Source organism: Roseburia sp. AF02-12, assembly GCF_003461765.1.
GTDB lineage: Bacteria > Bacillota > Clostridia > Lachnospirales > Lachnospiraceae > Roseburia_C > Roseburia_C amylophila.
The window spans coordinates 407,415-522,757 of sequence record NZ_QTXS01000001.1 but is presented as its reverse complement, the minus strand read 5'-3'; the positions used below and the strand labels follow the sequence as shown (position 1 = coordinate 522,757).

Here is a 115,343-nt window from a genome sequence, read left to right as displayed (position 1 = left end):
CTGGCTGTCCACCAATGCCTGACCCAAAATCCGGTTCTGCTCGTAAGTTTTCTCATAATAAGTCTTATCCACGATACGGCTGAAATCAATTCCCATTTCCATCAGCCTGCCGGCAATGTTCATGGTCTTTGCGGAAGTACAGGAATACTGGAACACACCGGTATCATGCACAATTCCCACATAAATACATTCTGCAATTTCCTTTGTAATCTTCTCTTCATCTATGAGTTCATATACAAGCTCACAGGTTGAACTTGCCTCCGGGAAAATGTAGTTTGCATCTGCAAAGTTCTGATTGCTGATATGATGGTCAACACAGAAGGTGCGTTTTGCTGCATGAAAATATTTCACTGCATTTCCCAGTCGTTTCTCATCGCCGCAGTCCAATGCAATAAATAAATCGTATGGCTCTTTTTCTATATAAGAGCTGTCAATTTTATCTGCATTTGCAAGGAATTTGAAAATGTTTGGAATCGGTTCCAGATGGAGTTCCACTTCCATTTCCGGATGATATTTTCTGATATAGTTATATACTGCTAACGTGGAACCTACACAGTCTCCGTCAGGTTTTACATGACCGGCTATTGCTACACGCTTCACATCATAAAGCTGTTCCTCTAATTTCATTGGCAACACCTGCTCTCTTTCTCTTCGGATGAGGCTTAGGACTCTTCCTGTCCAATTACCTCATCAATTTTCTTTGACATGTTTACACCATACTCAATGGACTGATCCAGGATAAACCGAATCTCCGGAGTATTTCTTAAATTGATACTTTTTGCGAGGGCATGACGAATATACCCTTCTGCACTATTAAGACCTTTGATTGTATTATTCTGAGCTTCTTCGTCTCCGAATACACTGATATACGCCTTACAGGTTTTTAAATCCGGTGCCACTTCTACGGCAACCACGCTGGTCATCGGCGCAATACGCGGGTCTTTTACTTCACTCCGGATAATGTTGGAGAGTTCTCTTTGAACTTCTCCATTTATCCGCATATTTTTCATACTATTTTTTTGCATAATTTTCCTGTCCTTCTATCAGATTATCTGGCAACCTCTACCATCTTATATGCCTCTACCTGATCCAGTTCTGCAATATCATTAAATCCTTCGAATACAAGACCACACTCATATCCGGCTTTTACTTCCTTCACATCGTCCTTGAAACGTTTCAGGGAAGCAAGATTTCCTTCAAATATCTGTGTTCCCTCACGGGTAATACGGACTTTACATCCACGCTCAAAGTTACCATCCAATACATAAGAACCTGCAATGTTACCAACACCGGATGCTTTGAAAATCTGACGAACTTCTGCATGGCCGATTACTTTTTCTTCGTATACAGGATCTAACATTCCCTTCATAGCAGCTTCTACGTCTTCAATTGCGTTATAGATAACTTTATACAGACGGATATCTACACCTTCATTTTCAGCAGTAACCTTTGCTGTAGGGTCCGGTCTTACGTTAAATCCAATGATGATTGCGTTAGATGCAGATGCTAAAGTAACATCAGATTCGTTGATTGCACCAACACCACCATGGATAATCTTAACCACAACTTCGTCGTTGGAAAGTTTTACAAGACTCTGTTTTACGGCTTCTACAGAACCCTGGACGTCTGCTTTAACGATGATATCCAGCTCTTTTACATCTCCGGACTGAATCTGTGAGAACAGATCATCTAAAGACATTCTGGAACGGGTCTCCTCTAACAGTTTTGCCTTTCCTTCGGAAATATATGTCTCTGCAAAGTTTCTTGCATCTTTTTCACTGTCACATGCTACGAATGTTTCTCCTGCATCCGGTACACTGGAAAGTCCTAAAATCTCTACCGGCATGGATGGTCCAGCTTCTTTTACTCTTCTTCCCTTATCGTCAATCATGGCACGCACTTTACCATATGCACTACCACAGGCAATCGGCTCACCAACTGTAAGGGTTCCCTTCTGTACTAAAACAGTTGCTACAGCTCCTCTTCCTTTATCCAGCTGTGCCTCAATGATAACACCACGGGCTTTACGTTTTGGATTTGCCTTTAACTCGCTGACTTCTGCTGTTAATAATAACATTTCCAATAACTGGTCAATACCTTCGTGGGTATGAGCAGATACCGGTACAAAAATGGTGCTTCCACCCCAGTCTTCCGGAATCAGTTCGTATTCGGATAACTCCTGTTTTACTCGGTCGATATTGGCATTTGGCTTATCAATCTTATTGATTGCTACTACGATTTCAATTCCGGCTGCTTTAGCATGGTTAATTGCTTCTACAGTCTGTGGCATGACACCATCATCTGCTGCAACTACAAGAATTGCGATGTCGGTAGATTTTGCTCCACGCAGACGCATTGCGGTAAATGCTTCATGTCCCGGTGTATCTAAGAAGGTAATCTTCTGTCCGTTGATACTTACCACATATGCTCCGATATGCTGTGTGATACCACCAGCCTCACGGTCTGTTACATGTGTATTACGGATTGCATCCAGAAGGGATGTTTTACCATGGTCAACGTGACCCATTACACAGACAACAGGTGGTCTTGGAACTAAATCTTCTTCTCTTTCTTCATCCTCTTTTAAGAGCTCTGCAATTACGTCTACCTTTTCTTCCGGCTCTGCAATACAGTTAAATTCCAGTGCAATTTCTTCTGCACTGTCATAGTCGATTTCCTGGTTTACGGTAACCATCTGTCCCTTCATAAAGAGCTTCTTGATGATTTCAGAAGCCTGAACCTTCATCTTATCTGCCAGTTCCTTAATCGTCATACGCTCCGGCAGAGATACGCTGCGGATGGTGTCTTCTTCCTTTGGTTTCGGCTGTGCAGGACGTTTCTTCTTACCGCCGTTTTTCTCAAGATTTACATATCTTTCCTGTTTCTTGCTTCCTAACTTATCGTGCTCCTGCACCTGTTTCTTACGGGTATTGTCACGGTCACGGTTCTCACGGCTTTCTTTTCTTAAATCGTCCGGTCCTGCCTGGATTGCTTCTTTATTGAAACGGTTTAATTCCTGGTCGAATCTTCCACTATTTCTTCCGCCTCTTCCATTTCTGTCGCCTTGTGGACGGTTATTATTGTATGGTCTGTCTCCCTGTGGGCGGTTATTGTTGTACGGTCTGTCTCCCTGCGGGCGGTTGTTATTGTACGGTCTGTCTCCCTGCGGGCGGTTGTTATTATACGGTCTGTCTCCCTGCTGACGGTTATTATATGGTCTGTCCCCCTGCGGGCGATTATTGTTGTACGGTCTGTCTCCCTGCTGACGGTTATTATACGGTCTGTCTCCCTGTGGGCGGTTGTTATTATACGGTCTGTCTCCCTGTGGACGGTTATTGTTGTATGGTCTGTCTCCCTGCTGACGGTTATTGTTAAAGTTTCTTGTCTCCGTCTTCTTCTCTTCTGTTTTCACTACCGGTTTCTCCTGAACAGTTTTTGTTTCCGTAGTCTTTACTTCTGCAGTTTTCGTTTCTGCTGGTTTTACTTCTGCAGCCTTAACTTCTGTTGCCTTTACCTCTGCCGGCTTAACTTCTGCAGCTTTTACTTCTGCAGGCTTTGGTGCTGCCGGTTTTGCAGGCTGAGCTGGTCTTGCAGCCGGTGCCGGTCTTCTTGTTTCTCCGGTCTTGGCATTGGTGTGATAAGCCTGACGTCTGCTTCCCGGATTGGTCTTGCTGTTCTGTGGGTTAAATACAGCAGAAATACTTGCTTTTTTCTTCGGTCGAGCCGGTGCCTCTGTTGATTTTGCCTCGCCTGTAGCTTTTGTTTCACCTGCTGGCTTTGCTTCTGTTGCAGCTTTTGCTTCGCCTGCCGGCTTTGTCTCTGCTGCTGGCTTTACTGCCGGTTTTGCTGCTCCGTTTACTTTAGAACGCACCAGTTTCTGTGCATCTTCATCTATACTATTACTGGATGTCTTTACTTCATACTGGGTTCCTTTTAAGGAATCCAAAACATCCTGCGGCTTTATATTTAATTCTTTTGCGAGTTCATATACTCTGAGTTTTGACATATATAACTACCTCCGTTATTCAGTTGTTAACAGTTTCAATTGCTTTATGACGGCTTTGGCAAGACCTTCGTTGGTAACTGCCAATGATGCCCGAAATTCTTTTCCAATATGATGTCCGAGACTCTCCTTATCAGCATAAGCATAAAATGGCACTTCATAAAAGCTGCACATATCACGGAAATGTTTCTTCGTATTATCTGAAGCATCTCCTGCGACAATGACCAGATGAGCCTTTCCTTCTTTTACCGCTTTCTCTGTTGAAAATTCTCCGCTTGCAACATTTCCTGCCTTGGCAGAAAGTCCAAGCATGGATAACACCTTATCTTGTTTCAATATTCTGCATCTCCTTTTGCAACTCCTCATATATTTCTTCCGGAATCGCCATTTTCAAAGATCTTTCCAAGCCCTTTGTCTTTTTTGCTGCCAAAAAGCAATCCATATTCGGACAGATATATGCGCCTCTTCCATTCTTCCTTCCAGTGGAGTCCACTACAAGTTCATCTTCCGGCGTATGAATAATCCGAATCAGTTCTTTCTTGCTTTTCATTTCCTGGCATCCTACACATTTCCGCATAGGAATCTTCTTATTCGTTGCCATCTATGAACTCACCATCTCCTGCGTTTTCTTCTTCATAACCTTCCTCATAACCCTCTTCATACTCCTCATCATAGTCCTCGTAATCATTTTCATAATCCATGAATTCACCGGACTCTCTTGCCTGTGTCTCACTCTTGATATCAATCTTGAATCCGGTCAGTCTTGCAGCAAGTCTTGCATTCTGTCCTTCTTTACCGATAGCAAGGGATAACTGATAATCCGGAACAACAACCTTTGCGCTCTTCTCTTCGCCATCTGCGATTACGGAAATAACTTTTGCTGGGCTTAATGCGTTCTCGATTAACATAGCAGGATTCTCATTCCAGTTAATGATATCAATTTTCTCACCGCGTAATTCACTTACGATAGCATTTACCCTGGCTCCGTTCATACCTACACATGCTCCTACCGGATCTACATCAGGGTCATTGGAGTAAACAGCAATCTTTGTTCTGCTTCCTGCTTCACGGGCAATACTCTTAATCTCTACAATACCATCTTTTACTTCAGTAACTTCTGCTTCAAACAGACGTTTTACTAATTCCGGATGAGTTCTTGAAACCATAATCTTAGGTCCCTTTGGTGTAGATTTTACTTCCAGGATATATACCTTGATACGTTCGGTCGGTTTGAATACTTCACCCTTTACCTGCTCATTTTCAGTAAGAATGGCATCTGCTTTACCAAGATTAATGGAAATATTTTTTCCAACATATCTCTGTACAATTCCGGTTACAACGTCTTTTTCCATGCTGTAATATTCGCTGTAAATTGCTTTTCTTTCTTCCTCACGAATCTTCTGTAAAATTACGTTCTTTGCATTCTGTGTTGCAATACGTCCAAATTCTTTGGATTTAACTTCTACATTTACCACATCACCAAGATTGTACTCAGAATCAATCATGCGTGCATTTGCAAGGCTGATTTCTGTTACATCATCTTCTACTTTTTCCACTACGGTCTTCTCAGCAAGCACATGGAACTCGCATGTTTCCGGGTCAATGTTTACTTTAATATTATCTGCCTTTCCAAAATGGTTTTTGCATGCAGTCAGCAGAGAATTCTCAATTGCCTCAAGTAAAGTCTCTTTGCTGATATTTTTTTCCTGCTCCAGTATTGTCAATGCTTCCAACAACTCGTTATTCATTTCTTTATCCTCCTATATACTTATTTTCTAAGTTGTATGCTATGTTAATGATTAAAAATCGATGGCAAGACGGATTAATGCAATATCCTTCTTATCAAATACCTTCTGTCCATAAGATTCGTCTTCAATTGTTACGGTATTCTCATCATATGCACTTAAGACTCCACAAAATTCCTTTTCATGATCTATGGCACGATACAGACGTATCTCCACTTCTTTTCCCATAGAACGGACATAGTCCTTTTCTTTCTTCAACGGTCTGCCAAGTCCCGGCGAACTCACTTCAAAAATATAAGAGTCTTCCACATAATCTTCCCGATCCAGAATCTCATTCATTTCCCGTGCTACCATTTCACAGTCATTGACGGTAATTCCGCCTTCCTTATCAATGTAAGCCCGTAAGTACCAGTCGGAACCTTCCTTGACATATTCCACATCTACCAGTTCAAAATGATACTTATCAACGATTGGCTGAATGAAGCTTTCTGTCTTCTGTTCATAAATTTCTTTTCTGGACATGTAACCACCTTTCCATCTGCTTAAATTTTGTTCTAAACATGAATTGAGAGTGGACGTAACGCCCACTCTCAAAGCCTAAATCATCATGTACTGTATTATTATAGCACTATTTTCTTAAATTGCAAGATTTTATTTCCAAATTATCTACCCAAATTATCTACTTTCTGCCGGCTTTTCCTGCCTTTTTCTGTGACCAGACAGAACATGTTCCAATCACTACGGCAACCAGAATTGTAAATACATATGCCATCCATGCCGGTAATGTTCCTGCAGATACTACTGCTGTGCTGCCGTTTCCATCACCTTTTACTAAAATCAATGCAGAAACCGGAGCTACTTCTGCTGTTCCAGAAATTGTTTCAATCGTATCTGTTCCTGCTAAGGTATCATTAATGCATACATTCCAGCTTCCTTCCGGAAGAGTTATTTCTTTTTTCTCATTATTGGCATTGAAGATCACATACATTCCATCTGCTGTCTCTCCGTCAACATCACCGGTAATTGCAAACGCTACTACATTATCATCTAAATCTTCTACCGGAGTTACATGTGCTTTTACATCCTCTGCATTGTCAAGGCGAAGCACCGGATGTGCCTTACGGAATGCAATCAGTCCTTTATAATACTGGTAAACATTCTGATACTGTTCATCTTCCAGATTGCTCCATTTTAAGCTGTTTACTGAATCTGGTGAGGCATAGCTGTTTTCATCTAGACCACCATCTGCTTTCACTTTGCTTCTTAAGAATTCTTCTCCTGCCTGCATAAACGGAACACCCTCTGCCGTCATATAAATGGCTGCTGCAAGATTGTTCATGCGGATTCGCTCCTCCACGGAAGCTTCCGGAGTAGAACGGATAATACGATCCATCAGGGAAAGATTATCGTGACAGGATGCGTAGTTAACGGACTGGGAAGGTGTAGTACACCATTCCGGTGATAATCCCACAAAGCATTTTTGTAAGGTCTTCTCTTTGCCATTTGCTCCGGATACAAAACCTTTTTCTGTCGTTGAAAATGTATTTCCTTTTAACAAATCTCTTAAAGTATCACTGAAAAAAGCCATTTCCGGTACTTCTGTGGAATTGGTCTGTGTTGTCATGGAATATCCTTCTTTGGTAAGGCTTGTCTGCATCGACCATCCTTCTCCGTAGAAGATAACATCCGGGTGGTCTTTGTGCACTTCCTCGATTACCTCGTTCATGGTTTCCGTATCCAAAAGTCCTACCAGGTCAAAACGGAAGCCATCAATATGATATTCATCTGCCCAGTATTTTACTGAGTCCACAATATATTTCTTCACCATGGAACGCTCGGATGCTGTGTCATTTCCACAGCCGGAACCATTAGAATAAGTCCCATTATCATTTACTCTTGAGAAATACTCCGGCACAATTACGTTAAAACAGAATTCTCCTGCATTGTATACATGATTGTAAACCACGTCCATAACGACACTGATATCATTATCATGTAACGTCTTTACCATTTCTTTAGCTTCTTTCACCCGGACTTCTCCATGATATGGATCCGTGGAATAAGAGCCTTCCGGTACGTTGTAGTTGACCGGATCATATCCCCAGTTAAACTGCGGTGTATCCAGCTTTGTTTCATCTACGGAACCATAATCATAAAACGGAAGTAAATGTAAATGTGTGATTCCCAAATCCTTGATATGGTCAAGTCCGGTCGGAACACCATTTTCAGTTGTGGTTCCGGTCTCTGTCAGTCCTAAATATTTTCCAACGTTTTCAATTCCGGAACTGGAATCTGAAGAGACGTCACGGATATGCATTTCATAAATAACAGCATCATTAATACCCTCTCCGGCATGTGGGTTACTGTCACTGTCCCACCCTTCCGGATTGGTGGATTCCAAATCAATTATCATAGCACGTTTTCCGTTGACACCTGTGGTTCTTGCATATGGGTCATTGGCTTCTTTTTCCTCACCATTAATGGTAACGGTGTAAGTATAATAGGTACCATTTAAATCTCCATCCTTTGATGCCACCCAGGTTCCGTTTATATCTGCAGTCATTGGAATGGATTCGATTAAATCATCGGTTCCTTCTATTCCTGATTCATAGAGATTTACAGAAACAGCCTGTGCGGTTGGTGCCCAGAGACGGAACGCGGTGCTGTCTTTTGTCCAGGTTGCACCAAGGTCATCTCCGTCATAAGTATATTCTTCTTCAAATTCTTTGGTGGAATATACGCTCGGCATCACTACTTTATATTCAGTTCCTTCGTATGTAATCTGATAGCTCTTATAAGCATCTAATGGTTTTTCCACAACTACCTGATATACGAAATCTTCATCTTGTGTTACTTCTTTGATAGTAACCGCCACACCATCGGCACTCTTAATGGAAAATGCCTGCATCAGATCCCCTTCAACTGCTCCGGTCATCTGAACGGTTACTGCGCCTTCCCCATCATATTTGGCTCCGGATAATTTAGTTCCGGTTACAGCATCATCACCATATTCTTTGGTATATCCTTTCACACCGGACTCCACATAAATATCCACAGTGCCGGATACCATCTCAGAAATATCAATGAACTGGTCTTCATCAACATCCTTGGTCCAGTCTGCTGTACGCACAATAAATCCAACAGAGGTTGTACCCGGTGTTACTTCCATGGTTGCCACATGGTCACCATCTTCCTCTGCCAGTTCATAAGCTGCACCATCCGCACCTTCTCCCCACATCCAGACATCCCATCCATCGTAATTGTCGTCTGCTCTGTGGTAATGCAGCTTAATCAAAAGTTCGTCAGCCTTTACCATTGCCGCATCTGAGACTACTGAAAAAACAGTCATCATGATAAGCAGCAATGCCATCCCCAATGCTTTTCCTCTTCTCTTCATGTCACCCTCCATCATACATTTGTTAGATTTGCTTATTTTTTCCTTGTTTATTACCGGAAACATAGTAAATTATAACATAATATATGCTGATTTGGAAGAGATATTTTCGTAAATTTTAGTTAATTATTGCAATTCGAATTTTTACGCAAAAAGTTGCAAAAACACGCTTTGCAAGTTTCTCGCGTAAATAAAAAATGCTGTAAAACCATTATCTGGCTTTCAGCATCTTCTATGGGTTGGGCTATTAAATTATTAATAGTGAGCAGTTCATAGGGGAATCGAACCCCTGTTTCCGCCGTGAGAGGGCGGCGTCTTAACCGCTTGACCAATGAACCGGACAAGTGATACTATAACACGACGCCCTCTAAATTGCAAGCACTTTTTTTAATTTTTTTGCAATTTTTTTCTTCAGCTTCTTTCTAGTCCTCATATCCATTCGGATTATTCTTCTGCCATCTCCAGGAATCGGCACACATTTCACGAATGCCAAACTCTGCTTTCCAGCCAAGCTCCCGCTCTGCCTTTGAAGGGTCGCAATAACAGGTCGCAATGTCGCCGGCACGACGTGGCTTAATGGAATAAGGAATCTTTACGCCTGTTGCTTCTTCAAAATTCTTTACAATATCAAGTACACTATAACCATGTCCGGTACCAAGATTGTAAATACTTAAGCCGGCATTTTCCTCAATCTTCTTTAATGCCTTTACATGTCCCTTTGCCAGGTCTACTACATGAATGTAGTCTCTTACCCCGGTTCCGTCCGGTGTATCATAATCATTTCCAAATACGCCAAGTTCTTTTAACTTTCCAACTGCCACCTGGGTAATATATGGCATCAGATTGTTCGGAATTCCATTCGGGTTTTCTCCCATAGTTCCGCTCTGATGTGCTCCGATTGGGTTAAAATATCTTAATAAGATAACATTCCATTCCGGATCAGCTTTCTGCATATCCATAAGAATCTGCTCTAACATGGATTTCGTCCAGCCATATGGATTGGTACACTGTCCCTTCGGGCATTCCTCTGTAATTGGAATCTGTGCCGGATCACCATATACGGTCGCGGAGGAAGAAAAGATAATATTCTTGCAGCCGTGCTGGCGCATCACATCTACTAAAGTCAATGTTCCTGCAATGTTGTTATTATAATATTCCCATGGCTTTACCACAGATTCTCCAACTGCTTTTAATCCTGCAAAATGAATGCAGCAGTCAATCTTCTCTTTTTCCATGATTTCATTTAAGATATCACGGTCTAATATATCTCCACGGTAAAATGTAACTTCTTTTCCAGTAAGCGCTTTTACACGCTCTAATGATTTTTCGCTGGCATTGGATAAATTATCCAGCACTACTACGTCATAGCCTGCCTGCTGTAATTCCACGCAGGTATGACTTCCGATATAACCTGCTCCACCTGTAACTAAAATAGACATATTCTCCACTCCTTTGTACTAAAATATGTATTTTCGTGTTCCTTACAAATAAGAGTATACCTTATATTCCTGTATTTGAACAGTATCTATTGTATAAACAATATGTATTTTTGTTGCATCTGCAAAGGACAGCCTCTATAATATATCTATAATCTATCTGCAAATTCCAGAAGGGAGGCATACGATGGACCCAAAATATAAGAATTCTTATAAAGTAAATAAAAAAGAACTGGTTTCCCTTTCCGTCTATAATGTCGGTTTCCAGAAATGTGAACCTCTTTACCAGTGGGGACCGGGAATCCGTGACCATTATCTGATTCATCACATTCTATCCGGAAAAGGATATTATTCTGTTGGAGGTAAAGTTTATGCCCTTTCCACCGGAGATACCTTCCTTGTCTACCCTCAGACCGAAATCACCTATTATGCAGACGAAAAAGACCCGTGGGAATATGCCTGGGTAGGCTTTAATGGCAGTGACGCTGCCATTATTTTGAATGCCACAGATTTTTCCAGGGATTTTCCACTGATTCACCAGACGCCGCTTTCCGAATCCATCCGGGAACACCTTCTCGGTATCTATGAAGCCCGCGGAAATGATTTCATGGATTCTGTAGAAATGACCGGACGGCTCTATCAGACGCTGGCTCTTTTTATGAAACATGCCAGCAATAATGAACAGTATAACAGTTCCAGCAACTATGTCCAGAAAGGAATTGCCTATATTTCCGCCAACTATTCCTATCCGATCCGCGTAGATGATATTGCTGATTATGTAGGCGTAAGCCGGAGCCATCTGTACCGCTCTTTTGAAACCATACTGGGTCAGTCGCCGAAAAATTATCTGACCCAGTTTCGTTTAAAACAGGCATGCTATCTCTTAGAACACTCCAGCCTATCCATTACTGCTGTAGCTAATTCCGTAGGCTTTGACAATGGGCTGCATTTTTCCAAGACGTTCCATAAGCTGAAAGGAATATCGCCCAGGGATTACCGGCTTGCATCCTTAAATAATAATACAGACTAATCCGCCATTATTATCATTTACAACCTTCTGCATGGTATCCTGCAGCTTCATCTGGCTTTCATCATCCATCATGCCAATCTTGCTGCGGATACCGTCTTCCATCAGTTCTCCAATGGATTTTCCAAAAATGCTGGTTCCCCAGACTCCATCTTCTGTGCTCTGTCCCTCTTTGATATAATGAATCAGGTCGTTTGCCTGCTCTTCACTTCCTACAATCGGTGCAATCTCCGTTTCAATATTTGCCCGGATCATATGAACAGACGGTGCTACTGCCTTGATTTTTACACCAAACTTATTGCCATGTTTAATCAGCACCGGATCATCCATTTTAATATCTGAAAGCTTCGGACTCACCACTCCATATCCTTTCATTTCTACCGATTGTACCGCATCCGCTACCTTCTCATATTCCTTACGTTTCTCAGAAAGCTCTTTTATCATGGAAATAAGCTGGTATTCCCCGGTCACTTCTGTTCCGGTCAGTTCACTGATATTTTCATAATAATACTGATCTGCAATATCCAGCCGGATATCTGCTGTGCCATTTTCCAGATTCACCGCCTGCATCATCATATTGGAAATGTAATCTCCCTCCGGAGCCATCTTGTAATCCATCAAATCTTTTATCAGTGTTACTTCCGACAGCATTTTCCCAGCATTTGCAACCACATTTTCTTTGATTGGATGACTCATTTCCAACATTTCTACCCATTTCGGAAGAAAGAAATTCATCTTCACAACCGGGAATTCATAGAGGATACCCTTCAGCACTGCATAGACATCTTCTTTTCGAAGCTGCTCACAATTCAGCGGAAATACACTGACTTCATATTTTTCTTCTAATTCTTTTGCCAGTTGTGCCGTTTCCTCGCTGTATGGTTTTACGGAATTCAGTACCATAACAAAGGGTTTTCCGATTCTCTGCAGCTCTTTTATGGTTTCTTCTTCACCTTTCACATAATTTTCCCGCGGGATATCTGTGAAACTGCCATCTGCAGTTACTACAATTCCAATGGTTGCATGGTCATTAATAACCTTTCTGGTCCCGACCTCTGCTGCCTTTGTAAAAGGAATTTCCTCTTCAAACCAAGGCGTCTTTACCATTCGCTCCACACCATTTTCCAGATGTCCGGTGGCACCCTCTACCATATAACCCACACAGTCAATCAGCCTCACTTTTACTTCGGCATCTTCGCCAAGCCGGATTTTTGCAGCATCTTTTGGAATAAACTTCGGCTCTGTTGTCATAATGGTTTTCCCCTGGGCCGCCTGTGGCATTTCATCCACCGCACGCTGGCGGCTGTTTTCATCCTCCATAAACGGAAGTACCATCAGCTCCATGAAACGTTTGATAAAAGATGACTTTCCGGTCCGCACAGCTCCAATCACACCTATGTAAATTTCCCCATTTGTCCTTGCACTGATATCTTTATACATATCATAAGTGCCTGTATTAAAATTTTCCATATAAATTCCTCCTGCCTATACTGTTATATGTATATGCAGGAGGAAGTCACCTTTATAACAAAATATTCAGTTTTCCAGAAAGACATCTAAACTCTGCGTGCGTCACATCCCCACAATATTCTCCGTCAGCATGCAATACCATTGGTTTTTCCAAATCCACGCTGAATTTTCTGCAATTATGGATATCAAAGCACTTAAATCCTGTATGTTTTCCCTTTACCAGAAATGGCAGAAGGAAAAAGGTGCGCCACCTTGCCACTCCATAGCCACAACAGACTGAAAATTCTCCGTCTGTAGCCACTGCATCCGGAGCCATCGGCACTCCGCCGCCTTCACAATACTGATTCATTCCGGCAATAAAAATCATCCGGGAAATCGGCTCTTCCACTTCATCATCAAATACTATCTTCGCCTCTGCTGTCGGCATGGTAAACAGGGATTTTATCGTAAGACAGACATAGGTTAATGAACCAAGTCCCAGTTTATTTAATGCTTTCTTTAATCCGGAATGCAGTGCCTGTTTACATACATCCGCATCCAGTCCAAGACCGGAACTGATTGCAAATATCTTCTGTTCCTTCTGTTCTCCTTCTGCCCAGCTGACACAGCCCAGGTCAATCGGCGTTGTCTCTTCTGCCTGAAGTATCCGCTCTAAATTTTCTGTAGGTGTTCCATTGATTTTCATACCTCTTGCGAAATCATTCCCGGAGCCGGTCGGTATGTATCCAAACCGGATTTTTTCAAAATCATGCATCCCGTTCAGTACTTCATTTAACGTACCATCACCACCGACCACAATAAGATACACTTTTTCTCTATCAATATCACATACACGGTCTGCAAGCTTCTTCGCATGGCCCTCATACTCTGTAAAATGTGCTTTATACCTTATTTCATGCTCCAGAAGGTAATTCTGCAGTTCCTCCCAGACCCGTTTGGACCTGCCGCCTCCCGAGGTATTGTTTACTATAAAATGATACATTTTATTCTGCTGTTTCTAAAGCTTCCAGCTCTTCTTTTGTTTTTCTCTTTCTACAGTAGATTTCCATATTTTTGCAGACTTTCTTTGCAAGTGCCGAAGTAATCTGTCCATCTACTGCACGCCATTTCCAGTTCATGCCAAGTGTAGATGGTGTATTCATACGTCCTTCACTGCCAATTCCAAGAATATCCTGCATCGGAACAATAGCCATATCACCAACACAGCCCCATACTGCTTTCATGGTGCCCCAGTTATATCCTTCTTCTTTGTTTAATCTTAAATATTCTTTGGCATATTTAACGCTTTCCTTTGGAGCCGTCTTGAACCATCCCATAATGGTATCATTATCATGAGTTCCAGTATAAACAACACAATTCTTTTGATATGTATGTGGAAGGTAATCACTCTCTTCTCTGCTGTCAAAAGCAAACTGGATTAACTTCATTCCAGGGAAACCGGTATCCTTTAACAACTGTTTTACGGACGGTGTTAAATAACCCAGATCTTCTACAATAATATTTAATCTGCCAAGTTTCTTTTCCAGAGCATTGAACAGGTCCATACCAGGACCTTCTCTCCACTCTCCATTTCTTGCTGTCTTATCCTTTGCAGGAATTGCGTAATATGAATCAAAACCTCTGAAGTGGTCAATACGAACAACATCATACAATTCAGACATTGCTTTGATACGTTTTGTCCACCAGGTATAACCATCCTTCTTCATAGCATCCCAACGGAATAACGGGTTACCCCATAACTGTCCATCATCGGAGAATGCATCTGGAGGACATCCGGATACATCAATCGGATCCAGGTTCTCATCTAAATAGAACTGTCCCGGATTTGCCCATACATCTGCGCTGTCACCAGCAACATAAATAGGTACATCACCGATAATCTGAATGCCTTTTTCATTAGCATATGCTTTCAGCTCTGTCCACTGTTTGAAGAACAGATACTGCAGCATTTTCCAGAATTCAACATCATCTGCAAATTCTTCTTTCGCATTTTCAATTGCTGATGGTTTGCGGAGTTTTAAATCTTTCTTCCATTCAAACCATGCAACCCCGCCATTTGCATCCTTCAATGCCATAAACAGTGCATAGTCCTCTAACCAGTCACTGTTTTTCTCACAAAAGTCCGCAAAATCATCCGGTAATGCTTTTTTAAAGCGCTGATATGCTTTTTTCAATAAAGGAAAACGGTTTTCATAAAGTGTTCCATACTCTACAAATTCCGGATTTTCTCCCCATTCATAGCTTAAACATTCCTTTTTTGTCAGTAACTTATCCTTACAAAGATAATCTAAGTCAATAAAATATGGATTCCCCGCAAAGCTTGAAAATGACTGATACGGAGAATCTCCATAACTGGTTGGGCATATCGGTAATATCTGCCAGTAAGTCTGTCCTGCTTTATCCAAAAAGTCTACAAATTTTCTGGCTTCCTTTCCCATTGTACCAATTCCGTATGGTGACGGAAGTGAAGATATATGCATTAATATCCCACTTGTTCTCATAATTAAATTCCTCCTGCAAACTAGATTATTTTCCTATCTCACGAACACTTTCCCCCAGTGCAAGTTCAAAAGGTATTATCTCATGTACTGCCTTGGTTTTCAAGTCAATTGTACGAAATAGTATTTCAAGACTGCGTTGTGCCATCGTCTGGTACCGCTGTCTTATAGTGGTCAGCTTTGGATTATAGTAATCCGCCATTGGTATTCCGTCAAACCCCACAACGGAAATATCATCCGGTACCAACAGACCTCTGTCTCGTATCGCACGAATTGCTCCAATTGCCATGACATCACTCATCGCAAATATAGCAGTCACATCCTTTGCCTTCTCCAAAAGTTTTTCCGTAGCCCGATATGCACTTCCAAAGTCAAATCTTGCTTTCACAAAATATTTATCGTAATCAAATATTCTTCCCTTTTCACCAAAGCATTTCTCGCACCCGATATAACGCTGTTCACTGACATAAGAGGAACTTAAATTTCCTCCAATTACCCCAATATGAACATGCCCCTGATTCACCAGATAATTCATGGCACATTTCGCTGCTTCCACATCATCTGTTGCTACACTGGACAGGTTCGGAAAGCCAAGATCTTTTCCTGCTGTAGACACTAATACCGATGGAACTTTTACTTCATGAAACTTTTCCCTGAAAAATGCAGGATTACCTCCGAGGAATAAAATCCCCAGAGGTTTTCTTTCACGACACTGAATAATTGCCTGTTCTACTTCATTTTCTTCTTCATCCAGATATATCATATTCAATGTATAACTGGTCTTATTTACAATCGTCTGAATTTCTTCTGCTATCCCTGAAAAAACCATATTTGACGTACCTTTTACCAGTACGCAGATGGTTTTAGAGGCAATCTGTTTCAAATGTTTGGCATTTCCATTTGGAACAAAATTGTGTTCTGCAACAATCCGCCGAATCTTCTTTTCTGCTTCCGGACTCACATCATCCCTGTTATTCAGAACCCTCGACACAGTACTTACTGAATATCCGGATTCTTTTGCAATATCTTTTATTGTCATGTTTTGTCCTGCCTTTACACTATATCTATAGCGAAATACTTATTATATAAATGCTTAACCTTTTACAGCTCCTGCAACAACGCCTTCGATAATATATTTCTGGCAGATTCCATAGAAAATGATAATTGGAAGAATTGCCAGTACCAGCATAGCCATCATTGCACCCCAGTCGATAGAGCCATATCCACCTTTCAAATACTGAATTGCAATCGGAATCGTTTTCCATTTTCTGATATCGAGTACCAGATATGGAAGAAGGTAGTCATTCCAAATCCACATTACCTGAAGAATTGCAACTGTAATTGCCGTAGGCTTTAAAATCGGGAATACAACCTGGAAATATGTCTGAATCGGGCTGCATCCATCAATCATTGCTGCTTCTTCGATTTCAAGCGGGATACTCTTTACAAAGCCGGTAAACATGAATACCGCAAGTCCTGCTCCAAATCCAAGATATACTAAAATGATTCCAACCGGATTTCCAAGATGTAACATATTGGACAGCTTGGATAATGTAAACATTACCATCTGGAAAGGTACAATCATGGAAAACAGGCAAAGGCAATATAAACCTTTTGAAAACTTATCATTCACGCGGATGATATACCATGCACACATAGATGTGCAGAGAATAATTACTGCAACAGAACATACTGTGATAAATAATGATGTTCCAAACGCATTAAAGAAGTTAATCTTGCGGATACCTTCTGCATAGTTGGTTAATCCAACAAATGCCTTCTGTACTCCGGCAACAAATCTGTCCCATCCGTCAGTCATTTTAAACGGTCCTAACTGGAACGGGAATCGGTTAATATATGCCTTTAATTTAAAGGAGTTCATAAATACGATTACAATTGGAAGTACCCACAGTACACTTAAAATAGTAAATATAATGGTAAAAATCCAGCCATGTTTTGCTTTTCTTACATTACTCATTACTGCTGCACCTCCTTACGTCTGGTCAGATAGTTCTGTCCAAGTGCAATTATTGCTACCAGAATAAAGAATACAACTGCTTTTGCCTGACCAACGCCTTCCCATCCGTTTCTACCATAGAAAGTATCATAGATGTTCAATGCTAAAAGCTGTGATCTCTTTGCAGGTTCACCTGCTGTCAATGCTAAGTTCTGGTCGAATAATTTAAATCCGTTGGTCAGTGTTAAAAATGTACATACGGTAATAGATGGCATTACCATCGGTAAGGTTACATTTTTAAGTACCTGCCAGGAAGTTGCCCCGTCGATTTCTGCAGCTTCAATCAAATCTCCAGGAATATTCTGGATACCTGCGATATAGATAATCATCATATAACCTATCTGCTGCCAGCACATCAGGATAATCATACCCCAGAAACCATATTTTTCATTATATACCAATGTTCTGCTGTAATTTGCGAGAATACCATTGAAAATCAACTGCCAGATATATCCTAATACAATACCACCAATCAGGTTCGGCATGAAGAAAATGGTACGGAACGCATTTGTTCCTCTAATACCCTTTGTTAAAAGCATCGCAATTACGAATGCAAAAAAGTTAATGGCAAGCACAGAAACAATTGTAAAGAGTGCTGTATACCATAATGAGTGAACAAATGTCTCATCTCCAAAGATTTTGGTATAGTTAGATAGTCCTACAAACTTTGCATCCGTAACAGTTGTGAATTTACAAAAAGAAAGATAGATACCCATAGCAAAAGGAATTATAAAACCAATTGTAAATGCAACTAACGTTGGAAGTGCAAAAAGAGGAAAATATTTTTTAATTGATTTGTTCATAATATTTTTCCTTTCCCTTTATAAAGGGCAGGCGATATCCGCCCGCCCTTTTTTCACATATTGTTCTGATTATATGTGATAAGTCTTACTCGTTTGCTGCTGCGTACTCAGAAGCCCAGCCATCAACGAATGCAGTTACAACATCATCCCAGGAACCTGTTCCAGCAGCATAAGCTGTTAATGCAGAACCTACGCCATCTTTCCAAGCCTCAGAAGGCATTGTTGTAAAGCACCAAGCTACAGAAGTCTTACCATCTGCAATGTACTGGTTAGCTGCATCCATGAATGCATTGCTTGCCTGATATCCATCATCAAATGTATCAAATGGTGTTGTGAAGCCCATCTGGTTAGCAACAACGTCACGTCCTGTGTCACTTGTAATAACCCAGCTCAAGAAATCTTCTGTTGCTTTGATGTTTTCTTCAGAAGCATTAGCATTAATACACCAGTAGTTCTCAGATCCTGTACAAAGTCCCTGATTCTCTTCTCCATCAGCTCCGATGTAGATAGGCATCATTCCAAGGTCATCATCTGTTAATACACCAGCATTGATAATATCATTGTATGCCCATGTACCATTCTGATAGAATACAGCTTCGCCTAAGCCAAATTCAGCTGTTGCATCATCACCAGTCTTGCTTGCTAACATAGAGCCTTCGCAAGTAGAATCTGTTGTGTATAAATCCCAGATCTGTTTGTAGTTATCAAGGTAAGTTCCTTTGATAGCATCTGTAGATCCGATTCCATCTGCTTTGTATTCATAGTAGATTGGAAGGTTTGCTAAATGGGTTTTGAATCTCCAGTCAGAAGATGAATCCATACCAGCTGAAGTAAATGCACCCTTAAGGTCATATTCAGGACCAGCTGCTTCACTTACTTCTGCAAGTCTTGACTGAATATCATCTGCTACTTCTTTTAATTTTGCAAAGCTGTTGATTTCATCGATAGAAGTAACTTTAGCTCCGTCCATTCCGCAATATGCGTTTAATACTGTTTTGTTGTAAATAAGACCATAAGTCTCAAGTACATATGCAATACCTTTTACTTCATCTCCATCTTTCAGTACAAAGTCATCACTCTTAACATGTGAATAAACATCTGTTCCTGATAAGTCTGCACAGTAATCTTTCCATGTTGCAAGACCAACCGGTCCGTTTACCTGGAAAAGTGTAGGTGCATCAGATTTAGCCATCTCAGACTTTAAAGTCTCTTCATATGTACCAGATGCTGCTGTAACAACTTCAACTGGAACACCAGTCTCATCTGTGTAAGCTTTTGCAAGATCCTGCCACTGCTGATCCTGTTCTGGTTTGAAGTTCAAGTAGTAAACAGAACCACTTGCTGCTTCTTTGCTGTCATCTGTCTTCTCTGTTCCTGCTGCATTATTGTCAGCTGTTTTCTTGTCGTCGCTTCCACATCCAGCAACCATAGCTGCTGTCATAGATACAACTAACATAAGAGATACTAATTTTCTTTTCATAGTACATCCTCCTAAAATATAATATGCTGTCCTTCCTGAAAACCTCTTCCCCAATCTGTATACCGACTTGTCTGAAAACTGGTTGGTTACGTTCTCGGTAACGTTTTCAGTGGATGTATATAATATAACCCCATTACTCAAAAATAGCAATGGGGTTTTCAACATTTTGTACACTTATATAATTTTGGCATTCCATTTTTGTGCACTTTTACCATTAAATTGTGTTTTTTCTATGAAAACAAGCGCTCTGCAATACGGACTGCATCTTCAATACAGCCATCGCAGCTCCGCAAAACCTTTCCGGTTTCAATTCCTTTCAATTCTTTACAGATATGAGAGCCGTTTTTTTCATCAAATGCTGCTGTCAGTCCCTTTACTGTCTGATATGTTCTGCCTTTGGTCATGCCCTTTTCAATTGCTCCCGAGCTTCCCAGTGCTCCTGCAATCATATACATGCCGGTTACTGCTCCACAGGTTCCCTGCATATCTGCCATTCCTGCGCCGAATCCTTCGGACAGACGGAATAAAGTTTCCTCGTCAATTCCAAGCTTATCACTGTAACTGCATAATACTGCCTGCGCACAGTTATAACCACTGTGATGTTTTTCTTCTGCTAATTTTACTCTTTCTTCTATTGTCATCTTCTAATCTCCTTTTTCTGTTTCCCGCTATTCTCTGTAATAACTTTTTCTTGCTTATAAAATGCTGCCTTCTGCCAAACGTTTTCTTTTCTATCCATCTGGCAAAAGATTTTTCCTGCGGATACACTCACGGCAGCTTTCAAATAATAATTTCTTACTGCCACAGACTGTTTCCGGATTCTTCATTCCTGCCTTTTCCCGCATCAGACACAATTTGTGTACCGTATCTGCATCCAGCTCCCGGTCCATTTCCATCATTTTACTCTGGTAAAGAAGTCTTGCATATAATTCTACCGACTCCATCCGGTAATAAGCTTCCGTCAGGTCCTTTCCATAAGTCAGTGCCCCATGATGCGCTAAGAGCAACGCATCAAAATAGTCAAGATATGGTGCAATGGCATCCGGTATTTCCTGCGTAGACGGCAGCCCATATTCTGCTACCGGCACACAGCCAAGACTTACAATGGATTCTGATATGATTGCACGATTTAATGCCTGACCGCCAATCGCAAAGGTTGTGGCATATGGCGGATGCGCATGTACAACTGCTCTTACATCCGGACGTTTTTCATATACTTTCAAATGCATCTTCATTTCAGAAGACGGGCGGAACCCATCCTGACAGGATAAGACTTCTCCCTGCAGATTTATCTTACATAAACATTCTTCCGTCATATATCCTTTGGATATTCCGGTTGGCGTACACAAAATTTCATTCTCTGATATACGCACAGAAAGATTACCATCATTGGCAGCTACCATTCCGCTCTGATAAATTCTTTTTCCAATCTCTATCATCTGCCGGCGTATCCTGATTTCTGATTCCATCTTTCTTCCTCCATTGCCTGTAATTTCCAGATTTTATAGAAAGCCTTCACTTATTATAGTCACCCCGGTTATTTTTTGCAAATAAAATTTTCTTCATTTATCTCTTCATTCATCTTGTAAATTTATTTCCAGAATGCTACTATTTCTTATAGAATATATATTTTTCAAAAAATACAAACAATTTCTGCTTATAATATTTACTTTATATAAAAAAGGAGTTACTACATCATGAACGAACCAGTTACCAAAGAACTTGTGATACATAAAATCAAACATAATCTGCGTCGTCTGCGTACCGCCATAAAATGGATTATTTTTTCTATTCTGTCCGGTCTTCTCATCGGTATGGTGGGAATTGCCTTTTACTTTGGCATGACATGGGTCACCGATACAAGAACTGCTTATCCATGGCTCATCTTCTTTCTTCCGCTGGGTGGAATCGTGATTGTACTGCTCTATCATCTTCTCCATGATGAAAAGGATACTGGAACCAACCTGGTGCTTTCCGCCATCCACTCTGGGGATGAAATTCCACTGCGTATGGCTCCGCTTATTTTTATCTCCACCTTAATCACACACCTCTTTGGTGGTTCTGCCGGCCGGGAAGGTGCAGCACTTCAGCTTGGCGGAAGCATCGGAAATTCTCTCGGAAGACTTTTCCGTTTTGATGAAAAAGATAAACATATTATGATTATGTGCGGCATGAGTGCTGCTTTTTCCGCCTTATTCGGAACACCGATGGCTGCCGCTATTTTTCCGCTGGAAGTAGTCAGTGTCGGCATCATGCACTATTCTGCATTAGTGCCATGCGTTATCTCTGCTTTAGTAGCACATGGTCTGGCATTACACTTTCAGATTGCGCCGCCGTCCTTTGCTATTTCAGACATTCCGGAATTCGGAATTTCTTCTGCAGTTACCGTAACGATTCTTGCCGTTTTATGTGCATTGGTCAGTATCCTGTTCTGTATTTCCTTACATTACAGTGAAACCATTTACCGTAAATTTATCAAAAATCCTTACCTTCGTGCTGCGGCAGGTGGCTGCATCATTATTCTCCTCACCCTTCTGGCAGGTAATCAGGATTACAACGGAACCGGCGTTAATATTATTTCCAAATGCTTTGACGGCACAGTGGCACCGGAAGCTTTTCTTTTAAAAATTATTTTTACTGCCCTGACTCTTGGTGCCGGCTTCAAAGGTGGCGAAATTGTTCCTACTTTCTTTATCGGTGCAAGCTTCGGCTGTCTCTTTGGAACGTTGACCGGTTTCTCCCCAACCTTATGTGCCGCCATCGGTATGGCCGCCATTTTCTGTGGTGTCACCAACAGCCCGATTACTTCTTTGCTGATCAGCTTTGAAATGTTCGGCTTTGCTGCAATGCCGTTCCTGCTTCTTGCGATTGCATTCAGTTATATGCTCTCCGGCTATTACGGACTGTACCGCAGCCAGAAGATTATGTATTCAAAATTTAAGACAAGCTATATTAATAAACAGACGCACTAACTACGAGAAACACGCTTTGCGAGTTTCTCGAGTTATCGCGGTGCTTGCCAAATCTGCATGCAGGCATGCGATTTTTCTCGCTATTCGCACAAAAAGAACTTCTGCTGATTGTTTTCCAACCGGCAGGAGTTCTTCTCATATCATTCACAATATGCTATTTTTAATCTCTTCTTATAAGTACTTCTGAATTTCTTCAAATACGTTTTCTACCGGAACCTGTTCCTTTAAGGTCTTATCACGGGATGTCACTTCTACGATTCCCTGCTTCATATTTCTAGGACTTACGATAACACGAAGTGGAATTCCAAGAAGGTCTGCATCGGCAAACATAACACCGGCACTTACGGTACGGTCATCATAGATAACTTCAATACCGGCATTCTGCATTTTCTCATATAAATCATCAGCAAAAGCCTTTACTTCTTCATTATCCGGTCTTACTGCACAAAGGTGGACCTGCCATGGAGCAATTTCTTTTGGCCAGATTGGACCATACTCATCATGATGGGCTTCACATACAGCAGCAGCAAGTCTTCCGACACCGATTCCATAGCAGCCCATGATTGGAGTCTGTCTCTCACCATCTTTATCTACATAAGTCATCTTCATGGACTTGGTATATTTGGTTCCGAGCTGGAAGATATTTCCCACTTCAATACCTTTAGAAATACGGACGGTCTTCTTACCACATTTCGGGCAGATTCCACCTTCGTATACCTTAGCAAAATCATGATATTCTGCGTCTTTTACATCACGCTCCATATCAAGTCCTTTGAAGTGGTATTCCTCTTCATTTGCTCCGCAGGATAAGTTATTTCTTCCTTCCAGAGACTTATCATATAAAACCACATGAGGTGCATTGATATGTAAGCCAACCGGTCCGATATAGCCTGCATTTAATCCGCATTCTTCTGTAATAACAGCAGCATGAATCTGATCACCAAGATAATTAACAAGCTTGGTCTCATTGATTTCCAGATCGCCACGGATAAATACAACCACATAGCTGTCATCTGAATTTTTCTGATAAACAACTGCTTTACAGGAGTTGTTTGTCTTATCGCCAAAGAATTCACAGATATCTTCAATAGTATGGATATTTGGTGTATGAACCTTTTCCAGTTCTGCTGATTCTGCGGCTCTTGGAATATCAGAAATATTTTCTGCAGCTTCCATATTTGCTTTGTATCCACAATCATCACAAAGTACAATGGAATCTTCTCCAATCGGAGTAAGAAGCATGAACTCATGGGAAAGGCTTCCGCCCATCATACCGGAATCAGATGCAACGGATACCACTTCCGGAATACCGGCTCTTTCAAAAATACGCTCATATGCCTTGTGTACTCTCTGATAATACTGCTCCAAATCTTCCTGGCTGGTATGGAAGGAATATGCATCCTTCATGGTAAACTCTCTTACACGGATTAATCCGGCACGAGGTCTTGCTTCATCACGGAATTTGGTCTGAATCTGATAAATCATAAAAGGATATTTGGTATAGCTCTGTGCATACTCACGAACCAGCTGTACGGCTGCTTCTTCGTGGGTCATGCCAAGTACCATCCTGGCACCGTTTCTGTCTGTAAAACGAAGCAGCTCGTCTCCGATGCTTTCATATCTTCCGGATTCTTCCCAGATAGATGCAGGCATAACAACCGGGAACTGTACTTCCTGTCCGTCTACCTTGTCCATCTCTTCACGAAGAATCTGCTCAATCTTACGTGTAATTCTCTTTAATGGCAGGAATGAAGAATAGATACCATTTGCCACATATTTGATGTATCCACCTTTTACCATAAGTGCATGACTGTCAATCACACAATCTGCCGGTCTCTCTTTAAACCGGTCACCAACTAATTTTTCCAGTTTCATTTTCTTATCTCCTTTTTCTATTCTTGCAACTCATCTGCTTAAAGCAATATAAAAGCCCTAAGCTATGATTTAGCTTAGGGCGAATGTTTCATCCGTGGTACCACCTAAATTCAGGACTGCTCCTGCACTCCGGCACATCTTCTTATGCCTTCTCTCTGTAACGGGAGAACCCGACATACCTTCACTTCTGCTTGGATATGCAGCTCCAAGACTGGTTCATCATCTTCCGTCAAAAACTCTCACCTGCCGTTTTCTCTCTGAAGGCTTCCAATGATTACTATTTCTCTTCCACACTTTCTCATATATTTTACCAACGGATATTTTACTTGTCAATCCTTTTATTCCGCAATTTCGGTTGTGCTTTCTGCTGCAGTCAAATCTGCGATTCCTTTCTGATAAGTGGTATATACTGCACTTCCTGCCAGATAAATACTGTCAGACTGATCCGTCTTTACATAATACTGGCTCAGCATGTCATTTTTATTTCCGATCAGAAGTGTTGTTGTTCCATCCCCTGTCGTCAGTGTAATGGTATTTGACGGCGTTTCAAGTCCATACTCTGATAAGTCCTCATAATCCTTGATTTCCTGCTCTGCCGTAAGTTGTGCTGTGGTGGCAATCAATGTTTCCATAGTATCCTGGTCTAAAGAAATGCTTTTATCTGCCTCATAATACCATGTATCATCTTCTTTTACAAAAGACAGTGTCTCATTATTATATTGATAAGAAAATGCATTTACATCTTCTGTGTTAACATCTGTCACCGTTACTTTTGAAGCTTCTTCCTCTTCCTGTTTTTTCTGTTCCTGGCTCTTATTCCACTTCGTCAGGCCAACCCATGCCACAATGCAGATAAGAAGCAGGATGCATAAAGCAATCAACTGTTTTTTCTGTTTCTTCATTACTTCTTTCTCCTTCTCATCCAGATTACGATACCGATTGCAAGAAGCAATAACGGAATTACTGCAATGCCGATTACAGCTGATGCAATGACAACCGAAGCCGGTACGGTCAGGGTACTGCTGTCATATTCTTTGACCGGAATCACAACTGCTGAACCGCTGTCTTCCGGAATATAGCTTGCAATGGATTTTGAAAATACGGATAAATTATTTCCGGATACCATACTGTCTGCATCATCCGTAAACATACTCATGGAAGAATATACAAGAATATCTGCGCTTGTATCATCCATGGTTTTTTCCGCCTTTAATCCTACCGTAAACGGTCCTGCAATATCATCCTCCGTCTGCTCTAAGGAACTTGTAGCATCTGTCTTACTGTACGCTGCATCCGAAGTGGTAAGTAAAGGTGTATAGGTTACATTTTCGGTATCGGTATTATAGGTAAGACCTACTGCATACGGTGTAAATACATAGCCATCCACACCGGAAGTCAGTGCACCGCTTTCTACATTTGGCAAAAGATAATATGGTGCCTGATAATAAGAACCGGTATTGCTCTCCATCACCATTCCATCTACTGCAGTAATGCCAAACTCATTTAAAACCGAATAAAAATTACTCATATCAGCATCTGTATAAGATAGCGTTACAAAAAGTTTTCCACCTTTATTGATATAATCAATTACTTTTGACGCATCATCGGATGAAAAATCAGAGGTCGGTCCATTGATAATAAGTGCCTGTGCATCTTCCGGAATGCTGTCTGCCTGCATCAGGTTGAGGCTGTTTAAAGTGACATTTGCTTTCTCAACAGCATCTTTAAAATTACCGTTCAATGCTGTCTCACCATGTCCCTGCAGTTCGTACATAACCGGCATTTCATCGGATGTGACATAGGAAATGGCACTGGTAAGCTGTCCCTCTCCATCATAGCCTGTAGTCTGGCTGCTATAGGTACTGTAATCTATACTGGTTTCATAAATATTACTGTAATTAATTACTTTGGAACGTTTACTGCTTTCTACAATCAGACTCTTTCTGGTGATAGATGTATCATCCGTATAATCCCGGTAAAAATTCGGATAAACGGAGGGGTCTTTATATTCTACCGAAATATGGGAAGATTCGCCTTCATAACGCTTTAATGTCGTTGCAAGAGTATCATCCATATTTCCTTCCGCTTCCAGAACATAAATTGTGACATCCTCATCCAGATTATGAAGAATCTCTTTTGTATCATCAGAAATGGAATACATCTTCTGTGCTGTCAAATCAATAGACGTAATGGAAGATGGCAATGCATTTACTACAAGGTTTACTGCAACTGTAACCACGATTCCGATCACAACCATGGCAGAACTGAATACGCCAAGCTTTAATTTCTTACTGCTCATACTCCAGCGACGCTTCTGTATGGACTGTACCGTCAGGAACAAAAACAGGATAATCATGGAAATATAATATACGATGCCTGATACATCAAGAATTCCCTGCATCAGCATATCCATGTGTTTTGTCAAATCATAACAGCCTAAAATCTTTGTAATCATATTTCCATTCTGTGAAATCAGATTGGTAATTCCGGTCATCAGATATCCCACAAAGAGAAATACAAAGGTTAATACTGCAGAAATTACAATACTTTCTGTCAGTGAAGATACAAAGGTTCCAATGGCAATACAGGTCATACCATATAACCAGAAACCCAGTACTCCCACATAGCTCTTTGCAAAAGCAACACTTCCATATGCTGACATAATTAACGGTGCCAGACACATAACCGCTACACTGATGGTAAATACGGTTCCGGTGGCGAGATATTTTGCCAGAACCACTTTTTCTACTGATACCGGCGAAGTTAAAATCAGCTGGTCTGTCTTATTCTTCCGCTCCTCTGCCAGGGTACGCATCGTAAGAATCGGCACAGTAACCAGAAACAGAAACGTTACTGCTGATAAAGTACTGCTGATATCTGTCGAACCATAATACATATTGTATACATAAAAATAAAGGCCAAACAGTGCCAGTGTTGCTGCAATAAAAAGCCATCCTGTCACCGTCTGAAAATAAGATTTTAATTCTCTTTTCCATATTGCACGCATTATTCTTCCTCCTTTGAAGTAAGTTCAAGAAAGATATCTTCCAGTGATTTACCACCATTTATCATTTCCAAAATCGGCATATCACTTTCTGCGCAAATATGAAAAATCTCTTCTCTGACATCTTTATTTTTTTCTGCCGTTACAGTCACCTCAGTAACTCCATCCTCCGGCAGTTCTTTCGTCTCTACTGCAGTAATATGTTCTGCATCTGCAAAAACTTCTTTTACTTTTTCTTCTTCAGCTTTTAATTTAAGCTCGATTACCTGTCCACCGGACATCCGCTCTACCAGTTCTTCTGTTTCTTCCGATGCAACTAATTTTCCATGGGAAATAATAAATATGTAATCACATACTGCCCGGACTTCCGAAAGGATATGGGAACTTAAAATTACAGTATGCTTCTTGCCAAGACTCTGAATCAAATCACGGATTTCAATAATCTGTTTCGGGTCTAAGCCTACTGTAGGCTCATCTAAGATAATAACTTCCGGATAACCTAAAATTGCCTGTGCCAGTCCGACTCTCTGCCGGTATCCTTTGGACAGATTTTTAATCAGTCTGCCTTTCATATCAGTAATCTTTGTGGTTGCCATGGCATCTTCTACATATGGTTTCCGGTTCTCCTTTGGAATCTTCTTAAGTTCTGCTGCAAACAAAAGATATTCTTCTACCGTCATATCCATGTATAAAGGTGGCAGCTCTGGCAAATAGCCAATACATTTCTTTGCTTCCTCCGGCTGTGCCAAAATATCAAATCCATTGATTTTAATAGTTCCCTCTGTTACCCCCAGATATCCGGTAATCATGTTCATTGTAGTTGATTTGCCTGCGCCATTCGGTCCTAAGAAGCCATAAATTCTTCCCGGCTCAATAGTAAGATTCAAATCATCTACCGCTACATGCGTCCCGTATTTTTTCGTCAAATGACTAATCTCTATCACATCTCTTCCTCCTTATAACATCTTACCTCAGAAAGTTTATGAGAAAGTTGTGTTAAAAAGACGATGATTTTGTGATAAAAATGCGGTCAAACTGTGTTTTTTGTGTGACGGAATTAATCTAATAATTCTTCAAAGCTTAGGATATAGCGGTCAGATAGCTGCATGATTTCATTTTTCTCATAGGAGGAATGGATATCTTCCACACCTACCACATAGAAATCATCCATCTTTGCACCTTCCACACCTTTTAAAATATCTTCATATACCACACACTGCTTTGGTTTCAAAGAAAGCTTTTCTGCAGCAAGCTGGTACACATCCGGGAATCCCTTTCCCCGCTTCACTTCCTGCGTCACTGTAAATGCATCAAAATATTCCATGATGCCGCAATGGGTAAGACAGGGACGAAACAGCCTCTCATCGGAAGAAGTTGCTGCTGCAATCTTAATTCCTTCTGCCTTTAATTGCTTCAGATAATCTATAACACCGGCTTTCAACTTTACTTCATTGGTATAAGCTTCAATTGCCATATCAAACCATTCTTTGATAATCTCTTCTTCGGACTCCGGCAGATTAAAACGCTCTTTGGTATATTCTGCTGCCGCATCAAAGTTCTTTGAAGTAATTGCTACCAGATAATCATCCGGCACTATAAATCCTCTTTTTCCAAGAAAATCCTCATCAATTTTCCGCCATACTCCCATGGAGTCTAAAAGAGTGCCATCTAAATCAAAGATGGCACCCATTCTATTGTCAATCATATATTTTCCTTTACATTCTGTCTGGTGCAGAGAAACCTAATACATCGATACAAACCTCTAATGTCCGCCTGGTCAGTGTTAATAAACGAACATAGGAAGCCTGCACTGCCTCGTCTTCTTCTGCCATAATCTTTGTCTCATGATAAAAATGATTCAATGCATTTGCCAGGTCATAGATATAAGAACATACCTTATGTGGTGCTGTCTCTTCGTAGGCATTTTCCATCATGGCATTGAAACGGGTCAGCTCTAACATCAATGCCTTCTCGCTTTCGGAATGTGCCGGAAGAATTGCTGCTGTTCCTGCTTCTTTTCCTGCTTCTTTATATTTGTTCAAAATGGATTTGATCCGGACAATCGTATAAAGAATATATGGGCCTGTATTTCCTTCAAATGAAGTAAAACGGTCGATATCAAAAATATAATCCTTGGAAGCCTGATTGGAAAGGTCTCCGTATTTTACTGCAGAAAGTGCAACTACTTTTGCGGTTGCCTTTGCTTCCGCTTCTTCTACCGTACGGTTCTCTGTAATCTTGCGGTACATCTCATCATTGATGCTGGAAAGCAGTGTCTCTAACCGCATGACACCACCCTCTCTGGTCTTAAATGGTTTTCCGTCTTTTCCATTCATGGTACCAAAACCTAAAAACTGAAGCTCTGTATCATCATCCACAAGATGTGTCTTTCTGGCACAACGGAACACCTGTGTAAAATACAGCTCCTGACGTTTATCCACTACATAGATAATTTTATCCGGATGATAGTCTTTCATACGCCATACAATCGTCGCAAGGTCTGTTGTGTTATAAAGAGAGGCCCCATCGGATTTTAAAATCATACATGGCGGGATCTCTTTCGTATCAGTCTCTTCTTTGACATCTACTACCAGTGCACCATCACTGATATATGCATAACCGTCATCCTTCATCTTCTGTACCATGTCCGGGATATATGGCTGTGCGTCAGACTCACCCTTCCATAATTCAAAAGATACATTTAAATTAGCATAATTCTTCTTTAAATCCGTTACAGATACATTTAAAATATGGGAAAGTAATGCCTGATAGCCTCTTCTTCCATGCTGCAGTTCATAGGTTGCCTGCATGGCAGCTTCTTTATAAGCTGCATCCTCTTTGGATTTTCCGCTGGCTGTCGGATAAATTTCTTCCAGCTCGGAAATGGTAAATGGAGGCTCAACCGGATATTCTCCCTCATAATTTTCATCAAAATAGCAAAGTTCCGGTTTACGGAGCTTTAACTCAGTAATAATCAGTCCCATCTGAAGACCCCAGTCTCCCAGATGCACATCACCAATCATATTGTGTCCCATGAATTTACCAATACGTTTGATGCTTTCACCGATAATAGCGGAACGTAAATGTCCTACATGAAGTGGTTTTGCAACGTTTGGTCCGCCATAGTCAATCATGATGGTCTTTGGATGTTCCACCTTATCACAGCCTAAACGCTCTGTATCCTCCTGCATCTTACTGATATAGGAAGCCACAAATTCATTATTCAGCTTTAAGTTAAGAAAGCCAGGTTTTACTGCTTCTACGGATTCAAACATTGCGTTATCCTTAAGCTGTGCTACTACTTCCTCCGCAATCATAATCGGTGCTTTCTTATATTCTTTTGCAGCAGCCATAGCGCCGTTGCACTGATATTCACATAAGTCCGGTCTGTTTGAAACAGTTACTTTTGCATATTTTGCATCAAGTCCGGCTGCTTCAAATGCTTTCACCATCTCATCTGTTATTAAATCCAGTATCTTTCTCATTCTTTCTCATGTTCCTTTCTGAGCATTCTATTTTTCCATTTTATACTCAAAGGCAAGCAGTTGTCAACTACGCCAGAAAGTGTTCTGCCATCAGAATTGTTCCGATTTTCTGCACCTCTCCGGTAAGGAACACGCTGCCATCCTCTCCGATTTCTATCAGTAACTGCCCACCCGGCATCGTGACTTCAATTCTGTCATCCACCAGTCCCAGCTTATGGGATGCTGCCGCTGCTGCACAGGCTCCGGTTCCGGAAGCTAAGGTATATCCGGCTCCCCGCTCATAGATTTCCACCCGGATATGACCTCTATCCATTACTTTACAAAGCTGCATATTAATCCGGTTTGGAAAATAAGATGCATTTTCCACATAAGGTCCTAATTCCATTGCCTTTTCTTTACTGATTTCATCTAAATGAATCACGCAGTTCGGATTTCCCATGGAAACACAGGTTGCCCGGTAAGGATGGTCATGAAAAACCAGAGGCCTGTTTATAATTTCCGGAGGCGTACCTACATAAGCAAGTACCCCTCCGGTAAATTGTGGTATTCCCATATTTACTTTCATAAGACTTCCATCTTCATTTAAAAAATCAATCCTTACTTCGCCCGCCTTGGTATAAAGGCTAAACGGTCTGTGTCTGATATATCCGGCATCTAATAAATATTTTGCAAAAATCCGCACACCATTTCCGCTGCGTTCTGCTTCACTTCCATCCGGGTTAAATATCTTTACATAAAGCTTCTCTTCCTGCCATATCGGTCCATATAAAATGCCATCAGCTCCTGCGCCGATATTTCTTCTGCACAGCTTTACAATATGACGTTCCAACAAATGTATCTTATTTTTATTCGGGTCAAGTACAAGATAATCATTTCCTAATCCATGATACTTCTGTAACAGCAATGCATCATCCATACTTATGCTCCAGTTTCACTTCTTATTACAGTATATGAATGAAATATTGTCCATTAGAACCCGGCTTATTCCTGCACTGTTTCACCGGCCGCTTCTATAACCTCAGACACTTGTTCTCCACTGTCTGTCTGTTTCTCCGCTGCCTGCGGTGTTTCCACCTCCTGTGACACTTCCGCTGCCTGCGGTGTTTCTTTTCGTTCAGGACTCTTTTCTCCTAAAATAGCAGATAACTTATCATCTGAAATCATTTCAGCTGCTTCTTTTTTCTGTAAACGTGCTCTTTCTTCCTCAATCTGCCGCCTTACTGCCGCATCAATCTCACGCTGCTTTTTTTCTTCTTCCTCTGCAGCCACTCTTGCAAGACGATCAAGAATCTCCTGTGCCCGCTGTTCATCCTGCTGTTTCCTGCGTGCTGCTAAAATCTCTTCTTCTGACATGTAATGAACATTCCAGCGTTTCACAATACTATGAGCAATTCGATCTCTTTCATCTCTCTTATCTATTGCATCCTGCATATTATTCCACTTCCATTTTTTCTCTTTATGTATATCATAGCTTTCACCCATTCGTTTTTCAAGATGAAAAATTATTAAATTTTTATTGTTTCTGGCATATTTTTATGTAAATAAGGACATCCTTTCTGTATCAGCCAATGGCTGCAAAAACATTTTAACCCGGAGGTACGCATCATGTCCGTCTACAAAGTTGAAATCTGCGGCGTAAATACCGCAAAGCTTCCAATCCTAAAGGAAGAAGAAAAGGCTGCTCTATTTGCCAGAATCAAACAGGGGGATATGACTGCAAGAGAAACATATATCAAAGGAAATCTTCGTCTGGTCTTAAGTGTGATTAAACGTTTTTCCGGAAATCAGGAAAATATAGATGACCTCTTTCAGATTGGATGCATCGGACTGATTAAATCCATTGACAATTTTGATGATACACTTGGAGTAAAATTTTCCACCTATGCCGTCCCTATGATTATTGGCGAAATCCGCCGTTATCTGCGGGATAATAACAGCATCCGTGTCAGCCGTTCCCTGCGGGATACTGCCTATAAAGCCATTCATGCCAAAGAAATCCTGATGAAAAATTCCATGCAGGAGCCTACTTTACAGGAAATTGCAGAAGAAGCCGGGCTTACCAAAGAAGAAATTGTCTATGCCCTAGATGCCATTCAAAGTCCGGTCAGTCTTTATGACCCCGTCTATACGGATGGTGGTGATACACTCTATGTGATGGATCAGATTAGTGATAAAAAGAATAAAGAAGATAACTGGGTGGAAGGGCTTGCCCTCTCCGATGCAATGAACCGGCTCAACGACAGAGAAAATCATATCGTTAAGCTGCGGTTCTTTGAAGGCAAAACCCAGATGGAGATTGCTGATGAGATTCATATTTCCCAGGCTCAGGTCAGCCGTCTGGAAAAAACTGCTCTAAAAACTATGAAAAATTATCTTGCCCTGCATACCTGAGCTCTGATTTTTGGTGCAATTAAAATTGCCAGTGCCATTTTTACCAGGTCACCAGGAATAAAAGGAATTACACCAGCCCATAATGCTGCCATCATGTCCATCTTTGCTTCATAAGCAAGCCATGCTGTTCCTAACGCATAGCAGACAATCGTTCCAACAATCATTGCCAGCAGACATAAGAGCCATTTCTCAGTATATTTATCAATTACAATACCGGCAATGATTGCCATTGGGATAAATCCGATTAAATATCCACCGGTTGGGCCAAAAAGTTTCGCCGGTCCTGCGGAAAATCCCGAAAATACCGGTACACCAACCAGTCCAATCAGGAGGTAAATGACGTAGCTTAAAGTTCCAAGCTTCCATCCCAGCAGGTACAGTGAGAAATAGATAACCAGATTGGTAAGTGAAATCGGCACCGGACCAATCGGCAATGAAAATGGTGCCAGGATACAGGTAATTGCTGTCATGATAGCAACCAGTGCCATCTGCTGTGTTGTTATTTTTCTTTTTTCCATAATAATGCTCCTATCATTGTGTTTTTTCAGGCGATTATGAAAGGAAATACCCTATCATTCACTAAAATTTCAGCTATTCAAAAGACTATCTTTTAAGCCACCAGATGCTGCAATTCTAAACAGCATGTTTTCCTTTTTGCTATGAAAACAGTCTTTCCAATGTTTGACAAGATAGCGGCGCTGTCCGTTGAAGGTACGGATGCATTAGAATGACTGTTAGGGGCACTTGGAATTTCGTCTGCCACCCGGCAACGCTGGCACAGGGATGTGCCAGCGAGGCGCATCTGAACATGGATGTGAATATGCGCCGGTTGCCAGACGAATCCATATATGTTCCGAAATTCTTAGTGCCCCTTGCAGACGTTCGGCTGCATCCGTATTCAACGGACAGTGCCGCTATCTAAGTCAAAGCAACGGAAAGACAGTCTGCATTCAAGGAAAACATGCCGCTAAGAATTGCTGACATCTGGTGCCGGATAAAATATAGTCCTTTGAATATCTGAATATTTTATTGGTAATATTGGTATTTCTTTTCACAATCGCCTAAAAATACCCTATAGATTTTATCCATAGGGTATTATAGGGTATTCTGGTCTATATTGTCAACCTGTATTTTGTAAAAGGTTAACATTTCATTTTTACGGTGCAGATTTATTTCTGTTTTTACGCTTCGTTTGATACCTTCACCAGCTCCGTCAACTTCCCTGCTGCTTTTCCACTGTCGATTGCTTCTTTTGCAAGGACGATTCCATCTTCAATGGTGGATGCTGCTCCACCAACATACAGGGTTACACCGGCATTCAGTAATACGATGTCGCGTTTTGCGCCTTTTTCTTCTCCGGAGAGAATTTTCTTTGTGATAACAGCGTTTTCTGTTCCATCGCCACCACGCAGTTCTTCTAAGGAAGCACGTTTTAAACCAAACTGCTCCGGTGTTATGGTAAATGTATTTACTTTTCCATCCTTGATTTCAGATATTACGGTCTCAGTTGTTGTTGTGATTTCATCCATATTGTCTTTGCCACTTACTACAAAGGCACGTTCAACGCCAAGCCTGCTCATGGCAAGAGCAATTTTTTCTGTCAGGGCTGCATCATAAACACCTACCACCATATTTTTTGCTCTGGAAGGATTGGCAAGAGGTCCTAAAATATTGAACACAGTACGCACACCCATTTCCTTTCTTGCCTGACCTACATATTTCATGGATTTGTTAAAGAGCTGTGCAAACATAAATCCGATTCCGGCTTTCTCCACGCAGGCTTCTACTTTTGCAGGCTCTGCCATAATATTTACGCCCAGTGCCTCTAATACATCACCGGCTCCGCTCTTTGAAGAAATGGAACGATTGCCATGCTTTGCCACCGGGAGTCCGGCTGCTGCAACGACAAATGCAGAAGTGGTAGACACATTAAAAGTATAAGTACAGTCTCCACCGGTTCCAACCAAATCCACATAATTAGAAACCTTCGGTGAAATAGTATCTGCCTTATCCCGGAGCACTCCTGCAAACCCGGTTAATTCATCTAAGGTCTCACCTTTCATACGAAGTCCCATTAAAAACGCACCAATCTGTGCCTGGGATGCTTCCCCGCTTAATAAGATTTCCATTGCTGCTTTTGCCTGTTCTTCTGTTAAATCTTTTCCTTCTGCAACCAGTTCAATATATTCTTTCATCGTAAATTTCTCCTTTACTGATTCAGTTCTTTTTTAAATGTGCCACAATAAGTTCCAATTGCCTGTAAATCATAATCATTTTCTTCCATCAGCCTGATGAAATGTGAGCCTACAATCGCTCCATCGATAATATCCTTCATCGGTGCAACATCCTCTGCAGTACGGATACCAAAGCCCATCATGACAGGAATCTTTGATACTTCTTTTACACTGCCAAGATAATCAATTACACTCTTATGGAAGGTTGCTTCCTGTCCGGTTACACCCATGGAAGATACGCAGTAAACAAATCCTCTTGCATCCTTTAAAATCTCAGGGATTCTGTCTTTCGAAACCGGAGATACCAGTTGGATAAGAATCGGTGCATTTTCCTTCTGTAAAAATTCCTTTATCTCATCCTGTTCCTCTAATGGCAGATCCGGAATAATCAGTCCGTCTACTCCGCTTTCAATACATGCATCCACAAAGGCTTCCACACCATAGTGAAGTATGGTATTGTAATACATCATAAATACAATTGGAATCTCAATTTTTGCACTGCGAAGCTTTTTCATGGCTTCTAATACTTTCTTTAAATTCACACCTTTTAAGATGGCATGATAGGAAGCATCCTGAATAACCGGACCGTCTGCTACCGGGTCTGAAAATGGAATTCCAAGCTCGATGATGTCTGTCCCCGCCTGCTCCTGTGTGCGGATAATCTCCTGCATTTTATCAAAGTCCGGCATTCCTGCTGTCATATATGTAATAAATGCTTTTTTGTTCTGTTCTTTTAACTGTGCTAATTTTTCTTCGATTCTGTTCATGCTGCACCTCCTAGTTTAAATAACCCTTTCCTGCAAGATAATCTGCAATTGTATTTACATCCTTGTCGCCTCTTCCGGAAAGGCAAACCACCATAATATCATCCGGCTTCATTTTCTTCGCCTGCTTCTTTGCATATGCCACTGCATGGGCACTTTCGATTGCCGGTATGATACCCTCTAATTTACAAAGCTCCATTAATGCATCCATGGCTTCATCATCCTTGATTGCAACATATTCTGCTCTGCCGCTGTCCTTAAGATAGGCATGCTCCGGTCCAACCCCCGGATAATCCAGTCCTGCGGAAATGGAATGGGCAAGCTGCACATTTCCATCCTCATCCTGTAATAAATAGGAACGCATACCATGTAATACGCCAGGCTCGCCCAATGCCATGGCACTGGCATGCTCCCCTGTCTCAATTCCCTTTCCGGCAGCTTCTACACCAATCAGTTTTACATCCTTTTCTTCAATAAAATCTGCAAACATTCCGATAGAATTAGAACCTCCGCCAACACATGCCATAACCACATCCGGCAGTCTTCCTTCCTGCTCTAAAATCTGTTTCTTTGCTTCTTTGCTGATGACGCTCTGGAAATATTTTACCATCTTCGGATAAGGATACGGTCCAACAGCGGAACCGATTACATAAAAGGTATCCTCTGCGGTTTTTGCCCAGGTACGAATTGCCTCATTGGTAGCATCCTTTAAGGTATTACTTCCGGATGTAACCGGCACTACTTTAGCTCCCAGCATTTCCATACGCATTACATTCAGCGACTGACGTTTCATATCCTCCGCTCCCATATATACGGTACATTCCATATTAAAAAGAGCTGCTCCGGTTGCAGTTGCCACACCATGCTGACCGGCTCCGGTTTCTGCGATTACCTTGGTTTTTCCCATTCTCTTTGCCAGAAGAATCTGACCGATTACGTTGTTAATCTTATGGGCTCCGGTATGGTTTAAATCCTCTCTTTTTAAATAAATCTTTGTTCCATATGCCTCACTCAGACGGCTGGCAAAATAAAGTGGTGTCTCTCTTCCTACATATTGTTTCAGATAATAGTCCACTTCCTTTAAAAATTCTTCATCCTTTGTATACTTTTCAAAAGCATCATCCAACTCTTTTAAAGTATTCATCAATGATTCTGCTACATACTGTCCACCAAATGCTCCATAATAACTCTTCTTATTCATGTTCTCTCACCTTTCTTACAAATGCTTCTACTTTTTTATAATCTTTTCCATGTTCTCCTTCTACCGAAGAACTGACATCTACTATATCAGGTTCAAATAACCGGATACCTTCTTCTACATTTTCACTGCTTAAGCCGCCGGCTAAAATAAATGGTATCCTTCTTTCCTGCCATTCCCTTCTTTTTTTCATCGGAAAATCCTGCCAGGAAAAAGTCTTTCCACTGCCATATTCCGGTGCGTCTAATAAAATGCCGGAAATACCATCCGGAACATTTATTTCTTCCGCTTCTTCCCTGTTTCGCACCTGATATGCTACCCAGACCGTAATTTTAAGATTTTCATGGAATTCCTGCATCTTATGAATCTGCAGAATATCAAAACCTGCTTCTATGATTTCATCTATCAAATCCAGTGCCGGATTTACAGTAACTGCCACAGTTTTAATAGAAGGCTTCAAATGTTTCTTAATTTCTTTTGCCTGCTCTATCGAAACGTTTCGTTTGCTTTTTTCAAAGAATACAAAGCCTGCATAATCTACCTGCATCCGGTTCAGCACTTCTGTCTCAGATTCTCTTGTGATGCCACAAATCTTAATCTTTGTCATGCCATTTCTCCTTACTTTGCGGCTTCCTTATAAACCTGTTTCCAGCGGGCTGCCAGCGCCTTGGGATTTTCATGTTCCATAAATGCTCTTCCGATTAAGAATCCGCTGACACCGCAATCTGCAAGATATGCCACATCATCATCTCTTACAATTCCGCTTTCTGCGATTAAGAGTTTATCCTTTGGCACCATCTTAGAAAGTGTTTTGGTTCGTTCCAGCGAAATGGTAAAATCTTTAAGATTACGGTTGTTGATTCCAATGATGTCTGCATCCAGCTTCAATGCCCGTTCCATTTCCCATTCATCATGGGTTTCCACCAGTACATCTAACTTTAATTCCTTTGCAAGCTGATAAAAGTCATACATTTCCTTGTCATCTAAGATTGCTGCTATCAGTAATACCGCATCTGCATCAATGGCTTTTGCTTCATAAAACTGATATTCTTCAATCATAAAATCTTTCCGTAACATTGGAAGCGGAGTCAGATTTCTTACTTTCCGGAAATAATCAGTATTTCCAAGGAAATGCTTCTCTTCTGTCAGGCAGGATACCGCATCCACAGAAGCGGTATAATCTTCCATCCGCTCTTCCAATGTAATCCTGCTTTCTATCTTTCCAAGGCTTGGGGATGCATTTTTAAATTCTCCGATAATGGAAAGTCCATCTTTGGCAAGATTCTGATAAAAGCTTCTTACCTTTTCTTTCTTTGCTGCTTCTTCCCTTAACTTCTCTTCTGCCAAAGTCCGCATCACGGTCAGATCTGTTTTCTGCTTATCACGAAATAGCTGCTCTCTTTTATCTGCAACAATTTCATCTAATATCATGTTCTATATCCTCCCATTCAAGAAATTCTCTATCATACGCTTTCCATGCTGTGTATAAATGGATTCCGGATGGAACTGTAATCCAGCTACCGGATAATCTTTATGGCGCATTGCCATGATTTCTCCATCCTCTGTCTCCGCCGTTACCACAAGGCACTCCGGAAGACTATCTTTCTGAACAGCCAGGGAATGATATCTTGCCACCTGAATCGGGCTTTCAATTCCCTGAAAGATTCCTGTGCCGTCATGGGCAATCAGGGACTGTTTTCCATGATATAATTCCTTTGCATAGCTCACTACGCCGCCAAAGGCTTCCCCGATACACTGATGTCCTAAGCAGATGCCAAGGATTGGAATTGTCTTATAAAATTCCTTCACCACATCCATACAGATGCCGGCATCCTTCGGTGCTTTTGGTCCCGGAGAAAGAATGATGCGTTCCGGGTTTATGGTGCGGATTTCTTCTATTGTAATCTTGTCATTCCGTTTTACGATAATGTCCTTCGTAAAAGTTCCTATATACTGATACAGGTTATAGGTAAATGAATCGTAGTTATCAATCAGCAGTATCATAAGTTCTCCTCCTCAACCAAAGTCTTTGCCAATGCCATTACTTTATTGCAGCATTCATAATATTCATTTTCCGGTACGGAATCTGCTACGATTCCGGCTCCTGCCTGAAGGTATACCTCATTTCCTTTCTTTACCATGGTCCGGATTGTAATACAGAAATCCATGTCTCCACCGAAATCAATATATCCGGTTGCTCCACCATATAAGCCTCTTCGTACACTTTCTAATTCATCAATGATTTCCATGGCTCGAATCTTTGGTGCTCCGCTTAAGGTTCCTGCCGGAAGGAAGGATGCCACCAAATCTAATGGATGGGATTCTCCTTTCTTGCGTCCCTCTACCTGGGAAACAATATGCATTACATGGGAATAATTCTGTACTTCCATAAACTGTGTTACCTTTACGGTTCCAAATTCACTGATTCTTCCCATATCATTTCTTGCAAGGTCTACTAACATAACATGTTCTGCCCGCTCTTTTTCATCGGAAAGTAGTTCATCCCGTAGCCGTTTGTCTTCTGCTTCATCTTTTCCTCTCTTCCGGGTTCCTGCAATCGGACAGGTGAACACTTTATTTCCCTGCTTCTTTACAATCATCTCCGGTGAACTTCCGATTACTTCAAAGGTTCCATAATTAAAATAATAAAGATATGGAGAAGGATTTAATTCTCTTAATTCCTTATATAATTCAAAACCGGTCTGTCTGGTTTCAATCGTCCAGCGCTGTGACAATACGGTCTGGAACACATGGCCTTCTCTGATATAATGTTTGATTTTCTCTACCTTTTCGCCATATTCTTCGATACTGTCTGACTTCTTAATAATTTTTCCATCGTGGTAGAAGTTCCGTTTGCATTCCTTCTTCTCCATGGCTTTCTTTATCATTTGTCCTGCCTTTTCCATTGCCTGCTCTCTTCCTTCTTCCGAAGGCTCTTCTAATACTACAGCAGTCAGTGTTTCTGCTACATGGTCTACCATAAGGAAAGAAGTCATCAACATCATCTGTATGGTTTCGATTCCGATTTCATCCGGGTTATTGTCCGGAAGCACTTCAGAATATCTTACGAAATCATATCCAAGATTTCCAACCAGTCCACCGGAGAAGGACAGCTCTTCATCTTCTTTTTCGATATGAAATTCACTGTAATATTCTTTCAGACGCTCCAGCGGATTTCCTTCTCTTACTTTCTCTGTGCCATCTGCTTTTGTAATCACCAGTGCATTTCCTCTTGATGTTACAATTTCTTCCGGCTCCATGCCAAAGAAAGTATAGCGGTCATAATTCTTATCGTAACTTTCTAACAGGAAGCCTTTTTTATCTCCTACCAGACTTTCGTACATGTCTGTTGATTTTTCATTGACAATGCTCACTGTTTTTTTGAATACTTTTCTGTTTCTTACCATAATCATCCTCCTATAAACCGGCTTTATAAATGCTGCTCGTGCAAAGAAAAAGTCCCTGACTGGAAAATGTTCTTTTCCAGTCAGGGACGCTTATCGCGTGGTGCCACCCATCTTCGCTATGTCTGCTTTTTACCTGCAAGTAATTAAAAAAGCGGATATTTTCAATTAGAAAATATCCGCCACTAATTCAAACATAACCTCTTGGATACAGAAGTCTCCTTCGATATCCTCGTCCCTGTAACGTGGGAAAACGGCATCCGCTACTATTGTTCACTTTGCATCTGACAAATCCATTCCGAATAAACTATCTTACCGGCTTCCACCAACGCCGGCTCTCTGTAAAGAAATCATTTACCGTACTACTTTTGCTCACTGATTTTATTTATTCAGTTCATTAATTGGGCTTAGTTTATCACTGTAAAGCGATGATGTCAATGTATTTTTATAAAATTTTTTCTATCTTTTTTGCAAAATCATACAAAAAAAAAGAAAAACATTGTCAAGCTGACTTTAATATGATACCTTAATAGAGTATAACCATTCACGTAATATATGAAAAGGAGAAAGTTATGTATAATTTAAATGGAGAAAATGTAAACGACAATCCAAATGGTTTTTCCGGAAATGAACCTGCCGGAACTCCAAACCCAGACAACAATGCTCAGATGAACTATGGTCAACCGGCTCCTGAGCAGCAGACGTACAACCAGCCGGAAAATGGTCCTCAGACCTATGATGCACCAAATACAAATCAGCAGCAGGCATTCAACCAGACCGATTATAATCCAAACAGCTTTAATCAGAACGCTTATAATCAGTCGGCTTACAATCAGCCAGATTACGGACAGCAGGCATTTAACAATGGAAACACCTATAATGGAAACAGCTACAATGCAGCACCTTCCTACAATATCAACGGTGATGCGCCGAAAAAATCCTGTGTTTTTGGTGTCCTTGGTCTGATTCTTGGTATCGCAGCTTTACCTTTCGGATGGTTTGTTCCAATTATCGGAATCATTCTTGGTATCGCTGCTATCATTCTTTCCATTCTTGGAATGGGTAAGAACCGTGACCTTCGTGGTGCAGCAATTGCCGGATTAATCATTTCCATTCTGGCAACCATCTTTTCTATCGGTGTTATTGTATATGCAGTTATCAATGTTTCTAAAACCTTAAGCAAAGCTGGAAAAGAACTTTTTGACAACAGTGGTATCACATCTGATCTTGATGACTTTGATTTTGATTCCGATTCAGATGATAGTGATGACTATGATGACAGTGATTACAGTGATTACAGCTATGGCGATGACAAAGAAGTTCCTTTAGATAATGTTGTATTATACTCAGCTAATGATGTTACCATTACAGCTACCAGTATTGTATACAGCTACTATGATGATTCTGTAATTCCGGAAATTAAAGTTACTGTTGAAAACAATACTTCTAACGACCTTGGAATCAATGTTGATTATTGTGCAATCAATGGTGTAACCATGTATGGTTATATTTCAGGTGACGTCGCTGCCGGCAAAAAAAGCAACGAAGAACTTAGCATTTCTACTGATGATTTCACTTTAACCGGTTTTGACAGCATTGATAATATTAAACTTCAGGTAAGCTTCTATGATTCTGATACTTATGATACTTTGATTGATGATGGTGTTGTACAGGATATCAATCTTTCCGATTCCTATACCCCATTCTCTATTTCCTCTGTTCCGGGTGCAGTTGCATTAGATTCCTCTAATGGCATCAATGCATATTATGTCGGCACAACAACCGGTTGGGATGATACACTTGTATTTGTATTCTATATTGAGAACACTACAGATAAAACCTGTGTTGCTGAATCCGATGATTTCTCAATCAATGACTTTATGCAGGATGATTACGGATATGGATATCTTCTTCCTGGAACCGGTACCTTTATGTCAATTGAAGCAAATGATGATATTACATCTATTGATGATGTAACCAATGCTTCTATTAAATTTGAAGTACGTGATTATGATTCTTATGAGACATTCTATTCCTCTGATGAATTAACATTTATCTCAAATAACTAAGGAATTTTAAAATAATACAAATCATCATAAAAGGACCTGCCACTTATCATAAGTGACAGGTCCCTTTTCATCGCTGTGAACACCTTTTCCGAAATGCACTTCAGCTTAAATATTCTTCCTGGCTTTACAGATTCTCCTGTAAGAATGCACTTAATTTTTCAATTGCTGCATCTTCATCTTCACCTTCAGCACGAAGTGTGATTTCTGCACCTTTCTTAGCACCCAGCCCCATAACGCCAAGGATTCTCTTTGCATCTACTTTCTTACCATCCTTTTCAATGGTAATTGCACTTGCAAATCCTGCAGCTTCCTTTACCAGTAATCCTGCCGGTCTTGCATGGATTCCCTGCTCATCTGTGATTGTGTAAGTAAATTCCTTCATGTTCTTCCTCCTAAAAAGTTATATTTTTTCCCGTTTTTTATACCATAGTTTTAATTTGCAAGTATGTTGACTCGCTTATGCTCACTATTCGTGAGTACATCACTTATTATATCATACAATCTTCTTTTTTAACAATCCCAAAAGCAGACAAGATACTGCTGAACCTGCAATCAGTGATAATAGATACCAGATTGCATTACCCATTACTAAGAATACGAAGATTCCACCATGTGGTGCCATCAGTGTACAGTTAAATGCCATAGACATTGCTCCTGCAATTGCAGAACCTACCACACAGGCTGGAATCACGCGCAGCGGATCCGCTGCTGCAAACGGTATTGCACCTTCTGTAATAAAGGATAATCCCATAATAAAGTTTGTCGGTCCGGCTTTTCTTTCTTCTGCTGTAAATTTATTTTTGAAAAATAAGGTTCCAAGTGCAATGGCAATTGGTGGTACCATACCGCCAATCATAACGGCTGCCATAATATTATAGTTTCCAGCGGCAATGGATGCAGTTCCAAATACATATGCTGCTTTTTATTTACAGGGCCGCCCATATCCACAGCCATCATTCCTGCTACCAATGCTCCCAGTAATACAGAGCTTACGCCATTCATATGTGCCAGTCCGGTATTAATTGCAGTATTTAATGCTCCAACCGGCGGTTCGATGATAAAGGTCATCAATGCACCTATTAACAATACACCAAGCAGCGGATACAGTAGAACCGGTTTCAATCCATCCAGACCTTTTGGCAGTTTGTCAAAGATTTTCTTTAATAACTGGATGATAAGACCTGCAGCAAATCCGGCTACTAAGGCTCCAAGGAAACCTGATTTTCCATTTGCTGCAATTGCTCCTCCAACGAAACCTACTACCAGTCCAGGACGGTCTGCAATACTCATGGCAATATAGCCAGCCAGTACAGGAAGCATAAAGCCAAATGCCAGTCCTCCAATGGACTTAAAGAATGCTGCTGCCGGAAGAATTGTACCAAAATTAGCACGCTCATCCGTAGGAAGTGATGCAAGGTCTACACCAAAGCTGTCGATTAAGAATGCAATGGCAATCATAATACCACCACCGACAACAAATGGAAGCATATGGGAAACACCGTTCATCAGATGCTTGTAAACTTTGTGTCCAAAGCTTTCTCCGCCCATGCTTTCATTTTCTGATGCTTCCCCGCTGCCTTTATAAATTGGTGCATCCTTTGCCATAGCGCGCTGTATTAATTTATCTGCTTTACTGATTCCATCGGAAACCTGACAGATGATAACCGGTTTTCCGGCAAAACGATCCATCGGGACTTTGGTATCGGCTGCAACAATAATGCAGTCTGCTTCTTCAATTTCTTTTGCAGTAAGCACATTTTTTGCTCCGCCGGAGCCTCTTGTTTCCACCTTAATAAAGCAGCCTAATTCTGCTGCCTTCTTTTCCAGACTTTCTGCTGCCATGTATGTATGGGCAATTCCAGTCGGACATCCGGTTACTGCAAGAATCTTTTTCTGATTTTCTTCCGGTTCCTTTATTTCTGCTTCCTTCTGTTCTTCCTTTTCTTCCTTCTCAGACTCTGCTTCATCAATGACTTTTAAGAATTCCTCTACCGAAGCTGCCTGTTTTAATCCGTTGGTGAAATTCTCATCCATCAGAAGAACAGACAGACGGCTTAATACATCAAGATGTACATTATCTTCTGTATCCGGTGCTGCAATTAAGAATATTAAATGAACTTTCTCTCCATCTAAGGCATCAAAATCTACCCCATCCTTTAATACCATTGCACTTAATCCCGGTTTCTTTACGGCTGCTGATTTGCAATGAGGAATTGCAATGCCCTCTCCAATTCCTGTGGTACTCTCTTCCTCTCTTGCAAAGACTCCTTTCCGGTAATTCTCTTCATCTGTAATTTTTCCACTCTTTACCATCAGGGAAACCATCTGGTTTAATACATCTTCCTTTCCGGTTGCTGAGCCATTCAACTGAATGCTTTCCGGTGCCAGCAAATCTCTGATTCTCATATACCTTCCTCCTTCTTCTTAAAATGGAAATGCATGATTCTTTAATAATTGTTCTACTTCTTCTTTCGTTGCAAGTTCTTCTGAAAATGCACTGGCACTTCCGGTACAGATTCCCATCTTATACGCCTGCGCATAATCCTTATTCTTTAAATATCCTGCCAGAAAACCTGCCACCATGGAGTCTCCTGCTCCTACGGAATTCTTTACTTTACCCTTCGGAGCTTCGCTCTCAAAAGCTTTTCCCTCTTCTGTCAAAAGCACAGCCCCGTCACCTGCCATGGAAACAAGTACATTTCTTGCACCCTGCTCCTGCAGCTTCGCTGCGTATTTCTTTACATCCTCTTTGCTGCTGATTGTCACACCAAATAACTGTCCTAATTCATGATTATTCGGTTTAATCAGGAATGGATGAAGCGGAAGTACATTTGCCAGAAGTTCTCTGGTTGCATCTACAGCAATCATGACATCCTTTCCTTCCAGGTATTTCATGATATCCATATATATGGACTGAGGCATAACATCCGGTATGCTTCCTGCCAGTACCAGCACATCTCCGGTTTTTAAGGTATCTAATTTGGCATAAAGCTTCTCGATATCTGTGCTGCGGATCATCGGCCCCTGGCCATTGATTTCTGTCTCTTCTGTGGAACGAAGCTTCACATTAATTCTGGATATTCCTTTCTCTACCTGAATGAAATCGGTATTTACCCCCTCTTCATCCAGGCGTTTGCTGATTTCTTCTCCGGTAAAGCCTGCTAAGAAGCCCCATGCGGTACTCTTTAATCCCAGATGATTCAATACGATGGATACGTTGATTCCCTTTCCTCCCGGAAACATTTTCTCCTGTTCCGTCCGATTTACCTGACCGGTTTTGAAGGTTTTTACATCCACAACATAATCCAGTGACGGATTAAACGTTACGGTATAAATCATTCTTCCACCTCCTTTATATTTTTATACTTCCGATAAGATTCTAAGGTAAGACCTGTTGTAATCACATCTGCTGAAGCAAATGGTGCAAATGTCACACTGGATATCTGTGCAAATTTACTCTTATCTCCCAGGATATAACACTGTCTGCAATTTGCCATTGCTTTCTTCTTTACCATAGCCTCTTTCACATCCGGTGTGGTATATCCTTTTTCTACATTAATTCCATTGGTTCCGAAGAAGCCTTTTGTAAAGTTATATTTATCCAAGGACTCCACTGCCTCAGCACCTACCACAGCTTCTGTGGATGCCTTGAACTCTCCGCCGATGATATAAACCTCACATCCCAGTTCAGAGAGCCGTTTTGCATGGGCTACTGCGTTGGTTACCACACAGGATGGCTTCACATCCATAAAATCAATCATGCAGTCTGTTGTAGTTCCTGCATCCAGATAAATAAAATCATCTGCTGTAATTAAGGATGCTGCATACTTCGCTATAGCTGCCTTCTCATCACGATGCATGTTTCTTCGAAGTGGCACATCATCATCCTGTGTATGAAAAACTGTTCCTCTTAAAATTGCACCGCCATGAACCTTCAAAAGCTTTCCATTTTCGTCTAAAGTATTCAAATCTCTTCGTACTGTTGACTCGGAAGCATCGAAAAGCTGCATCAGCTCAGTTACTTTAACACTGCCCTGTTCTTCCAGCAGGGAAAGGATTTTTCCATATCTTTCCTCTGTCAGCATATCATCCCTCCCATTCCTTTTTTCTATTTTCTGCTTTCTATGGTTTTATTATACGTTCAAAAACCGTCATAGTCAATCATATTCCGTCATTTTCATTCACAAAAATCCATTTCACAATTTGTGCAAAATATACAAAACAGGATACACCTTGGTACATCCTCGCGGAGCTTTTTTTACTTTACAGGAAAGCAATTTCCTGTAAAGTAAAAAAAGAAGCCTGCAAAAGCATCACCTTTTACAGACCTCTTCTCGCCTTTTTAAACCGTTTTCCGGTTCTTATTCTTATTATCTTTTAGAAGCTTCGGATTTTCTCGTTCTCTTCTCCGGTATTTTCAATTTTACGGATTATAACATCATAACTGTAATCGTCATTTACCTTCACACTGACACGGTCTCCTACCTTATGGCCAAGCACTGCTTTCCCCATAGGAGATTCGATACTGATTAATCCTTTCAGCGAATTTCCACGCATGGTAGTCACCAATTTGAAGGATTCTTCCATATCATCTTCTTCAACATAAACCGTCACCGTATTATTGATACCTGCCTCGTCTTCCTTAGAGTCATCTGATACCACGACTGCAGTACGAATCATGCGCTCTAAATAACGAATTCTGCTTTCGTTTTTATTCTTATCTTTCTTGGCGGCATAATACTCGAAGTTTTCACTTAAGTCACCCTGTTCTCTTGCTTCCTGTACAGCACGGATTGCATTCTTTCGTACCACTAATTTCCGATATTCAATTTCTTCTTCCATCTTCTTGATATCACTTTGTGTTAATTCGTTATGCATACCGTCACCTTTTCATTCTAACAGCTTACGCTAATGCAGCTGTAATAATTGCCATGGAATATACTTCTGATGCATTACATCCACGGGATAAGTCATTGATTGGTGCATTTAATCCAAGAAGAATCGGGCCATATGCATCAAAGTTACCAAGACGCTGCGCAATCTTATATCCAATATTTCCTGCATTGATATCCGGGAAAATAAATGTATTTGCATGTCCTGCCACTTTGGATTCCGGACATTTGGTACGTGCAACTCTTGGAGATACGGCTGCATCAAACTGAAGCTCTCCCTCGATTGGAAGCTCCGGATATTTTTCTCTTGTCTTGTTTGCAGCATTACGCATCTTATCTACATCCTCGCCCTTTCCGGAGCCTAATGTAGAATAGCTTAAGAATGCCACCTTTGGATCTACACCGAATATCTTTGCACACTCTGCTGCTTCTCCGGCAATTTCAACCAGTTCATCTTCTGTCGGATGAATGTTGATTGCACAGTCAGCCATTGCCAGTACTTCATTCTCGCCGGTTGCAGAAGGACGTACCAGAATAAAGCAGGATGATACAATGCTGTTACCCGGTTTTGTCTTAATTAACTGTAATGCCGGACGAACAGTATCTGCTGTAGAATAGGTTGCTCCACCTAACAGTGCATCAGCATATCCCATTTTTACTAACATGGTTCCGAAATAATTAGCCTGAGAAAGAATTCCTTTTGCCTGCTCCGGTGTTACGCCTTTGCTCTTTCTTAAATCACAGAACATGGTAACCATTTCATCAAATTTTTCAAAATGTAATGGATCGATAATTTTGGCTCCGCGAATATTAAATCCGCTCTCCTCTGCTGCTTTCTGAATCTCAGCTTCATTTCCAACCAGAATCGGACTTAAGAAATTACTTGCCAGCAGGCGGGATGCTGCCTCTAAAATTCTTGGGTCATTTCCCTCTGTAAACACAATTTTCTTTGGGCTTTTCTTTAAAATATCAATCAGTTGACCAAAACCAAACATATCTTTCTCTCCTCTGCTCTCTATATATTATTTTAACTGCATATTATTGTACCCTCTTTTAAATAAAAATCAAGTTTTGAATTCAATACAATTTCTCAAAAGTGCATTTTCTTCTATTATAAATATGCATCTCTGTTCAGGCAAAAATGATTCTTCCGGAAAGAAAGCCGTCCCTCATCTCTTAATTTTCCAAGTTCCGTTGACATCGCACTCCGTTCCACAGAAAGATAATCTGCTAACTGCTGTCTGGAAAATGGAATATCAAACTCTGATGTTCCATGCTTCTGTGCCTCTGCTGACAGATAGGACAATAACTTTTCCCTGGTATTGCGTTTTCCCATATGGGTTAATTTTTCATTAAAGCGAAGATTCTTTTCTGCCATATTCTCTAATAAATTCCGAAGCAGAACCAGCTTCCAGCCTTCCGTTTCTCCATCTGCATCCAATATATTCCGAACGTTCAGCCACAGCACATTTGCTGCCTCTTCTGCAATCACACTTACATTAATATTCCGCCTCTGCATACAGGCAAAAGTCTCTGCAAAAACATCCCCCGGTTCTATTTTTGCAACCAGATTCCGGTTTCCCCAGAAATCCTCCTGCACAATCAAAAGTCCGCCAGAAACCAGCAGCCCCATTTCTTTTACCTGCTCTCCACAGTGCAGAATATAATTTTCTTTATCATAAGTCATCTCATGGGCATCTAATCCCTTTAAGACTTTCTCCTCTTCTGTTTCCTCAATTCCTTCAAAAAAAGGTGAATTTTTCATTTCTACAGGAAATTTTTTCATTTTATAACCTCCGTTGTTTTTCCAACCGATTATTTATTGCTATTATAGTATACTGACTATACAAAATCAACGAGGAGGAATCTAAAATGATTCGTAAAATAATTCATATTGATAAAGAAAAATGTAATGGATGCGGTTTATGTGCATCCGCCTGCCACGAAGGTGCCATCGGCATGGTCGATGGAAAAGCCCAGCTTTTAAGAGAGGATTACTGCGATGGGTTAGGTGACTGTCTTCCGGCATGTCCTACCGGTGCTATTACCTTTGTACAGAGGGAAGCCGCAGCTTATGACGAAGCCGCTGTAAAAGAGCACTTAAAGAACCGTGAAGCGGCTTCGGTAAAACCTGCAGTTTCAGCCAATCACGCAGCTCCGGTTTTCAGCGGATGTCCGGGCAGCCGGATGCGCTCCATGCAGCGTAAAAACACGGAAAATACTTCTGCAGGCTCTAATACCGCATCCAGTACTGCATCCAACGCAGTCACAGCAGGAAACGCACCGGAAAGCCAGCTTACCCAGTGGCCGGTTCAGATTAAATTAGCACCTACAAATGCTCCGTATTTTGACAATGCAAGACTGCTGATTGCTGCAGACTGTACAGCTTTTGCCTATGGCAATTTCCATGAAAAATTCATAAAAAACCACATCACCCTGATTGGATGTCCCAAACTGGATGATGTGGATTACAGTGAAAAGCTTACTGAAATTATCCGCAATAACAATATCAGAGATATCAGTATTGTGCGCATGGAGGTTCCGTGCTGCGGCGGCATTGTAATGGCTGTCCAGAATGCCTTAAAGCAAAGCGGGAAAATGATTCCATGGCAGGTTGTTACCATCTCTGTTGATGGCAAGATTATGGAATAAATTGCTTCCACAAATCTTACTTTTCTAATTCTAAGACAACGGTTTCACAGCTGTCTAATGTAATTGTACCATTTAAGGCTGCCTCAGCATTGATTGCTTCCTGGCGGCCTTCATTGGTTAACAATACCTTTGCAATTCTTTGCTCTAATGTGATGGTATGCTCTTCTGTTCCAAAATTTGCAAGAATCAAAAGCTTCTGACCGCTTTCTTCATTTACCCGTTCAAAAGCAAATATGTCATCTACATTTTCATATTTTGGTTTAAAAATACCATAAGTGAAAGTATCTTTGTATTCTTTTGCCTTACGCAGTGCAATTAATTTCCTATAATAAGCCAATACAGAATCTGCCTTATGTTCCTGGGCTGCTACGTTGATTTCCATGTAATTCGGATTCATGGCAAGCCATGGAGTTCCATCTGTAAATCCGCCATTTTTTCCATCGGACCACTGCATTGGTGTTCTGGCATTATCACGGCTGTTCTCATAGCAGCATTTCAAGGCTTCTTCTTCACTGAGTCCTGCACGCAACGCCTCCTGATACTGGTCGATGGTGCTGATGTCATCATATTCTGAAATATCATTTCGTTTGCAGTTGGTCATCCCGATTTCCTGTCCCTGATAGATAAATGGAATTCCACGCAAAAGAACGGATACGGTTCCAAGCATCTTCTTTCCTGCATCATTTCTGGCATGCTCCGGCAGATAATGAGTTGCTCCTCTTGGTTCATCATGATTTTCAATAATGTTTGCCTTAAAGCATTTTCCCTGTAATTCCTGCTGGGAATCGAAAATTACTTTCCGCCATTCCTCAAAACGTAATGGTTTCTGGTCGTACCAGCCATGCTCACCAAAAGTAAGCACATGGGCGCTGAAATCAAACATCGTAGAGAAATGTCCATCCTCTCCGATAAATTCCAAGAGTTCATCTTCCTTCATATTAAAGACTTCTCCTACTGTAAAGGCATCATACTTTTCAAAAGTCTCATGTTTTAATTCTTCGAGAAAATCTCCTACTCCATTTACCTCTTCTACCATCCTGATGCAGGTTACAAGTCCGTCCGGTCCATCCGGCTCAAAGGACGGGAAGTTAATATCTTTCTTGATATTGATAATTGCATCTATACGGAATCCTGCCACGCCTTTGTCTAACCACCAGTTCACCATTTCATAGATTTTCTGACGTACTACCGGATTCTCCCAGTTTAAATCCGGCTGCTCTTTGGCGAACATATGAAGATAGTATTTATCACTGTTTGGCACCTTCTCCCAGGTACTTCCGCCAAAATAGGAACGGTAATTACTTGGAGCCTTGCCATCTTTTCCTTTCACAAAATAGAAATAATCTGCATACTCTCCATCCGGGTCTGCCAGTGCTTTCCGGAACCACTCATGCTGGTCGGAGCAATGATTTACCACCAGATCCATTACGATATACATATCACGTTTCTTTGCTTCCGCAAGCAGCTCATCAAACTCTTCCATGGTTCCGAATTCTTCAGCAATATTATAATAATCTGAAATATCATATCCCTGGTCTACAAATGGGGATTTATAAATCGGTGAAAGCCATACGATATCGATACCCAGTTCCTTTAAATAATCCAGTCTGGATATGATTCCTCTCAAATCACCGATTCCATCTCCGTTGCTGTCCTGAAAGCTCTTTGGATAAATCTGATATGCCACCTTGTCATGCCACCATTTTTTCTTCATGTTCTCATCCTCCATATTTCCATTATTCCTGTATTTACACTTCGTTCTTTGTATGATACTGTTATTATATACGAAGTTTTAGGAAGTTTCTTCCGTGATATTTGCGTTTTTATTGCACAATCCTGCTCTTTTATGTAAAACAAAATAAACGATATGATTATGGATTTCAGATGCAGACGGTGGAAGGTAGGTTATAGGATACAAAATAGCAGCATTTCTTAGATACATTTTTTCTTGATTATAAACTGTCTTTCCGCTTGCTTTGACGAGGATATCTGCACCGTCTGTCGAGTGTGGATGCTGCATAAAGATAGTAAGGCGCACTAAGAATTTCAGTATTAATATTATTTTATCTGCCAACCGGCGCAAATTCACATCCATGTTCATATGCGCCTCGCCGGCACGTCCCTGTGCCAGCGTTGGCTATTGCTGTATGAAATTCTAAGTGCGCCTAACAATCCTTATCATGCATCCATACTTCGGCGAACGGTACAGATATCTTGTCAAACATTGGAAAGACTGTTTTTATCATAGAAAGAAAAAATGTATTTTAGAAATGCACTGTTTTGCATCAGACCTACCTTCCATCGTCTGCATCCAAAATTCCATTTCTTTCATTTTGTTTGTATAAAAAATCAGGATAAATGCTGTTTAAATAAGCAACATTAAAAGGAGATTCCCATGAAAGATAAAAAACAACTCCCTCTGGAACAAAAAGAAAAGGCCGTTCATGGCGAACGAATTTTTCCATTAAAGAAATATCTTACTACGTTGCAGGAACGGTATCCCATTGTTACGCCACACTGGCATGAAGAGGCTGAATTTACCCTGATTACCAGCGGTGTCTGTACGTATCAGGTTGACCTTGAAAGCTTTCAGGCTATGCCTGGAGATTTCGTTTTCATTCCTCCACTGGCTCTGCATTCCATTGCCATATTACCTGCCGGGCATATGCATTCGGAAACATATGTCTTTCACCTTGATTTCCTTGGTGCATCCTCTGCAGATATCTGTGCCATGCGATATCTGATGCCCCTTGCCAAGCAGCAGCTGATTCCCCCTTTTCATATAGTAAAAGAGCACCCGGTCTACCCGGATGCCCTCGCATTGTTCTATGAAATCAGCAGCTGTTATTCCGCTGCCCAGCCGGGATATGAACTGATGTTAAAATCCCTGCTGTTAAAGCTTCTTACCCTTCTACTTCCGTACTGCAGCAAAAGTTCTGAGCAGCCACAGCTTCAAAGCGAACATACCCAGAAGATTAAGGGTGTCTTAGAATATATCGGATTACATTATACCGAAAATATTTCTATTGAAAGCCTGGCATCCTCCTGCTATTTCAGCGAATACCATTTCATGCGCTTTTTTAAGAAATATGTCGGAATGTCATGCTTAGATTATATCAAGAGCCTGCGCCTGCAAAAGGCTGCCGACCTCTTAGAACAGCAGGAGCTTTCCATTACAGATGCCGCCATGACTGCCGGTTTCAGCAGCCTTTCCTACTTCTACCGGGAATTTAAAAAACGCTATGGCATGACACCACGCCAGTTTATCCATTCCCTTCCGGAACGTCAGCATACGAATCGTACCTCTACTCCAGGCAGTCCTTTTTCTCCACTTTGATTTCCCAGTGGATTAAGAAAGTCAGGGCTGCCCGGAGTGCAATATATAGGGGTTCTTTTCCATATTGTATCCTGCCTTTTATTAATTATCCACGAAAATCTACATTCCAGCCAACCTGTTTTTCCTGTGGTGTAAATACATAATCGCTCATGCTGTCATATAACATATCCTGGATTTTCTTTTCCAGTTCTTCCAACGAACCAGCAGTAACCGTTACAAGATCTTCACTCTTACCAGTTTTATCCATGCTGTCAGTCTTGTCCGATTTCTTAACGGAAGATGTATCTTCATCCTCCTTATTCATTCGTTTCTCATAAGCTTCCTTCTGAGCTTTCTTACGTTCTGCACGGTTTTCTTCCTGTTTCTTTTCGATACGTTTCTTCTGAAGAGACAAAGACTTATCTACAACTGCAAAAAATGATGCATTGCCGCCATCATTTACCTGAATGCCATATGCCTTCACACCACTCTGTCCATTAGCAAACCGACTCTGCATGGTTGCAAGCTGACTGGATGCATTGGCTATGATTCCCTCGTACTGTTTCCGGTAAGACTCATCTTCTGCCATCCGCTCAATCTTCTCTTCATCAATTAGAACCACCATTTTGTTGGCATTGGCATACTGTCCTGCATTGGCTTTTGCTGTCTCTTTCATATCCTTGGATACCAGAATGAAATCCATCGTGCTAAATTTCTTTTTCAGCTTCTCATAATACTCTTTCGCCTTATCCGAAAGCTTTGGCTCTCCAATGGTTTTTCCGGAGACTTTGCTGCTCTTTTCCGATTCCGTATAACCAGAAACGTTTTCTGCCACCTGATTTACTGCGTTTGTGTTCATAAAAATTCCTCCTTGAAAATATCTATAAGCAAATCCTTTTGCTTAAAACAATCTGTTCCATTCTTTATATCGGAAGAATCTCTCATTTTCTTAAGCGGTTCCTATAGTGCAAAATAGCCTAAAACAATGGCTCCAAGAATAATCCGGTACCAGCCAAATACTTTAAAATCGTGTTTTTTGATATAGCCCATCAGGAAACGGATGACTACTACAGATACCGCAAATGCTACCACGCAGCCTAAGCCTAAGGCACAAAGTTCCTGAGCAGAAAACGCAAAGCCGAACTTAATAAGTTTGATCAGGCTCCAGCCAAACATAACCGGCACAGCCAGGAAAAATGTAAACTCTGCTGCAGCCACACGGGATACTCCGATTAAAAGTGCTCCGATAATGGTTGCACCGGAACGGGAGGTTCCCGGAATAATTGCAAGTACCTGAAACAATCCGATAATAAATGCTGTCTGATAAGTAATATCATTTAAGCTTTCCACCCTTACTTTCCGCTTTTTATTCCAGTTTTCAATCAGAATAAACGCAAAACCATAGAAAATCAATGCAGCAGCAATCACAAGCGGTGTATGAAAATGTGCATCCACATAATCATCAAACAAAAGCGTTACCACAGCTCCCGGTATGCAGGCAGCTACAACCTTAAACCATAAAGAAAAAATATCTTTCTGGATGACCGGCTGTGTCTTGTCTTTAAACTGAAACGGGAACATTTTCTTCCAGAACAAAAACACTACCGCAAGAATAGCTCCCAACTGTATCACCACGAAAAACATCTCTTTGAATGAATCTGTCATATCAAGCCTGATAAATTCATCCACTAAAAGCATATGTCCTGTGCTGCTGATTGGAAGCCATTCTGTAATTCCTTCTACAATTCCAAGAAAAATAACCTTCAGCATTTCTACAAAATCCAATAACATTTCGTTGTCCTCTTTTCCTATTATTTCCGATTTCTCATTTTAACATACTATGCTGATAATATATATATTATTTTTCTTAAGATATTCTGTTTATTTGCGGAATGCTGAAAATAATCCCTTCTTCTCATATGGTTCTTTTGTTACTTCTAACGCATCATATCCACTGTTTTTAATCACTTCCTTGATTTTTTCCTCCGGAATATCAGTATCGGTAATAATTACGGTCTCTTTTTTACTGTGGGATGAAGTTACTTTCTTTACCGGAAACGCTGCCCGCACTGCATCATTTACATGTGCCTCACACATTCCACACTGCATACCATCTACTTTTACTGTTATTTTCTGCATAAATCCTTCCTCCTTCATTTCCTTCCATCACATTATAATCTCTTTTTTTCTAAAAAAATATAGAATTAACGATATTTTTTCTCACCACTTTGCCACTATTTTCGCTCTTCCTTTTCTGAAAAAATTATTGTAAAATATTTCTTTGGGATTAAATTTTAAAAAGAAAGGATTTTATATATGAAGAAACCATTCCGTCTTCTTCTATGTCTTGCACTGCTTTTTGTGAGTGGATGCAGTGGTTATCAGAAAACCATCCGCTTTGGTGCCGCTGACATAGGTGGAATCTACTATACCTTTGCCAATACCTTTACCGGACTTGCCTCCTCGGAGGATGATACCTATCAGTTTGAAGTTAAGACAACCGCAGGCTCTGCTGCCAATCTAAGGCTGCTCTCCGGTGGATATATCGAACTTGGATTAGCCCAGTCTGACCTGATTGCCTCCGCCTATGAAGGCAGTGGAATTTTTGAGGGAGATCCTTGTCAGGGATATTCCGCTATTGCCGGGCTTTATACGGAAGCCTGTCAGATTGTCGTCCGTGCAGACTCCAATATTCAGACGCTGGATGATTTACAGGGCAAAATCGTCAGCATCGGTGCGGAGGATTCCGGTACTGAGCAGAACGCTAACCAGATTCTGACCATGAGCGGACTTACCACTGAGCTGGTGAAAACAGTAAACCTCGATTATACCGATGCTGCTGACCAGCTTATCAATGGAAAAATCGATGCATTTTTCTGTACTGCCGGTATCCAGACAACTGTAATCGAAGAATTAGCCAAAGAATGTGATATCCGTCTTTTGGATATTGATGAGAAATGCAGGAATAAATTGCTGTCTGCTTATCCATCCTATAGTGAATATACCATTCCTGCCAATACTTACACCGGACAGACGGAAGATATCCATACCCTTGGTGTCAAAGCGGTTCTCCTTGCTTCCGACAAGCTCTCTACTGATACAGTAGAACACTTAACGAAATGGCTTTTTTCCCATGCGAAGGATTTACAGTATGCAACTTCTTTAAACCTGCAATTAGATGAAACTTATGCTACTGATGGCATACCGATTCCATTCCATCCGGGTGCTGTTGCCTATTATGAGAAACAGGGCATTACGCTTTCTTCCGAAAGCAATACACCAAACTAGAAAGGAACACTATGAATATACATTTAGATATGTACCAGACCTTAGCTGTTGCTGTGCTGGTACTCATGCTGGGAAGTTTTTTACGAAAAAGAATACATTTTCTGGAAAAATTCTGTATTCCGGCACCCGTTATCGGCGGTCTGCTCTTTGCGATTTTCACCTGTATCTGTTACAGTACCGGAGTTGCAGAATTTTCCTTTGATGATACCCTGCGGGAAGTATGTATGGTATTCTTCTTTACTTCCGTAGGATTTCAGGCTAACTTAAAAGTCTTAAAAAGTGGTGGGAAATCCATGGCAGTATTTTTAGGACTGGTCATTACCCTTATTATTACCCAGAACTTTCTTGCCGTTGGATTATCCAAACTATTAGGATTAAATCCATTAATCGGTATGTGTACTGGTTCCATTCCAATGGTGGGCGGACATGGTACAGCAGGTGCTTTTGGACCGGTACTGGAGGATTTCAATATCCATGGTGCCACTACCATCTGTACCGCTGCTGCTACCTTCGGTCTGATTACAGGAAGCCTGATTGGCGGTCCTTTAGGAAAACGCCTGGTAGAAAAGAAAAATCTTCTCTCTACTGTTGCTTCCGAAGATGACAGCCTCTTAGTGGAAGATGAGAAAAAACACGAACGCCATACCAACATGTATGCTTCCGCTGTTTTCCAGCTTATCCTTGCCATTGGACTTGGTACTATTTTCTCCTATTTTCTGACAAAAACAGGACTGACTTTTCCAATTTATATTGGTGCCATGTTAGCAGCCGCACTGATTCGTAATATTGTGGAATACTCCCATGGCAATGCCACGATCCATATGGGAGAAATTAATGACCTGGGTGGTATTTCCCTGTCATTATTTCTTGGTATGGCTATGATTACTTTAAAATTATGGGAACTGGCTTCTCTGGCACTTCCGCTTATCATTTTATTAAGCTCACAAGTCATTCTGATTGCTGTATTTACTTACTTTATTGAGTTCAATATTATGGGGCGGGATTATGATGCAGCAGTCCTTGTTGCAGGTACCTGCGGATTCGGTATGGGTGCCACACCAAATGCCATGGCAAATATGCAGGCTCTCTGCGACCGCTATGTTCCATCCGTCAAAGCATACCTTCTGATTCCACTGGTGGGAAGTCTGTTTGCCGATTTCATCAACAGCCTTGTAATTACATTTTTTATTAATATTTTGTAAATAAAGGAGCACCTTATGTTTCATTTTAAAAATAAAATCAAGAATGCAAGAAAAGAACGTGAAAAGAAAAATTATGATCTGACTTATGATAATGTTGCCATTCCAGAGGTGCACAAGACATATTCCACTCCGGATACAGCAGAAAATACCACTGCTGCCTTTCCATCTGAATCTTCCGATGAACAGACTTCCAGTGTCAGCTTTGATAATGTTGCGATTCCGGAAATTCATATACGAAAGAAAAACTAATTTCACTTTTGAATACAGACCGCCGGCAGGAAAAACACATTCCTTTCTTATGTGTTTTTCCTGCCGGCCGTTTTCAATCTTTCCTATTTTTTCAATTTTCTATTTTCAATCTCTTTCTATCTGCTCAGAATTTCCTTATAAATTTCTTCTGTCTGTACATCATCCACTCCGCTCATATAATATTGTTTTCCATTTGCCGAAAAATGCAGAAATTTCTTATTCTGCGGATTTAAAAACTCCTGACATTCTCCCTGCTCATAAATCTTAAATGTTCCTTTCTCAAGATTATCCATTCCTGTTCCATTTATCTTAGACCTGCGCGGAAGTTCTGTCACCATTTCCACCTCTTCTATGGTATCCAGCGGAAGCTCATAATCGGTGCGGATATGCTCTGCACAAAGATTGCCATTTTCTATTTCCAGATGAATCGGTGTAAACTCTTCTGCAATCACCCAGGCACATAAAATTGGAATAGTAAGAAATACCAGTGCTGTAAATAGCATTGTTGCTTTTCCAGCTTTTGACGCCATATTTACAGTTGTTCCAATGCCGACTTTTTTATCTACCATCGTATGCGGATCATTAGGATTATAATAAAGAACACCGCCTATCCAGTTTCTATCATCTTCTGTTCCGTTGCTTAAATCATGTTTGCCTGCATAAGCCTTTTCCACTTTTCCCAGTCTGATAAATACCGGAATGCATATCACCAGCAGGAGAACTGCATACACTATCATGGCAATAAGCATTATGCTTTCTACCTTCTTATCTACGAATGAAATTGCCAGAAGAAATAATATCAATATGGTATTCATCCAGATACAGCAAAGCCAGAAATTTTTCCAGATATTTTTCTTTGCCCTGCTATAATTGATATTAATGTCACTATCTGAACTGATGACCTGTATCGGCTGTCTGTCCATAATAACTGCGACCAGAAAATAAATGAATCCACAGGCAGCTCCAATCAGACAGGATATTCCAACCATTTTATAAACCGGCAGTGCTAAAGCTGCACCTATAATGCCTATGGCAAGCGGAAGAAAAAATTGGAAAAAATGTATGCACCGAATGGCTCCCGCATTCTTTAATTCCACATATCGCTCTGTTGACTGTGTCTCATAGTATCCCTTTTGCCGCTTCCATTCTTTCAGCCGGCTATTGGCAAAGACCAATGGCAGCATCAGTAATATAATTGCTCCAAACATCCATACCAGCCAGATCGTCATCTGGATGGAAAAATACGGTGTCAAAAGACTGCTAAAAGGAATTACCGCAAGCAGCAGCCCATACCATCTCATTTCTCTTTTAAACCGCTTCTGAATTGCCTTTACTTCATCCTCTTCGAACCATTCCGGTTTCATATTTACACCAAAAATACTTCCATTCTTCTGTCCGCTTTGCAGCGCCATTACCACATATACAATAAATAATACCGGATACAATGTTGCAAAAAATATAATATTAAGAAACATCTTCATCACCCCTTATACATATTCCTGCATAATGCTAAAAATTCTTCCTGCGTTATGCCACATATCTTTGCCTCGGAAATCACCTGTTGTAATATTATTTTGGATTTCTCCTGCAGTTCCTTTGTCTCAGTAAATTCATTCCGCACATGAGCGCCATTCCGCCGGTCGGTATAAATATATCCTTCCTGCTTTAATAATGCATATGCCTTATTTACTGTCATAGAATTGATTCCTATCTCTCCTGCCAAAGCCCGGACCGTTGGAAGCTGCTCACCTGGCTTTAACCTGCCATCCGAAATTCCCAGTACAATCTGATTACGAATCTGCTGGTAAATCGGCACTTCCGCTGTCTCATCAATCGATATGACCATCTGAAAACTTCCTTTCTAAACTTCCTTTCTAAATTTTCTTTCTAAAATTTTCTTTCTAAAATTTTCTTTGTCTCATTTGTGTTATTAATTATAATACAAATGAGACAAAGATGCAAGGAATATATTCACATCATATATCCAATCTGACAGCATATTATTCTGTTTCATCAATCATCATATGTATCATCTTCTTTACACCTGAAATATCAAATGGACTTTCCGAAGATTCATAAGTAAAAATAACATCCCGCCCCGGCATAAGATAATTTTCTATATATAAATTCTGCTTTCGGATAAAATTTCCTACATAAGATATATTATCCATCATTCCAGCATGTTCCCAATAAAGAATCCGCCCGGTTTCCTTATTTAAAATTGTAAAATCCGGATATATTTCTATCTCTTTTCCTTTCTTTTTTAACTTTAATGGACGTTCATACTTATATAGCAGAATGTCTTTTTTCTGATGCAGCATATTAGCTATAAGCACTTCTGACTTGGAACGCACCAGTTCCCCATGCTCCGTCTCATATCGTAAATTCTCCGGATATTCTATATTCTGCTCATATTTTTCCTCTTCCCATTCCTTCAAAACAACTTCTTCCGGTTTTAGATATGGTGTGATCAACTTCTTCCTCTGGTATTCCTGCTCCTCATAAATCTCTCTCATCCATCCTATATCATAATCAGCCTCCACCTGCTGAAGTATTTTTAAATTTCTCTCTGCTTTGGTCTTAAGCTTTTTGCAATAGCTCTTCTGTGCCAGAATACGAATAAAATTCATTTCTCTTAGTGGAAGATATTGTTGTATCATCTTCCCTTCTTCATCTTTCATCTGCCTGTAATAATACGTTTTTCCATTTTTATTATGAATTCTCAGCGTACCACTTGGTGCTTTCTCTTCAAAATGCTTTATATCATTGAGTATCTTCTGCAATTCATTTATTTCATTTTGTATCCAATTTTTCATAAGCATTATTCCTTTCTTTTATAAGATTTAAAGTTCTTATATTCTTTACAGTTCTTGTATTCTTTACAGTTCTTATAGCTTTTACAATTCTTGTATTCTTTACAGCTCTTATAGTTTTTATAGCTCTTATATTTTCATATTTAAACAATGATTCCTATTGTCACATACTTCGCATGATAGTCTGCCTTATGCCATAATCATACTTCTTTTTCTTGCAGCATATATCTAGTATGATTTTTTCAACACTTTTTCAGCTTTCTTCATACTAAAAAACTAGATTCTACTGTTTAGTATGATTTTTTTCATTTTTCAGGGATTTTTTTGATATAAATGGAGATTTTTTCATACTAGAAACTTTAAAAGAACTGAATTAGTATGATAAGACTAAACAATATGATTTGACTATATAATATGATTAAACCAAACAATATGATTTGACTATATAATATGATTAAACCAAACAATATGATTTGACCATATAATATGATTAAACTAAATAATATAATTAAACTAAATGATATGATTACTTTCAAAATATAATTACTTGAATATTATGCCTTAACTGAATTTTGTAATTAAATGGAATTTGATAAAGAAACTTAAGATTTTTCAACAAATAAGCGAATGGATTCGTAATAAGAATATTCTGTTATCATCCTGCCAGAAGAATAAGAACCTGGCAGCAAGCGAAATATAAGGTCATATAACAATCATGCTGCACAAGCTAAAAAGCACTATGCAATATAAAAATGCTATGCAATACAAAAATACTATACAATATAAGTACCATTTCACAAGATAGATAAGCCTCACCATACGGTGAGGCTTATCCTGCATATACAGCATTCCCACGATATATGAGATATGCTGTATATTATATTGTTCCTGTCCAATAATTATTTGTTAGCGATTGCTGCCTGAGCTGCTGCTAATCTAGCGATTGGTACACGGAATGGTGAACATGATACATAGTCAAGACCAATCTTGTGGCAGAATTCAACAGATGAAGGATCTCCACCGTGCTCTCCACAGATACCAACGTGAAGGTTCGGATTAACTGGCTTACCAAGTTTCAGTGCCATATCCATAAGTTTACCAACACCAGTCTGGTCTAACTTAGCAAATGGATCGTTCTCGAAAATCTTCTTGTCATAGTAAGCATCTAAGAACTTACCAGCATCATCACGGGAGAATCCAAATGTCATCTGAGTTAAATCGTTAGTACCGAAGCAGAAGAAGTCAGCTTCTTTAGCGATTTCATCAGCTGTAAGAGCTGCTCTAGGAATCTCGATCATAGTACCAACTTCATACTCTAATTTAACGCCTGCAGCTGCGATCTCAGCGTCTGCTGTCTCAACAACTACTTTCTTAACGTATTTAAGTTCTTCAACTTCACATACTAATGGAATCATGATTTCAGGTTTCACATTCCAATCTGCATGCTCTTTCTGAACTTCGATTGCTGCACGGATAACAGCTTTTGTCTGCATCTTAGCAATTTCAGGATATGTTACAGCAAGACGGCATCCTCTGTGACCCATCATTGGGTTGAACTCATGAAGTCCATCGATGATTGTCTTAATCTGCTCAACAGTTTTGCCCTGAGCATCTGCTAATTTCTTAATATCAGCTTCCTCTGTAGGAACGAACTCATGAAGAGGTGGATCCAGGAAACGAATAGTAACCGGGCATCCTTCCAGTGCTTCATAAAGAGCTTTGAAGTCTCCCTGCTGATATGGAAGAATCTTCTCAAGAGCTGCTTCTCTTTCTTCTACAGTGTCAGAACAGATCATCTCACGGAATGCTGCAATTCTGTCTTCTTCGAAGAACATATGCTCTGTACGGCAAAGTCCGATACCTTCTGCTCCAAGCTCACGAGCTTTCTTAGCATCTGCAGGAGTATCTGCATTAGTACGAACTTTAAGTTTTCTATATTTGTCAGCCCAAGCCATAACACGGCCGAACTCACCAGCGATGGTAGCGTCAACTGTCTTGATTTCGCCATCGTAGATGTTACCTGTTGTACCATCGATAGAGATGAAATCTCCCTCATGGAATTCTTTTCCAGCAAGAGTGAATTTCTTATTCTCTTCGTCCATAGCGATATCGCCACATCCGGATACACAGCATGTACCCATACCACGGGCAACTACAGCTGCGTGAGATGTCATACCACCACGAACAGTTAAGATACCCTGGGAAGCTTTCATACCTGTGATGTCTTCTGGAGATGTCTCAAGACGAACAAGTACAACTTTCTCTCCGCGAGCGTTCCAAGCTTCTGCATCTTCTGCTGTGAATACGATCTTACCACAAGCTGCTCCAGGAGAAGCTCCTAAACCTTTTCCGATTGGTGTAGCTGCTTTTAATGCTGCTGCATCAAACTGTGGATGAAGAAGTGTATCTAAGTTACGAGGATCGATCATAGCTACTGCTTCTTCTTCTGTCTTATGTCCTTCATCAACAAGGTCACATGCAATCTTAAGAGCTGCTGGAGCAGTTCTCTTACCATTACGGCACTGAAGCATGTATAACTTCTTGTTCTCTACTGTAAACTCCATATCCTGCATGTCATGGTAGTGATTCTCAAGAGTCTCACAAACCTTGATGAACTCAGCATATGCTTCTGGGAATTCCTGCTCCATCTGAGCGATTGGCATAGGTGTACGAACACCAGCAACTACGTCCTCACCCTGAGCATTGATTAAGAACTCACCCATTAATTTCTTCTCGCCTGTAGCAGGATCACGGGTAAATGCAACACCTGTACCAGACTCATCATTTAAGTTACCGAATACCATAGGCATTACGTTAACAGCTGTTCCCCAGGAATATGGGATATCGTTATCACGACGATATACGTTTGCACGTGGGTTATCCCATGAACGGAATACAGCTTCGATAGCTAATTTTAACTGCTCTACAGGATCAGATGGGAAATCGGTTCCTAACTGGTTCTTGTACTCAGCTTTGAACTGCTCTGCTAATTCTTTTAAGTCAGCGGCTGTAAGTTCAACGTCGAACTTAACTCCTCTGTCTGCTTTCATCTTATCGATGAGCTGCTCGAAATATTTCTTACCAACTTCCATAACAACGTCAGAGAACATCTGGATAAAACGTCTGTAAGAATCATATACGAAACGCTCGAATTTAGGATCTGGGTTTCCAGCGATCATTGCTGCAACTACTTCGTCATTCAGTCCAAGGTTTAAGATGGTGTCCATCATACCTGGCATAGATGCTCTGGCACCGGAACGAACAGAAACAAGTAATGGATTCTTGAGGTCTCCGAATTTCTTTCCGTTGATCTCTTCCATTTTCTTAACGCCTTCCATAGCCTGTGCCATGATTTCGTCGTTAATCTTGCGGCCATCCTCATAATACTGAGTACAAGCCTCTGTTGTGATTGTGAATCCCTGTGGTACTGGAAGACCGATATCAGTCATCTCGGCAAGGTTAGCACCTTTTCCACCAAGGAGATTACGCATGGACATGTTTCCTTCACTGAACATGTAAACCCATTTGTTTGCCATTTTGAATTCCTCCTAATAAATTTACTTTGGTTTATTGATATGCGAACATCGTCTGTTATCAACAACAATTGATATCCACAATGTCACCCATTACGCGTGCCACTTGTCCACAAGCGCACATATTTATTTTATCATAATTTTATAGTTTCGCAACCATTTTTTCGAAATCAGACCATTCAGTCATGTAAAAAATAAAGTGTTTGATTTAGAAAGTGAATTTTTCTGCAAAATATGTATCTAAATCTTCGATTTTGATACGCTCCTGCTCCATGGTATCACGGTCACGTACCGTAACTGCTCCGTCTGTCTCGGATTCAAAATCGTAAGTTACACAGAATGGAGTTCCGATTTCATCCTGACGACGATAGCGCTTACCGATATTTCCTCTGTCATCAAATTCACAGTTGTATTTCTTGGAAAGCTGTGTAAATACTTTTTCTGCGCCCTCATTTAATTTCTTGGAAAGTGGAAGCACACCAATCTTAACCGGTGCAAGTGCCGGATGGAAATGAAGAACGGTTCTCATATCCGGTTTCTCTTCTGTTCCGATGTTCTCTTCGTCATATGCTGCACAAAGGAATGCAAGTACCACACGGTCTGCTCCAAGAGATGGCTCAATAACGTATGGAATGTATTTTTCATTCTTGGTATCATCAAAGTAAGACATATCCTGACCGGATGTATTCTGATGCTGTGTCAGGTCATAGTCGGTACGGTCTGCAATTCCCCACAGTTCGCCCCATCCGAACGGGAATAAGAATTCAAAGTCGGTAGTCGCTTTACTGTAAAATGCAAGCTCTGCAGGATCATGGTCACGAAGACGTAATTCTTCATCTTTCATGCCAAGGCTTAACAGCCAGTTATGGCAGAAGGTTCTCCAGTACTGGAACCACTCAAGGTCGGTACCCGGCTCACAGAAGAACTCCAGCTCCATCTGTTCAAACTCTCTGGTACGGAAAGTAAAGTTACCAGGAGTGATCTCGTTACGGAAAGATTTTCCAATCTGTGCAATGCCGAAAGGCACTTTCTTACGGGATGTTCTCTGCACGTTTTTGAAGTTAACGAAAATACCCTGTGCTGTTTCCGGTCTTAAGTATACCGTATTCTTTGCATCTTCAGTTACACCCTGGAAGGTCTTGAACATCAGGTTGAACTGACGGATATCTGTAAAGTTATGTTTTCCGCAGGATGGACATGGAACACTGTTATCTTTGATGAAGTTCATCATTTCTTCCTGACTCCAGCCATCTACAGAAGTCTCTAATGTAATGCCATGCTCTTCTGCATAATCTTCAATAATCTTATCTGCACGGAAACGTTCATGACACTCTTTACAATCCATAAGAGGGTCTGAAAATCCGCCTAAATGTCCGGAAGCTACCCATGTCTGCGGGTTCATAAGAATGGCACAGTCTACACCAACGTTGTATGGATTTTCCTGTACGAATTTCTGCCACCAGGCACGTTTCACATTATTCTTTAATTCTACACCAAGGTTACCGTAATCCCATGTATTTGCCAGTCCACCGTAAATCTCGGAACCCGGATATACAAAACCTCTTGCCTTTGCTAAAGCTACAATTTTTTCCATTGATTTTTCCATAAAATTCTTCCTCGCATTCTATTTATAAATAATATATCTTGCTTCTGCTGTCTCACCAGCAGGAATTTCATCCACGGTTGCAGTGTTCTTATCCTTGACGGTTACTCCGGAAGAAACATACTGCAGTGTTCCATCAACCGTAACATCTACGCCCTTGCTTAATACGATAACATGATAGTCATCATTTTTCATGACATCTTTGCTGTCCGCTGCATCTCCGGCAGCTCCATCTGTTACCGCTACGAAATCTGTATTAAAATCATATCCGGCAGCAATTGCCTGTACCACCGTTCCAGTAAATACGGTATCTCCCACAAATGCAGAATATGCTGTGCTGTCACTGTAATGCATACCAAGCTTTGCGACTCCGTCTTTTACGGAAAGATTTTTTAATTTTACTGTCCCGGCGCCATCATTGTCTTCATATTCTTTGATGGAATCCTTTACATACTGTTCTAACTCATTCTCATCATAATTGTCTTTGTCAAAGTCGCCTACTGCAACTTCTGTGATTCCACCCTTTTTCTCCGGAAAGAGTGTCGTGGTATCTGCATCTTTTGTAGCACCGCAGCCGCCAAATATTCCACAGACTAACAGCATTACAAGGAGTGCACTTATCTTTTTCTTCATACGAACCTCCAAATCCCTATATCTCATAATCTCAACAATTATACTATTTTCGGTTTGGTATTTCAAGCGTTACCTCAGGCAAAATGCCCGGCTTCTCCATAAATCAGAAAAGCCCTTCTAAAAATTGCTCTGATTTAAATGTATGGGGTGCATATTTTTCCCGAAATTCCTTCACCGTCCGAATCAGTTCAAACAACACTTTTTCTGATACTGCAAAATGAAAAAGCTTTGCTGATTCCGTGGTAATAATATACTGCATCGTATAAATGGTAGATGCATCTAACCGTCTGCCATGCTCGGTTTCGCTGCAGGAATCACAAAGAAGCCCGGCGCGCTGCACACTGAAAAACTGCATCGGTTCCTTTCTTCCACATTTCTGGCAGGAAAAAAGATTCGGATATACTCCGTTTAGCACCATCATTTTCAATTCATAAATCACACGGACCAGCCGGTTATCAAAATTCTTCTTTCCAAGTGCTTTTAAGGACTGGTAAAGCAGCTTTAGCATTTCCCGGTCATCACTGTTTTCCTGGGCATAATATTCTGCCATCTCAAGAAAATAAAATCCATAGTATGTATCATTCAAGTCTGTGGTGAGTTCGGTAAAATAATTTTTAATTTCTGCCCGCACCACATTGTAGGAGGTACGGCCCTCATATACTTCAAACTGTCCGAAGGAAAAGGGATTGCAGGCTGCCAGCAGTGTACTGTTCGGTCTTCTTGCACCTCTGGCAAACGCCGTAATCTTTCCCCTCTCCAGGGTCAGTATCGTAATTCGTTTGTCATATTCACTGATTGGCATTGCGGTAAGCACCATACCCGTAACCATCACGTTTGTGCCCACGGTCCTGTTCACCTCTTACTTTCTCTTTCAGGCTGCCCAATCCATCCTGTTCTTCTTTTTCCTGTTCCTTAAACTTAAGATAATCATCTACACTTCCGGTCAAAGTAAAATGATTCCAGCTTGCTCTTACCATATGCTTCCTTCCTGCCCTTTCTTCATACTTGTATGAAATTAGGTTTTCCAGAAGCACTTAAGATAATACTGTCAATATTTAGAATTCCTCTTCCCGGTATCCGAAGTTCTTAATCATATAATCGCTGTCACGCCAGTCTTTTTTCACCTTTACCCAAAGCTTTAAATTAACCTTGGCATCTAAGAGGCGCTCAATCTCATATCTGGCATTGGTACCAATCTTCTTTAACATGGCTCCCTGCTTGCCGATAATAATTCCCTTGTGGGAATCCCGCTCACAGATAATCGTGGCATCTATATCAAACATTTTCCTGCCTTTGCGTTTCTTCATCTGGTCAATAGAAACGGCAATTCCATGAGGAATTTCTTCATTTAAGGCATGTAAGGCTTTTTCACGAATCAGCTCTGCCACAATCTGACGCTCCGGCTGGTCGGTAATGGTATCTTCATCATAGAACATCGGACCATACGGCAGATATTTAAAAATCAAATCAATGATAACATCCGTATTTTCTCCCCGCAGTGCAGATGCCGGTACGATTTCCGCAAAGTCATAAACTTTACGATAAGTGTCAATGTACTCAAGCATCTTATCCTTGTTATCCAAGGTATCTAATTTATTGATAACCAGAATAACCGGTGTCTTTACAGTTTTTAACTTTTCAATAATATGCTGCTCTCCTGCGCCGATAAAATCACTCGGTTCCACCAGCCATAAAATGACATCCACTTCATTCAATGTGTGTTCTGCCACATTTACCATAAATTCGCCCAGCTTATTCTTTGCCTTATGGATACCAGGTGTATCCACAAAAATAATCTGTCCTCTGTTTTCATCCGTATAAATAGTCTGGATACGGTTTCTGGTAGTCTGCGGTTTATTGGATGTAATTGCAATCTTCTGTCCAATCAGATGATTCATCAAGGTGGACTTCCCTACATTCGGCCGTCCAATCAGTGTTACAAAGCCTGATTTAAAATTTTCCGTCATACTTACTCCTTCTTATGTATGCTGCGGGACTATTACCCACAGCTTTTAATAAAGATTCTTTACTTCTAAGAACATATCTTTTTCTGCTTCTACATTTTCCTCTGCACCGATGACACACAAGGCATCCTGTGCGAGTACTGCTTCAATAAGCACTGCGAGATTTTTGATATTTTCCGGCTGTGCATCTAAAACTTCATTTCTCTCACGCTGTAATTCCTCATAAGAAATATTGGTAAGATAAGCACTTACGGAACGCATGCCCTTGGCAGCCGGATTCAACGGGGTATCCATATCACTTACTGTTCCGATGATATATTTTGTCATATCACGTTCATCTGCATCAAAGGCTCTTAAATATGCCGGAATTCCTTCATAAATCTCATTGGTGCTCTTAAGGTTCGGGTCACGGTAAGAAGTAAAATATGCATCTCCGTTCCGCATAAATCCGCTCATGCAGCCATATGCACCACCCTTTACCCGGACATTAATCCAAAGGTAATCATAGCTTAAAATTACTTTTAAGATACGAAGTGCTCCGGTATAGGAATATCCTTTCGATAAATAATTTCCTGCTCTGGATACATACTGTACTTTGGATGCATCTAAGAAGCCTTCATTCTTTTTCTCACAATGGAAGGTAACTGCTTCTCCCTCTTTCTCTCCATCCGGTAAAACAGTTAAGAACTGCGGGAATTTTTCTTCTAACAGCTGATATCCTTCTGCGTCTGCCGTCAGGGAAATCAACAGTCTGTTCTTTACAAAGATTTTCTCTGTAAGGCTTCTTAATTTATCCATTAAGAACTGCTTCTTCTCGTCAAAGTGTTCTTCTAATTCTGCAATCGTCCGGTACAGTGCAATTCCGCCAACCAGGTCATTGAATCGGGCTACCGGTGAGAAATAAGACATTGCCCGCATGGCAGATACGGAATGTCCGGCAGAGCTTAAGGACATCTGCAGTCTCGATTTGATACGCGCTAAAATCTCATAGAGACGTTTTTCATCTGTAATCTGTGTGCCCATCAGAATCTCAGAAAGAAGTCTAAGCCCCTCTTCTAAATTCTGATAAAGAATCTTGGAACGTACTTCGTATTTTGCATGGAAACTGTCTTTTTTCTTAGTATCCGCATAAATATTAATCTGGGATGAGATACCGCCGGTCTTAAGATCAATCTCATTTGCTAAGTCTGCATAGTTATAATGCTCCGTATCCATATAACCAAGTACAGCTTTTAACACCCCAAGGTATGGCAGTTCTTCTTCTGTAATATCACTGATATCAAACATCAGATTCAGGTAATGAATGCCATTGGAATAAATGTTGGTATGAATGGTTTCGATGCCATTGCAGCTTACCTTTTCATATACCAGCGGCTGCGCTTCACGCTTCATGTCCTGCCGTTTTAACATCGGAATCTTCATCAGGTCTTCCTTTGGTGACGGCTCTTCCTGATACTGTTTTAAATGCTTTGTATCCTCTACTAACTTATCAATCTCTTCTTCTGATAAGTCTCTCTTATAAGCAGCCAGTTTCTCTTCTAATTCTTTTTCCAGCCTGGCATTTAAGCCTTTTTCCGGTTCAATGGATACATAGGATTTATGGCTGTTATCCAAAAGATATTTCTGAATCAGTTCTTCAAAATATCCTGTTTCAATCTTTTCCTTTAATGCTGCAAATACGTCTAATATTTTAAGATATAAGAATGGTTCGTCATCATCATAAAGCCAGCTGTCCATACAGGATAATCCATAAATTAATCCCTTCGGGAAATTACCGTAATCTGCTTCACGGAATTTGAATTCTTCACTGTTGATTCCTGCTAACAGGGATTTTCTATTGAGTCCATCTTTGACGATTTTCTTTAAAGTATCTTCGATAATTCCTACAAACTTCTCTTCGTCTTCTTTATTGGCATTCTTTGCCACCACAGAAAAAATTGGCTGTAAGGTGCTGTTATCAAATCCGCCCATGATATCTTTTCCGATTCCTGCATCAATAAGTGCCTGCTTCAACGGTGCTCCCGGTGCACTTAATAGTGCATAATCCAAGACATCAAATGCCAGAGTCAGTTCACTCTCAAGATTCGTTCCGATTGCCACATTATAGGAAAGATATGCATTATCCTCTAAGCTTTCGGAAGATGCAATGGAATATGGCTTGCTGATGGTTACCGGCTTTTCAAAAGGAGCCTGAAGCTGAATTGCGGAATCTACTTCGATTTTATCATAATGGCTTAAATATTCTTTATCGAGAAATTCCAGTTTTTCGTCCATATCCATATTTCCATAAAGGTAAATATAAGAATTACATGGATGATAGAATTTCCGGTGGAAATCAAGGTACTGCTCATAAGTAAGCTCCGGAATTACTTCCGGGTCACCGCCAGACTCATTACTGTATGTGGTATCCGGGAACAGGGAATTTAATACTACACGGTCTAAGACACCCTCCGGAGAAGAAAATGCGCCCTTCATCTCATTGTATACCACTCCATTGATGGTAACCGGTGCATCTTTATCCTCTAATTCATAGTGCCAGCCTTCCTGTTTGAAGATTTCTTCTTTCTTATAGATATTCGGATGGAACACAGCGTCTAAGTATACATCCATCAGATTAGCAAAATCTTTATCATTGCAGCTTGCCACCGGATAAACGGTCTTGTCCGGGTAAGTCATGGCATTTAAAAATGTATTTAAAGAACCCTTCACCAGTTCCACAAACGGGTCCTTCACCGGGAACTTGTCTGAACCGCACAATACCGTATGCTCAATGATATGTGGTACGCCGGTGCTGTCCTCTACCGGAGTACGGAATCCAATATAAAAGACCTTATTTTCATCATCATTGGAAATAAGGCTGATTTTAGCTCCACTCTTTTTATGTCGAAGCAGATATCCCTTTGCATGGATGTCTGTCAGATTTTCTTCTTTGATTAATTCATATGCTGTTAACGCTGCTAAATTCAAATGTTTTATCCTCCATGTTCTCATAATCTGACTCACAGTCTTTATCAGTATAACACATTTTTTTTACATTTACACCTGATAAACCTAAAAACAGGAAGACGGATATCCATCTTCCTGCTCTGCGCTTATTTCATATTCAACTCTATACGAATTAACCTAAGCGAACTACGTTAGCTGCCTGAGGTCCTTTTTCTCCTTCTACTACCTCAAATTCAACTGCTTCTCCATCTTTAAGCTCTTTGAATCCATCCATATTTAATGCGGAGAAATGAACGAATACATCATTTCCTTCTGCATCTGAGATAAATCCATAACCCTTCTTTGCGTTAAACCATTTTACAGTTCCCTGCATTTCTTTTTCCTCCTAATACACAATAAATCTAAAAAGTTGCACAAAATTGTGCACGACTACATGGCTAACAGTAGCATATTTTCCAATATTTGTCAAACTTTTTCACTTTTTTGCCCGATTTTATACCGGATTCTTTACGTTGACATCAAGCTGCGGGAACGGAATTTCGATTCCATTTTCATCCAGAGCATTTTTCATCTCCTCAGTCAGTGCCCAGCGGATATCCCAGTATAAATCAGTCGGCACCCACACTCTTGCACCAATGGTAACACTGCTGTCTCCCAATTCCGATACAAAGACCTGCACCGCCTCATCCTTAAGCCGGCGTTCTTCGGAAAGAAGCAACTGCTCTATCACAGCCTTCGTCTTCTTTAAATCCGCCGAATAGGACACCCCTACTTCCAGGTCAATCCTGCGTTTCTCACTGTAGGTTACATTGGTAAGGCTGCTGTTGGCTAAGATTCCATTTGGAATTACGATAATCTTATTGTCAACACTCTTTAACTTGGTGTAGAAAATCGAAATCTCTGTTACCGTTCCTTCGTTGCCATGGCTGTCTTCTACAATATAATCCCCCACTTTAAACGGTTTTAACATCAGTATTAATACGCCGCCGGCAAAGTTGGATAAGCTTCCCTGCAGTGCCAGGCCTACCGTCAGTCCTGCAGAACCTGCAATTGCCATTACAGATGTGGTTGCAATTCCAAAAAGCGAAAGAATGATTACAATCAAGAAGAAATATCCAATGCACTTGACCAGTGCATCCATAAACTGTTTTACACCCTTGTCAGCATCCTTTTTATCCAGCCATTTCCGGACGAGTTTCCGGAAAAGTTTGATTAACTTTACGCCAATGGCATATACCACGCAGGCAATCACCACCTGAAAGAGAAACGCCAGTAAATCCGGCACCAGCCCCTCCAGGTAAGTACGTATCACGCCCGGTTTCTTCATCTGTTCAATAGCATCGCTGACTTCTTCCGCTGTAATGCCCTCTGTGCTGGCCTCTAATGCGGTCAGATAAAATCCCATTTTAATATCCTCCAGTTATTTATGAAAGTTATTATGAAAGTGCATGAATAAATAATCCACTGCGAAGTTTTGGCTCAAACCAGGTGGATTTCGGCGGCATCAGTCTTCCGGCATCTGCTACTGCAAACAACTCTCCGATGCTGGTCGGATACATGGCAAATGCCACTTTACAGTCACTATGTACTCTGCGCTCCAATTCCTCCAGTCCACGGATTCCACCTACGAAATCAATCCGCTTATCGGTCTTCGGGTCTTCAATGCCAAGTACCGGATGCAGTAACACATTCTGTAAAATTGATACGTCCAGCCCATCTACCGGGTCACTGCTTAAATCCGCTTCTTTCATCCGGCAGGCATACCAGTTATCCCCAAGGTACATGCTGAAACTTCCTTTTTCAGCCGGATGAACCGCTTTCTTCTGTGGTGCTCCCACTTCAAACAGGTCGTTCATCTTTCCAAGGAATTCCTCTTCTGTCATTCCATTTAAGTCTTTTACCACACGGTTATAATCCATAATCATAAGCTGGTCATCCGGGAATAATACGGATAAAAAATAGTTAAATTCCTCAGTTCCGTCATAATCCGGATGCTCTGCTCTCCGCATCAGTCCTACCTTTACTGCGGATGCTGCACGGTGATGACCGTCTGCGATATAGATTTCCTTTATCTTTGCAAATGCTTCCTCGATAGCCACAATATCTTCTGCCTCTGCAATTCTGTATACACGATGTCCGATTCCATCCTCTGCCACAAAATCATAAAGAGGTGCTGTCTTCTTTACCTTCTCTACCACTGCATTGATGGTATCATTGGAACGGTATGCTAAGAAAATCGGTCCGGTCTGTGCATCACAGATATTTACATGGTTGATTCTGTCCTGCTCTTTATCTGCTCTGGTATTCTCATGTTTTTTAATGACCTGATTCTGATAATCATCAATCGAAGCACAGGCTGTAATACCGGTCTGCACCCTTCCGTCCATGGTCAGTTCGTAAATATAATAGCACGGTTTCTCTTCTTTTACGAAATCACCTTCTGCTACCATATCCCAGAGCATGTCATGGGCTTTCTTATATACCTCCGGTGCATAAGTGTCTACGGAATCATCAAACTGTGTCTCGGCACGGTCAATGCGAAGAAAGCTTTTGTCATGTCCTTCTACCGCTTTCTTTGCTTCCTCTCTGTTATATACATCATACGGAAGTGCTGCAATCTCTGCCGCCTCATCCTCTCTTGGTCTGATACATAAAAATGGTCTGATATCTGCCATTGTTTTCTCCTTCCTGCGTAATTGCGAAAAACACGCTTTGTGAGTTTCCTGCGTAAGAGAAATGGACTGTCGCGGCGTAACCGGGCAGTCCATATATTATCTTTTTCTCACCTGCATTTATTATTTTACAATACGAACCTTTAATACACCATCTAAGGTCTGAAGTTTCTCTTCTACTTCTTTGGTAACAGGTGCATCTACATCAAGCAGTGTACATGCATAATCGCCACGGCTCTTATTGGTCATATCAGAAATGTTGATATTTGCATCTCCTAAAATAGAAGTATAGCTGCTGATCATTCCCTTTACGTTACGGTGTAACAGTAACAGTCTTCCTGCACTCTTGCACTCGCCCATATTGCAGTCCGGATAGTTTACAGAATGTGTAATATTTCCATTCTCTAAGAAATCACGAATCTCTTTTACTGCCATTACTGCACAGTTATCTTCGGATTCTTCGGTAGAAGCTCCAATATGAGGAGTTACGATACAGCCTTTCTTTCCAACTGTGGTTGGATTTGGGAAGTCGCTGACATATTTTGCAATCTTTCCTTCCTCTAATGCTGCTACCATTGCCTCTTCATCAACCAGTAAGTCTCTTGCAAAGTTCAATACTACAGTGGTAGGTTTCATCATTGCAATTGCTTCTGCATTAATCATTTTCTTGGTAGAATCTAAAAGCGGAACATGAATTGTGATATAATCACAGTTCTTGTAAATTTCTTCTACAGCATTTACATGATTTACATTGCGTGATAAGCTCCATGCAGCATTTACAGAAATGTATGGGTCATATCCGTATACTTCCATACCAAGATGTGTTGCAGCATTTGCTACTTTTACACCGATGGCACCAAGTCCGATAACGCCAAGCTTCTTTCCTGCAATTTCGCTTCCGGCAAAGTTCTTCTTCTGTTTCTCAGCAAGTTTTGCAACATCTGCATTGCCTTCCTCGCCTTTTACCCATTCGATTCCACCGACTACGTCACGGGCTGCCAATAACATTCCTGCAAATACCAGTTCCTTTACACCATTTGCGTTTGCACCCGGTGTATTGAATACTACGATACCTGCTTCTGCACATTTATCCAATGGGATATTATTTACACCTGCACCGGCTCTTGCAACAACTTCCAAAGTCTTTGGAAGTTCCATATCATGCATTGCTGCACTTCTTACTAAGACTGCCTGTGCATCTTTGATATCTTCTACTTTGTTATATTCATCTGACAAAAGGTCTAAGCCTACACCAGCGATTGGATTTAAACATGTATAGTTAAACATTATGCGTTCTCCTCCTCAAACTTCTTCATAAATGCTACCAGCTTCTCAACACCCTCTTTTGGCATTGCATTGTAAATGCTGGCACGCATACCGCCAACGGTTCTGTGTCCCTTTAAGTTTACAAAACCGGCTTCGGTTGCTTCTTTGACGAATTTTGCATCTAAGTCAGCATCACCGGTAACGAATGGTACGTTCATAAGAGAACGGTCTTTTGGAACTACAGTTCCCTTGAATAACTTGCTCTGATCTAAGAAATCATAAAGAATCTTAGCTTTCTCTTCGTTACGCTGTTTCATAACTTCGAGTCCGCCCATCTTCTTTAACCATTTGAATACTTTACCACAGATATATATGCCGTAGCATGGTGGTGTATTGTAAAGAGAATCTGCGTCTGCCTGAGTCTTGTATTTTAACATGGTAGGTGTTCCCGGAAGAACATCATCTGTAATTAAGTCTTCACGAATGATTACGATTACAACACCTGCAGGTCCAACGTTCTTCTGAACGCCGCCGTAGATTACTCCGTATTTGGTTACATCAACCGGTTCTGATAAGAAGCAGGAAGATACGTCTGCAACAAGTGTATGTCCTTTGGTATTTGGAAGTTCTTTGAACTTGGTTCCATAAATCGTATTGTTTTCACAGATATATACATAATCTGCATCTTCCGGAATATCCAGATCTGAACAATCCGGAATATAAGAGAAGGTCTTATCTGCTGAAGATGCTACTTCTACTGCATCCCCATACATTTTTGCTTCCTGGTAAGCTTTCTTAGCCCACTGTCCAGTTACAATGTATGCAGCTTTCTTATTTTTCATCAGGTTCATTGGAATTGCAGCAAACTGCTGGGAAGCTCCACCCTGTAAGAATAATACCTTGTAATTATCCGGGATATTCATTAAGTCTCTTAAATCAGCTTCTGCCTCTTTGATGATGTTGTCATATACTTTGGAACGATGACTCATCTCCATTACGGACATTCCACATCCTCTGTAGTCTAACATCTCATCTGCTGCTTCCTGTAAAACTTCTTCCGGTAATACTGCCGGACCTGCAGAAAAATTATATACTCTGCTCATTTTCTAATTCCTCCTCACTTCTTACACATATCCTTCTATATGTAATGGCTTATTATTTTAAATCTTCCTCGGTAAACACCTCAGATATAGCTGCCCCCGGTGCTACCATTGGCCACACCTTATCATCACTATCAATTATACAGTCTATAACAACTGGTGTACTACTTGCAAGTGCTTTTTTCAAAATATCGACAAATTCTGCCTGACTGGCTGCACGATATCCCGTTGCTCCCATGGCTTCTGCCAGTTTTACAAAATCTACTCCATCGTCTAAAACAGTTGCAGAATAATGCTTCTCATAGAAAAGTGTCTGCCACTGTCTTACCATTCCAAGCACATGGTTATTGATGATAACTTCGATTAACGGAAGCTTCTGACGGACTGCTGTTGCAATCTCATTCATATTCATACGGAAACATCCGTCACCGGCAATATTGATAACCTGTTTATCCGGATTTGCTATCTGCGCACCGATTGCTGCCCCCAGTCCATAACCCATGGTTCCAAGTCCACCGGATGTCAGAAGTGTTCGCGGCTGTTTGTATTTATAATACTGTGCTGCCCACATCTGATGCTGTCCGACCTCCGTTACCATGATAGCATCTCCGTTGGTCTGACGATAGATTTCTTCGATTACGAACGGACCGCTTAATCCTTCCGGATGGTAGCTCAATGGATATTCTTTCTTGTATTCCATGATGTGCTCCATCCACTCTTTATGCTCCATCGGAGATAACATCGGATTGATTCTTGCAAGAATCTTCTTTAAATCACCAATCACGCTGTTTGTTACCATGATATTTTTATTAATCTCTGCCGCATCCACATCAAACTGTAAGATTTTTGCATGATGGGCAAATTTCTTAGCATTTCCAAGCACACGGTCTGAGAAACGGACACCTACTGCAATCAGAAGATCGCACTCGCTGACTCCAAGATTGGAAGTCTTGGTTCCATGCATTCCAAGCATTCCGGTATAACGTTCATCCGTTCCGTTAAATGCACCTTTTCCCATCAGGGTATCACAAACCGGTGCATCCACCTTATCCACAAATTCTCTCAATTCATCCGAACAGTCGGAAATCACGGCACCGCCGCCCACAAAGATATATGGTTTTTTCGCTTTCTGAATCAAAGCAACTGCTTCTTCTAAATCTTCCTCCCGGATGGTTTCTGTCACACGCAGTACCGGTTCAATACGCTGTGCGTTATATTCTGCCCTGTTAGCAGTGACATCCTTTGGAATATCCACAAGAACAGGACCCGGTCTTCCTTTTTTTGCAATGCGGAATGCCCGTCGGATGGTATCTGCCAGATCATTGACATCTTTTACAATAAAGTTGTGCTTGGTAATCGGCATGGTAATTCCTGCGATATCAATTTCCTGGAAACTGTCTTTGCCAAGAAGTGGCACATTGACATTACAGGTAATTGCTACCATTGGAACAGAATCCATATATGCGGTTGCAATTCCGGTTACCAGATTAGTTGCACCCGGTCCGCTGGTGGCAAAGCACACACCAACTTTTCCGGTGCTTCTTGCATATCCGTCTGCCGCATGGGAAGCTCCCTGCTCATGGGAAGTTAAAATATGTTTTATTTCATTACTATGTTTATATAACTCATCATATACATTTAAAATTGCACCGCCCGGATAACCAAACACCGTATCCACGCCCTGCTCTTTCAAACATTCTATTACGATTTCAGCACCTGTTAAGAGCATTGAAATTTCCTCTCTTTCCAACTTATCTTTCTGCTGTATATTTACAGATTACCGGTTCTTATTTTTCTTCCCCGGTACCTGGAATCTGTAAAATTGCACCGCGGTTTCCTGAAGTAACCATGGAAGCATAACGTGCCAGATATCCGGTTGTTACCTTCGGTTCTCTTGGCTGCCATTTTGCTTTACGGGCTGCCAGTTCTTCATCGGATACTGCAAGCTCTAACTTCATTTCCGGAATGTTAATCTTAATGATATCGCCTTCTTCTACCAATGCGATTGGTCCGCCTACGGCTGCTTCCGGTGAAACATGACCGATGGAAGCTCCACGGCTTGCGCCGGAGAAACGTCCGTCTGTAATCAATGCTACGGAAGAACCAAGTCCCATACCTGCGATTGCAGAAGTCGGATTTAACATCTCACGCATACCAGGGCCGCCTTTTGGTCCTTCGTAACGGATCACGACTACATCACCGGCAACAATTCTGCCACCCTTGATTGCTGCAATGGCATCTTCCTCACAGTCAAATACTCTTGCCGGTCCTTCATGAACCATCATCTCTTCTACGACTGCGGAACGTTTTACAACACCGCCGTCCGGAGCAAGATTTCCTTTTAATACGGCAAGACCACCGGTCTTACTGTATGGATTATCCAGTGGACGGATAACTTCCGGATTCTTATTGACTGCATCTTTGATATTCTCGCCTACGGTCTTACCGGTTACGGTCATACAGTCTGTATGTAAAAGTCCTGCATCTGCTAATTCTTTCATGACAGCATAGACACCGCCGGCTTCATTTAAGTCTTCCATATAGGTCGGGCCTGCCGGTGCCAGGTGGCAGAGGTTCGGAGTCTTCTCACTGATTGGATTTGCAAAGGAAATATCAAAATCAAATCCTACTTCATGTGCGATTGCAGGCAGGTGAAGCATACTGTTGGTAGAGCAGCCTAACGCCATATCTACGGTCAGTGCATTTAAAATAGCATCCTTTGTCATAATATCTCTTGGACGGATATCTTTCCGATACATATCCATAACTGCCATTCCGGCATGTTTTGCTAATTTGATACGCTCGGAATATACGGCAGGAATGGTTCCGTTTCCACGTAAGCCCATACCAAGTGCCTCGGTCAGACAGTTCATGGAGTTTGCGGTATACATACCGGAACAGGAACCACAGGTCGGACATACTTTTTCTTCGTATTCTCTTACTTCTTCCTCTGTCATTGTACCCGCTGCATAGGAGCCTACTGCCTCAAACATGGAAGATAAGCTTCTCTTGCGTCCCTTTACATGACCAGCTAACATCGGGCCACCGGAAACAAATACGGTAGGTACATTAATTCTTGCTGCTGCCATCAGAAGTCCCGGTACGTTCTTATCACAGTTTGGCACCATAACCAGTGCATCAAACTGATGGGCTAATGCCATACACTCTGTGGAATCTGCAATTAAGTCTCTTGTTACCAGGGAATATTTCATTCCGATATGTCCCATGGCAATTCCATCACAAACTGCAATTGCAGGGAATACAACCGGTACTCCACCTGCTTCTGCAACACCTAATTTTACAGCGTTTACAATTTTATCCAGATTCATATGGCCCGGTACGATTTCATTATAAGAACTTACGATACCAACCATTGGTTTCTTCATTTCTTCTTCGGTAAATCCCAAAGCGTTAAAAAGACTTCTGTGCGGAGCCTGCTGCATTCCGGCTTTTACATTATCACTCTTCATCTTCGTTCTTCCTCTCTTTTTTATTGTTCTGTCTGAAAATTTCTTATCTCTTACAGATTCTCTACGATTAAGTCACCCATTCTGGCTGTTCCTACCTGGGTTACGGTTGCTTTCTTTGCTTCTTCCTGTGGCATAATGTCAATGGTACGATAGCCTGCCTTTAACACCTTCTTTACGGCATTTTCAATGGCATCTGCTTCTTTATCGAGATCAAAGGAATATCTTAACATCATCGCTGCACTTAAAATGGTTGCAATCGGGTTTGCAATTCCTTTTCCTGCGATATCCGGTGCAGAACCACCGCTTGGCTCATAAAGACCGAATTTCGTATCATTTAAGCTTGCAGAGGATAACATTCCGATGGAACCGGTTACCATACTTGCTTCATCGGATAAAATATCTCCAAACATATTCTCAGTTAAAATTACATCGAACTGCTTCGGGTCTTTTACCAACTGCATGGCACAGTTATCTACCAGCATATGCTCATATGTTACTTCCGGATAGTCCTTTGCTACTTCTTCTACAATCTTTCTCCAGAGTCTGGAAGAATCCAGTACATTTGCCTTATCCACGCTGGTCACTTTCCTGCGGCGTTTCATGGCAATGTCAAATCCACGTTTTGCAATTCTGCGGATTTCATTTTCATTGTATGTCAAAGTATCGGTTGCCGTCATCACACCGTCCACTTCTTCTGTCTTTCTCTCTCCGAAATAAAGTCCGCCGGTCAGCTCACGCATAATCATCATGTCAAATCCGTCTCCGATAATATCGTCACGCAGTGGACATGCTTCCTTTAATTCTTCATAAAGGTATGCCGGTCTTAAGTTTGCAAAAAGGTTCAATGCTTTTCTTAATTTCAAAAGACCTGCCTCCGGGCGAAGGGATGGCTCTAATTTGTACCAAGGGGATGTTGCTGTATTTCCTCCGATGGAACCCATCAGAACTGCATCTGCCGCTTTTGCATGTGCAATGGCATCATCGGTCAGCGGTACACCGGTTGCATCGATAGAACAACCGCCCATCAGTATCTCGTCATATATAAAGGTGTGTCCGAATTTTGCTCCAATGGCATCTAACACCTTTCTTGCTTCGCTTACAATCTCCGGTCCGATTCCGTCACCGGCAATTACTCCAACATTATAATTCATGGGTAAATCCTTCTTTCTTTTCCTATTGCATGCATCCCAATTTCATAACTACTGATTATGGTAATGCTCATTATCCTATATCATAGCTTATTTATCCGAAGAATTCAATAAATTTTACCATTATAGTTTCTCATAGTATTTATAAACTGTGGTTATATTCTATTCTCTTGATATGATTTGTTGTTATTATACCAAATCTTTTTCTTGTCAGAATGGGATTGGTACAGTAGACTTGAGGTAGGTATTTAATGAACCAATTAACTTATCAATTTGCAAGGAGGATTTTCAAATGCCGTTTATTAACATGAAAACTACTGCTACTTTAGATATTGCCAAAAAAGATGCCCTGTCCAAGGAGCTCTGCATCATCACCAGAGACTGTCTCGGCAAAGGTGAAAACTGGGTGATGACCGGGTTCGAGGGGAATGCTTCTCTTTGCTTTCTAGGAAGCACCAAAGACATTGCTTATGTAGAAGTGAAATGCTACGGCTATCCGACCAAGCCACAGATGAATCTTATGACAAGAAAGGTCTGCACGCTCTTAGAAAATGAGCTTGGTATTCCGAAGAAGCGAATCTATGTTGCTTACTTCCCGACTGAAGACTGGGGATGGAATGACAGTAACTTCTAGGGAATTAGAAGAGGCATATCACACTGCTATCTATTGTCGTGTGATATGCCTGGCTTTTTGCCTTTTTTCTATGGCAACCCTATCTTATGATTTCCAATCCCAGTCCTCTAAAAAGCTAATCAGTTTATACCAGTTATCTACCGGTTCCCAGATTATAGCCTGCTTATTCTTTGACTTGATGCTTCCTAAAGTATAAACTTTTTCGTTTTCTTTTTTCTCTTTATAAAACTTCCATACGAGTCCATTTGTATAAATCACTTTTCCATAAGAACTAAGGTGTCCTTCTATCTGCTCTGTTATCTCCATATTATCATACGGTCGTTTTGCTTCTATGCACCCATATTTAGCTGCATCTCGACTTTTCTTCCTTTCCAGCACAACAAAATCAGGGAAACCTGCTTCCCCTTCTAAATTCTTTGATAATTTGCTGTCTGCTAATTTGTGGAATACTATGAAGTCCAAAAAGATATCCCAATACCAGCTTCTAAAGATGGGCATTGATAATAAAACTCTGGATGGATTAAAACACAACAAAAATATTACTGTACTCACCTTAGAAAAGCTCTGCACCATTATAGGCTGTACTCCAAATGATATTATTGAATTTAAATAGAGCGATACACCTTTGTCGATGTACCGCTCTATTTATGTTATGAAACTATCTCATTTTCCTATATTCCATTTTACCACAAATCATATTTTTCCATGGTTTCCGCATTTCTGAATTCGTGCTTCTCATAGTAGCCAATCAGCTTTTCTTCAGCATCCCTTAAAGCAACCATATACACATCTTTATTCTGCTTCACGTTATGGGAGGTATAGATGAGATTGTGGCTTTCATCTGCTGCGAACCAGTCGATTACCTGCTGGATGCGTTTTTGCGATTCTACATTATGGCAGTTTAAAAGGCTTCTTCCAACAAGGCTTTCACCGCCCCATTTCTCATAGTTTTTTACTGCTGTTGGATTCATATAAATGATTTCGTGCTTTAAATTGCATATCACAACGGAACAACGATCCTGGTCAATGATGCTTTTAAAATATGCTGCGTTAATGTCTGTCTGCATGGTTATGCTCCTTTTCTTTCTGCTCTTGAATTTCTATTATGCTTTGCTTAATATTCTTTTTCTATTTTCCCCTCAATTCCATACATTTTCCGGAATGTATCAAGGTCAGCCTCATTTTTTATCAGCATTATTTCTTCTATCTTTCCTGTATGGATATCTTTAAAGCCTGCCACCTGTTCTCCATTGCAGATGCTGGCTTTAATAACAGGCTTCTTGTTCATTTTATCATAGGGCAATGGCATGGATTTTTTCTTGAATATTCTCATACTGTATATCCTCATAATTAAGATTCATTCTTATATTCCAATATATACTTTTCCACCAGTTTACCAAAACATTCCGCTGTTGCATGCACTGCATTGATAGCATGAAAAATAGCATAATATGCCCTGTTATTTGCTGCCTTATATTCCCCTGCATCTAATAATATTTTTGCTGCACGTAAGTCATCTTTTGCTGTTTCCATCCTATATTGGGCGAGTTCTTTTTTCATATCATCATTATTATGCTGCTCCATATAACCTTACTCCCTCTTTTCTTACATTCTCATAAAACGGATATGCTTCACTCCATTTGCGGAAATGTTCATCATTCTTTGTTATCGGCTTAATATCCAGGTCATTATCCATATTAAAATCGAATGTCGCATAAGATAACTGATGCTGATATTGCTTCATTTCCATATCTGTTATGTCAAGCAATATCATGATATCAATATCTGAATCTTCTTTAAAATCTTCTCTGGCGTATGAGCCATACAAAATCACTTCCTGCAAATGTGTTCCATATATTTTTTAATTTCTGCTATATATTTATCTAACAATTCTTTCATGCTGTATGACATCATTCTCACCTCATTTTCTATGAATTTATAACAATTTCTATTTGTTGTAATTTTATTCTATTATAACATACCTGCATTTTTTCAGGCAACTGTCTGTTCCTTGTATACAAAAAATCCGTGGTTTGTACATCTCGCACACTCCACGGATTTTCTAAGGTCTTATCTTATTTCTTCTCTTTGGTTTCTTTTGCTTCTACTGCTTCTTCCGGTTTCTCGATTGCTGCAATTGCGGCTTTCTGCATTGGGATACGGCAGTTTCTGTTGCTGCCAAACTCAACGATAACAGTATCATCTTCAGATACGTCAATTACGATTCCGTAGAAACCGCTGGTTGTCAGTACGGTATCACCTACTGCCAACTCTGACATCATCTGCTCTTTCTTCTTTGCTTCTTTCTTCTGTGGACGAATCATGAAGAAGTATACAAATACAACCATAATTACTACCCACATAATAATGCTTCCCCAGGCCTGTGCCTGCTGTGATGCTAAAATAGACATTTCTTTTCCTCCTGAATTACAAACTTAAGTTCATGAAAAACATTGTACACAAAAAGACTGCGTTTCACAAGTATTTTCCCGATATTTCATTCTTTTTTTAGATTTGTGCCTCTTTTTCCCTGTTTATCTGGTTCATACCATAGAGTTTTTCCTCTTTGTATGACTTATAATTGCCGGCATCAATGGCGTCTCTGATTTCTTCCATCATGGTATTGTAGAAATACAGATTGTGTAATACGCAAAGACGCATACCAAGCATTTCCTTTGCCTTTAACAAATGGCGGACATAGGCTCTGCTGTAGCGGCGGCAGGTCGGACACTGACAGCCTTCCTCGATTGGGCGCATATCCTTTTCATATTTCTTATTGAAAAGGTTAATCTTTCCCTGATTGGTATAAAGATGTCCGTGGCGGCCATTACGGGTCGGATATACACAGTCAAAGAAATCCACGCCACGGTCTACTGCCTCTAAAATATTTGCCGGAGTTCCGACACCCATAAGATAGGTTGGTTTCTCAAGTGGCAGATATGGAACGGTCTGGTCTAAGATATCATACATCTCTTCGTGGGTCTCGCCTACTGCAAGTCCACCTACTGCATAGCCATCTAAATCTAATTCACTGATTCGCTTTGCATGGTCAATCCGGATATCCGGATAAATGGCTCCCTGGTTAATTCCAAACAGCATCTGATTTTTATTAATGGTATCTTCCAACCCATTCAGTCTTGTCATTTCCGCCTTACAGCGTGCCAGCCAGCGGGTTGTTCTGGCTACGGATGCCTCTACATATCCACGGTCAGCCAGTGCCGGTGCACATTCATCAAATGCCATGGCAATGGTGGATGCCAGATTAGACTGTATCTGCATACTTTCTTCCGGTCCCATGAAAATTTTTGCTCCATCAATGTGGGAATGGAAATAGACTCCCTCTTCTTTGATTTTACGGAGTCCTGCCAGTGAAAATACCTGGAATCCACCGGAATCGGTAAGGATTGGTTTGTCCCACACCATGAACTTGTGCAGTCCGCCCAGCTCTTTGATTAATTTATCTCCCGGACGTACATGCAGATGATAGGTATTGGATAATTCCACCTGTGTCTTAATCTGCTCTAAGTCTTCGGTAGAAACAGCTCCCTTTATGGCAGCGACCGTTCCTACATTCATAAACACCGGGGTCTGTATATCACCATGTACGGTATGAAAAATGCCCCTCTTTGCTCTTCCATCCTGTTTTAATAATTCGTACATATAATCTCCTGTTTCTGTTCTTTTTACAAATACTATCCTAGCATACCTTGTTTTCGCACTTTTTGCAACTGTGGGATTGCCAGTATCTGAAAAATCTTCTATAATAGAGTCTGACTTTTTTACAAAAACAAATCAGGAGGATGCTATGGCAGGCTCAACTATTGGAACTAACTTTAAAATTACAACCTGGGGAGAATCACACGGAACAGGAATCGGTGTCGTAATTGACGGCTGTCCTGCCGGACTTTCCCTTTGTGAAGAAGATATACAGACCTATTTAAACCGGCGTAAACCGGGACAATCTGCTTTCTCTACCCCGCGAAAAGAGGATGATGCAGTACATATTCTTTCCGGTGTCTTTGAAGGCAGAACCACTGGAACTCCAATCTCACTGATTGTGGTAAATGAAAACCAGCATTCCAAAGACTACCGTGAGATTGCTTCCTACTATCGTCCGGGACATGCTGACTTTACCTTTGATGCCAAATACGGTTTCCGGGATTACCGTGGTGGCGGACGTTCTTCCGGCCGTGAAACTATCGGACGTGTGGCTGCCGGTGCGGTTGCCGCAAAGATTTTAAAGGAACTTGGCATTGAGATTCTCACCTACAGTAAGAGCATCGGTCCCATCACCATTGACGAAACCAGATTTGACACCGCAGAAATCACGAAGAATCCGCTCTATATGCCGGATGCAGATGCTGCTGCAAAAGCTGCTTCCTATCTGGAAGAATGCAAAGCCATGCAGAACTCTGCCGGCGGTATTATCGAATGTGTTATTACCGGTGTTCCTGCCGGAATCGGTGACCCGGTATTCGAAAAAATCGATGCAAATTTAGCCAAAGCAATTTTCTCCATTGGTGCTGTAAAAGGCTTTGAAATCGGTGATGGATTTGCAGTTGCTGCTGCTACCGGACTTACCAACAACGATGCCTTTGTAACGGATGAAAACGGTTCTGTCACAAAAGAAACCAACCACGCCGGCGGTATCTTAGGCGGCATGAGTGATGGCTCGCCGATTGTATTCCGTGCTGCCATCAAGCCGACTCCTTCCGTTGCTTCCACCCAGAAGACCATAAATAAAAACGGCGAGGAAATCGAAATCAATATCAAGGGACGTCACGATCCGATTATCGTTCCAAGAGCTGTTGTGGTTGTCGAATCCATGGCTGCCATTACTATTTTCGATGCCATGCTTTCTAACATGAGTGCCCGGATGGATGGAATCAAAGATTTCTACAAGAAATAAAGGCTTCTATCAGAAATAGCAAAATCCCTGTCTGCTACAAGTCACAAACTCAGGTGACCTTCCGCTGACAGGGATTATTATTATTTTCTACGCCTGCATTTTGCTTAGAATCTCATCAAAGATAGCTGAGGCAACTTCATCCTTCGACATAATCGGAAGCTCTTTTTCTTCTGATTCTGTAATCAAAGTTACCACATTGGTATCGGTACCAAATCCGGCTCCCGCTGTCTTAAGATTATTGGCAACAATCATATCAAGCTTCTTCTTTTCTAACTTGGCTTTGGAATTTTCTTTCAGATGCTGTGTCTCCATGGAAAATCCACACAGGAACTGGTTTTCCTTCCGGGCAGAAACTGTTCCTAAAATATCTTTCGTGCATTCCATTTCCAACGTCAGTCCGCCATCGGCCTTTTTGATTTTTTCATCCGCAACGGTCTTTGGACGGTAGTCTGCTACTGCTGCAGCCATGACTACAATATCCTGTTCTGCAAATGCATCTGTAACAGCCTGATACATCTCTTCTGCCGTAACCACTGGAATTGTATTTACAAAAAAAGGCTTTTCAAGGCTGGTCGGTCCGGTGACCAGTGTTACCTCTGCCCCTCTTCTTGCCGCATTCTTTGTCAGTGCATAACCCATTTTTCCAGTGGAATGGTTGGTCACATAACGTACCGGGTCAATTGCCTCCTGGGTGGCTCCTGCTGTGATGAGAACCTTCTTTCCTGTCAGGTCTTTCTCACAGGCAGCTTCCTGCAGAATATATTCTAACAGTTCTTCCGGTTCCGGAAGTTTTCCCCTTCCGGTATCGCCACAGGCAAGATAGCCTGAGGACGGCTCAATGATGTGATAACCATATTCTCTTAGCTTCTTAAGATTATCCTGTGTTACCGGATTGTCAAACATATGTGTATTCATTGCCGGGGCAAGATATATCGGAGCCTCACAGGCTAACATGGTAGAAGTGAGCATATCATCTGCAATTCCGTGTGCCAGCTTTGCAATGACATTTGCAGAAGCCGGAGCAATCATCACCACATCTGCTTCCTGTGCCATGGCAATATGTGCCACATGATATCCGCTGTTGCGGTCAAAGGTATCGTCAATTACCTTATTTCCGGTCAGTGTCTCAAAGGTAACCGGTGATATAAACTGCTCTGCATTTTTCGTCATAATTACATGCACATCTGCGTGCTGCTTTACCAGCATACTGGCAAGTGAAGCCGCTTTATATGCTGCAATACTGCCTGTCACTGCCAGTAATATATTCCTGCCCTTTAACATATGAATTACCTCCTGTGTACTTTATTCAATACCATTCCAATTGCGGCTACCAGAACGGCTGCTACAATTGCTTCTATAATTCCATTAAAGCTGATAACGCCAAGGATTACGCCCATAACTGCGCCCGGCTCAATGCTCAATGCGTTGGCATATGCCTCTTTATAGAAAATATAAATCATCGGCATTACAAGCAGTGTATTGGTCAATGCTCCGGTTACGCCGGCATAGACATAGCCTAAGAATCTGCCATCCTTCTTTCTTCCGGTCAGTTCCACTACAATAAAATAAATAACTGCTGCAGCTGCACCTGATATCCAGCCAATCATTTCCTTCGAATCTGTTGTCAGCATTTTAGCAAAGAACGCATGGATACCAACCAGTAAAAGTACGCTGATTACAAGATTACTGATTACCTTTGCAGCCTTTGCATGGCTGGATGTGGTTAATTTTACAATTCCACGATATACGAAATATGGGATGATACCTACTAAAATTCGTGGTACAAAACAGATAATGGTACTCTTTACCACTCCTGCTGCGCCATCGATGCTGCTTGCCAGTATCGGTGAAAATACAAATGCTGACATAGAAGTTGGCATCAATGTATTTTTAATAAAACTGGTTAATCCAAATACAAATCCCAAAAAGGCACCTTTTTTCGGTCCGCAGAAAATTGCACCTAAAATAACCGGTATATGGATAATCGTTGCATTAATAACTACTAAAGGAATAAATCCTAACGGGGTAAATGCCATTACGACAATAATGGCGGTAAATAAAGCTGTCAGAACCAGCTCATAAGATTTTGGGATACTTCTGTCCCTGGTAAAAGCTACGTTTTTTTCACTCATAGTCTCTTCCTCTTTTCTTAAATTTTCTTTTTCTATTTTCTTTTTTCTCCGCATTTTAAGGCTTTGCGGCCAAGCACTTCCATTGATAGCCTCCGGACCGGTAGGCTTCAACCGTGTTATTTTATCATAGTTTTTCCAAAAAAGAAAGATGTCGTCTGTTATTTTTTTAACAAACGACATCTTTTTACCCTTTTTACATGAATACCGAAAATGCCTGGTTAAAGCATGTTTCCCGCAGTTCGCTTTTAACTTAGTTTATGGATATAAATACAATTCGGCTTGTCTACCGGAATCGGCTTCTCTTCCATCAGAATGTATTTCTTCTCATAATCTACCTTAAACATGGTAATCTCATTGGTCTCATTATTAAGGCTCATGAAATGCATTCTGTCCGGACAGATACCAATCATTTTCGGATAATCACCACTGATTTTCGAATTACACATCATGGTAAGACATCCACTCTCTTTATCAATTTCATAAATCGATACGGAGTTTGCACCTGCATTACTGCAGAATAAATATTCACCATCCATTGTCACTTCCAGACCGGATGCAGCACAGACATCAGCTTCCTTCGGTGTGGTCGTTGTAATGGTCTGAATCTTCTCGAAATGCGGCTGGTCATTTTCTAACGTATAGGAAAATACCTCTATCTGATTCAACAGCTCATAGAGAATATAAGCAAATCTTCCATCACGGCTGAAGCGGATCATATGCGGTGCAGATTCCAACGGACAACGGATGATATCTGCTAGCTTCATCCTGCCATTCTCATAGTCAATCCGGTAAATCTTTACATGATCTAATCCATTATCCACTGCACACAAGAACTTCTCGTCCGGTGTCAGTTTCACGCAGTCTACATGTGGCTTGGAGCTTCGCTCTGCAATGGTCCGTCCCATTCCCTTATGAAAAATACCGTCTGCAATTTCTCCGATGCTGCCGTCCTTTTCCAACTTCATCATGGTCACTCTGCCATCATGATGACCGCCTACGAAAAGATAACGGTTCTTACTGTCCACTTCCACATAACAGCCACGCATACCGCCAATCCACTGCTTGTTCATTGGCTCAAGGTCTCCATCCGGCAGAATGTGAAATGCTTCCACGCCTTCATCTGCGATGGAATATAAGAATCTGCCATCCTTCGATACCAGCAAATCGGAAGGATTATTGATGGGAACCACTTTCCGTTCCTTCATTTCTCCGCTTTTTGCATCCAAATCATATAAATGGATTCCGATACTGTTCTCATGGGTATACGTTCCGACATAAACAACATACTTTTCTTCCATAGGTCATTCCTCCTGTCTGCGTAAAATATCATACATCTCCAGTTCCTGTCCTAAATCAATGTAAAGCACCTGTTTTGGATGTGGTGCTGATTCCATTTCATTTTCATCTTCGTCCACAATCCGTTTTACGGTAACCGGAATATTTCTTCCATCCGGTTTCATGACTTCAATCTGTTCCCCTACGGAGAATTTATTTCTCTGTTCAATTTGATATAATCCCTCTTCGTTGCGTTCTCCTACAATTCCAAGGTAGGTATACTCTTTGATATAAGTGTTATTATCGTAAATCTGGCTCTCTTCCGAAGGCTTTCCAAAGAAAAAGCCGGTGGTAAACTGGCGATAAGTACAGTTAGAAATCTGTTCTAAATACCAGTCCATATTTTCTTTATATTTCTCCGGTGAGGTAAGATAATCATCAATGGCTTTCCGGTAAGTACGTGCTACAGTAGCAACATAAAGTGCTGTCTTCATACGTCCTTCTATCTTAAAGGAATCAATACCTGCCTCAATCAATTCCGGGATGTGCTCAATCATGCACAAATCCTTGGAGTTAAAAATATAGGTACCACGTTCATTTTCATAAACCGGCAGATACTCTCCCGGACGTTTTTCCTCTACCACTGCATATTTCCAGCGGCACGGATGAGTGCAGGCTCCCTGGTTGGCATCTCTTCCGGTAAAATAATTACTTAAAAGACATCTTCCGGAATAGGAAATACACATTGCTCCATGCACAAATGTCTCGATTTCCATTTCATCCGGAATATTTTTGCGAATCTCAGCAATCTCATTTAAAGAAAGCTCTCTTGCTGTTACCACACGCTTTGCGCCCTGGTTCCACCAGAACTGATACGTTCCATAGTTGGTATTATTGGCCTGGGTACTGATATGACGCTCGATTTCCGGGCAGATTTCTTTTGCAATGGTATAAATACCCGGGTCGGAAATAATCAGGGCATCCGGCTTGATTTCCTTTAACTGGGTAAAGTACTCTCTTACACCTTCCAAATCCCCATTGTGAGCCAGTATATTTGCTGTTACATAAACTTTTACGCCATGCTCATGGGCAAACTGGATGCCCTCTGCCATATCCTCCATGGAAAAGTTTTTTGCCTTCGCACGAAGTCCAAATACTTCTCCGCCGATATATACGGCATCTGCTCCATAAATGACTGCAATTTTTAATACTTCCAGACTGCTGGCTGGAATCAGTAATTCTACCGGTCTCATTGATTTATTTCTCCTAATATTTCAATCTGTATCATCTATTTCTTAATGCTAATGGTAACACCGTCTCCAATCGGAAGCACCGATGTGGTAAGACTGTCATTGTGTGTCAGTTCATAAAGATATTCCCGCATTCTCTTATGAATGGTCCGGTTTCTTCTGGTTACTGCATAATGGGATTCGATAATATCTCCCTCCTGCAGCACATTGTCAGATACCAGTAATGCACCAGGCTTCATCAGCCGAAGAATATCCGGCAGGAAATTGATATACTGTCCCTTTGCCGCATCCATAAAAAGAAAATCATAAGGATCTTCTAACGTCTTTAACACCTCTGTGGCATCTCCCGGAATCAGTGTGATTTCTTTCTCTTTTCCGGCACGTTTGAAATTTGCCTGTGCAATAGGAATTCTTTTCTCGTAATTTTCTATGGTTGTAATCCGGCATGGCACCGGATTATATTCTTCCATCAGAAGTGCAGAAAATCCTACTGCAGTTCCCACTTCCAAAATCCGCTCTGGCCGCTTTAATGCCAGCATGGATTTTAAAAAGCTCTGCATTTCCTTACGGATAACCGGCACATAATTCTTCTTTGCCTCTACCTCAATTTCCTCTAAAAGCGGTGTATTTCCACTGTCTAAGGAATTGATATACGTTACTAATCGTTCCTCTACTATCACGTTGTACCCTCTGTATCTTTTTCCGAAACCGGTGACATGGCTTCCATCATTTCTTTCGCTGTCATGGAAGTATTCAGCGTATATATTCCCGGTTTGATTTTTTTAGAATACGCAGAAAGCTTTAACTGCACTGCAAAAAGCCTGGCATCACGGATAAGTCCTTTCTCCTCTAACATACTTCCAATATCACTACCGGACATTCCAGCCTCTATCTGAACCACAATATCCTTGCCATCACCGGATGACACCGGCTGCTCTGTATACACGCGATATCCGAAATCATATGCATAGCTTCCTGCCTTAAAAAGTACAAAAATCACCAGTACAACAACAAGAACAGAAAAACTGATTCGGACAATTTTCATCACAATCTTACTGGCACTCATCGCACAACCTCTCCATTATCTTTCGTTTACAAAACCTACTTCAAAATTCAGGCCGCCAACCAGTCTGAAATTAATTTTCTGCAGCAGACGGCAGAATGCAAGCTCTGCTGTCATAAATTCTTCTGCAACCGGATTCTTGCGGATATCTATATTTTCCCGCTCCAGCTGGTCTACTTCCCAGAACAGATCCACATTTTTACTGTTCTGGATCTGGTAATTCTTCTGGCGGAATGCAAATACAATCTGCTCTAATTCCGGATTCGCATGCAGCTTATTCTTTGCTTCCTGATAACGCTTATATTCATTGGTATCCTGAATTGCATTTACAAGTTCTGTTACCTTATCTTCTACTACGCTCATGTTCATCCACCCACATTAAACTTCCATAATAATTGGAATAATCATCGGTCTGCGCTTTGTCTCTTTCCAGACAAAATCACCTAAAGCATCTTTGATTTCTGTCTTAATCTTGCTCCAGTCTGTAATATTCTTATCCATGCAGTGTTCCATGGTTCCCTCTAATACATGACGGGCTTCCTCCATCAGGCTTTCTGCCCCACGTACATAGACAAATCCTCTGGATACGATGTCCGGTCCTGCCAGCACCATTCCGGAGCCACTTTCCAATGTCATTACAACAATAATGATTCCTTCTTCTGCCAGATGCTGTCTGTCACGCAATACAATATTTCCTACGTCACCAACACCAAGTCCGTCTACCATGACATCGCCTACCTGTACATGTCCGGTAACTGATGCGCTTTCCTCATCCAGTTCTAATACATCACCGGAAGACAAGAGGAAAATATTTTCTTTATCAATGCCAAGTTCTTCTGCAATCTTAGCCTGGGCAACCAGATGACGGTATTCTCCATGAACCGGAATTGCATATTTCGGTTTTACCAGTGAGTAAATCAGTTTGATATCCTCCTGACAGGCATGACCGGAAACATGAACGTCCTGGAAAATAACCTCTGCACCTTTCATGGTCAGTTCATTAATGACACCGGACACTGCTTTTTCATTACCCGGAATCGGGTTGGAACTAAAAATAATGGTATCCTTTGGTTTAATTGTTATCTTACGATGCATGCCGGATGCCATACGGGATAATGCCGCCATGGATTCTCCCTGGCTTCCTGTTGTAATGATAACCGTCTGCTCATCCGGATAATTCTTCAGCTGTTCAATATCAATCAGGGTCTGCTCCGGGATGGTAAGGTATCCCAGCTCAGACGCAATCGTAATGATATTTACCATGCTTCGTCCTTCAATTACTACTTTTCTGCCATACTTATTGGCAGAGTTCATAATCTGCTGTACACGGTCTACATTGGATGCAAAAGTTGCAATAATGATTCGTGTGTTCTTATGGTCAGCAAAAATATTATCAAAGGTCTTTCCTACGGTACGCTCCGACATGGTAAAGCCAGGACGCTCTGCATTGGTGGAGTCACACATCAATGCCAGTACACCCTTCTTACCAATCTCACCAAAACGCTGTAAATCGATAGCATCACCATATACCGGTGTATAATCCACTTTAAAGTCTCCGGTGTGGACAACTGTTCCTGCCGGTGAATAAATGGCAAGAGCTGCCGCATCCTGAATACTATGGTTGGTACGGATAAATTCCACGCGGAAGCAGCCTAAGTTAATATGCTGTCCGTATTTTACTACCTTACGTTTTACTTTCTTGAGCATATTATGCTCTTCTAACTTGTGTTCGATAATTGCAATCGTAAGCTTGGTTGCATAAATCGGCACATTGACTTCTTTTAAAATATAAGGGATTGCTCCGATATGGTCTTCGTGACCATGGGTAATAAAAAATCCCTTTACTTTGTCAATATTATCTTTTAAATAAGTCACATCCGGGATAACAAGGTCTACACCAAACATGTCATCCTCCGGGAATGACAGACCGCAGTCCACAACAATAATACTGTCTTCGTATTCAAAGGCAGTTATGTTCATTCCAATCTGCTCTAATCCGCCTAATGGAATGATTTTCAATTTTGAGTTTGCTTCTTTTTTCAAAATATTACCTCCATAAATTCTTTCTTTTCGCGCTCATTGCATTTGTCCGCAATTACATAAGTTCTCCTAGAATTCAATGTCTACATCTTCCATTAATTCTGCGAAAATTTTTGCAAGTGCTTCTAACTCTTTATCATCTTCCACCATTTCATAGATGGTATTGTGATCATCTTCATTCTGTGTTTCTTTTAAAATAAATGCATCCGAATCACCCTCTTCGTCTACTGTGACAAGAAGGTAATTGATTCCCCGTATGGTTGTCTGCTCTAATACATAAAATTCTGCTGACTCATTGGTATCCGGGTCTGTAAAATTTACTTTTTCCATATTTACTCCTGATTCTTTTCATTCTGCAGATAGTCAAGGTATCCCTGTAAAATAAAGGATGCCGCTATCTGATCCACATATTCTTTGCGATTCTCTCTTCGGATTCCGGCTTCCATCATAAGATTATCCGCCGCAACAGTAGTAAGGCGTTCGTCCCACAGCTCTACTGTAAGTCCGGTACGCCTTTCTAACATTTCTTTAAATTCTAAGGTTTTTTCACAACGCTCGCCTTCACTATTATTCATATTTTTCGGAAAGCCGAGAACAATTTTCTCCACGTTATATTCTTTGATTAATTCTTCAATACGTGCCAATGTCTGACGCAGCTTATTTTCTGATTTTCTGCGCACAATCTCAATTCCCTGTGCAGTAATAAGCAGTTCATCGCTAACGGCAACTCCAACGGTTTTAGAACCGAAGTCAAGACCGATTATCCGCATCAACTGCCTCCTACTTCCATGAATTTGTATGGATATATTCCTTTAATATCTCTTCTACAAGTTCGTCACGTTCTACTTTCATAATCAGACTTCTTGCATTATTGTGACTGGTAATATAAGTCGGATCACCAGACATAATATATCCAACAATCTGATTGACCGGATTGTATCCTTTCTCAGATAATGCCTCGTATACAATCTTAAGTACATCATGTACCCTGATTTCCGGTTCTTTTTCAACTCTAAAATATTGTGTGTTATTCATGTTCTGCATTTTTTCACGCCCTTATTTTGCTCTTTTGTTCTTCCTAATGAAAAAGCATCGCTAAATCTATTCTAATATAAAGTACTGCAAAATTCAACCATTATTCAAAATACACTTCTCATACACTTATCTTTTCCCGATAATTCTACTCTGCTTTTTCAATATTTTCCATCCGGTATACATCTGCTGAAATCCGTCCGGTCACTACACCTTTCACCAAAATATTTTCTTCCCCTTCTGCCTCCGGCACTGCTATCTTTACATATTCTTTGGTATATCCGGTAAAATATACATTTCCTGCGATTTCACCGGTTTCTTCTAATAATATTTCTTCCGGTCTGCCAACATAATACTCCCGGAATTCTTCTGACATTTCCTGTGCCAGTGCCAAAAGCACCTTACTGCGTTCTGTCTTCACCTGTTCTGGCACCTGATCCGGCATCACTGCTGCCTTCGTACCTTTGCGCTTGGAATACTTGAAAATATGCATCTCATAAAAATGAATCCGCTCTAAGAATTCCTTTGTTGCCTCAAATTCTTCCTCTGTTTCTCCCGGGAATCCTACGATAACATCTGTGGTAATTGCCGGATGGGTAAAATATTTCCGAATCAGCTTACAGCCTGCTTCATAAGTGGCTGTATCATATTTCCGGTTCATCCGCTTTAAGGTTGCATCACATCCGCTCTGCAGGGACAGGTGAAAATGCGGACAGATTTTTTCTAATTTTGCCAGCTCTTTCACAAAATTCTCATCGATGATTCCAGGCTCCAAGGAACCCAGACGAATCCGGCGGATACCTTCTACTTTATGCACTTCCTGAATCAGATGTAAAAGATTATCTCCATGGTCTAATCCATAGGAACTTAAATGGATTCCGGTCAGTACCACTTCCTTACAGCCATTTGCTGCAAGTGTCTCCACTTCACGCACGACCTCTTCTGCCTTACGGCTTCTGATTCTACCTCTCGCATATGGAATAATACAATATGTGCAGAACTGGTTGCAGCCATCCTGCACCTTTAAGAAAGCTCTGGTATGTTCTTCCGTCCGGCTGATAGACAGTGCTTCATATGCTCTGCCTTTCTCATTAATATCGCAGATATTTTCCTTCCAGTCATCCACTCCTTCGGTTTCTTCGTTTGCATTTTTCTTCTGGTTCATACAGTTTTCAATAAGCTCCACCAGTTCATGTTTCTTGTCATTTCCGATAATGATATCCACGGATAAATCCCTTGCTGCTTCTTCCGATGAAGTCTGGACATAACAGCCGGCAGCGACAACGATACTGTCCGGATTTTCTTTTTTTGCTTTATGAAGCATCTGGCGGGATTTCCGGTCTGCCATGTTGGTTACCGAACAGGTGTTAATCACATAGACATCCGCCTGTTCCGTAAAAGGAACAATCTCATAACCTGCCTGTTCTAATAACTGCTGCATAGCCTCCGTCTCATATGCGTTCACCTTGCATCCCAAATTGTGCAATGCTGCTTTTTTCATTCGATTTTTTCCTCACTTCTAGTTGACTTTTACCTCCAAAGAAGTTACTATTAAGAAAAAGTATTTATAGCAACCAAGGAGGTCTTACTATGAAAACAGTTCAAATTTCATTAAACTCAATCGATAAGGTGAAATCCTTCGTAAACGCAATCACACAGTTCGAATTTGATTTCGACTTAATCTCTGGAAGATACGTTATCGATGCTAAATCTATCATGGGTATCTTCAGCTTAGATTTATCCAAACCAATCGACTTAGCAATTCATGCAGAGTCTAATCTGGATGAGATTATGGAAGCATTAAAACCTTATCTTAATTGAATTGATGTAAATGAATTGGGGGGATTGCGAAAGCAATCCCTTTTTTTATTTGTGCAGGAACCCGCTACGCTGTGCGGGTCCCTTATTTAATTCCGTTTCTATATATTGCTCTGCTTTTATATATTATCTGTTTCTACGTAATATTCTGCTTCTAAACAGCATTCTATTTCTATTCACACTACTCTGCTTCTACGTGAATCACTTCTACCGTATCAATTGCAGTCTGCATCAGTTCATCAATCTTCTCTTCTAACTTTGTTTCAGATTTCTTGATGTATTCAATGTTCGGTTTGGTAACCGGATGCTTTGCCACAAAAATGGTACAGCAGTCTTCAAACGGCTGGATAGATGTCTCATAGGTATCAATTTTTTCTGATACTTCTACGATTTCCTGCTTGTCAAATCCAATCAATGGGCGGTATACCGGCATGGTACATACTTCATTGGTTGCCGCTAATGACTGCATGGTCTGGCTTGCGACCTGTCCGATACTCTCTCCGGTAATCAGTCCTAAACAGCGGTTTTCTTTAGCAAAATGCTCTGCCAGTTTCATCATATAGCGGCGCATGATAATGGTAAGCTCCTCATGTGGACATTTCTCATAAATATAAAGCTGGATATCGGTAAAATTCACTACATGAAGATTGATAGGTCCGCTGTATCTTGCTACCAGTTTTGCCAGATCCACTACCTTCTGTTTTGCACGTTCTGAAGTATATGGCGGTGCATGAAAATAAGTTGCGTCCAACGCTACTCCACGTTTTGCAATCATATAACCTGCTACCGGACTGTCGATTCCGCCGGATAATAATAACATGGCTTTTCCGTTAGAACCTACCGGCATTCCACCCGGTCCCGGAATTTCCTTGGAATAAATATTGATAAGACTTCTGATTTCAATGCAGACCATAACCTCCGGGTTATGCACATCTACCTTGCTCTCCGGGAACGCATCTAAGATTTTTCCACCCAGTTCAGCATTGATTTCCATGGAATCAAGAGGATAATTCTTTCTTGCTCTCCTTGCATTTACTTTAAAAGTAAAGTTCTTTTCCGGATATTCTTTACCCAGATAATCTACCACTGTCTCCGCTAATTTATCGAAGCCTTCATCCTCTACCTGAAGTAATGGACAGAATCCTACAATACCAAATACACGGCTTAATGCTTCTACGGTCTCGTCATAATCATAGTCATCGGATACTACATTGACATAGATTCTTCCCTGCTCTTTGGTTACTTCAAACTCGCCCTCTGCTGTCTTTAACGCATGGCGGATCTGCTCCATTAACATATTTTCAAAAATGTAGCGGTTCTTTCCCTTTACTCCGATTTCTCCATATTTTACCAGAAATGATTTATACATATGATTTCCTTTCTCTTTTAATGTCTTGTATATTTCTTCAATACCGGAAGCAGCTCTCCCAGTACTTCTAATGCGTAATCAATCTCTTCTTCCGTTGTATGCACACTGAAGGAAAAACGCAGTGTGGAATCCAGAAGGTTTTCCTTTAAATGAATGTTTCTAAGGGTCTTGCTTCCCTTCTGTTTGCCTGCATGATTATTGGAAGAACAGGCAGAACCGGAAGATACATAAATCCCCCTGTCTTCCAGTGAATGTAATAATACTTCACTTCGGATTCCTTCAAAGCTGACGCTGACGATATGTGGTGCAGAATCCTCTCCGGTCTTTCCATTTACATGGGTTCCTTCCAGCTTTTCGATTCCGTCGATAAAACGCTGCTTTAATCCGTAAAGATGCGCTCTCTTTTCATCCAGATTCTCATAGATTTCTTCTGCTGCTTCTCCAAGCCCTGCAATTGCCGGTACATTTTCCGTTCCGGAACGCATTCCCTTCTGCTGTCCACCGCCTAATATCAGCGGCTTTAATTTCGTCTTTTCCTTCACCCAGAGGAATCCGCTTCCCTTTGGACCGTGAATCTTATGTCCGCTGACGGAAAGCATGTCTATGCCAAGCTTCTTTGGATAGATATACATTTTTCCATAAGACTGGATTGCATCTACATGAATCAGTGTAGCCGGATTCTTTTTCTTAATAAGCTCTGCAGCTTCTGCAACCGGCTCGATGGCTCCGATTTCATTATTTACCTGCATCATGGAAACAAGAATAGTCTGTTCCGTTACTGCTTCTTCTAATTCTTCCAGTGAAATAATTCCATTCTCATCCACAGAAAGATAAGTAATGTCAAAGCCCTGCTCCTTTAAGAATTCCATTGGATTCTCTACGGATGCATGTTCAATGGATGTGGTTATAATATGATTTCCCGCTCTGCGGTTTGCCATTGCAGCACCGATAATCGCAAGGTTATTTGACTCCGTTCCACCGGATGTAAAGATGATTTCTTTTTCTGATACTCTTAATGTTTTTGCTATTTTCTTCTTTGCAGTCTCAACAAATCGTTCTGCCTCAATTCCTTTCATATGAAGGGAAGATGGATTGCCATAATCCTTCGTCAGAAGGTCTACCATTAACTGACACGCCCGGTCACTGCAGCGGGTGGTCGCAGAATTATCCAGATATGCTTCCATACTTTTCTACACTTTCTTACTGTTTTTTCGTTATATACGGCTCTCTAATTGCAGCATCAGCATGGACATCATGCAGATACCTGCTGTATCTGTCCGAAGTATTCTTCTTCCTAAGGAAATGGACTGCATGGTCTCTCTTGCTTTTGCAATCTCTTCCTCTGCAAATCCGCCTTCCGGTCCTATCATAATGCTGATACTCTTCCCCGGTTCGATTTGCTCTAATACTGTCCTGGTTCCTTCCATGCCATTTTCATTTTCATAAGGCACTAAGCGGATATCACAGTTTTCTGCCAGCTTTACGGCTTCCTTGAAAGATACTACTTCATGAATCTTTGGAATGATACTGCGCTTTGACTGTTTTGCTGCAGTCTCTGCCTGCGCCTGCCATTTTTGTACCCGTTGTGCTGCCTTTTTTCCTTCCAGCTTTACCACACAGTATTTCATGGCTACCGGAATGATTTCATAGACACCAAGTTCTACTGCCTTTTCAATCACCGTTTCCATCCGATCTCCCTTCGGCAGTGCCTGAAATAAATAGATTTTAGACGGAAGTTCGGTTCCTTCTTCGTCCACAGATACTATGTCTGCCTGCACGAAATTTTCTCCGGTTTCTGCAATCTTACAAAAATAATTGCCACCTTCCCGGTCACTGATGCGAATCGTCTCTCCGATTTTCATACGCAGTACATTCCGGATATGATTTACATCGCTTCCGGTTATGGTAACATATTCTTTGCCCACCTGGCTTTTTTCAACAAAAAACTGATGCATCTATTTTACCTCTGATTTTTCCGTGCAGTTACATTGACCCATTCGCCCTGATGGTTGACTTCTAAGATTTCAAAGCCTGCCTGCTCTAAAGCTTCTTTTACTTCGTTTTCTTTAAAATCAATAATTCCGGAAGTAATAAGCACTCCCTGCTCTTTCGCACACTGATAAAGTGCCGGTGCCATCGGAATAATAATATCCGCCAAAATATTCGCTACGACCAGATCATAACCTGTGCCAATCTTTTCCTGAAATGCTTTATCGTCAATCAGGTTTCCAACATAAAATTCACCTGAATTTTCTGCCAGATGATTGACTGTCATATTTTCATGAGTTGATGTGATACAATCTCCATCCACATCCGTACCCACTACGCTGCCTGCACCAAGCTTTAATGCTGCAATGGATAAGATTCCGCTGCCGCATCCTACATCCAGAACACGCTCGCCCTCTTTTAAATATTTACGAATCTGGCGGATACAAAGCTGTGTTGTCTCATGCTTTCCGGTTCCAAAGGAAATACCCGGGTCAATCTCGATTAAGAATTTATTTTTATCCTCTTCCTTTAATGGTTCCCAGGTTGGTTTGATTAAAATATCATCGATATAAAAAGACTGAAAAAACTGTTTCCAGTTATTAATCCAGTCAATATCCTCGGTCTGGCTGGAGGTAATATCTCCGCTTCCGATTTCTACCATGCTTCTTAACTGCTCTAAACCAATGCGGACTGCCTTTAAAGTCTCGGTATGGTCTTCGCCTGCCTCTAAATAAAAGCTGACTTTGCTTTTTCCTTCGTCTGGTGGAAGCTCCGGCGGAAAATCAATAAACATTTCTCCTGTTTCTTCTTTCGTCAATGGTACATTATCTTCGATTTCAATTCCTTCAATGCCATTTTCTGATAACATCATGCTGATAAAATCCTCAGCTTCTGTTGTTGTATCTATTGTATATTTATCCCATTTCATAGTTTCTGCTCCTGTTCTTATCTTAACCTTCTATTATAAAAAGCAAACATTTTAATCTTAACATAGCTTTTTATTTTTCGCAACTGTAAGGGAATCAACGGCAACCAGCAGACAGCTTCTTTAGATACATAGCGACGCCTATGCATGTCTGGTAACACAAAAACAGCGGAACATATTTCTTCTGCCCGCTGATTTTCCTGTTTATTGCTATGTCATTGCTGTGCTATTATTGCAATCTTATTACTGATATTTTACTTCCAGTTTCTGCATCAGCACCTGATATTCCCGGTTAATTTCCTGAATGGTACCGGTGTCTCCATTGAGATTATCCGGATGATATATTTTAATCAAATCCTTATAACGCTTCCGCAATGATTTTTCATTGCCCACGCCCATAAAGAACATTTCTCCCTTCACCACATTGGATGATTGGTTTCTATTCTCCTGTTCAAATTCATGTACTCTGCTGTAAAAGTCTCTCTGACGCTCCATTTTCTGCTTTTCGGCAGCAAGTTTCTGAAGTTCACTTTCTAATATTTTCCACTTCATGTCAAAAAGATGCTGTTCCCGCTTCATCCGCTCCTGTTCAAGATTCTTCTCCATCTCGAATTTCCGCTTCTGACGTTCTAACTCCCTCTGATGGTGTTCCATCTCGCGTTTGGAATTTTCCAGTTCTCTCCTTGTATGTTCCAGTTCCACAGTCTGCTGAAAACACCATTTATCAAACTGTGCTGCATCCTTCTTAATCACAGCGCTGTTATGCTGCTTCATAAATCTCTCTCCTTGTCTCATAAACGGTTGCCTAAATCAACATATGGTTACAAAAAACTTATGAATCAGAAACAGTATACAATATGTTGTCACAAAATGCAACAACGAGAAACTCACTTTTGCAGTTTTCCCGAGTTATCACAATACTCAACTACGAGAAACACGCTTTGCGAGTTTCTCGAGTTATCGCGGTGCTCGCCAAATCTGCATGCAAGCATGCGATTTTTCTCGCTACTCGCGTAAAAAAAGCTGCCTCCATTTTTCAGGAAACAGCTTTATCATTTTTATAAATCATCGAAGGACTCTTTAATTTTTCCCATAAATCCCTTTTTCTTTTTCGTGCCTGCCGCACCATTCTGTGTCTTTAATGAATTACCGGTCTCTGCATCAAACTGGCGCAGTGCCTCCTTTGCAGCTTCATTTAATCCGGTCGGAACCTGAACCACAAGTGTAACATACTGGTCACCACGGACTGCCTTGTTACGCAGGGATGGGATTCCTTTTCCTTTCAGACGGATTCTGGTGTCGGTCTGTGTACCAGGTTTTACTTCGTAGACCACATCGCCGTCAATGGTTGTAATTCTTACTTCTCCGCCCAATGCTGCCTGTGCAAAACTGATTGGTGCTGTTGAATATACATCCATGCCCTGTCTCTGAAGGATTGGATGGCGGGATACTACTACTTCTACCAGAAGATCTCCTCTTGGTCCGCCATTTACACCCGGCTCACCTTTTTCACGGATTCTTACACTCTGACCGTTATCAATTCCGGCAGGAATGCTGACCTTAATCTTCTTCCTGCTGGCAATGTAGCCGGTTCCACGACAGTCCGGACATTTGTCACGAACAATTTTACCGCTTCCGTTACATTCCGGACAGGTCTGTACATTCTGTACCATACCAAATAAGGACTGCTGGGTATATACCACTTTTCCTTTTCCCTGACATTTGCTACAGGTCTCCGGACTGGTTCCCGGCTTCGCTCCTGTACCATGACAGGTCTTACATTCATCCTTTAATACTAAATCAATTTCTTTCTCACAGCCAAATGCTGCCTCTTCAAATGTAATTCTGACACTGGCACGTACATTGGCTCCCTTCATCGGTCCGTTGCTGCTGCTGCGTCTTCCGCCGCCAAAGAAATCTCCGAAAATGTCTCCAAAGCTTCCAAAAATGTCTCCCATATCCATACCTGAAAAATCAAATCCGCCTGCTCCGCCGGCACCTCCATCAAAGGCTGCATGACCAAACTGGTCATACTGTTTTCTCTTCTCCGGGTCGCTCAGTACTGCATATGCTTCAGATGCTTCCTTGAATTTCTTTTCTGCTTCTTTATCCCCCGGGTTCATATCCGGATGATATTTTTTGGCAAGGACACGATATGCTTTTTTTATTGCTGCGTCATCTGCGTTTTTATCAACGCCTAAGACCTCGTAATAGTCTCTTTTCTGTTCTGCCATAATCTATTCCCTCTTTACCGTTTGTAAGGGTTGACAGTAAAACTGCCAACCCTTTCTACTGCTTTTTATCTGTAGAATTATACTTCTTTGTAATCAGCATCTACCACATCATCATCTGCAGAACCTGCAGCTGCTCCACCGGCTGCACCTGCTCCCATATCAGGGCCTGCACCAGCGGCTCCCTGAGCTGCCTGAGCATTCTCATACATCTTAGCAAATACTTTCTGTGCACTTTCCATCAGTTTCTCTTTTGCTGCTTTCATCTCAGCAACCTGATCATCTGTCATGTTTTCAGCCTGTGGATTTGCATCTACTAAAGCTTTCAGTGCATTTAAGTCAGCCTCTACTGCAGATTTATCTGCCGCATCAAGGTTATTTCCAACCTGGTCTAATGCCTGCTGTGTCTGGAATACGAAGGCATCTGCATCATTTCTGGTGTCAATTGCTTCTTTTCTCTTCTTGTCCTGTGCTTCAAATTCAGCTGCTTCTTTTACTGCTTTATCGATATCTGCATCAGACATGTTAGATCCGGCAGTAATTGTAATATGCTGTTCTTTTCCGGTTCCTAAGTCTTTTGCTGATACGTTTACAATACCGTTTGCATCGATATCGAAAGTAACTTCAATCTGAGGAACTCCACGACGTGCTGGTGGGATACCATCCAGACGGAACTGTCCAAGGGATTTGTTATCTCTTGCGAACTGACGCTCACCCTGTACTACGTTGATATCTACTGCTGTCTGATTATCTGCTGCTGTTGAGAAAATCTGGCTCTTTCTTGTAGGAATTGTTGTATTTCTCTCAATCAGTCTTGTTGCAACTCCACCCATGGTCTCGATAGACAGTGACAATGGCGTAACATCCAGAAGAAGGATATCGCCTGCGCCGGCATCTCCTGCTAATTTACCACCCTGGATACAGGCACCAAGTGCTACACACTCATCCGGGTTTAAGGATTTACTTGGCTCTTTGCCTGTTAACTGTCTTACTTTATCCTGAACAGCCGGGATACGTGTAGAACCACCAACCAATAATACCTGGCCTAAGTCTGCATTGGTTACGCCTGCATCCTTCATAGCGTTCTGCACCGGGATTGCTGTTTTTTCTACTAAGTCATGTGTCAACTCATCGAATTTTGCTCTTGTCAAGTTCATATCAAAGTGCTTTGGTCCTTCTGCTGTTGCAGTAATGAATGGCAGGTTGATATTGGTTGTTGTTGCTGAAGACAACTCTTTCTTAGCTTTCTCTGCAGCTTCTTTTAATCTCTGAAGAGCCATCTTATCGGTAGATAAGTCAACGCCTTCTGCTTTCTTGAATTCGTCAATCATCCACTGTGTAATCTTGTTATCGAAATCATCTCCACCTAATCTGGTATCACCATTTGTAGATAATACTTCGATGACTCCGTCACCGATTTCGATGATAGATACATCAAATGTACCACCACCTAAGTCGTATACCATAATTTTCTGTTCTTTTTCGTTGTCCAGTCCATAAGCAAGTGCTGCTGCTGTCGGCTCGTTGATGATACGTTTTACATCAAGTCCTGCAATCTTACCTGCATCCTTGGTTGCCTGACGCTGTGCATCATTGAAGTATGCCGGTACAGTAATAACTGCTTCTGATACTTTTTCTCCTAAATATCCTTCTGCATCAGCTTTTAATTTCTGTAAAATCATTGCAGAAATCTGCTGTGGAGAATACTGTTTGTCATCAATGCTTACTTTGTAATCGGTTCCCATATGTCTCTTAATGGAAGAGATTGTTTTCTCTGCATTGGTTACTGCCTGACGTTTTGCAGGTTCACCAATCAGACGCTCACCTGTTTTTGTAAATGCTACGATAGATGGTGTTGTTCTTGCACCTTCCTGGTTTGCTATAACGGTAGGTTTTCCACCTTCCATAACTGCCACACAACTGTTTGTTGTTCCTAAATCAATACCAATAATTTTACTCATGTTCTTATCCTCCTATGCTTAATTTGCTACTTTTACCATGCTATGTCTGATTACATTTTCTTTGTACTTGTAACCTTTCTGTAACTCCTCGGCTACTACATTCTCACCGAGTTCTTCATCTTCCACATGCATTACTGCATTATGGAGATTCGGGTCAAACTCCTGACCGGCTGCTTCAATCGGTGTTACACCAACTTCTGTCAGCACTGTCATCATCTGCTTATAAATCTTATCCATACCTTCTACGAAGCCATTGTTTTTGTCTTCTTCCGGTACAGCTGCAAGCCCTCTTTCAAAATTGTCGATAACTGGAAGGATTTTCTCTAAGATTGCACTGGCTCCCATGTCATACATCTGGCTCTTTTCCTTTTCCGTTCTCTTACGGAAGTTTTCAAATTCTGCCATCTGACGTTTCAGCCGATCGGTTAAATCTTCAATCTGTTCATCCTTCTTATCTTTCTTGTCTTTCTTTTTAAAGATACTTTTCTTTTTCTCCTCATCTTCTTTCTCTATTTCTTCCGGTTCAGATTCGGTATCTTCCGTTTTTTCTTCTGCCTCAACTTCTTTTTCTTCTGAGGCGGTATTCTGTGCTTCTTCCTGCTTTTTTGCATCCTCTGCTTCTAAGTCTTCTAATACTTCTTCAAGCACTTCTTCTTTCTTTTCTTCTGCCACTTTCTTACCACCTTTCTATGCTATTCTTTCTTCGGCTTATCAAATATGCCTTCTAGTTGTGATTTCAAATTTTTCAGATTATCCATGACGTTCTCATAATCCATACGCTTCGGTCCGATAATTCCTATCGTTCCCTTCACGCCTTTACCAAGTTCATAGGTAGCTGTTACCACACTGCAGTCCTTCATGGTCTGAATTGGAGATTCATCTCCTATATAAACCTGTATGCCGTTCTCCTCATTGCTGAGGTTATCCGTCACCAGACTTACTAACTGTTTCTTCTCTTCTAACGCATCTAAAAGCTCTCCTGCTTTCTGCGAATCCGATAACTCCGGATATTTTAAGATATTCGTTGCACCGCTGGTATATATCTCCAAATCCTCGTCTTCGCTGATTGCTTCTGCTACTGCATCCAATACATCACTGATGACTTTGGAATGGATACCGGCTTTCTCTTTCAACACTGCTATGGTGCCCAGATTAATCTGATCTAATGACAATCCATTTAAATGTGTATTCAAAAGCATGTTAAGTTTTAACATATGCTCATTATCTATCGGCTCTTCTATCGGAATCATCTTATTTTTCACAAGATTGCCTTCCAATACGACAACTGCCAGAATATGTTCATCATCCACATTGGATAACTGGATGAACTTCAGGCTGTTGTGGTGATACTGCGGTGCTGTTATCATGGTGGTGTAATTCGTGTTGTTCGCCAACAGCTTTGCCACCTGCTGCAATACCTGTTCCATCTTCTCCGTATGTTCAATTACGAACTCTTTCATATCGGATACTTCTTTGTCCTTCTCTGCAATCAGATTATCTACATAGAAGCGATATCCCTTATCGGATGGAATTCTTCCTGCCGATGTATGTGGCTGCAAAATATATCCCATCTCTTCTAAGTCCGACATCTCATTCCGGATTGTTGCGGAACTTAAGTTCAAATCCGTATACTTGGAAATGGTTCTTGAACCAACCGGCTCACCTGTTTCCAGATAGTTGCGAATGATTGCATTTAAGATTTTTGTTTTTCTTTCATCTAATTCGTTCTCGTTCATTCACGTTCTCCTGAAAATGAAACTTTTATAGGTATTTGAAAAAGCTTTTTGTACTGCTTTTTCTTAGTTGTTAGCACTCAACTTGAAAGAGTGCTAATTTCTATGTACTTAAGATAGCACCATTCGTTTTTTTTGTCAACAGCATTTTATAATTTTATATTTTCTTTAGATTTGTTCTGATTCAATGCGGTTCAACACCGCACTACTTAATCCAGTAAAAACTGGGCGAGTACATAGTTGCTGATGTCCATGCCATGGTCGCTGAGCTTTATTACACCGGCTTTTTTCTCGATTAAGTCCTCTTCCTTAAGCTGGTTTAAGACTTCGCCATATACTGCTTCTATTTCCACGCCAAAAGTCTCTTTGAATTCTGTTCTTGTAACTCCCTTTAACATACGCAGGCCTAAAAACATGAATTCTTCCATCTGGGCATGGCGGCTGATTGCATCTGCACTCTCATGGAGATTCAATGCCGGTACTCCATCTATTTCCTTCGCCGAAATATTACCGCATGCTTTGATATACGCTTCAATCTCTCTTATATTACTGTAGCGTACTTCTCCAATCAGGGAAGCTGCCCCAAGTCCTACCCCAAGATACGGTACCCGCTTCCAGTATCCGATATTATGCCTTGCCTCTTTCCCCTGCTTTGCATAATTGGATACTTCATAATGCTCATAACCTGCCTCTGCAAGAATCTCCTGAGTCTTTTTATAAATTTCATACTCCGTCTCTTCAGATGGCAGATGCTCTGTCGGCTTTCCGGCTTCCCGGAGCACTGCCTCGAATTTGTATTTTTCATAAAATGGTGTTCCCTTTTCGATAATCAGGGAATAGGCTGAAATATGCTCCGGTTTTAATGCTATGACACGCTTTAAGCTGGTGACAAATTTCTCCGTACTCTGATAAGGCAGGGCACTCATCAAATCAACGTTGATATTTTCAAAGCCACATCTTCTGGCACATTTATAATTCTCCAAGAACTGCCGGTAAGTATGGATTCTTCCTAATATCTTTAATTCATCATCAAAGGCAGACTGTAACCCTATGCTGAGACGGTTAATGCCTGCTTCTTTATAGGTAAGAAGTTTTTCCTCATTTAAAGTTCCGGGATTACATTCTATGGTAATCTCTGCATCTGCTTCCACCTCAAAGCTTACCTGAATCTGTTTTAAAAGAAGTGTGATATATTCCGGAGCTAAAAGAGACGGTGTTCCACCCCCTATATATATAGTAGAAAGAGCCGGACGTCCCATTGTCTGTCCGTAATATCTGATTTCATGCAAAAGAGCACCCACGTAGCGGTTTTGTAACCGCTCGTCCGCAGGTGCTGATAAGAAATCACAATATTCACATTTTCTTACACAAAAAGGAATATGCACATAAAGTTCCATCTATGTTCTCCTGTCATCTATTTCTCATCTAACTTCAGTACACTCATAAATGCTTCCTGTGGAATCTCTACATTTCCCACCTGACGCATACGTTTCTTACCTTCCTTCTGTTTTTCTAACAGTTTACGCTTACGGCTGATGTCACCGCCGTAACATTTTGCCAGCACATCTTTTCGCATTGCTTTTACCGTCTCACGGGCAATTACCTTGCTTCCAACGGCTGCCTGAATCGGGATTTCAAATAAATGTCTCGGAATCTCTTCCTTTAACTTCTCACACATCTTTCTTCCACGCTCATAGGCGGTATCCTTAAATACAATAAAGGAAAGAGCATCCACTTCTTCTTTATTAATAAGAATATCCAGTTTCACAAGCTCTGACTGCTCATAACCCTTCATCTCATAATCAAAGGACGCATATCCTTTGGAACGGGATTTCAATGCATCAAAGAAATCATAAATAATTTCATTTAACGGAAGGTCATATTTAATAACTGCACGGGTCTGCTCAATATATTCCATACTCTTATAGATACCACGGCGTTCCTGGCACAAATCCATAATAGCACCTACATATTCGGATGTCACCATAATTTCTGCTGCAACCATCGGCTCTTCCATATATTCGATTTCGGATGGATCCGGAAGATTGGATGGGTTTGTCAATTCTATCATGGTACCATCAGTCTTATGTACCCGGTATACAACGCCTGGTGCTGTCGTTACTAAATCAAGATTAAATTCTCTCTCTAACCGCTCCTGAATTACCTCCAAATGAAGCAGTCCCAAGAAACCACAACGGAAACCAAAGCCCAATGCAATGGAAGTCTCCGGTTCAAACTGTAAGGCTGCATCATTTAACTGTAATTTTTCCAAAGCGTCACGAAGATCCGGATATTTGGCTCCATCTGTTGGATATAATCCACAGTATACCATCGGATTAACTTTCTTATATCCCGGCAATGGTGCATCACAAGGACGCTTTGCTTCTGTTATGGTATCACCCACACGGGTTTCTTTCACATTCTTAAGGCTGGCAGTAATATAACCTACCATTCCGGCTTCTAACTCATCACATGGAATGAACTGTCCGGCTCCGAAATATCCTACTTCTACTACATCTGCTTCTGCTCCGGTTGCCATCATGCGGATGGTTGTCCCCGGTTTTACGGAACCTTCCCGGATTCTGCAGAATACAATAACACCTTTATAAGCATCATACACAGAATCAAAAATCAACGCCTGAAGGGGCGCTTTGGCGTCCCCTTTTGGTGCCGGTAATTTATGCACAATCTGCTCTAATACTTCTTCCACATTCAACCCTGTTTTGGCAGAAATCCGTGGTGCATCCTGTGCCTCAATTCCAATCACATCTTCAATTTCTTCTACTACTTCTTCCGGCCTTGCACTCGGCAGATCAATTTTATTAATGACTGGAATCACTTCCAGATCATGGTCTAATGCCAGATATACATTGGCAAGGGTCTGTGCCTCAATCCCCTGTGCCGCATCTACTACCAGCACAGCACCGTCACAGGCAGCAAGACTTCTTGATACTTCATAGGTAAAGTCCACATGTCCCGGTGTATCAATCAGATTGAAAATATATTCTTCTCCATCTTTGGCATGATATATAATACGGACTGCCTGGGACTTAATGGTAATTCCACGTTCCCGCTCCAAATCCATATTATCTAAAACCTGTGCCTGCATTTCGCGGCTAGTCAGAAGTCCTGTCATTTCGATAATACGGTCTGCAAGGGTTGATTTACCGTGGTCAATATGGGCAATGATACAAAAATTACGAATCTTACTCTGGTCGATTGACATATATTTACTCCTTCTTTATTCCATGTTTCAAAAGGAAATCCGTCCACAGGGAATAATATTTTCCCAGCAGGTGAATCTCATCATAAGTATATTCCGGATTCAGATTTCCTGTTTCGTCAGTCACTACTTCATTTACATCAATATAAAATATATCGTGATTATTTGCAAGCATTGCAATTCTGTCATTCCGTTCTTTGATTGCCGGATTGTTAAAAATCGGGTCGGTCTCTGACTTTTCCTGTTTTACATACATAATGCCCTGTAAGAAAATCAGTGCATCCGGCTGTAATTCCCGGATATGATTGACAGCTTCTTCATATGCTTTCATAAAGCTGTCTACTGTACCGGTTCCCATTTCGTTGATTCCAATCATCAGATAGACTTTACCAAACTGATGCTCGCTTAATGCTTCTTCAACGGTAATCTTCGCGCCGTTTTCCTCGACAATCGGCGTATCAAACATATCATAGACCGTAAGTCCGATACTGGCATAATAAGTTGCATTATCCCAGCCGCCATAATCCCTTAATCCAACGGTTCTGGAATCTCCGATAAATACTGCATCATCAAAATAATCCTGGGTTACATCGGTAAAAGTATAAGTCTTATCCTCTTCTGCCTCCGTATCTGCAACTGCTTCTGCTGCTTCTTCCGTTGCCGGCTCCTCTTTGTCAGCATATACGCTTTCCAAATCCTCCTCCGGTTCTGCCTTATCCCATGGCAGAACGCCCTCTTTGGATGCCTGCATCATGCCAGCCACCGCCGGAACCTTCGGCCAGTCCTTATTATATTCTTTATATGCGCCCTTTGTTCCGGCTAAGGCAACACCGCTTACCAGCAGCATACTGATTGCCGTAACAATAAGAAGCGGACATTTCTTCCATTTCTTCATGGCAGCCTCCCATTAAAAACTAAAATACATAAACGGATTGTTCAGTCCATTTGCAATCTGATAAATACAAATCCATAATACAACAAACAAAATTGCTTTCATCCACCACTTCTTCCAGCATTTTTTTAATATCTTATCCATAAAAGGAAGTGATACCACAAATGCCAATAGGAAAAACACTCCATAGGTTCTGCCGTATTTCAGATAATCGCCTGCATTGACTGCGATTCCGGTTCCAAAGAACGGGAACAGTCTTGCAAAATATACTTTCAAATCAGATAACTTCGTAATTGCAAACACGACCCAGGTCAGAGGGATTACAAACCAGATGTAAAGGTGTGCCAGCCATCCATGTTTCTCTAAAAAATTTCTGATTACAAATCGTTCCAACGCAATAAATACAAATAAAATCAAGCCCCATAATGGAAAATTAATGGTAGAACCATGCCACATTCCGGTTACAACCCAGACAATCAGCAGATTGAAAAATGTCCACGCATTTCCCTTCCGGTTGCCTCCCAAGGGAATATATAAATAATCACGGAACCATCTTCCCAGTGTAATGTGCCACCGGCGGTAAAACTCAGACACTGTCCTGGAACGATACGGATGGTCAAAGTTCTTCGGCAAATCAAATCCAAGCATCTCTCCGATTCCGATTGCCATCAGGGAATATCCCTGGAAATCAAAGAATAACTGTGCAGAATAACCGAATGCTCCCATCCACGCTAACGGTGTGGAAATACTCTCAAAACCAATGCCCTGAATATCACGCCAGAGAATTGCCAGATGATTTGCAATAATTACTTTATATCCCAATCCTATGATAAAAAGAGTCAGACCATGTTCGATTTTCTCCAGACGGATTGGATGTTTCTTTAACTGCCCTGCCATATTGGCAAACTGGGCAATCGGTCCGGATATCAGCTTTGGGAACAAAAGGATATAAGTTCCATATTCCAGATAATCCCTCAACGCTGCAGTTTTCTTCTTATAGACATCCAGCACATAGGAAAGCATGGTAAAAGTATAAAAGCTGATTCCAAGCGGAAGCGACAATCTTGTATATTTAAATATACACAATAATCCGATATTATAGCAAAGCAAAATCACAAGCATGGTATTTCTGCTGCTCTTCCTTCTTATATGATCCATCAGTAATACCAGAATATAGTTCAGACTCATGGAAAACAGTAAAAGAAGTGCATCCTTCCAGCTTCCCATGGCATAAAATACCAGACTGCCAAAGAAAAGTACCGGATTTTTATACTTTACCGGTACCAGATAATATATAATAAGAAAAATCGGCAAAAACCGAAATAAAAATTCTAAGCTTGAAAATTCCATGATAACTCCATATCTTTCGTTTTATTTTACGCATCTCTTTTATTATATAAGAAATGCAAGTGATTTCAATGTGTTTTTCCGAAAAAGTTATTACATTTTCATTACGAAATATTTTTCTAATTTTCTCCATGCAACACTCTGTTCAAAAGGTCTGCCAGTGGAACCATGGCATTGCGTGCCTCCTCCTGCGTGTTGGTATAGGAACCCATTTCGATCAAAAGATATTTCTCTTTAAAATGCATATTATACCGGTATCCTTTTAAATAAATCGGGCGGGTAAGATTCGGATAATACTCTGCCGCTGCAATCTGCATCTGCAGGGAAAAAGCAAGATTCCCGGTAAGGTTTGGATTATTGAGATAAGAAATATCTCCCAGCGCTTTTGTCCGGCTCAGTCCGTTAAAGAACATAATCGGTGCCATCTGCACCCCGTTTACCTCCCGCACCATATGCTTATCCACTGCATCACGATGTAAATCTATTACCACTTCTATGCTCGGATTCTCTGCTAACAGCTGCTCAATGGGCCCCTCCGCATTGGCATAGGCGTGATCTCTGTCTCCCACATCATACTGTCCCATATGATGCATGACCTGAAATCCATATTTTTCCTGTAACAGGCTGGTAAGATATTCCCCTGTTCCCATAACGCCCGTCATTACATCATTTGGGTCGGAATCTGCAAACATTTCCTGGGAATGGGTATGGTAAATCAGAATCTGTGGCTGGTCTGCCGGCGTTTTTATGGTTAAATCCATATTTAACAATTCTTCTGCATTTAACTGACTGCTATTGATGGTTGTTGTATTGTCCACCTGATAAAAATTCTGAATCAGATAATCAAAATCATTTAATTTTTCTCTTGGAATCTCCACCAACGGCTGAGAACTGACTGCTGTATTATCCGGGGCTGCCGGCTGCTCTGCCGCTTCTGCTGCCGCATCTGCTCCTGCCTGCGCATTTTCCTGCTCCATTTCTGCCACTATGCAGTCCTGATTCTCTCTGCTGGCTGCCTCCGCCATCTGTCTGGCCTCTACTTCCGCTTCATCCTTTCCTTCCAGTGCAACAATCTCTTCTTCTGAAAGGCTGCTCTCAATTGTCGTTTCATAAGTCCTTATGGTATCTGCATATCCGATAAGTGGTATCTGGTCTGTCACTTTTTCCAGCAAAAAATCACTCAGTGTCTGTTCCTGCCTGCCCTCTGCCATATAGGCAACAGTCGGAATATACTGTCTGGTCATGGACATGGATATCTCATTTTGTATATAGGAAAAAAAACGTTTTGCCAGTGTTTCCCTTCCGGTTCCCGCTTTCACCATAAGAAAAAATGCATACAACAGAAAAAGTGCAATAGCAGACTGCCTGTACCATTTTTTTCGTTTCCTGACCAGTTCCGTTTTTCCCTGATATCTTTGCCCATAGACTCTCATGCTGCCAGCACCTCCTGTTCTGCCATAGCAAACACTATATTCTATGCAGCTTCTGTCCCTTTAGAACCGGG

110 protein-coding genes, 1 tRNA gene, 2 pseudogenes and 2 other annotated features (2 of these 115 cut by a window edge) are annotated in these 115,343 nt (G+C 41.1%); of the genes and pseudogenes, 14 read left to right on the top strand and 99 right to left on the bottom strand.

Annotated elements, in window-relative coordinates; genetic code table 11:
* The 10 genes from DV740_RS02460 to galE all read right to left on the bottom strand — a co-directional run.
* On the bottom strand, nt 1-627 hold the 5' portion of the coding sequence (locus DV740_RS02460; RefSeq protein WP_117697168.1) for a DHH family phosphoesterase. The gene continues 324 nt to the left of window position 1, outside the view; 627 of the gene's 951 nt are visible here — the first part of the coding sequence; its start codon is at nt 625-627; the stop codon falls past the left edge of the window.
* A 35-nt stretch (nt 628-662) separates the two neighbouring features.
* Nucleotides 663-1,025, bottom strand: coding sequence for a 30S ribosome-binding factor RbfA (rbfA, locus tag DV740_RS02455; RefSeq protein ID WP_022242577.1), 363 nt, complete (start codon nt 1,023-1,025; stop codon nt 663-665).
* A 23-nt stretch (nt 1,026-1,048) separates the two neighbouring features.
* Nucleotides 1,049-4,006, bottom strand: a complete 2,958-nt coding sequence (gene infB, locus DV740_RS02450) for a translation initiation factor IF-2 (RefSeq protein WP_118087412.1) — start codon at nt 4,004-4,006, stop codon at nt 1,049-1,051.
* 15 nt (nt 4,007-4,021) lie between these two features.
* The gene (locus tag DV740_RS02445; RefSeq protein WP_022242579.1) at nt 4,022-4,339 is read right to left on the bottom strand and encodes a L7Ae/L30e/S12e/Gadd45 family ribosomal protein; all 318 of its coding nucleotides are present in this window, start codon (nt 4,337-4,339) and stop codon (nt 4,022-4,024) included.
* Nucleotides 4,326-4,604: an RNase P modulator RnpM gene (gene rnpM, locus DV740_RS02440; protein ID WP_022242580.1), complete on the bottom strand. Its 279-nt coding sequence runs from the start codon at nt 4,602-4,604 to the stop codon at nt 4,326-4,328. The genes DV740_RS02445 and rnpM overlap by 14 nt, the downstream gene beginning before the upstream one ends.
* Nucleotides 4,591-5,751 (bottom strand): transcription termination factor NusA, encoded by a 1,161-nt coding sequence (gene nusA / locus DV740_RS02435; protein ID WP_117697162.1) that lies wholly within the window; start codon nt 5,749-5,751, stop codon nt 4,591-4,593. The genes rnpM and nusA overlap by 14 nt, the downstream gene beginning before the upstream one ends.
* 51 nt (nt 5,752-5,802) lie before the next feature.
* Nucleotides 5,803-6,270, bottom strand: coding sequence for a ribosome maturation factor RimP (rimP, locus tag DV740_RS02430; RefSeq protein ID WP_022242582.1), 468 nt, complete (start codon nt 6,268-6,270; stop codon nt 5,803-5,805).
* Nucleotides 6,271-6,427: 157 nt separating this feature from the next.
* On the bottom strand, nt 6,428-9,145 hold the full coding sequence (gene pulA, locus DV740_RS02425; RefSeq protein WP_118087411.1) for a type I pullulanase: 2,718 nt from the start codon (nt 9,143-9,145) through the stop codon (nt 6,428-6,430).
* Nucleotides 9,146-9,408: 263 nt separating this feature from the next.
* Nucleotides 9,409-9,480: transfer RNA gene (locus DV740_RS02420), tRNA-Glu, on the bottom strand.
* A gap of 84 nt (nt 9,481-9,564) precedes the next feature.
* Nucleotides 9,565-10,581 carry a UDP-glucose 4-epimerase GalE gene (galE, locus tag DV740_RS02415; RefSeq protein ID WP_022242586.1) on the bottom strand — a complete coding sequence of 339 codons (1,017 nt, stop codon included), beginning with the start codon at nt 10,579-10,581 and terminating at the stop codon, nt 9,565-9,567.
* Nucleotides 10,582-10,765: 184 nt separating this feature from the next.
* On the opposite strand from galE, the gene DV740_RS02410 reads away from it, so the two are divergent.
* On the top strand, nt 10,766-11,608 hold the full coding sequence (locus DV740_RS02410) for an AraC family transcriptional regulator (RefSeq protein ID WP_117697160.1): 843 nt from the start codon (nt 10,766-10,768) through the stop codon (nt 11,606-11,608).
* Here DV740_RS02410 and spoIVA read toward each other — a convergent pair.
* From spoIVA to DV740_RS02365, 9 genes are all read right to left on the bottom strand, one after another.
* Nucleotides 11,588-13,075: a stage IV sporulation protein A gene (gene spoIVA, locus DV740_RS02405; RefSeq protein WP_117840996.1), complete on the bottom strand. Its 1,488-nt coding sequence runs from the start codon at nt 13,073-13,075 to the stop codon at nt 11,588-11,590. The genes DV740_RS02410 and spoIVA overlap by 21 nt on opposite strands.
* 52 nt (nt 13,076-13,127) lie before the next feature.
* A complete protein-coding gene (locus DV740_RS02400; RefSeq protein WP_118087410.1) occupies nt 13,128-14,057 on the bottom strand; it encodes a diacylglycerol/lipid kinase family protein in 930 nt (309 codons plus the stop codon).
* 1 nt (nt 14,058) lies between these two features.
* Nucleotides 14,059-15,576, bottom strand: coding sequence for a 4-alpha-glucanotransferase (gene malQ, locus DV740_RS02395; RefSeq protein ID WP_117840994.1), 1,518 nt, complete (start codon nt 15,574-15,576; stop codon nt 14,059-14,061).
* A 25-nt stretch (nt 15,577-15,601) separates the two neighbouring features.
* Nucleotides 15,602-16,612, bottom strand: coding sequence for a LacI family DNA-binding transcriptional regulator (locus tag DV740_RS02390; protein ID WP_117697153.1), 1,011 nt, complete (start codon nt 16,610-16,612; stop codon nt 15,602-15,604).
* Between the two features lie 54 nt (nt 16,613-16,666).
* A complete protein-coding gene (locus DV740_RS02385) occupies nt 16,667-17,551 on the bottom strand; it encodes a carbohydrate ABC transporter permease (RefSeq protein WP_117840993.1) in 885 nt (294 codons plus the stop codon).
* Nucleotides 17,551-18,393, bottom strand: coding sequence for a carbohydrate ABC transporter permease (locus DV740_RS02380; RefSeq protein WP_117697151.1), 843 nt, complete (start codon nt 18,391-18,393; stop codon nt 17,551-17,553). The genes DV740_RS02385 and DV740_RS02380 overlap by 1 nt, the downstream gene beginning before the upstream one ends.
* Nucleotides 18,394-18,478: 85 nt before the next feature.
* Nucleotides 18,479-19,873, bottom strand: a complete 1,395-nt coding sequence (locus DV740_RS02375; protein WP_118087409.1) for an ABC transporter substrate-binding protein — start codon at nt 19,871-19,873, stop codon at nt 18,479-18,481.
* A gap of 230 nt (nt 19,874-20,103) precedes the next feature.
* Nucleotides 20,104-20,514: a C-GCAxxG-C-C family protein gene (locus DV740_RS02370; RefSeq protein ID WP_117946894.1), complete on the bottom strand. Its 411-nt coding sequence runs from the start codon at nt 20,512-20,514 to the stop codon at nt 20,104-20,106.
* A 90-nt stretch (nt 20,515-20,604) separates the two neighbouring features.
* Nucleotides 20,605-21,342 (bottom strand): class II aldolase/adducin family protein, encoded by a 738-nt coding sequence (locus tag DV740_RS02365; protein ID WP_117697145.1) that lies wholly within the window; start codon nt 21,340-21,342, stop codon nt 20,605-20,607.
* A 228-nt stretch (nt 21,343-21,570) separates the two neighbouring features.
* Between DV740_RS02365 and DV740_RS02360 the strand changes: the two genes are divergently transcribed.
* On the top strand, nt 21,571-22,845 hold the full coding sequence (locus DV740_RS02360) for a chloride channel protein (protein WP_117697143.1): 1,275 nt from the start codon (nt 21,571-21,573) through the stop codon (nt 22,843-22,845).
* Nucleotides 22,846-23,016: 171 nt separating this feature from the next.
* Here DV740_RS02360 and DV740_RS02355 read toward each other — a convergent pair whose 3' ends face one another.
* The 8 genes from DV740_RS02355 to DV740_RS02320 form a co-directional block, all read right to left on the bottom strand.
* Nucleotides 23,017-24,720, bottom strand: a complete 1,704-nt coding sequence (locus DV740_RS02355) for a proline--tRNA ligase (protein WP_117697141.1) — start codon at nt 24,718-24,720, stop codon at nt 23,017-23,019.
* Nucleotides 24,721-24,792: 72 nt separating this feature from the next.
* Nucleotides 24,793-25,020 (bottom strand) — a binding site (T-box leader).
* Between the two features lie 38 nt (nt 25,021-25,058).
* The gene (locus tag DV740_RS02350) at nt 25,059-25,622 is read right to left on the bottom strand and encodes a DUF4340 domain-containing protein (protein WP_118087408.1); all 564 of its coding nucleotides are present in this window, start codon (nt 25,620-25,622) and stop codon (nt 25,059-25,061) included.
* Complete coding sequence (locus DV740_RS02345; RefSeq protein ID WP_118087407.1) at nt 25,622-27,727, bottom strand: Gldg family protein; 2,106 nt, start codon at nt 27,725-27,727, stop codon at nt 25,622-25,624. The genes DV740_RS02350 and DV740_RS02345 overlap by 1 nt, the downstream gene beginning before the upstream one ends.
* Nucleotides 27,727-28,668 (bottom strand): ABC transporter ATP-binding protein, encoded by a 942-nt coding sequence (locus tag DV740_RS02340; RefSeq protein ID WP_117697135.1) that lies wholly within the window; start codon nt 28,666-28,668, stop codon nt 27,727-27,729. Before DV740_RS02340 ends, DV740_RS02345 begins: the two co-directional genes overlap by 1 nt.
* A 113-nt stretch (nt 28,669-28,781) precedes the next feature.
* Nucleotides 28,782-29,429, bottom strand: coding sequence for an HAD family hydrolase (locus tag DV740_RS02335; RefSeq protein ID WP_117840986.1), 648 nt, complete (start codon nt 29,427-29,429; stop codon nt 28,782-28,784).
* Between the two features lie 10 nt (nt 29,430-29,439).
* Entirely contained in the window at nt 29,440-31,209 is a 1,770-nt protein-coding gene (argS, locus tag DV740_RS02330) for an arginine--tRNA ligase (RefSeq protein WP_117946889.1), read from the bottom strand.
* 67 nt (nt 31,210-31,276) lie between these two features.
* Nucleotides 31,277-32,125, bottom strand: a complete 849-nt coding sequence (gene dapF, locus DV740_RS02325) for a diaminopimelate epimerase (protein ID WP_118087406.1) — start codon at nt 32,123-32,125, stop codon at nt 31,277-31,279.
* Between the two features lie 65 nt (nt 32,126-32,190).
* Nucleotides 32,191-32,640, bottom strand: coding sequence for a hypothetical protein (locus DV740_RS02320; RefSeq protein WP_118087405.1), 450 nt, complete (start codon nt 32,638-32,640; stop codon nt 32,191-32,193).
* Between the two features lie 174 nt (nt 32,641-32,814).
* Here DV740_RS02320 and sigG point away from each other — a divergent pair, with 174 nt between their 5' ends.
* A complete protein-coding gene (gene sigG / locus DV740_RS02315; RefSeq protein WP_118087404.1) occupies nt 32,815-33,600 on the top strand; it encodes an RNA polymerase sporulation sigma factor SigG in 786 nt (261 codons plus the stop codon).
* Here the strand turns inward: sigG and DV740_RS02310 are convergent.
* Nucleotides 33,579-34,118 (bottom strand): biotin transporter BioY, encoded by a 540-nt coding sequence (locus DV740_RS02310; RefSeq protein ID WP_118087403.1) that lies wholly within the window; start codon nt 34,116-34,118, stop codon nt 33,579-33,581. The genes sigG and DV740_RS02310 overlap by 22 nt on opposite strands.
* 209 nt (nt 34,119-34,327) lie before the next feature.
* Here DV740_RS02310 and DV740_RS14650 point away from each other — a divergent pair, with 209 nt between their 5' ends.
* On the top strand, nt 34,328-34,522 hold the full coding sequence (locus DV740_RS14650) for a hypothetical protein (protein WP_147337963.1): 195 nt from the start codon (nt 34,328-34,330) through the stop codon (nt 34,520-34,522).
* Nucleotides 34,523-34,781: 259 nt separating this feature from the next.
* Here the strand turns inward: DV740_RS14650 and trpD are convergent, their stop codons facing one another.
* The 7 genes from trpD to trpE are packed head-to-tail and all read right to left on the bottom strand — an operon-like array spanning nt 34,782 to nt 41,203.
* Entirely contained in the window at nt 34,782-35,795 is a 1,014-nt protein-coding gene (gene trpD, locus DV740_RS02305; protein WP_118087402.1) for an anthranilate phosphoribosyltransferase, read from the bottom strand.
* A 14-nt stretch (nt 35,796-35,809) separates the two neighbouring features.
* A complete protein-coding gene (gene trpA / locus DV740_RS02300) occupies nt 35,810-36,601 on the bottom strand; it encodes a tryptophan synthase subunit alpha (protein ID WP_118087401.1) in 792 nt (263 codons plus the stop codon).
* Between the two features lie 10 nt (nt 36,602-36,611).
* Nucleotides 36,612-37,799: a tryptophan synthase subunit beta gene (trpB, locus tag DV740_RS02295; protein WP_022242610.1), complete on the bottom strand. Its 1,188-nt coding sequence runs from the start codon at nt 37,797-37,799 to the stop codon at nt 36,612-36,614.
* Entirely contained in the window at nt 37,792-38,403 is a 612-nt protein-coding gene (locus DV740_RS02290; RefSeq protein WP_118087400.1) for a phosphoribosylanthranilate isomerase, read from the bottom strand. Before DV740_RS02290 ends, trpB begins: the two co-directional genes overlap by 8 nt.
* Before the next feature lie 11 nt (nt 38,404-38,414).
* A complete protein-coding gene (trpC, locus tag DV740_RS02285) occupies nt 38,415-39,227 on the bottom strand; it encodes an indole-3-glycerol phosphate synthase TrpC (RefSeq protein WP_118087399.1) in 813 nt (270 codons plus the stop codon).
* Between the two features lie 3 nt (nt 39,228-39,230).
* Entirely contained in the window at nt 39,231-39,800 is a 570-nt protein-coding gene (locus DV740_RS02280; RefSeq protein WP_117840978.1) for an anthranilate synthase component II, read from the bottom strand.
* Nucleotides 39,797-41,203 (bottom strand): anthranilate synthase component I, encoded by a 1,407-nt coding sequence (trpE, locus tag DV740_RS02275; RefSeq protein WP_117840977.1) that lies wholly within the window; start codon nt 41,201-41,203, stop codon nt 39,797-39,799. Before trpE ends, DV740_RS02280 begins: the two co-directional genes overlap by 4 nt.
* 79 nt (nt 41,204-41,282) lie before the next feature.
* Nucleotides 41,283-41,585: a binding site (T-box leader), on the bottom strand.
* Nucleotides 41,586-41,772: 187 nt separating this feature from the next.
* Here trpE and DV740_RS02270 point away from each other — a divergent pair.
* Nucleotides 41,773-43,269 carry a hypothetical protein gene (locus DV740_RS02270; protein WP_118087398.1) on the top strand — a complete coding sequence of 499 codons (1,497 nt, stop codon included), beginning with the start codon at nt 41,773-41,775 and terminating at the stop codon, nt 43,267-43,269.
* Between the two features lie 124 nt (nt 43,270-43,393).
* On the opposite strand, the gene DV740_RS02265 is transcribed toward DV740_RS02270, so the two are convergent.
* From DV740_RS02265 to DV740_RS02235, 7 genes and pseudogenes are all read right to left on the bottom strand, one after another.
* Complete coding sequence (locus tag DV740_RS02265) at nt 43,394-43,651, bottom strand: HPr family phosphocarrier protein (protein ID WP_117697112.1); 258 nt, start codon at nt 43,649-43,651, stop codon at nt 43,394-43,396.
* A 111-nt stretch (nt 43,652-43,762) separates the two neighbouring features.
* Nucleotides 43,763-45,675, bottom strand: a pseudogene (locus DV740_RS02260) (PTS fructose transporter subunit IIABC).
* An 18-nt stretch (nt 45,676-45,693) separates the two neighbouring features.
* On the bottom strand, nt 45,694-46,608 hold the full coding sequence (gene pfkB / locus DV740_RS02255; protein ID WP_118087397.1) for a 1-phosphofructokinase: 915 nt from the start codon (nt 46,606-46,608) through the stop codon (nt 45,694-45,696).
* On the bottom strand, nt 46,605-47,354 hold the full coding sequence (locus DV740_RS02250; RefSeq protein ID WP_022242619.1) for a DeoR/GlpR family DNA-binding transcription regulator: 750 nt from the start codon (nt 47,352-47,354) through the stop codon (nt 46,605-46,607). The genes pfkB and DV740_RS02250 overlap by 4 nt, the downstream gene beginning before the upstream one ends.
* A gap of 292 nt (nt 47,355-47,646) precedes the next feature.
* On the bottom strand, nt 47,647-48,147 hold the full coding sequence (locus DV740_RS02245; protein ID WP_117697105.1) for a GreA/GreB family elongation factor: 501 nt from the start codon (nt 48,145-48,147) through the stop codon (nt 47,647-47,649).
* A 25-nt stretch (nt 48,148-48,172) separates the two neighbouring features.
* Complete coding sequence (gene pta, locus DV740_RS02240) at nt 48,173-49,156, bottom strand: phosphate acetyltransferase (RefSeq protein ID WP_117697104.1); 984 nt, start codon at nt 49,154-49,156, stop codon at nt 48,173-48,175.
* A gap of 116 nt (nt 49,157-49,272) precedes the next feature.
* Nucleotides 49,273-49,947: a Crp/Fnr family transcriptional regulator gene (locus DV740_RS02235; protein WP_117697103.1), complete on the bottom strand. Its 675-nt coding sequence runs from the start codon at nt 49,945-49,947 to the stop codon at nt 49,273-49,275.
* Nucleotides 49,948-50,033: 86 nt separating this feature from the next.
* On the opposite strand from DV740_RS02235, the gene DV740_RS02230 reads away from it, so the two are divergent.
* Nucleotides 50,034-50,813, top strand: a complete 780-nt coding sequence (locus DV740_RS02230) for an ATP-binding protein (protein WP_118087396.1) — start codon at nt 50,034-50,036, stop codon at nt 50,811-50,813.
* A gap of 16 nt (nt 50,814-50,829) precedes the next feature.
* Here DV740_RS02230 and DV740_RS02225 read toward each other — a convergent pair whose 3' ends face one another.
* Both DV740_RS02225 and DV740_RS02220 read right to left on the bottom strand, forming a co-directional pair.
* Complete coding sequence (locus tag DV740_RS02225) at nt 50,830-52,527, bottom strand: alpha-glucosidase (RefSeq protein WP_118087395.1); 1,698 nt, start codon at nt 52,525-52,527, stop codon at nt 50,830-50,832.
* Nucleotides 52,528-52,605: 78 nt separating this feature from the next.
* Entirely contained in the window at nt 52,606-52,914 is a 309-nt protein-coding gene (locus DV740_RS02220; RefSeq protein ID WP_118087394.1) for a hypothetical protein, read from the bottom strand.
* A gap of 294 nt (nt 52,915-53,208) precedes the next feature.
* Here DV740_RS02220 and DV740_RS02215 point away from each other — a divergent pair, with 294 nt between their 5' ends.
* Nucleotides 53,209-54,150 (top strand): AraC family transcriptional regulator, encoded by a 942-nt coding sequence (locus DV740_RS02215; protein ID WP_117840968.1) that lies wholly within the window; start codon nt 53,209-53,211, stop codon nt 54,148-54,150.
* Between the two features lie 85 nt (nt 54,151-54,235).
* Here DV740_RS02215 and DV740_RS02210 read toward each other — a convergent pair whose 3' ends face one another.
* From DV740_RS02210 to DV740_RS02200, 3 genes are all read right to left on the bottom strand, one after another.
* Nucleotides 54,236-54,988 (bottom strand): DUF6033 family protein, encoded by a 753-nt coding sequence (locus DV740_RS02210; protein WP_118087393.1) that lies wholly within the window; start codon nt 54,986-54,988, stop codon nt 54,236-54,238.
* Between the two features lie 101 nt (nt 54,989-55,089).
* On the bottom strand, nt 55,090-55,920 hold the full coding sequence (locus DV740_RS02205; RefSeq protein WP_118087392.1) for an undecaprenyl-diphosphate phosphatase: 831 nt from the start codon (nt 55,918-55,920) through the stop codon (nt 55,090-55,092).
* A 90-nt stretch (nt 55,921-56,010) separates the two neighbouring features.
* Nucleotides 56,011-56,268 (bottom strand): heavy-metal-associated domain-containing protein, encoded by a 258-nt coding sequence (locus DV740_RS02200; protein ID WP_117840965.1) that lies wholly within the window; start codon nt 56,266-56,268, stop codon nt 56,011-56,013.
* 177 nt (nt 56,269-56,445) lie between these two features.
* Between DV740_RS02200 and DV740_RS02195 the strand changes: the two genes are divergently transcribed.
* From DV740_RS02195 to DV740_RS02185, 3 genes are read left to right on the top strand one after another with little or no spacing between them, the layout of a single operon-like run.
* Nucleotides 56,446-57,417 (top strand): TAXI family TRAP transporter solute-binding subunit, encoded by a 972-nt coding sequence (locus DV740_RS02195; protein WP_118087391.1) that lies wholly within the window; start codon nt 56,446-56,448, stop codon nt 57,415-57,417.
* Between the two features lie 11 nt (nt 57,418-57,428).
* Entirely contained in the window at nt 57,429-58,619 is a 1,191-nt protein-coding gene (gltS, locus tag DV740_RS02190) for a sodium/glutamate symporter (RefSeq protein WP_117697084.1), read from the top strand.
* Between the two features lie 15 nt (nt 58,620-58,634).
* Complete coding sequence (locus DV740_RS02185) at nt 58,635-58,868, top strand: hypothetical protein (RefSeq protein ID WP_118087390.1); 234 nt, start codon at nt 58,635-58,637, stop codon at nt 58,866-58,868.
* A gap of 116 nt (nt 58,869-58,984) precedes the next feature.
* On the opposite strand, the gene DV740_RS02180 is transcribed toward DV740_RS02185, so the two are convergent.
* The 18 genes from DV740_RS02180 to leuB all read right to left on the bottom strand — a co-directional run bounded on the left by DV740_RS02180 (nt 58,985) and on the right by leuB (nt 82,019).
* On the bottom strand, nt 58,985-60,343 hold the full coding sequence (locus DV740_RS02180) for a DUF5808 domain-containing protein (protein WP_158551928.1): 1,359 nt from the start codon (nt 60,341-60,343) through the stop codon (nt 58,985-58,987).
* Nucleotides 60,344-60,348: 5 nt separating this feature from the next.
* Nucleotides 60,349-60,714 carry a GntR family transcriptional regulator gene (locus DV740_RS02175; RefSeq protein ID WP_117697075.1) on the bottom strand — a complete coding sequence of 122 codons (366 nt, stop codon included), beginning with the start codon at nt 60,712-60,714 and terminating at the stop codon, nt 60,349-60,351.
* 154 nt (nt 60,715-60,868) lie between these two features.
* Complete coding sequence (locus DV740_RS02170; RefSeq protein ID WP_117840962.1) at nt 60,869-61,684, bottom strand: hypothetical protein; 816 nt, start codon at nt 61,682-61,684, stop codon at nt 60,869-60,871.
* A gap of 896 nt (nt 61,685-62,580) precedes the next feature.
* Nucleotides 62,581-65,217, bottom strand: coding sequence for a pyruvate, phosphate dikinase (gene ppdK / locus DV740_RS02165; RefSeq protein ID WP_117840960.1), 2,637 nt, complete (start codon nt 65,215-65,217; stop codon nt 62,581-62,583).
* Nucleotides 65,218-65,422: 205 nt separating this feature from the next.
* A complete protein-coding gene (locus DV740_RS02160; RefSeq protein ID WP_022243038.1) occupies nt 65,423-66,820 on the bottom strand; it encodes a glycine--tRNA ligase in 1,398 nt (465 codons plus the stop codon).
* Nucleotides 66,821-66,838: 18 nt separating this feature from the next.
* On the bottom strand, nt 66,839-67,450 hold the full coding sequence (locus DV740_RS02155) for a hypothetical protein (RefSeq protein ID WP_022243039.1): 612 nt from the start codon (nt 67,448-67,450) through the stop codon (nt 66,839-66,841).
* Between the two features lie 103 nt (nt 67,451-67,553).
* Nucleotides 67,554-68,294, bottom strand: a complete 741-nt coding sequence (gene recO / locus DV740_RS02150) for a DNA repair protein RecO (RefSeq protein ID WP_022243040.1) — start codon at nt 68,292-68,294, stop codon at nt 67,554-67,556.
* Complete coding sequence (locus tag DV740_RS02145; protein ID WP_117697057.1) at nt 68,239-68,427, bottom strand: YqzL family protein; 189 nt, start codon at nt 68,425-68,427, stop codon at nt 68,239-68,241. Before DV740_RS02145 ends, recO begins: the two co-directional genes overlap by 56 nt.
* 78 nt (nt 68,428-68,505) lie before the next feature.
* Nucleotides 68,506-69,417, bottom strand: a complete 912-nt coding sequence (gene era, locus DV740_RS02140) for a GTPase Era (protein WP_118087389.1) — start codon at nt 69,415-69,417, stop codon at nt 68,506-68,508.
* Nucleotides 69,418-69,462: 45 nt separating this feature from the next.
* Complete coding sequence (locus DV740_RS02135) at nt 69,463-72,381, bottom strand: insulinase family protein (RefSeq protein WP_330415571.1); 2,919 nt, start codon at nt 72,379-72,381, stop codon at nt 69,463-69,465.
* Between the two features lie 151 nt (nt 72,382-72,532).
* A complete protein-coding gene (locus tag DV740_RS02130; protein ID WP_022243044.1) occupies nt 72,533-72,733 on the bottom strand; it encodes a cold shock domain-containing protein in 201 nt (66 codons plus the stop codon).
* A gap of 120 nt (nt 72,734-72,853) precedes the next feature.
* The gene (locus tag DV740_RS02125; protein WP_117697049.1) at nt 72,854-73,765 is read right to left on the bottom strand and encodes a mechanosensitive ion channel family protein; all 912 of its coding nucleotides are present in this window, start codon (nt 73,763-73,765) and stop codon (nt 72,854-72,856) included.
* Nucleotides 73,766-73,796: 31 nt separating this feature from the next.
* Nucleotides 73,797-75,035, bottom strand: a complete 1,239-nt coding sequence (locus DV740_RS02120) for a DUF1015 domain-containing protein (RefSeq protein WP_118087387.1) — start codon at nt 75,033-75,035, stop codon at nt 73,797-73,799.
* Between the two features lie 120 nt (nt 75,036-75,155).
* Entirely contained in the window at nt 75,156-76,319 is a 1,164-nt protein-coding gene (locus DV740_RS02115) for a phosphoglycerate dehydrogenase (RefSeq protein WP_117697045.1), read from the bottom strand.
* Nucleotides 76,319-77,401 (bottom strand): 3-phosphoserine/phosphohydroxythreonine transaminase, encoded by a 1,083-nt coding sequence (gene serC, locus DV740_RS02110; protein WP_022243048.1) that lies wholly within the window; start codon nt 77,399-77,401, stop codon nt 76,319-76,321. The genes DV740_RS02115 and serC overlap by 1 nt, the downstream gene beginning before the upstream one ends.
* Nucleotides 77,402-77,453: 52 nt before the next feature.
* Nucleotides 77,454-79,127: a biosynthetic-type acetolactate synthase large subunit gene (ilvB, locus tag DV740_RS02105; protein WP_118087946.1), complete on the bottom strand. Its 1,674-nt coding sequence runs from the start codon at nt 79,125-79,127 to the stop codon at nt 77,454-77,456.
* A 58-nt stretch (nt 79,128-79,185) separates the two neighbouring features.
* Entirely contained in the window at nt 79,186-80,868 is a 1,683-nt protein-coding gene (gene ilvD, locus DV740_RS02100) for a dihydroxy-acid dehydratase (protein WP_117840956.1), read from the bottom strand.
* 50 nt (nt 80,869-80,918) lie between these two features.
* Nucleotides 80,919-82,019: a 3-isopropylmalate dehydrogenase gene (leuB, locus tag DV740_RS02095; protein WP_118087386.1), complete on the bottom strand. Its 1,101-nt coding sequence runs from the start codon at nt 82,017-82,019 to the stop codon at nt 80,919-80,921.
* Nucleotides 82,020-82,308: 289 nt separating this feature from the next.
* Between leuB and DV740_RS02090 the strand changes: the two genes are divergently transcribed.
* Nucleotides 82,309-82,650 carry a phenylpyruvate tautomerase MIF-related protein gene (locus DV740_RS02090; RefSeq protein WP_022243052.1) on the top strand — a complete coding sequence of 114 codons (342 nt, stop codon included), beginning with the start codon at nt 82,309-82,311 and terminating at the stop codon, nt 82,648-82,650.
* Between the two features lie 84 nt (nt 82,651-82,734).
* On the opposite strand, the gene DV740_RS15310 is transcribed toward DV740_RS02090, so the two are convergent.
* Nucleotides 82,735-82,956, bottom strand: a complete 222-nt coding sequence (locus tag DV740_RS15310; protein WP_199534927.1) for a hypothetical protein — start codon at nt 82,954-82,956, stop codon at nt 82,735-82,737.
* A gap of 25 nt (nt 82,957-82,981) precedes the next feature.
* On the opposite strand from DV740_RS15310, the gene DV740_RS15305 reads away from it, so the two are divergent.
* A complete protein-coding gene (locus DV740_RS15305) occupies nt 82,982-83,263 on the top strand; it encodes a helix-turn-helix domain-containing protein (RefSeq protein WP_197420850.1) in 282 nt (93 codons plus the stop codon).
* A gap of 70 nt (nt 83,264-83,333) precedes the next feature.
* Here the strand turns inward: DV740_RS15305 and DV740_RS02075 are convergent, their stop codons facing one another.
* The 6 genes and pseudogenes from DV740_RS02075 to tgt all read right to left on the bottom strand — a co-directional run bounded on the left by DV740_RS02075 (nt 83,334) and on the right by tgt (nt 86,310).
* Nucleotides 83,334-83,717 carry a fatty acid/phospholipid synthesis protein PlsX gene (locus tag DV740_RS02075; protein ID WP_118087384.1) on the bottom strand — a complete coding sequence of 128 codons (384 nt, stop codon included), beginning with the start codon at nt 83,715-83,717 and terminating at the stop codon, nt 83,334-83,336.
* A gap of 47 nt (nt 83,718-83,764) precedes the next feature.
* A complete protein-coding gene (locus DV740_RS02070; RefSeq protein ID WP_118087383.1) occupies nt 83,765-83,983 on the bottom strand; it encodes an aspartate dehydrogenase in 219 nt (72 codons plus the stop codon).
* A gap of 17 nt (nt 83,984-84,000) precedes the next feature.
* Nucleotides 84,001-84,234, bottom strand: coding sequence for a HEPN domain-containing protein (locus DV740_RS02065; RefSeq protein WP_022243059.1), 234 nt, complete (start codon nt 84,232-84,234; stop codon nt 84,001-84,003).
* A pseudogene (locus tag DV740_RS02060) lies at nt 84,221-84,561 on the bottom strand (nucleotidyltransferase domain-containing protein). Before DV740_RS02060 ends, DV740_RS02065 begins: the two are co-directional and overlap by 14 nt.
* Before the next feature lie 164 nt (nt 84,562-84,725).
* Nucleotides 84,726-85,061: a preprotein translocase subunit YajC gene (gene yajC, locus DV740_RS02055; RefSeq protein ID WP_022243061.1), complete on the bottom strand. Its 336-nt coding sequence runs from the start codon at nt 85,059-85,061 to the stop codon at nt 84,726-84,728.
* Nucleotides 85,062-85,158: 97 nt separating this feature from the next.
* Complete coding sequence (tgt, locus tag DV740_RS02050) at nt 85,159-86,310, bottom strand: tRNA guanosine(34) transglycosylase Tgt (protein ID WP_117697028.1); 1,152 nt, start codon at nt 86,308-86,310, stop codon at nt 85,159-85,161.
* 145 nt (nt 86,311-86,455) lie between these two features.
* On the opposite strand from tgt, the gene aroC reads away from it, so the two are divergent.
* The gene (aroC, locus tag DV740_RS02045; protein WP_118087382.1) at nt 86,456-87,559 is read left to right on the top strand and encodes a chorismate synthase; all 1,104 of its coding nucleotides are present in this window, start codon (nt 86,456-86,458) and stop codon (nt 87,557-87,559) included.
* Nucleotides 87,560-87,646: 87 nt separating this feature from the next.
* Here aroC and coaBC read toward each other — a convergent pair whose 3' ends face one another.
* From coaBC to mtaB, 12 genes are all read right to left on the bottom strand, one after another.
* On the bottom strand, nt 87,647-88,840 hold the full coding sequence (gene coaBC / locus DV740_RS02040) for a bifunctional phosphopantothenoylcysteine decarboxylase/phosphopantothenate--cysteine ligase CoaBC (protein ID WP_118087381.1): 1,194 nt from the start codon (nt 88,838-88,840) through the stop codon (nt 87,647-87,649).
* Nucleotides 88,841-88,845: 5 nt separating this feature from the next.
* Nucleotides 88,846-89,691 (bottom strand): ECF transporter S component, encoded by an 846-nt coding sequence (locus DV740_RS02035; RefSeq protein WP_022243065.1) that lies wholly within the window; start codon nt 89,689-89,691, stop codon nt 88,846-88,848.
* A 245-nt stretch (nt 89,692-89,936) separates the two neighbouring features.
* On the bottom strand, nt 89,937-90,989 hold the full coding sequence (locus tag DV740_RS02030; RefSeq protein WP_118087380.1) for a lactonase family protein: 1,053 nt from the start codon (nt 90,987-90,989) through the stop codon (nt 89,937-89,939).
* Nucleotides 90,990-90,992: 3 nt separating this feature from the next.
* Nucleotides 90,993-92,219, bottom strand: coding sequence for a peptidase U32 family protein (locus DV740_RS02025; RefSeq protein ID WP_118087379.1), 1,227 nt, complete (start codon nt 92,217-92,219; stop codon nt 90,993-90,995).
* A 35-nt stretch (nt 92,220-92,254) separates the two neighbouring features.
* A complete protein-coding gene (locus DV740_RS02020) occupies nt 92,255-92,896 on the bottom strand; it encodes an O-methyltransferase (RefSeq protein WP_118087378.1) in 642 nt (213 codons plus the stop codon).
* Nucleotides 92,893-93,282: an endolytic transglycosylase MltG gene (locus DV740_RS02015; protein WP_022243069.1), complete on the bottom strand. Its 390-nt coding sequence runs from the start codon at nt 93,280-93,282 to the stop codon at nt 92,893-92,895. The genes DV740_RS02020 and DV740_RS02015 overlap by 4 nt, the downstream gene beginning before the upstream one ends.
* Before the next feature lie 15 nt (nt 93,283-93,297).
* The gene (locus DV740_RS02010; protein ID WP_022243070.1) at nt 93,298-93,642 is read right to left on the bottom strand and encodes a YlbF family regulator; all 345 of its coding nucleotides are present in this window, start codon (nt 93,640-93,642) and stop codon (nt 93,298-93,300) included.
* Between the two features lie 15 nt (nt 93,643-93,657).
* A complete protein-coding gene (locus tag DV740_RS02005) occupies nt 93,658-95,322 on the bottom strand; it encodes a ribonuclease J (protein WP_118087377.1) in 1,665 nt (554 codons plus the stop codon).
* Between the two features lie 66 nt (nt 95,323-95,388).
* Complete coding sequence (locus DV740_RS02000) at nt 95,389-95,649, bottom strand: DUF1292 domain-containing protein (protein ID WP_022243072.1); 261 nt, start codon at nt 95,647-95,649, stop codon at nt 95,389-95,391.
* Between the two features lie 2 nt (nt 95,650-95,651).
* On the bottom strand, nt 95,652-96,089 hold the full coding sequence (gene ruvX, locus DV740_RS01995; protein ID WP_022243073.1) for a Holliday junction resolvase RuvX: 438 nt from the start codon (nt 96,087-96,089) through the stop codon (nt 95,652-95,654).
* 10 nt (nt 96,090-96,099) lie between these two features.
* The gene (locus DV740_RS01990; RefSeq protein ID WP_022243074.1) at nt 96,100-96,363 is read right to left on the bottom strand and encodes an IreB family regulatory phosphoprotein; all 264 of its coding nucleotides are present in this window, start codon (nt 96,361-96,363) and stop codon (nt 96,100-96,102) included.
* A 136-nt stretch (nt 96,364-96,499) separates the two neighbouring features.
* The gene (gene mtaB, locus DV740_RS01985; RefSeq protein ID WP_118087376.1) at nt 96,500-97,852 is read right to left on the bottom strand and encodes a tRNA (N(6)-L-threonylcarbamoyladenosine(37)-C(2))-methylthiotransferase MtaB; all 1,353 of its coding nucleotides are present in this window, start codon (nt 97,850-97,852) and stop codon (nt 96,500-96,502) included.
* A gap of 89 nt (nt 97,853-97,941) precedes the next feature.
* Between mtaB and DV740_RS01980 the strand changes: the two genes are divergently transcribed.
* Nucleotides 97,942-98,172, top strand: a complete 231-nt coding sequence (locus tag DV740_RS01980; RefSeq protein WP_118087375.1) for an HPr family phosphocarrier protein — start codon at nt 97,942-97,944, stop codon at nt 98,170-98,172.
* Between the two features lie 178 nt (nt 98,173-98,350).
* Here DV740_RS01980 and thiI read toward each other — a convergent pair whose 3' ends face one another.
* The 15 genes from thiI to gpr all read right to left on the bottom strand — a co-directional run.
* Nucleotides 98,351-99,538: a tRNA uracil 4-sulfurtransferase ThiI gene (thiI, locus tag DV740_RS01975; protein WP_117697007.1), complete on the bottom strand. Its 1,188-nt coding sequence runs from the start codon at nt 99,536-99,538 to the stop codon at nt 98,351-98,353.
* 17 nt (nt 99,539-99,555) lie between these two features.
* Nucleotides 99,556-100,722: a cysteine desulfurase family protein gene (locus DV740_RS01970; RefSeq protein ID WP_118087374.1), complete on the bottom strand. Its 1,167-nt coding sequence runs from the start codon at nt 100,720-100,722 to the stop codon at nt 99,556-99,558.
* A gap of 30 nt (nt 100,723-100,752) precedes the next feature.
* Entirely contained in the window at nt 100,753-101,493 is a 741-nt protein-coding gene (locus DV740_RS01965) for a 16S rRNA (uracil(1498)-N(3))-methyltransferase (RefSeq protein ID WP_117840943.1), read from the bottom strand.
* A gap of 5 nt (nt 101,494-101,498) precedes the next feature.
* Entirely contained in the window at nt 101,499-102,455 is a 957-nt protein-coding gene (prmA, locus tag DV740_RS01960; RefSeq protein ID WP_117840942.1) for a 50S ribosomal protein L11 methyltransferase, read from the bottom strand.
* 240 nt (nt 102,456-102,695) lie between these two features.
* Entirely contained in the window at nt 102,696-103,226 is a 531-nt protein-coding gene (locus tag DV740_RS01955) for a molecular chaperone DnaJ (RefSeq protein ID WP_242986051.1), read from the bottom strand.
* A 284-nt stretch (nt 103,227-103,510) separates the two neighbouring features.
* On the bottom strand, nt 103,511-104,686 hold the full coding sequence (gene dnaJ / locus DV740_RS01950; protein ID WP_117697001.1) for a molecular chaperone DnaJ: 1,176 nt from the start codon (nt 104,684-104,686) through the stop codon (nt 103,511-103,513).
* Nucleotides 104,687-104,763: 77 nt separating this feature from the next.
* Nucleotides 104,764-106,644 (bottom strand): molecular chaperone DnaK, encoded by a 1,881-nt coding sequence (gene dnaK, locus DV740_RS01945; protein WP_117840941.1) that lies wholly within the window; start codon nt 106,642-106,644, stop codon nt 104,764-104,766.
* Nucleotides 106,645-106,662: 18 nt separating this feature from the next.
* Nucleotides 106,663-107,316, bottom strand: a complete 654-nt coding sequence (gene grpE, locus DV740_RS01940) for a nucleotide exchange factor GrpE (RefSeq protein ID WP_118087373.1) — start codon at nt 107,314-107,316, stop codon at nt 106,663-106,665.
* A gap of 20 nt (nt 107,317-107,336) precedes the next feature.
* Nucleotides 107,337-108,380, bottom strand: coding sequence for a heat-inducible transcriptional repressor HrcA (gene hrcA / locus DV740_RS01935; RefSeq protein ID WP_022243085.1), 1,044 nt, complete (start codon nt 108,378-108,380; stop codon nt 107,337-107,339).
* A gap of 206 nt (nt 108,381-108,586) precedes the next feature.
* Nucleotides 108,587-109,774 (bottom strand): radical SAM family heme chaperone HemW, encoded by a 1,188-nt coding sequence (hemW, locus tag DV740_RS01930; RefSeq protein WP_118087372.1) that lies wholly within the window; start codon nt 109,772-109,774, stop codon nt 108,587-108,589.
* Between the two features lie 17 nt (nt 109,775-109,791).
* A complete protein-coding gene (gene lepA / locus DV740_RS01925; protein WP_022243087.1) occupies nt 109,792-111,603 on the bottom strand; it encodes a translation elongation factor 4 in 1,812 nt (603 codons plus the stop codon).
* A gap of 4 nt (nt 111,604-111,607) precedes the next feature.
* Nucleotides 111,608-112,495: a GDSL-type esterase/lipase family protein gene (locus tag DV740_RS01920; RefSeq protein ID WP_117840939.1), complete on the bottom strand. Its 888-nt coding sequence runs from the start codon at nt 112,493-112,495 to the stop codon at nt 111,608-111,610.
* 12 nt (nt 112,496-112,507) lie between these two features.
* Complete coding sequence (locus DV740_RS01915) at nt 112,508-113,842, bottom strand: MBOAT family O-acyltransferase (protein WP_117840938.1); 1,335 nt, start codon at nt 113,840-113,842, stop codon at nt 112,508-112,510.
* Between the two features lie 116 nt (nt 113,843-113,958).
* Nucleotides 113,959-115,272, bottom strand: a complete 1,314-nt coding sequence (locus DV740_RS01910; RefSeq protein WP_242994194.1) for a stage II sporulation protein P — start codon at nt 115,270-115,272, stop codon at nt 113,959-113,961.
* 60 nt (nt 115,273-115,332) lie between these two features.
* Nucleotides 115,333-115,343, bottom strand: the 3' end of a protein-coding gene (gene gpr, locus DV740_RS01905; protein ID WP_117840937.1) for a GPR endopeptidase. It continues 937 nt past the right edge of the window; 11 of the gene's 948 nt are visible here — the last part of the coding sequence; its start codon lies beyond the right edge, outside the window; it ends in the stop codon at nt 115,333-115,335.

Excerpts from the sequence above, each read along its gene's own strand:
- rbfA (WP_022242577.1), bottom strand. The coding sequence starts at position 1,025 with ATGCAAAAAAATAGTATGAAAAATATGCGGATAAATGGAGAAGTTCAA.
- infB (WP_118087412.1), bottom strand. The coding sequence starts at position 4,006 with ATGTCAAAACTCAGAGTATATGAACTCGCAAAAGAATTAAATATAAAG.
- rnpM (WP_022242580.1), bottom strand. The coding sequence starts at position 4,604 with ATGGCAACGAATAAGAAGATTCCTATGCGGAAATGTGTAGGATGCCAG.
- nusA (WP_117697162.1), bottom strand. The coding sequence starts at position 5,751 with ATGAATAACGAGTTGTTGGAAGCATTGACAATACTGGAGCAGGAAAAA.
- rimP (WP_022242582.1), bottom strand. The coding sequence starts at position 6,270 with ATGTCCAGAAAAGAAATTTATGAACAGAAGACAGAAAGCTTCATTCAG.
- pulA (WP_118087411.1), bottom strand. The coding sequence starts at position 9,145 with ATGAAGAGAAGAGGAAAAGCATTGGGGATGGCATTGCTGCTTATCATG.
- galE (WP_022242586.1), bottom strand. The coding sequence starts at position 10,581 with ATGTCTATTTTAGTTACAGGTGGAGCAGGTTATATCGGAAGTCATACC.
- DV740_RS02410 (WP_117697160.1), top strand. The coding sequence starts at position 10,766 with ATGGACCCAAAATATAAGAATTCTTATAAAGTAAATAAAAAAGAACTG.
- spoIVA (WP_117840996.1), bottom strand. The coding sequence starts at position 13,075 with ATGGAAAATTTTAATACAGGCACTTATGATATGTATAAAGATATCAGT.
- DV740_RS02400 (WP_118087410.1), bottom strand. The coding sequence starts at position 14,057 with ATGTATCATTTTATAGTAAACAATACCTCGGGAGGCGGCAGGTCCAAA.
- malQ (WP_117840994.1), bottom strand. The coding sequence starts at position 15,576 with ATGAGAACAAGTGGGATATTAATGCATATATCTTCACTTCCGTCACCA.
- DV740_RS02390 (WP_117697153.1), bottom strand. The coding sequence starts at position 16,612 with ATGACAATAAAAGATATTGCAAAAGAATCCGGATATTCAGTAAGTACT.
- DV740_RS02385 (WP_117840993.1), bottom strand. The coding sequence starts at position 17,551 with ATGAGTAATGTAAGAAAAGCAAAACATGGCTGGATTTTTACCATTATA.
- DV740_RS02380 (WP_117697151.1), bottom strand. The coding sequence starts at position 18,393 with ATGAACAAATCAATTAAAAAATATTTTCCTCTTTTTGCACTTCCAACG.
- DV740_RS02375 (WP_118087409.1), bottom strand. The coding sequence starts at position 19,873 with ATGAAAAGAAAATTAGTATCTCTTATGTTAGTTGTATCTATGACAGCA.
- DV740_RS02370 (WP_117946894.1), bottom strand. The coding sequence starts at position 20,514 with ATGACAATAGAAGAAAGAGTAAAATTAGCAGAAGAAAAACATCACAGT.
- DV740_RS02365 (WP_117697145.1), bottom strand. The coding sequence starts at position 21,342 with ATGGAATCAGAAATCAGGATACGCCGGCAGATGATAGAGATTGGAAAA.
- DV740_RS02360 (WP_117697143.1), top strand. The coding sequence starts at position 21,571 with ATGAACGAACCAGTTACCAAAGAACTTGTGATACATAAAATCAAACAT.
- DV740_RS02355 (WP_117697141.1), bottom strand. The coding sequence starts at position 24,720 with ATGAAACTGGAAAAATTAGTTGGTGACCGGTTTAAAGAGAGACCGGCA.
- DV740_RS02350 (WP_118087408.1), bottom strand. The coding sequence starts at position 25,622 with ATGAAGAAACAGAAAAAACAGTTGATTGCTTTATGCATCCTGCTTCTT.
- DV740_RS02345 (WP_118087407.1), bottom strand. The coding sequence starts at position 27,727 with ATGCGTGCAATATGGAAAAGAGAATTAAAATCTTATTTTCAGACGGTG.
- DV740_RS02335 (WP_117840986.1), bottom strand. The coding sequence starts at position 29,429 with ATGATTGACAATAGAATGGGTGCCATCTTTGATTTAGATGGCACTCTT.
- argS (WP_117946889.1), bottom strand. The coding sequence starts at position 31,209 with ATGAGAAAGATACTGGATTTAATAACAGATGAGATGGTGAAAGCATTT.
- dapF (WP_118087406.1), bottom strand. The coding sequence starts at position 32,125 with ATGGATGATGCATTGCTGTTACAGAAGTATCATGGATTAGGAAATGAT.
- DV740_RS02320 (WP_118087405.1), bottom strand. The coding sequence starts at position 32,640 with ATGCAGGATGCAATAGATAAGAGAGATGAAAGAGATCGAATTGCTCAT.
- sigG (WP_118087404.1), top strand. The coding sequence starts at position 32,815 with ATGTCCGTCTACAAAGTTGAAATCTGCGGCGTAAATACCGCAAAGCTT.
- DV740_RS02310 (WP_118087403.1), bottom strand. The coding sequence starts at position 34,118 with ATGGAAAAAAGAAAAATAACAACACAGCAGATGGCACTGGTTGCTATC.
- DV740_RS14650 (WP_147337963.1), top strand. The coding sequence starts at position 34,328 with ATGACTGTTAGGGGCACTTGGAATTTCGTCTGCCACCCGGCAACGCTG.
- trpD (WP_118087402.1), bottom strand. The coding sequence starts at position 35,795 with ATGAAAGAATATATTGAACTGGTTGCAGAAGGAAAAGATTTAACAGAA.
- trpA (WP_118087401.1), bottom strand. The coding sequence starts at position 36,601 with ATGAACAGAATCGAAGAAAAATTAGCACAGTTAAAAGAACAGAACAAA.
- trpB (WP_022242610.1), bottom strand. The coding sequence starts at position 37,799 with ATGAATAAGAAGAGTTATTATGGAGCATTTGGTGGACAGTATGTAGCA.
- DV740_RS02290 (WP_118087400.1), bottom strand. The coding sequence starts at position 38,403 with ATGACAAAGATTAAGATTTGTGGCATCACAAGAGAATCTGAGACAGAA.
- trpC (WP_118087399.1), bottom strand. The coding sequence starts at position 39,227 with ATGATATTAGATGAAATTGTTGCAGATAAAAGAGAGCAGCTATTTCGT.
- DV740_RS02280 (WP_117840978.1), bottom strand. The coding sequence starts at position 39,800 with ATGATACTGCTGATTGATAACTACGATTCATTTACCTATAACCTGTAT.
- trpE (WP_117840977.1), bottom strand. The coding sequence starts at position 41,203 with ATGGTAAGAAACAGAAAAGTATTCAAAAAAACAGTGAGCATTGTCAAT.
- DV740_RS02270 (WP_118087398.1), top strand. The coding sequence starts at position 41,773 with ATGTATAATTTAAATGGAGAAAATGTAAACGACAATCCAAATGGTTTT.
- DV740_RS02265 (WP_117697112.1), bottom strand. The coding sequence starts at position 43,651 with ATGAAGGAATTTACTTACACAATCACAGATGAGCAGGGAATCCATGCA.
- pfkB (WP_118087397.1), bottom strand. The coding sequence starts at position 46,608 with ATGATTTATACCGTAACGTTTAATCCGTCACTGGATTATGTTGTGGAT.
- DV740_RS02250 (WP_022242619.1), bottom strand. The coding sequence starts at position 47,354 with ATGCTGACAGAGGAAAGATATGGAAAAATCCTTTCCCTGCTGGAAGAA.
- DV740_RS02245 (WP_117697105.1), bottom strand. The coding sequence starts at position 48,147 with ATGCATAACGAATTAACACAAAGTGATATCAAGAAGATGGAAGAAGAA.
- pta (WP_117697104.1), bottom strand. The coding sequence starts at position 49,156 with ATGTTTGGTTTTGGTCAACTGATTGATATTTTAAAGAAAAGCCCAAAG.
- DV740_RS02235 (WP_117697103.1), bottom strand. The coding sequence starts at position 49,947 with ATGAAAAAATTTCCTGTAGAAATGAAAAATTCACCTTTTTTTGAAGGA.
- DV740_RS02230 (WP_118087396.1), top strand. The coding sequence starts at position 50,034 with ATGATTCGTAAAATAATTCATATTGATAAAGAAAAATGTAATGGATGC.
- DV740_RS02225 (WP_118087395.1), bottom strand. The coding sequence starts at position 52,527 with ATGAAGAAAAAATGGTGGCATGACAAGGTGGCATATCAGATTTATCCA.
- DV740_RS02220 (WP_118087394.1), bottom strand. The coding sequence starts at position 52,914 with ATGAACATGGATGTGAATTTGCGCCGGTTGGCAGATAAAATAATATTA.
- DV740_RS02215 (WP_117840968.1), top strand. The coding sequence starts at position 53,209 with ATGAAAGATAAAAAACAACTCCCTCTGGAACAAAAAGAAAAGGCCGTT.
- DV740_RS02210 (WP_118087393.1), bottom strand. The coding sequence starts at position 54,988 with ATGAACACAAACGCAGTAAATCAGGTGGCAGAAAACGTTTCTGGTTAT.
- DV740_RS02205 (WP_118087392.1), bottom strand. The coding sequence starts at position 55,920 with ATGTTATTGGATTTTGTAGAAATGCTGAAGGTTATTTTTCTTGGAATT.
- DV740_RS02200 (WP_117840965.1), bottom strand. The coding sequence starts at position 56,268 with ATGCAGAAAATAACAGTAAAAGTAGATGGTATGCAGTGTGGAATGTGT.
- DV740_RS02195 (WP_118087391.1), top strand. The coding sequence starts at position 56,446 with ATGAAGAAACCATTCCGTCTTCTTCTATGTCTTGCACTGCTTTTTGTG.
- gltS (WP_117697084.1), top strand. The coding sequence starts at position 57,429 with ATGAATATACATTTAGATATGTACCAGACCTTAGCTGTTGCTGTGCTG.
- DV740_RS02185 (WP_118087390.1), top strand. The coding sequence starts at position 58,635 with ATGTTTCATTTTAAAAATAAAATCAAGAATGCAAGAAAAGAACGTGAA.
- DV740_RS02180 (WP_158551928.1), bottom strand. The coding sequence starts at position 60,343 with ATGTTTCTTAATATTATATTTTTTGCAACATTGTATCCGGTATTATTT.
- DV740_RS02175 (WP_117697075.1), bottom strand. The coding sequence starts at position 60,714 with ATGGTCATATCGATTGATGAGACAGCGGAAGTGCCGATTTACCAGCAG.
- DV740_RS02170 (WP_117840962.1), bottom strand. The coding sequence starts at position 61,684 with ATGAAAAATTGGATACAAAATGAAATAAATGAATTGCAGAAGATACTC.
- ppdK (WP_117840960.1), bottom strand. The coding sequence starts at position 65,217 with ATGGCAAACAAATGGGTTTACATGTTCAGTGAAGGAAACATGTCCATG.
- DV740_RS02160 (WP_022243038.1), bottom strand. The coding sequence starts at position 66,820 with ATGGAAAAATCAATGGAAAAAATTGTAGCTTTAGCAAAGGCAAGAGGT.
- DV740_RS02155 (WP_022243039.1), bottom strand. The coding sequence starts at position 67,450 with ATGAAGAAAAAGATAAGTGCACTCCTTGTAATGCTGTTAGTCTGTGGA.
- DV740_RS02145 (WP_117697057.1), bottom strand. The coding sequence starts at position 68,427 with ATGGTAAGAGCAAGCTGGAATCATTTTACTTTGACCGGAAGTGTAGAT.
- era (WP_118087389.1), bottom strand. The coding sequence starts at position 69,417 with ATGACGGAAAATTTTAAATCAGGCTTTGTAACACTGATTGGACGGCCG.
- DV740_RS02130 (WP_022243044.1), bottom strand. The coding sequence starts at position 72,733 with ATGCAGGGAACTGTAAAATGGTTTAACGCAAAGAAGGGTTATGGATTT.
- DV740_RS02125 (WP_117697049.1), bottom strand. The coding sequence starts at position 73,765 with ATGGGATTTTATCTGACCGCATTAGAGGCCAGCACAGAGGGCATTACA.
- DV740_RS02120 (WP_118087387.1), bottom strand. The coding sequence starts at position 75,035 with ATGGCAGATATCAGACCATTTTTATGTATCAGACCAAGAGAGGATGAG.
- DV740_RS02115 (WP_117697045.1), bottom strand. The coding sequence starts at position 76,319 with ATGTTTAACTATACATGTTTAAATCCAATCGCTGGTGTAGGCTTAGAC.
- serC (WP_022243048.1), bottom strand. The coding sequence starts at position 77,401 with ATGAGCAGAGTATATAATTTTTCTGCAGGTCCGGCAGTATTACCGGAA.
- ilvB (WP_118087946.1), bottom strand. The coding sequence starts at position 79,127 with ATGCTCTTAACAGGTGCTGAAATCGTAATAGAATGTTTGAAAGAGCAG.
- ilvD (WP_117840956.1), bottom strand. The coding sequence starts at position 80,868 with ATGAAGAGTGATAATGTAAAAGCCGGAATGCAGCAGGCTCCGCACAGA.
- leuB (WP_118087386.1), bottom strand. The coding sequence starts at position 82,019 with ATGAATTATAATGTTGGAGTAATTGCCGGTGACGGAATCGGACCGGAG.
- DV740_RS02090 (WP_022243052.1), top strand. The coding sequence starts at position 82,309 with ATGCCGTTTATTAACATGAAAACTACTGCTACTTTAGATATTGCCAAA.
- DV740_RS15310 (WP_199534927.1), bottom strand. The coding sequence starts at position 82,956 with ATGGAGATAACAGAGCAGATAGAAGGACACCTTAGTTCTTATGGAAAA.
- DV740_RS15305 (WP_197420850.1), top strand. The coding sequence starts at position 82,982 with ATGCACCCATATTTAGCTGCATCTCGACTTTTCTTCCTTTCCAGCACA.
- DV740_RS02075 (WP_118087384.1), bottom strand. The coding sequence starts at position 83,717 with ATGCAGACAGACATTAACGCAGCATATTTTAAAAGCATCATTGACCAG.
- DV740_RS02070 (WP_118087383.1), bottom strand. The coding sequence starts at position 83,983 with ATGAGAATATTCAAGAAAAAATCCATGCCATTGCCCTATGATAAAATG.
- DV740_RS02065 (WP_022243059.1), bottom strand. The coding sequence starts at position 84,234 with ATGGAGCAGCATAATAATGATGATATGAAAAAAGAACTCGCCCAATAT.
- yajC (WP_022243061.1), bottom strand. The coding sequence starts at position 85,061 with ATGTCTATTTTAGCATCACAGCAGGCACAGGCCTGGGGAAGCATTATT.
- tgt (WP_117697028.1), bottom strand. The coding sequence starts at position 86,310 with ATGTACGAATTATTAAAACAGGATGGAAGAGCAAAGAGGGGCATTTTT.
- aroC (WP_118087382.1), top strand. The coding sequence starts at position 86,456 with ATGGCAGGCTCAACTATTGGAACTAACTTTAAAATTACAACCTGGGGA.
- coaBC (WP_118087381.1), bottom strand. The coding sequence starts at position 88,840 with ATGTTAAAGGGCAGGAATATATTACTGGCAGTGACAGGCAGTATTGCA.
- DV740_RS02035 (WP_022243065.1), bottom strand. The coding sequence starts at position 89,691 with ATGAGTGAAAAAAACGTAGCTTTTACCAGGGACAGAAGTATCCCAAAA.
- DV740_RS02030 (WP_118087380.1), bottom strand. The coding sequence starts at position 90,989 with ATGGAAGAAAAGTATGTTGTTTATGTCGGAACGTATACCCATGAGAAC.
- DV740_RS02025 (WP_118087379.1), bottom strand. The coding sequence starts at position 92,219 with ATGAGACCGGTAGAATTACTGATTCCAGCCAGCAGTCTGGAAGTATTA.
- DV740_RS02015 (WP_022243069.1), bottom strand. The coding sequence starts at position 93,282 with ATGAGTGCCAGTAAGATTGTGATGAAAATTGTCCGAATCAGTTTTTCT.
- DV740_RS02010 (WP_022243070.1), bottom strand. The coding sequence starts at position 93,642 with ATGAGCGTAGTAGAAGATAAGGTAACAGAACTTGTAAATGCAATTCAG.
- DV740_RS02000 (WP_022243072.1), bottom strand. The coding sequence starts at position 95,649 with ATGGAAAAAGTAAATTTTACAGACCCGGATACCAATGAGTCAGCAGAA.
- ruvX (WP_022243073.1), bottom strand. The coding sequence starts at position 96,089 with ATGCGGATAATCGGTCTTGACTTCGGTTCTAAAACCGTTGGAGTTGCC.
- DV740_RS01990 (WP_022243074.1), bottom strand. The coding sequence starts at position 96,363 with ATGCAGAACATGAATAACACACAATATTTTAGAGTTGAAAAAGAACCG.
- mtaB (WP_118087376.1), bottom strand. The coding sequence starts at position 97,852 with ATGAAAAAAGCAGCATTGCACAATTTGGGATGCAAGGTGAACGCATAT.
- DV740_RS01980 (WP_118087375.1), top strand. The coding sequence starts at position 97,942 with ATGAAAACAGTTCAAATTTCATTAAACTCAATCGATAAGGTGAAATCC.
- thiI (WP_117697007.1), bottom strand. The coding sequence starts at position 99,538 with ATGTATAAATCATTTCTGGTAAAATATGGAGAAATCGGAGTAAAGGGA.
- DV740_RS01970 (WP_118087374.1), bottom strand. The coding sequence starts at position 100,722 with ATGGAAGCATATCTGGATAATTCTGCGACCACCCGCTGCAGTGACCGG.
- DV740_RS01965 (WP_117840943.1), bottom strand. The coding sequence starts at position 101,493 with ATGCATCAGTTTTTTGTTGAAAAAAGCCAGGTGGGCAAAGAATATGTT.
- prmA (WP_117840942.1), bottom strand. The coding sequence starts at position 102,455 with ATGAAATGGGATAAATATACAATAGATACAACAACAGAAGCTGAGGAT.
- DV740_RS01955 (WP_242986051.1), bottom strand. The coding sequence starts at position 103,226 with ATGAAGCAGCATAACAGCGCTGTGATTAAGAAGGATGCAGCACAGTTT.
- dnaJ (WP_117697001.1), bottom strand. The coding sequence starts at position 104,686 with ATGGCAGAACAGAAAAGAGACTATTACGAGGTCTTAGGCGTTGATAAA.
- dnaK (WP_117840941.1), bottom strand. The coding sequence starts at position 106,644 with ATGAGTAAAATTATTGGTATTGATTTAGGAACAACAAACAGTTGTGTG.
- hrcA (WP_022243085.1), bottom strand. The coding sequence starts at position 108,380 with ATGAACGAGAACGAATTAGATGAAAGAAAAACAAAAATCTTAAATGCA.
- hemW (WP_118087372.1), bottom strand. The coding sequence starts at position 109,774 with ATGGAACTTTATGTGCATATTCCTTTTTGTGTAAGAAAATGTGAATAT.
- lepA (WP_022243087.1), bottom strand. The coding sequence starts at position 111,603 with ATGTCAATCGACCAGAGTAAGATTCGTAATTTTTGTATCATTGCCCAT.
- DV740_RS01920 (WP_117840939.1), bottom strand. The coding sequence starts at position 112,495 with ATGAAGAAATGGAAGAAATGTCCGCTTCTTATTGTTACGGCAATCAGT.
- DV740_RS01915 (WP_117840938.1), bottom strand. The coding sequence starts at position 113,842 with ATGGAATTTTCAAGCTTAGAATTTTTATTTCGGTTTTTGCCGATTTTT.
- DV740_RS01910 (WP_242994194.1), bottom strand. The coding sequence starts at position 115,272 with ATGAGAGTCTATGGGCAAAGATATCAGGGAAAAACGGAACTGGTCAGG.